The sequence below is a fragment of the Achromobacter spanius genome, from assembly GCF_039673305.1.
GTDB classification, from domain to species: domain Bacteria; phylum Pseudomonadota; class Gammaproteobacteria; order Burkholderiales; family Burkholderiaceae_B; genus Achromobacter; species Achromobacter spanius_F.
Map to the genome: position 1 here is coordinate 1 of NZ_JBDJLJ010000001.1, position 110,795 is coordinate 110,795.

The window sequence follows — 110,795 nt, forward strand, 5'->3', positions numbered from 1 at the left end:
CGGTACGGCCGGGCCGGCGCCGCCGGCGCGGCGCCCAGCGGTCCCACGTCCACCGCGCCGGCTCCGCGGCCCGGCAACGGCGCGCCCGCCAAGGGCGACGACACGCCGGCCAAGCTGGACGACCTGGGCGCGCTGATCGCCACGTTGCCCACCTCCAGGGCGCCTGCCGCGGCGCCGGCCGCCGCGGCGCCCGGCTCCGCGCCCACGCCCATCTCCAAGGCGGCCCCGGCGGCGCCTGCCCCCGCCAAGCCGGCGCCCGCCGCCACGGCCTCCGCCGCCAACGGTACGTATTACCTGCAGGCGGGCGCTTTCCGCGGCGAGAACGACGCGGAATCGCTGAAGGCCCGCATCATCCTGCTGGGCCTGCCGGTGGCGGTCCAGAAGGCCGAACTGAACGGCAAGCCCATCAACCGCGTGCGCGTGGGCCCGTTTGCCCGCCTGGACGACATGAACCGGGCGCGCGGCCGGCTGGGCGAGAACAAGATCGAAACCGCCGTGGTGCGCCAGTAGGGCACGCGGCGGATCGTTTTGCGTTGAACTAATCCGGCCCCGGGCCTGTCTGTAGCTTTTTATTCAGGAACCTCATCCATGCTGTCCCCCAAGCTCATCCGCATCCTGGCAGCCGCCGCGCTGACCGCCACGGCGTTCTTCAGCCCGGCCAGCCACGCGCAAGGCGCCCAGCAGTACGTGCCGATCAATCCGCCGCTGCCCTCGGACACCCCGGGCAAGGTCGAGGTCCTGGAATTCTTCGCCTACACCTGCCCGCACTGCGCCGCCATGGAACCCATGGTCGAAGACTGGGCCAAGACCGCGCCTTCGGACGTGGTGCTCAAGCAGGTGCCCATCGCCTTCAACGCCGGCATGAAGCCCCTGCAGCAGCTCTACTACGCGCTGCTGGCCCTGGACCGTCCCGACCTGCACCCCAAGGTCTTCACGGCCATCCACGGCGAGCACAAGCGCCTGTTCGACAAGAAGGCCATGGGCGACTGGATCGCGACCCAGGGCGTGGACCGCGCCAAGTTCGACTCGGTGTTCGACTCGTTCAGCGTGCAGGCCCAGGTCCAGCGCGCCACCCAACTGGCTGACGCCTACCGCATCGAAGGCACCCCGTCGTTTGCCGTTGGCGGCAAGTTCATGACGTCGCCCGTCATGGCGGGCAACAGCTACGAAGGCGCCCTGAAGGAAGTGGACAAGCTGATCCCGATGGCACGCGCCAAGTAATCCGCGCCGCGACAACGCAGCCAGACGCCCCGAGCCTCACGGCCGGGGCGTTTTGTTTTTGCGTGTGGTTTCAAGCGCGCTTTCAGGGGGGCCGCGCTACACTTTCGCCACAAGAATTCGCCGCATCGACGGCCTCAAACGGGTGGAAGACAAATGAAAAAGCAATTCCTGCGCAGCCGCGCGGCGTTGAGCCTGGGCCTGGGCCTTTGTTTCGCGTCGGGTGTCCAACTGGCCCACGCCAGCGCCGCCGAGGGCGTCAAGATCGGCGTCCTGACGGACATGGCCGGCGTCACCGCCGACGCCACCGGCAAGGGCTCGGTGGAAGCCGCCCGGCTGGCCATCGAGGAAATGGGCGGCTCCCTGCTGGGCAAGCCCATCGCGCTGGTGTCCGGCGATCACCAGCACCGGCCTGACATCGGCAGCAGCATGGTCCGCAAGTGGTACGACACCGATGGCGTGGACGTCGTGGTGGACGTGCCCAACTCGTCGGTCGCGCTGGCGGTGCAGGGCATCGCGCGGGAAAAGAAAAAGCTCGTGCTGTTCTCCAGTCCGGGCACGACTGCGCTGACACAGGCGCAATGCTCACCCTACGGCGTGCAATGGACCTACACCACCTACGCGCTGTCGCGTGGCACCGCCACCGCCGTCGTCAAAGAGGGCGGCAAGCGCTGGTTCATCCTGGCGTCCGACTACGCCTTCGGCAAGCAGCTCGCCGCGGACACGGAAACGGTGGTCAAGGCCAACGGCGGCGAGGTGGCCGGCACCGTCTTCCATCCGCTGAACGCCTCGGACTTCGCGTCGTTCCTGCTGCAGGCGCAGGGCTCCAAGGCGCAGATCATCGCCATCGCCAACGCGGGCGGCGACACCATATCGGCCATCAAGCAGGCGGCGGAATTCGGCATCGGCGGCACGCAGCAGCTGGCGGCGATGCTGCTGCTCCTGACCGACGTGCACAGCCTGGGTCTGGCCGCCGCGCAGAAAACCTACCTGACCGTGCCCTCGTATTGGGACATGAACGACGGCACGCGCGCGTTCACCAAGAAATTCGAGGCGCGCGTGGGCCGGCCGCCCACCTTCCTGCAGGCGGGCGTCTACAGCTCGGTGCGCCACTACCTGCAGGCGGTGAAGGCCGCGGGCACGGTGGACGCGGACGCGGTGATGGCCAAGATGAAGTCGCTGCCCATCGATGATCCGTTCAGCCTGAACGCGCACATCCGCGCCGACGGCCTGGTGGTGCGCGACATGATGCTGGCGCAGGTCAAGACGCCGGAGCAATCCAAGGCGCCCTGGGACTACTACAACATCGTGCGCACCATCCCCGGCGAATCGCTGGCCTGGCCGCTGTCCGACAGCCAGTGTCCGCTGGTCAAGCAATGACCAACGAACTGGCCCTGGCGGACTTCGGCAGCTTCTATGCGGGCGGCAGGCCCGTGCGCATAGAAGGCCAGCCCAAACGCGACATCGCCTTCACGCAGACGGCATCGCTCGCCTATGACCCCAACGGTCTTTACCACTTCGAGCAGGCCTACGTGCAGTACTTCATCCCCGCGCGGCTGGCGCATCCGCTGCCCATCGTGCTGCTGCACGGCGGCGGAATGACGGGCGCGATGTGGGAACAGACGCCGGACGGCAGGCCGGGCTGGGTGCAGCACTTCCTGCGGCAAGGGCATGCGGTCTATGTGGTGGACAACGTGGAGCGCGGGCGCGCCGGCTGGGCGCCGTTCGCGCAGGTCTGGCCGGAGCCGCCCATCATCCGCAACGCCGAGGAAAGCTGGTCGCTGTTCCGCTTCGGACGAGCCGAGGACTTCGAGGCGCGGCGCGCCTTCGCGGGCCAGCGCTTCCCGGTGGCCGCCTTCGACAGCTTCATCCGCCACGCGGTGCCGCGCTGGCTGGGCAACAACGATGCGGCGCTGGAGGGCTTTTGCGCCGTGCTGGACCGCGTGGGCCCCTGCCTGGTGCTGGCGCACAGCCATGGCGGGGAAGTGGCCTACCGCGCCCTGCATGCGCGACCAGAACTGGTGCGCGGCGTGATCGGCATCGAACCGTCCGGGTTTTCCAGCGAGGTGGTGGCGGCCAGCGTGGCCGGCAAGCCGTTCCTGTTTGTCTATGGCGACTATCTGGAAGCCACGCTGCTGTGGACCAAGCTGTGCGACAGCGGCGCGGCCTACGCCGGCGAACTGGCGCGCCATGGCGCCCGCGTGGATACCTGGCGCCTGGCCGACATGGGCATCGCCGGCAATTCGCACATGCCCATGATGGACGACAACAGCGACGACATCGCGGCGCGCATCGGCGCGTGGATACGCGCCGCGGCGTGAAGGCGCCGCGCCGCAACGGCCTCAGGGCTGGGCCTGGACCTGGGCTTGCGCCTGGAATGCCGCGGCCTTTTCCAGCGCCTGGGTCAGGTCGGCAATGATGTCTTCGGGCGATTCCAGCCCGATGTGCAGGCGGACCAGCGCGTTGTCGCCTTCGCCCCAGTACTTGTGCTTGGACAGGTCCTTGGGCGACACGAGCTGCACCAGGCTTTCATAGCCGCCCCACGAAAAGCCGATGCCGAACAGGGTCAGCGCGTCCACGAAGGTGCGCGCCGCATCCGCGGACAGGCGCAGTTCCACGGACAGCATGCCGTTGGACCCGGTGCAGTCGCGCTGCCACAGCGCATGGCCCGGATCCGCCGGCCAGGCGGGGTGGAACAGGCGCGCGGTTTCGGGCCGGCTCTTGAGGAATTCGCACACCTGCATGGCATGGCGCGCGTGCTGGGCCATGCGGATGGGCATGGTGCGCACGCCGCGCAGCGCCAGCCAGGCGTCGTCCGCGCTGATGGAGTAGCCCATCGCATATTGCGTGCGGTTCAGCTTGCGGGCGATGGCTTCGTCGTTGGTGACCACCGCGCCCAGCATCAGGTCGGAATGGCCGCCCACGTACTTGGTGCCTGCGATGACGGAAACCTGCGCGCCCAGGGTCAGCGGACGGTAGATGTAGCCCGATCCCCAGGTGTTGTCGGTGGCCAGCACCAGGCCGTGGTCCTTGGCGAAGGCGGCCATGGCGCCCATGTCCAGCATTTCGAAGAGCAGCGAACCGGGGGATTCCACATACAGCAGCGTGGTGTTTGGCTGCACCAGCGCTTCCAGGTCGTCGTCCGCCGAGAAATACGTGATGGCGATGTTCATGCGCTTGAGGACGGCGTCGTCCAGTTCGCGCATCGGGCCGTACACGCAGTCGGAGATCAGGGCGTGGTCGCCCGCCGAACACAGCGCCATCATGACCATGGTCATGGCCGACAGGCCCGACGACGCCAGGTAGCAGTGCGTGCCGCCTTCCAGCTGCGTGAACACTTCTTCGAGGGCGGCGTGGGTGTCCATGCCCATGCGGCCGTAGGTCGTGGCGCGGCCGCCGGCGGCCTTGCTGCGCTGCGCGTTTTCCAGGGCGGCGATGTTGGCAAAGCGCACCGTGCTGGCCCGCATGGGCGGCAGCGGCACCGGGGCCGTGCCGGTATCGGGATTGAACGGGGCGGTGCCCGCGTGCTGGAGGACCGTATCGATGTGTTTGGTAGGCATCTTCTAGGGGTGCGACAAAGCCAGGGAAATCAAACCATATCAGGAGGCGGGAAGAATTTCAGCGTATCCAGTTGACCGTTTCGTCCAGTTCCGCCCGCCGGGTGCGGTAGCTGTTGGCCGGATGCGCGCGGTCCGCGTAGCCGAAAGAGATGCCGCAGACCACGCGCCGGTCGGGTCCGATGCCCAGGACCTCGCGCAGGATTTCCGGGTACATCGCCAGCGACGCCTGCGCCACGGTGGCCACGCCATTAGCCTGGGCCGCCAGCAGGAAATTGGCGACATAGCCGCCGCAGTCCATCGCGCCGTATTCGCCCAGCGCCTCGTCGGTGGTGACGATGGCGACGTGCGGCGCGTCGAACAGCGCGAAGTTGCGCATTTCCTGGCGCCGGTAGGCGTCGCGGTCGCCGCGCGGGACGCCCACGGCGCCGTAGAGCTGGAAGCCCGATTCGCGGCGGCGGGCGAGGTAGTCGCCGCGGTATTCCCGCGGGAAGGGGAAGTCGGGTGTGAAGCCGTCGCGCTGCGCGCGTCGCTGCAGCGCGTCGCTGAGCCGGCGCGTGCCGTCGCCTTCGGTGATGGCCACCTGCCAGGGCTGGCAGTTGCACCAGGACGCGGTGCGCTGCGCCAGGCTCAGGATGCGCTCGATGGTGGCGCGCGGCACGGGTTCGGGTAGAAAGGCGCGGCAGCTGTGGCGCGCAAGCAGCCAGGCTTCAAGTGCGGCGTCCGTGGACGCGGTTCCGGATTCCGTGGCGGGATGGGCGGCGGTCATGGTCGGTCTGTCTCCTGGTCTGGTCTGCTTTGCCCTTATGATGCCACTGTCCGGCGCCGGCCGGCCCCGATTCCGACGAGATCCCATGCTGCCCCTCGACACCCTGATCGCCTTCTTCGGCATTGCCGTGCTGCTGGCCCTGACTCCCGGGCCCGACAACCTGTTCGTGCTGATGCAGTCGGCCATCTGGGGCCGCAAGGCCGGCATGTTCGTGGTGCTGGGCCTGTGCACGGGGCTGCTGGGACATACGGCCGCCGTGGCGGTGGGGCTGGCCGCCGTGTTCGCGGCGTCGCCCATGGCGTTCATGGTGCTCAAGCTGGCGGGCGCGGCCTACCTGGCCTGGCTGGCGTGGCAGATCCTGCGCGCCCCCGTGGAATCCGAGGCCGGCAAGCGTCCCGAACCGATGCGGCCCGGGGCCTTGTACCGCCGCGGCATCGTGATGAACCTGACCAACCCCAAGGTGCTGCTGTTCTTCTTCGCCTTCCTGCCGCAGTTCACCTCGCCCCGACTGGGTCCGGTGGGCCTGCAGACCATGCAGCTGGGCGCGGTGTTCATGGTGTCGACGCTGCTGGTGTTCGGCGCCATCGCCTTCTTTTCGGGCGCATTCGGCGAACTGCTGCAGCGCTCGGTGACCGCCAAGCGCTGGCTCAACCGCATTGCCGCGCTGGTGTTCGTGGGACTGGCGGTCAGGCTGGCGACCGCCACGCGGTAAGACCGGCAACCGCGCGGCAGGGCGCCGCGCGGCCCGCTTACGTCCGGTCAGGCAGCCTTGAAACGCACGATGCCGTCCGCATCCTGGGCGCGCGTCAGCTTGCCTTCGAAATACAGCGCATGCAGGTGCGCCAGCGCCTCGCCCATGGCGAAGGTCAGCTGGTGCAGGTCCAGCTTGCGCTTGAACAGCACGGGGACGATGTCGGACGTGGACTGCGGCTGGACCGAACAGGCTTCCAGCACTTCCGCCAGCCGGTCGCGGTGATGCTCGTGCTGCTGCGCGATGCGCTCGTGCAGCCCCTTGAAGGGGCGGCCGTGCGAGGGCAGCACCAGCGTGTCGTCCGGCAGGCCGTCGTAGCCGTCCAGCGAGCGCAGATACAGCGGCAGCGAATTGGCGTCGGGTTCGTAGTCGAACACGCTGACGTTGGTGGAAATGCGCGGCAGCACCATGTCCCCGGAAATCAGCACGCCCAGGTCTGGCGAGAACAGCGACGCATGCTCCGGCGCGTGGCCGTAGCCCACGATGACGCGCCAGTCGCGCCCGCCGATGCGGATCTGGTCGCCGTGCATGATGCGGGTATAGCGGGACGGCACCGCGGGAACCAGGTTGGGGTAGTAGCTGGCGCGCTGGCGGATCTGTTCCTGCGCGTCCGGATCGGTCAGGCCGTGGCGGGCGAAGTGCTCGACCGCCGATTGCCCGCCGGGCCCCGCGCCGGCATCGTTGCGGCGCGACGACCACAGCGACGCCACCATGAAGTCGGTCATGGTCATCCACAGCCGGGCGTTCCAGCGTTCGCACAGCCAGTAGGCCAGGCCGATGTGGTCGGGGTGCATGTGGGTGACGATCACGCGCAGGACGGGCAGGCCGTCCAGCTCGTTCTTGAAGACCTCTTCCCATAGCGTTTTCACTTCGTCGCGCGAAATGCCGCAGTCGACGATGGTCCAGCCGTCCTTGCCGTCGATGTTGTCGCGCAGCAGCCAGAGGTTGATATGATCCAGCGCGAACGGCAGCGGCATCCGGATCCATTTGACCCCTTCCGCCACCACATGCGCGCGGCCGGCTTCGGGCTGGAAATCGGCCCAGGGGTATTGAAGCTTCTGTTCGTTGGGGTTCATTGCCTCTCGCTCCACGCTTGACGATCTGGTCAAGTCATCATAATTTACGTTTACGTAAACTGCCACACGTCGCATGCCCTCGTCAACCTGGACCATCTCTGAACTCTCCCGCGAGTTCGACGTCACGCCCCGCACGATCCGCTTCTACGAAGACCAGGGGATCGTCAGCCCGGCGCGCGAGGGCCGCAACCGGATCTTCGGGCCGCGCGACCGCACGCGCCTGAAACTGGCGCTGCGCGGCAAGCGGCTGGGCCTGCAGCTGTCCGAGATCCTGACGCTCATCGACATGTACGACGGCCCGGGCGACACCGAGGTCCAGCTGCGCCAATACCTGAGCGTGCTGGAGCAGCACCGCGCCACGCTGGAACAGCAGCGCCGCGACATCGACGATACCCTGCACGAAATCGCCGAACAGGAACGCCAGTGCCGCGTCCTGCTGGCGCAGAAACCTTAGGCGCGCGCATGGCCGCCCTGCAAACCGTCGCGCTGTTCGTCCTGACCGCGCTGGCCGAGATCGTCGGCTGCTATCTGCCTTACCTGTGGCTGCGCAAGGGCCATTCCATCTGGCTGCTGGCGCCCGCCGCGCTCAGCCTGGCGCTGTTTGCGTGGCTGCTGACGCTGCATCCCACCGCGTCCGGGCGCGTGTATGCCGCCTATGGCGGCGTCTACATCGGCATGGCGCTGCTGTGGCTGTGGGCCGTGGACGGCGTGCGCCCCAGCGCAAGCGACTGGATCGGCGTGGGCCTGTGCCTGGCCGGGATGCTGGTGATCATGTTCGGGCCGCGCAGCACCTAGGCCCCCGCAGCATGAAAAAAAGCGCGCGAGCCCCGAAGGGCCGCGCGCTTTTTTCATGCGCCGCAGCTTATTCGGCCTTGATATTGCCTTCCTTGATGATGCGGGCGTTGTTGGTGAACTCGGCCTGCACCTGCTTGGCGAAGGCCTCGCCCGACGCCGTGCCCGGCTGCAGGAACGACTTGGCCAGCAACTCCTGGAACTCGGCGCTGGCAACGGCCTTGGCCAGGGCGGCCTGCAGCGGCTGCGACACCGTCGGCGGCAGGTTCGCGGGCGCGAAGATGCCGAAGTTCGAGTAGTACTGCGCCTGCGGCAGCTTCAGTTCGGCCATCGTCGGCACGTCCGGCCAGGCGGCCAGGCGTTGCGGCGCCATGACGGCCAGCGGCTTGAGCGCACCGTTGGCGACGTGCGGCAGCACGACGTCGCTGTTGACCACCAGCAGTTCCACCACGCCGCCCAGGCCGTCGGTCAGCGCCTGGCTGTTGCCGCGGTAGGGCACGTGCAGCATCTTCGTGCCGGTCTGCGTGGTCACGGCGGCCATCCCGATGTGGGCCACGGTGCCCTGGCCCGGCGTGCCGTAGCGCACGCCTTCCGGGTGCGACTTGGCGTATTCGATGAGGCCCGCGAAATCCTTCACCGGGAGCGCCTTGGTCGCCACGATCGCGACCGGCGCCACGGCCACGCTGGCCACCGGCGTCAGGTCCTTCATCGGGTCGTAGTTGGTCTTGGCCAGGTGCGGGAAGATGGTCAGCGGGCTGGTCGACGCCAGCAGCAGCGTGGTGCCATCCGGCTGGGCCCGGGCCACGTAATCGGTGCCCACCGACGCGCCGGCGCCGGGCTTGTTCTCGACGATGACCGTCACGTTGGCTTCCTTGCGCAGCGCGTCGCCCAGGCGGCGCCCGATCGCGTCGGCGCTGCCGCCGGCGGTGTAGGGCACGACCACGGTGACAGGCTTGGCCGGCCAGGTCTGGGCCATCGCGCCGCTTGCCATGATTGCCAGGGCCGCCCCCGCGGCCTTGATCAGCAATGTCTTCTTTTTCATATCGTCCTAGTGATGTTGCGTAGCACTGCGTTGGTAAAACGGATAGCGGTAAAGCACATCAGGCGAGATAGCGCTGCGCCAGGCGAACCCAGTACGACGCGCCCGCCGGAATCAAAGAATCATTGAAGTCATAGCTGGCGTTATGCAGCATGCAGGGGCCCAGGCCGTGGCCCGCCATGCGGTGCTCGCCATCGCCGTTGCCCAGGAACACGTAGCAACCGGGCTTTTCCTGCAGCAGGAAGGCGAAGTCTTCCGACGCCATGGCCGGTTCGATCGTCAGCGCCCGGTCTTCGCCCACGACCTCTTTCATGACGCCCATGCAGAATTCGGTCTCGGCCACGGTGTTGACCAGCGCCGGGTAGCGGCGCTCGAAGAAGACGTCGGCCTCGCAGCCGTGCGCGGCGGCGATGTTGCCCGCGATCTCCTTCATGCGCCGTTCGATCAGGTCGACCACGCCGGTGCTGTAGGCACGCACCGAGCCGCCCAGCCACGCCGTGTTCGGGATCACGTTGATGACGCTGCCGCCCGCCTGCACCTGGGTGATCGACAGCACGGCGGCGTCCAGCGGGCGCTTGCTGCGCGTCAGGATGGTCTGCAGGGACTGGCCGATGGCGAACAGCGCGGGCACCGGATCGTTGCAGTCCTGCGGCGCGGCGGCGTGGCCGCCCTTGCCCTTGACCGTGATCTTGAAGCCGTTGGCGGCCGCCATCATGGGGCCGGAACAGACGCCGATGGAACCGGCCGGCAGGCCCGGCCAGTTGTGCATGCCGAATACGGCTTCGCAGGGGAAGCGCGTGAACAGGCCGTCCTGGATCATGGCGCGGCCGCCCGCGCCGCCTTCCTCGGCCGGCTGGAAGCACAGGTACACCGTGCCATCGAACCCGCCCACGTTCTGCAGGTGCTGCGCGGCGGCCAGCAGCATGGCGGTATGCCCGTCATGGCCGCAGCCGTGCATCTTGCCGTCGTGGCGCGAACGGTGCTCGAACTGGTTTTCCTCCTGCATGGGCAGGGCGTCCATGTCCGCGCGCAGCATGATGGCCCGGTCCGACGTGCCGCGCTTGATCACGCCCACCACGCCGGTCTTGGCGATGCCGGTATGGGTTTCGATGCCCCAGCCGCGCAGCGCGTCCGCCACCACCTTGGCCGTGCGGTGCTCTTCGTAGCAGAGCTCGGGGTGCATGTGGATGTCGCGCCGCAGCGCCACAATTTCGTCCAGGTTGGATAGTTCGAGCACGGCTAACTCCCATCGGGTGATTCAGGATTCAAGGATCGGCAGGAATATTACTCACCGTTACTCCCCGGGGCGGTCACAGGAAGCTAGGGATAACCCGTATCCAATTTACGTTTACGTAAACGTAATATTTGCACTGCATCATTGCGCGGCGATAAGTGATCGGCGCATCATGGGCCTCACGCGACTGCCGCCGCAGCAACGGGCGCCTATAAGAATGTAAGTACCCACTATCACGGAGACATCGATGAATCTTCCCGGCCTGAACTTCGACCTGGGCGAAGACCTGGACATGCTGCGCGACGCCGTGCGCAATTTCGCGCAGGCCGAGATCGCGCCGCGCGCCGCGGAAGTCGATCGCAGCGACCAGTTCCCCATGGACCTCTGGCGCAAATTCGGTGAACTCGGCGTGCTGGGCATGACCGCCGACGAAGAATATGGCGGCGCCAACCTGGGCTACCTGGCCCACATGGTGGTGATGGAAGAGATCTCGCGCGCCAGCGCCTCGGTGGGCCTGTCCTATGGCGCGCACTCCAACCTGTGCGTCAACCAGATCAACCGCAACGGCACGCCGGCCCAGAAGGCGAAGTACCTGCCCAAGCTGATCTCCGGCGAACACGTGGGCGCCCTGGCGATGAGCGAACCCGGCGCGGGTTCCGACGTTGTCAGCATGAAGCTGCGCGCGGAAAAGAAGGGCGACCGCTACGTGCTGAACGGCACCAAGATGTGGATCACCAACGGCCCCGACGCCGACACGCTGGTCGTCTACGCCAAGACCGATCCCGAAGCCCACCAGCGCGGCATCACCGCGTTCCTGGTGGAAAAGGGCTTCAAGGGCTTCTCAGTGGCGCAGAAGCTGGACAAGCTGGGCATGCGCGGCAGCCACACCGGCGAACTGGTGTTTCAGGACTGCGAGATCCCCGAGGAAAACGTGCTGGGCCAGGTCAACGGCGGCGTGAAGGTGCTGATGAGCGGCCTGGACTACGAACGCGCCGTGTTGTCCGGCGGCCCCCTGGGCATCATGCAGGCCGTGATGGACGCGGTGGTGCCCTACATCCACGACCGCAAGCAGTTCGGCCAGGCGATCGGCGAATTCCAGCTCATCCAGGGCAAGGTCGCCGACCTGTACACGACGCTTCAGGCCAGCCGCGCCTTCTGCTATCAGGTGGGCAAGAACCTGGACAAGCTGGGCACCGAGCACGTGCGCCAGGTGCGCAAGGACTGCGCCGCGCTGATCCTGTACACCGCCGAAAAGGCCACCTGGATGGCCGGCGAGGGCGTGCAGATCCTGGGCGGCAACGGCTACATCAACGAATACCCGGTGGGCCGCCTGTGGCGCGACGCCAAGCTGTATGAAATCGGCGCCGGCACCAGCGAGATCCGTCGCATGCTGATCGGCCGCGAACTGTTCAACGAAACCGCCTGACCGCCTTATCCACAGGCCGCGCCATGATCCGCATGTCCGACGTCCAGCACATCGAGCAGGCTCCCGCGCCGGGCCCCTCGCCGCTGGACGTCGCGCGCCTGATCCTGGCGGGCTTCGACCGCCACTACGCGCTGTTCCGCTACAGCGCGCAGCGCGCCAAGGCGCTGTTCGAATCCGGCGACTGGCACGGCATCCAGCACCTGTCGCGCGAGCGCATCGAGTACTACGACATGCGCGTGCGCGAATGCGCCGCCCAGCTTGAAGGCGTGCTGCGCGGGCGGCCCGAAGGCGCCGTCGGCGGCGCCACGAACGGCACCGGCACCGGCAACGGCGCCGCCGCGCCATCGCTGACCGAGGCGCAGACAGCGTTCTGGCAGCAGATCAAACAGGAATTCGTCGGCCTGCTGGGCGACCACCGTCAGCCCGAATGCGCGGAGACGTTCTTCAACTCGGTGTCATGCCGCCTGCTGCACCGGGATTATTTCCACAACGATTTCCTGTTTGTCCGCCCCGCCGTCGCCACCGACTACCTGGACAGCAGCGTGCCCTCGTACCGCGTGTACTACCCGGCGGCGGACGGTCTGGAAAAAAGCCTGATCCGGATGGTGGCAGACTTTGGCCTGGCGCTGCCCTTCGAGGACCTGCCGCGCGACACGCGGCTGCTGGCGCGCGCCGCGGTCTCGAAACTGCGCGCGCTGCTGCCGCGCCACGTCGGCCGGCGCATCGCCACCGACTGCCAGATCCACGCGCTGGGCTCGCTGTTCTTTCGCAACAAGGGCGCCTACATCGTCGGGCGCCTGATCAACCAGACCACCGTCTATCCGTTTGCCGTGGCGCTGACGCGCAATCCGGCGGGGCAGGTGGTGCTGGACGCCCTGCTGCTGGGCGCGGACGACCTGAGCACGCTGTTCAGCTTCACGCGCGCCTATTTCCTGGTGGACATGGAAACGCCCGCCGCGGTGGTGAATTTCCTGTCCAGCCTTTTGCCGCGCAAGCCCAAGGCCGAGCTCTACACCATGATCGGCCTGCAGAAGCAGGGCAAGACACTGTTCTACCGCGATTTCCTGCACCACCTGGCGCATTCGCGCGACGCCTTCGACATCGCGCCCGGCATCAAGGGCATGGTGATGTGCGTGTTCACGCTGCCGTCCTACCCGTATGTGTTCAAGCTGATCAAGGACCGCATCGACAAGGACGGCATGGACCACGCCACCGTGCGGCGCAAATACCAGATGGTGAAGCTGCACGACCGCGTGGGGCGCATGGCCGACACCTGGGAATATTCGCAGGTGGCGCTGCCGCGCGCGCGCTTCGCCCCGGCCCTGCTCGACGAACTGCGCCGGCTGGTGCCCAGCCTGCTCGAAGAAACCGCCGATACGGTCGTCATCCGGCACGTCTACATCGAACGGCGGATGACGCCGCTGAACATATATCTGCGGCAGGCCCCGGACGCGCTCCTGGAGCCGGCCGTGCGCGAATACGGGGACGCCATCCGGCAGCTGGCCGCGGCCAACATCTTCCCCGGCGACATGCTTTACAAGAACTTCGGCGTCACGCGCCTGGGCCGGGTCGTCTTTTATGACTACGACGAAATCCAGCGCATGACTGAAATGAATTTCCGGCGCATTCCGCCGGCCCCGAACGAAGAAGCGGAATTGGCGTCCGAACCCTGGTACGCCATCGGACCGAACGACGTATTTCCCGAAGAATTCGGCCGCTTCCTGCTGGGCGACGCGCGGGTGCGCGGCGCCTTCATGCGTCACCATTCAGAACTGCTTGAACCGGAGTGGTGGCAGGCCTGCCGCGCCCATGTGGCGCAGGGCCGGATTGAAGAATTTTTCCCTTACGATACGGACAGACGCCTGCGCCAAGAACGCCCTTCAAGCGGCAACGCGGTGTTGTAACCGAAACGCTGTCCCGACCCTCACAGGAGCTAGTCATGTCAGATCCCATCGTTATCGTTTCCGTCGCCCGCACGCCCATGGGCGGCATGCTGGGCAACCTGTCCGGCCTGGCCGCGCACGAGCTGGGCTCGGTGGCCATCAAGGCCGCCGTTGAGCGCGCCGGCATCAAGGCCGAGCAGGTCGACGAAGTCATCATGGGCAACGTGCTGCAGGCCGGCCAGGGCCAGGCGCCCGCCCGCCAGGCCGCGCTGGGCGCGGGCCTGCCGCTTGGCGTCGCTTGCACCACGATCCACAAGGTCTGCGGCTCGGGCCTGAAGGCCGCGATGTTCGGCCACGACCTGCTGGCCTCGGGCAGCGCCGACATCGTCGTCGCCGGCGGCCAGGAAAGCATGAGCAACGCGCCGTACCTGCTGCTAAAGGGCCGCCAGGGCTATCGCTACGGCCACAACACCGTGTACGACCACATGGCGCTGGACGGCCTGGAAGACGCCTACGACAAGGGCAAGGCCATGGGCGTGTTCGCCGAAGACTGCGCCTCCAAGTATTCCTTCACGCGCGAACAGCAGGACGAGTTCTCGCTGGAATCGCTGCGCCGCGCCCGCGCCGCCTCGGAAGACGGCAGCTTCAAGTGGGAAATCGCCCCTGTGACCGTCGCCGGCCGCAAGGGCGACACCGTGATCGACACCGACGAAGCGCCCACGAAGGCCATGCCGGAAAAGATCCCCACCTTGAAGCCCGCGTTCAAGAAAGACGGCACGGTCACCGCCGCGAACTCGTCCTCGATCTCCGACGGCGCCGCCGCCATGGTGCTGATGCGCGCGTCCACCGCCGAAAAGCTCGGCGTCAAGCCGCTGGCCCGCATCGTCGCGCACACTCAGCACTCGCAGGAACCGAACTGGTTCACCACCGCCCCCGTCGGCGCGCTGAAGAACCTGTTCAACAAGACCGGCTGGAAGGCCGAGGACGTGGACCTGTACGAGATCAACGAAGCCTTCGCGGTGGTCACCATGGCCGCCATGACCGACTTCAAGCTCCCGCATGACAAGGTCAACATCCACGGCGGCGCCACGGCGCTGGGCCACCCGATCGGCGCATCGGGCGCCCGCCTGATGGCCACGCTGATCGGCGCGCTGCGCAAGACCGGCGGCAAGCGCGGCGTGGCCACGCTGTGCATCGGCGGCGGCGAAGCCGTCGCGATGGCCATCGAGATGGTCTAAGCCCCTGTTCGGGAAGCGGGCCATGCCTGCTTCCCGAGCTGGATTCCGCTGCGCCTTTTCGGCATTGCACACACCGCGACGGGTCGGTCGCGGGCCATGCAGGAAAGGCGCAACGAAATCCACGACAACAAATCGACAAGAACTCCCGGACCACCGGGCAGCGAGACAAACCGCTCTTCGAGCGCCCTCAAATTCCAATCAAGCAGGACGGGTGGTACCCCATGCCCATCATCGAATCCCGCATCAATCCGCGGTCGCAGGACTACACCGACAACGCGCGCGCCATGCAGGCGCAGCTGGATGACCTGAACCAGAAACTGGCGCAGACCGCGCTGGGCGGCAGCGAATCCGCGCGCGCCAAGCACGTGGCGCGCGGCAAGCTGCTGCCGCGCGAACGGGTGGAAAACCTGATCGATCCCGGCACGCCTTTCCTGGAACTGTCGCCCATGGCCGCGCACGGCATGTACGACGGCGACGCGCCCGGCGCGGGCGTCATCACCGGCATCGGCCGCGTGTCCGGCACTGAATGCGTCATCGTCTGCAACGACGCCACGGTCAAGGGCGGGACCTACTACCCGATGACGGTCAAGAAGCACCTGCGCGCGCAGGAGATCGCCGCGCAGAACCATCTGCCCTGCGTGTACCTGGTGGATTCCGGCGGCGCCAACCTGCCGCAGCAGGACGAGGTCTTTCCCGACCGCGAGCACTTCGGCCGCATCTTCTACAACCAGGCCCAGATGTCGTCGCAGGGCATCTCGCAGATCGCCGTGGTGATGGGGTCCTGCACCGCCGGCGGCGCGTACGTGCCCGCCATGAGCGACGAGTCCATCATCGTCAAGAACCAGGGCACCATCTTCCTGGGCGGACCGCCTTTGGTTAAGGCCGCCACCGGCGAGGAAGTCAGCGCCGAAGACCTGGGCGGCGGCGACGTGCACACGCGCCTGTCCGGCGTGGCGGACCATCTGGCCGCCAACGACATGCACGCACTGCAATTGGCGCGCAACGCCGTGGCCCGGCTGAACCGCAAGAAGCCGCAGCCGCTGGCCACGCTGCCCGTGCGCGAGCCGCGCTACGACCCGAGCGAACTCAACGGCATCATCCCCGCCGACACCCGCAAGCCCTATGACGTTCGCGAGGTCATCGCGCGCATCGTGGACGGTTCGGAATTCGACGAATTCAAGGCGCGCTTCGGCCCCACGCTAGTCACCGGCTTTGCGCACATCCATGGCATGCCCGTGGGCATCGTCGCGAACAACGGCATCCTGTTTTCCGAATCCGCGCAGAAGGGCGCGCACTTCATCGAACTGTGCGCGCAGCGCAAGATCCCGCTGGTGTTCCTGCAGAACATCACCGGCTTCATGGTCGGCCGCAAGTACGAAAACGAGGGCATCGCGCGCCATGGCGCGAAGATGGTCACGGCCGTGGCCACCGCCGCCGTGCCGAAGTTCACCGTGCTGATCGGCGGGTCGTTCGGCGCCGGCAACTACGGCATGTGCGGCCGCGCCTATTCGCCGCGCATGCTCTTCATGTGGCCCAACGCCCGTATCTCCGTGATGGGCGGCGAACAGGCGGCCAGCGTACTGGCCACCGTCAAGCGCGACGGCATCGAGGCGCGCGGCGGCCAGTGGTCCGCCGACGAAGAAAATGCCTTCAAGGCGCCGATCCGCGAACAGTACGAACGCGAAGGCCATCCGTATTACGCCACCGCGCGGCTGTGGGACGACGGCATCATCGCGCCGGCCGACACGCGCCGCGTATTGGGGCTGGCGTTGTCCGCGGCGCTGAACGCGCCGATCGAAGACACCAAGTTCGGCGTCTTCCGCATGTAGGGTAGAGCCCACCCCCTACGCGCTGATGGGGACGGTTGTTAAAGATGTCGGCAGTGTCCTTGCGCGGCACCGCTGTCTACGAACGATTTGAGCCTGGATAACGCTATGTTCGATACTGTGCTGATTGCCAACCGCGGCGAAATCGCCTGCCGCGTCGCCGCCACCGCCCGCCGCATGGGGCTGCGCACCGTCGCCGTCTATTCGGACGCGGACGCCAATGCGCGCCACGTGGCCGCCTGCGACCAGGCCGTCTACATCGGCGGCTCGGAGCCGCGCGCCAGCTACCTGCGCGCCGACGCCATCCTGCAGGCCGCGCGCGACACCGGCGCGGGCGCCATCCACCCCGGCTACGGTTTCCTGTCGGAAAACGAAGCCTTCGCGCAGGCCGCGCAAGAAGCGGGCATCGCTTTCGTCGGCCCGCCGGCGTCCGCCATCGCCGCCATGGGCAGCAAGTCGGCCGCCAAGTCCCTGATGGAAAAAGCCGGCGTGCCGCTGGTGCCCGGCTACCACGGCGACAACCAGGACCCGCAGTTTCTTAAGTCGCAGGCCGACGCCATCGGCTATCCCGTGCTGATCAAGGCCAGCGCGGGCGGCGGCGGCAAGGGCATGCGCGTCGTGGAAGCGTCCGGCGCGTTCCTGGACGCGCTGGCGTCCTGCCAGCGCGAAGCCGCGTCCAGCTTCGGCGACGACCGCGTGCTGATCGAACGCTATCTTCAGAAGCCGCGCCACATCGAAATCCAGGTGTTCGCGGACACGCACGGCAACTGCGTCTACCTGTTCGAGCGCGATTGCTCTGTGCAGCGCCGCCACCAGAAGGTCATCGAAGAAGCGCCCGCCCCCGGCATGACCGAAGAGCGCCGCCGCGCCATGGGCGAAGCCGCGGTTTCCGCCGCGCGCGCCGTGGGCTACGTGGGTGCGGGCACGGTCGAATTCATCGCCGAGCCCGACGGCCGCTTCTACTTCATGGAAATGAACACGCGCCTGCAGGTCGAGCATCCGGTGACCGAAATGATCACCGGCCACGACCTCGTCGAATGGCAACTGCGCGTAGCGGCTGGCCAGCCGCTGCCGGCGCGCCAGGAAGACCTGCGCATCAACGGCCACGCCATCGAGGCCCGCATCTACGCCGAGAACCCCGAGAAGGGCTTCCTGCCGTCCATCGGCACGCTGGCCTACCTGGGCCTGCCGCCGCACACCGCGTTCGCCAATGGCGACGTGCGCGTCGACGGCGGCGTGCGCATGGGCGACACCATCACCCCGTTCTACGATCCGATGATCGCCAAGCTCATCGTGCACGGCGCCGACCGCGACCAGGCCCGCGCCCGCATGCTGCAGGCCCTGGCGCAGACGCAGGCCGTGGGCGTGCAGACCAACGTGGCCTTCCTGTCCCGCCTCATGAAGGACAGCGCCTTCGCCGCGGCGGACCTGGACACCGGCCTCATCGAACGCCAGCGCGCGACGCTGCTGCCCGAACCCGCAGCCGCCAGCGCCGACATCCTGGCGCTGGCCTCGGCCGCCGTGCTGGTGCGCCAGGGCCTGGCCCAGCCGGGCGGACAGGGCGCCGGCAAGGGACCTGGCGCCCCCTGGGACGCGCGCGACGGCTGGCGCCTGGGCGGCCAGTACCATCGCCACCTGCAATGGATCGACAACGGCGAGACCCGCCGCGTCACCGTGGCCCGGCAGGGCGGCGCCTGGACGCTGGACACCGGCGATGGCCCGCGGCCCTTCCTGTGGCGCTCGCACGCCAGCGCCAACCCGAACCTGGCCTACGGCCTGCGCATCACCCTGCAAGGCCATGAGAGCGCCGGCACGGTCGTCCTGCACGCGGACCGCGCCTACGTATTCCGCGAAGACGGCGCGCACGTCCTGGACCTCTATGACGCGCTGACGCACTCCCAGGACACGCAGGGCGACCACGGCGCCGGCCTGGCCGCGCCCATGCCCGGCAAGATCATCTCGATTTCGGTCAAGGCGGGCGACGCCGTCGAGAAAGGCCAGCCCCTGCTGGTCATGGAAGCCATGAAGATGGAGCACACCATCTCCGCCACCGCGGACGGCACCGTGGCGGAAGTGTTCTACGCCGTGGGCGATCAGGTGACGGAAGGCGCCGAGCTGGTGTCGATCGAATAGGCTGCCTGCGGCGCGATACCGCGTTCCCCGCGGCTCCGGGCGCTCTCGTCCGGAGCCGCGGGTTTCTTGGCGGCGCCCTCCGCCCCGGGGTTTAGCTGCACGTCAGCCCCCGCCGCCTAGAATCGGGCTTCCCCCCGCGCGTTCCGCCTTTCCCCATGTCCGACTCCCCCAGTCCGCTTTCCCGTCCGCCCTTCCTGCATTTCCTCTTCGCGCGCGTCAGCGCGTCGCTGGCGTTCCAGATCGTCTCCGTGGCGGTGGGCTGGCAGATCTACGCGCTGTCGGGCAGCGCCATCGACCTGGGCCTGATCGGCCTGGCGCAGTTCCTGCCCATGGCGGCGCTGACGCTGGTCGTCGGCCACGTGGCGGACCGCTACGACCGCCGCAAGATCGTCGCCGTCTGCATGGCGCTGGAGGCGCTGGCCACGCTGGTGCTGGCGATCGCGGCGTTGCACGGCGTGGGCGGCAAGACGCTGATCTACGCCACCATCATCATCATGAGCTCGGCGCGCGCCTTCGAAGCGCCCACCCTGTCCACGCTGATCCCCGCCGTGGTCCCGCGCGAATGGCTGCCGCGCGCCACCGCGCTGTCGTCGTCGGGCGGGCAGATCGCGCAGATTGCCGGCCCCGCGCTGGGCGGCGTCGGCTACGGGCTGGGCGCAGGATGGATCTACTGCGTGGCGGCGGCGCTGTACCTGACCGCGTTTGCCTCCATCGCCACCCTGGTCATCGACCGCGCCCCGCCGCGCAAGGAGCCCACCACGTGGCGCACCCTGTTCGGCGGCATCACGTTCATCTTCCAGCGGCGCCTGCTGCTGGGCACGCTGTCGCTGGACCTGTTCGCCGTGCTGCTGGGCGGCGCGACGGCGTTGCTGCCCATCTTCGCCAAGGACATCCTGAACGCCGGCCCCTGGGCGCTGGGCGCGCTGCGCGCGGCGCCCGCCTGCGGCGCGGCGCTGATGTCGCTGACGCTGGCGCGCCTGAGCCTGGGCGAAAACGTCGGGCGGCTGCTGTTCGGCTCGCTCATCGTGTTCGGCCTGGCGACCACCGTCTTCGGCCTGTCGACCTCGATCCCGCTGTCGGTGGCCGCGCTGGTCGTGCTGGGTGCCGCGGACGCGGTCAGCGTGGTGGTGCGGTCATCGCTGGTGCAGCTGAATACGCCGGACCACATGCTGGGGCGGGTCAGCGCCGTGAACACCCTGTTCATCGGGGCATCCAACCAGCTGGGGGAATTCGAATCCGGCCTGACGGCGCACCTGTTCGGCGCCGTGCCGGCCGTGGTGATCGGCGGCATCGGGACGATCGCGGTGGCGGGACTGTGGATGCGTTGGTTTCCCGAGCTGAGGCGGCTGCGCACACTCCACGGGAACGAAGTCGCGCAGACGTAGCACGCAACGGGAACTCCCGGCGCCCTGGGTCACCGGGCCGCGTCATGGCTCGTCGACGAGCGCGGCTATTTTCCGCCGCGCTCCGCGTTCCAGATCGCCACGGCCATGATCGCGATGCCCGCCAGCTGCAGGCTGCCGAAGCGCCGGTCGAAGTAGAGCCAGTCGATCAGGATCGCCACCGCCGGATAGACGAACTGGAACACCGCAATACGGCCCGTGTTCAGGCGCGCCATTCCCGTGTAGATCAGCGTGTAAGCCGCGGCGGTGTGGATCAACCCCAGGCCCGCCAGCCACAGCCAGGAAGCACCCCATGCCGGCCAGCCCTGCTGCATCGGCCAGATCCACAGCACCGCCGTCCCCAATGCGCATTGCCACCATGCCAGGACACCCGCCGGCATGGCGCCCAGCCGGCGCACCATGACGGCCGCGCAGGCCGTGCAGATCGAGCCCACGAGGCAAAAGGCGACGCCCCACCAATAGCCGGCCTGCGCTGCCGCAGAAAGCGCGGACGTATCGTGCTCCAGCACGCCGGTCGCCAGCACCAGGCCCCCCATCGCCACGAACACAGATACCAGGCGATGCCGGCTGCTGCGCTCGTGCAGCCACACCGCGCCCAGCAACAGCACCCACATCGGCTGCATGTGAAACAGCACCACCGCCATGCCCGCCGACGTGCGTTCTATCGCCGCAAAGAACAGAACCCAGCTCAGCACCATCAACGCGGCTGCGCCCAGCACCAGCGGCGCCGTGGACCCGGCCAGCCGCAGGGCGCGCCCTCGCCCGCGGACCAGCATCCACACCGTCAGCCCCGCAAGGCCGAATGCGCACCGGAACCACGTGGCCGTCAGCGCGCCGGCGCCCGCCATGTGAACGAACACGCCAATGGTTCCCAGCACGCCCGAGCCCAGCAGGAAGGGCAGGGCGCCCGTGGATTTGGCCGCGCACGCGGCGGGAGCCTGGGTGACGGAGAAGGCGGGGCGCAAGTGTCGATCGGTATTCATGCAGGCAGTTTGCCGTTCCGCCCCGCCGGCGAAAAGCGCATAATTCTTCTATCTTCCATTCGAAAATCGAAACACCATGAGCCTGTCGCCGCGCGATCTCCAGATGGACTGGCTGCGGTCCTTTGTTGCCGTGATCGACGCGGGATCCCTGTCGCGCGCGGCTGGCGAGGTGCACCGATCCCAGTCGGCCGTCAGCATGCAGCTCAAGAAACTCGAAGCGGCGCTGGGCCACAGGCTGATCGAGCGCGACACCCGCACGCTCGAACTCACCGTGGAAGGGCAGAAGCTGCTGGGCTACGCCCGCCGCATCCTCGACCTGCAGGCCGAGGCGCACGTCGCGCTGGGCGGAGAAGAACTGCACGGCGTGGTGCGCCTGGGCGTTCCCGACGACTACGCGGCGAAGTACCTGACGCCCGTGCTCAAGCGCTTTGCGCCGCGCCATACCGGCGTGGAGATCGTCCTGAGCTGCGAACAGTCGACGTCGCTGATCCCGCGCGTGGCGTCGGGCGACCTGGACCTGGCGCTGGTGTCGCGCGACCACGCGCGCCGCGGCACCCTGCTGTTCCACGAGCCCATGGTCTGGATCGGCTCAGAAGAATTCGCGCTGTGGCGCCGCGACCCCTTGCCCATCGCCATGTACGAAGAATCCAGCCTTGCGCGGCGCAGCGCCCTGAACGCGCTGGCGCTGCAGGGGCGCAAGCACCGGCTCGTGTACAACAGTTCAAGCCTTGCCGGGCAGATCGCCGCGGTCGAAAGCGGCCTGGCGGTCGCGGTCCTGACGCAATGCAGCGTGCCGCCACACTTGCAGATCCTGGGCAGCCAACACGGCCTTGGGCCGCTGGAGCCCATGCAGGTGGCGGTCTATCGAAGCAAGGGCTCGCGGGGGTCGAAGGCGGTGGACAGCCTGCATGCGTTGCTGGTCAACACGTTGAGGCTGGTGGATGGCGGCTGAAGCGGGTGCGGGCGCGCACAGCCCCTTATCCGTTTCCGCGCCAAATCCCTACTTCATGTCGAACCGATTCGGCGCCCCGGCCGCCGGTTCGAAGTAGTACTTGGGTTCCCGATAGACCAGATCCTGCAGCGCGGCGTCCAGCTTCGGCAGCTGGAAACTGGCAGCGCTACGCGCCTTCCGAAAATCTTCAAGGCTGGCGGGCAGGCGCTCCAATGTCATCGATTCCACCACACACACCCATTCCCGGGCCAACACCCCGCACGAGTCCTTGGCCATCCTGGGCTGGTCGTCCGGCAACTTGAACCCGTCCATCAGGACCACGTCGCCCGCTTTCAGCGTGATCGTGGCCAACGGCGTAAAGAGCAGCTCAGTGTCAACGCCCGTAACCGGCAACATCTCTGCCTCGCGATTGTGGAAGGCGCGCCTGGCCCCCTCCACCCAGCGATACTCCCGCGCTGCCTCATTGCAACCGTCCCCAAAGCGCAACGTGACCTCGCAGCCCGAGCCCAGCCCATCCTCGCTGGGCGAAAGCGGTGTCCAGGGCCCTTCCTTCTTGAAGTCGATATCCGACGTCTCGGTCAGCGTCGCCATGCCGAGATCCTTCAGATAATCCATCGACTTCGCGCGCGCCGTCGAATCCGGCAACGCCGTCCGGGGTTGGTGATAGGTGATGCGATTGAGCCGGTATTCTCCGGGCCACACCGGAATGACCTGATACGCGAGCGCGCCGCGCGTCGTCTGGAACAGCGGGCCTGTATCTGAGAAATCAAACTTGTGCTTGCCTTGCCCCACGGTGATCGCGAATCCCTTCTCGGTCTTGTGTTGCCAATGCAGGAGCGTGCTGGTCTGGCGGGTAAATTGATCCCGCGTGGCCGCATCATCGAAGTTTCGCCCCGGCTGCGCATCGAAATTGACGGTCGGGATCACCACCAGCGCCATATCCTGGAGGGCTTCACCGAGCAACTTGTCGGTGGTCCCGCGATGCCGGTCCCGCATGGCTGCCGCCTCGGCCTCTAGCTTTCCTTCGTTTGTCGACTGCGCCCAGGCGGCAACCGGAGCGGACAGGGCAGACACGCATACAAGGGCAAGCACGCGGCGAGACAGCGTCATCGGTCTTCGTTCCTTTATGAGTTCAGATGTTGAATTCAGGTGTTGAGCAAATCGGCGCCCGCCGCCCATCCGGCTGAACGTGCGAGCGGGAAAGCGGCGAGGACGCCAGGGCATGATATCGCGACGCGCGTTCATGCCACGCGCCAAACCGCATCCGCTTCCCAATCGCGCCCCGCAAGCGCCGGTGCCGCCGCACAAGGTAGACTGGCAGCCTCTCTCAACCTTCCGAGTCCCCATCCATGCTCGTCAAAGCCCTGCGTGTCGGCCTGGGTCAAATCATTGTCCTGGGCGACGCACTGACCCGTCCGCGTCCGCAGAAGCGCTCGCCGCAAGGCCAGGCCGCCGTCAACGCCGATGCGGCCGCGCTCTCGCTGTATCAATTCCAGGCCTGCCCCTTCTGCGTGAAGACGCGTCGCGCCATGCACCGGCTCAACGTGCCGATCGCGTTGAAGGACGCCAAGGACGACCCCGAAGCGCGCGCCGCGTTGCAGTCGGGCGGCGGCAAGGTGAAGGTGCCGTGTCTGCGCATCGAGGAGGCGGGCGGCACGCGATGGATGTATGAGTCCAGCGACATCATCGCGTACCTGGAACAGCGCTTCGCCAACGTCGCCTGACGGAGCCGTGCGGACATGACGCATGCTGCCCTGCGCCTGACGCTGGCGCTATGCGCCGGCAGCCTGCTGGCGGGCTGCGATCCCGCGCTTCCCCCGCCACCGGCCGGATCGACGCTCACCGCAGAAACCATCGCCACGCGCGACACGCCGCCGGAACAGCAGTTCAAAGGCATGCTGGCGGGAAAGCCTATCCACCTGCTTGTCCACAACTGCAAGGTCTATCGGGTCGATGATGCCGAAGGCGAAAACGTGAGCTGGACGCTGGTGCTGGAAGGCGAGCCTTATCCGCTGCCGACCTCATGCCTGCGCCAGACGCTTACCGAGGGCAAAGGCTACGTGACGGCGTTCATCGGACGGCAGGCGTTCGGGGCCGGCGGATGCTGCACGGGTCGGCCCGAGTATCGGTCAAAGGACGGGCTGAACTGGACCCCACACTGACGTCCCCCAATCGTTGATCACTTTCCCATGAAGCAGCCTGAACCCTACCTTGCACGGCGCATCGCTCCCCTCGACACCTGGCGCGTAGCCGGTCACGCGATCAAGGTCTACGGCATCCATCGCGATCCGGACCTGGCGGGCCCCATGCTGTCAGACGCGGTCGTCGCGTCCGCGCGCGCCGCGGCGTGCGCGGTGCTTGAAGGCGAGGCCGCCAACGAACGCTGCCACGGGTTGGGCTTCTGCATCGTGCACGTCGGCGACGAGGCCATCTGGCTGTTGCTGGACTGGTGGATCACCGGCGGCATTGTGTGCCAGCGCATGCTGTCCGCACCGCTTGCGCGGCCGGATACCTTCACGCCTGTGACGCAGCCCGCGCTGGCGTGCGTGTGGGAACTGGTGGTGACGGCGCACGAGCGCGACGCGTGGGTGCGACACATGCTGACGGCCAGGCCCGATCCCAAGGCCTGGCTGGATGACGTCCTGCCGGCGGGGCGCTATTGAAGCGCAAGCCGCGCCCCGGCACGGTCGACGTGGGCGACCAGGACATCCGCGCCCGAAGTCACGTACAGCTGCTTTCCATCCGGGCCGCCATAGGCGCAATTGGTCGTCTTCAAGCCTGACGGGGCATCCAGGCGCAGTAACGGCTGCCCGATCTCGTCGAAGATCCACACAATCCCTGCTCCGACATGGCAGACGGCGAGTCCGCCCTTTTCGTCCAGCGCCATGCCATCCGGGCCGCTGCCTCCCGACAGCTGAATGTACGTGCCCACCTTGGTGACAAGCCCGTGCTGCTTGACCAGCGGCACACGCCAGACGGCGTTCGCGCGCGTGACGGCAAGATAGACGACGTCTTCCTTCAGACCCAACACAAGACCGTTCGGACTGGGCACATTCGACAGCAGGCAATCAAGCTGTCCCGCCGCCGTCAACCGATACAGGCGACCCGTCGGGTCGTGCAATCCCGTCTGCCCCTGGTCGGTGAAGTACAGATCCCCATTGGACGCCAGGACCAGATCGTTGGGGCCCTTGAACCGCTGGACCAGCGCGCGTTCAAGCAAGGGCGCGATCGCGCCCGTGGCCGGATCAAAGCGCATCAGGCCGTTCTTGTTGTCGGCGATGATGGCGTAGCCATCCGGATGAAACACCATCCCGTTGGGCTCGCCGTCGTACTCCAGCTCGCAACTGACTTGCCCACGCGCGTCGATCTTGAAAAGCCTGCCCCACGGGATATCCACAACCCACAGATTCCCGGCTGCATCGAACGACGGCCCTTCCAGGAAGACCGGATCCTGCCCCCCGTGCTGCACCTCGCTCCAGACCGAGCGCCGGTTCGTCACGTGAAAGCGCTGCGGGATCGAGGCGTAGATTTCCAACTTCCTGCGCGGCGGTGCTTCGTACATGCCTGTCTCCCTAGTTCGTGACCCGGATGCCGAGTTCTTTGATCAGCGGTTCCATCGCCTGCGTGTCGCGCTGGATCAACGCAACGAAATCATCCTTCGACATCCAAGCGGGCTCCAGTCCAAGCTCCTGCAAGCGCGCGCGCAAATCGGGCAACTCCAGCACAGCCTTCAGATCCGCGCTGATCTTCTCCTGCAGCGCGACGGGCAGCCCACGGGGCGCCATCACGCCGTGCCACACCGGGGAACCCGAATTCTTGAAACCCGCTTCGCTGAGCGTGGGCACATCCGGCAGCGCCGCCAGACGCACCGGGCTGGCAACGCCCAACGCACGCAGCTTGCCCGTCTTGAAAAACGAAGGATAGGCAGGGTAGCCATCCAGGCCCGTCTGGATCTCGCCCGACAACAGGCCGCGCATCACGTCCGGACCCGACTTGTAGGGCACATAACGAAGCTCTATGCCCGCGGACTTCACGAACTGTCCGGCGATGAGCTGCATGCTGATATCGCCCCCGCCCAGCGTCAGCGTGTTCGGCGACTGCTTCGCCAGCGCAACGTAGTCGACCAGCGTCTTGGCCGGCAAGGTGTCGTTCGCCACGATCAGCATCGGCGCCACCGCCATCAGGCCGATCGGCGTAAAGTCCTTGAGCGGATCGTAGGAAAGCTTCGCGAAGACAAAGGGATTGACGGTAAGCGTGGAGCTCAGCGGCTGAAAAAGCGTGTAGCCGTCAGGCGCCGCGCGCGCCACTTCCGACGCGGCAATGGTCGTGTTCGCGCCAGGTTTGTTTTCCACCACCACCTGCTGGCCCCAGCGCTCGGTCAGCTTCTGGCTGATATGTCGCGCCGCCGCGTCAGCGGTGCCTCCCGCACCGAACGGCACGATCCAGCGTACGGGCCGCGTGGGCCATTGCGGTTGCTCCGCATGGCCCACTCCCCACGTCAGGGCGATAACGCCCAATACTGCCAAGCGTGCTGCCAGTCGCATCTCGGTCTCCTCAGAATCATTGTTGTAATTCCGTACGGACCGGGACTTGGTCACGTCGCAGCTTCACCTTAAGCGGCCGCTATCCGGCCGCCAAGGCGTTGCGCAACGCAGATTCCACATATTGATAATCCGCTGCGGGGATCACGCTTGCGGAAGATTCCCGACAGGCTTCGGACGACCGCGCGTCATCGATTCCAGCACGCCGTCGCGGCGTATCCAGCCGTGGAACAAGGCCGCGGCCAGATGCAGCAGCACCGTCGCGAACAGCAGGAACGCCAGATAGCGATGCGCGCCACGCAGCCAACTGAACAGCGCCGCGTCGGCAGCCGCGATCGGCGGTAATTGCCAACCGGCCGCCACGACCGGATAGCCGCCCGCCGACAGCATCGCCCAGCCGATCAGCGGCATCGCGAACATCAGCGCATACAGCAGGACATGAGAGGCCAGCGCCGCGTGGCGTTGCCAGGCCGGCAGATCAGCCGGCAAAGCGGGCGCGCCCTTGAACAGGCGCCTGGCCAGCCGAATGCACACCAGCGCCAGCAGCGCCAGGCCCAACGGCTTATGAATCTGCACCAGCCACTGATGCCGCTCGGACACCGACGCCACCATGCCCACGCCGATGAACAACATCGCGAGTATGCCAGTCGCCATCGACCAATGCAGCACGCGTGCGAATAGGCTGAACGTGGCGGGCGGGCGGCGGGTTTGATTAGGTTGCATGTTCATTGCGCGCGCTCCGGTTGGGTCGAATGGGATGACACAGCGGCGGATTTAGGCGGCCCTTCGCCCGTGCGGCGTTCATAAGAGGCCGCGTAGGCCGCGGAACGCGCCGCCAGCAGCGGATCGTCGGACACGGCGATGCCTTGCGGCAACACGGTCGGGTCGTAGTTCACGTCGCGGCAAGAGCCGTCGCTTTGCGGTGCGCTGCTGGTTATCACCACGGTGCCGGCGTCGATGGTCGGCCGGTCCGCCGGCCACTGGCGGGTTGCGTCGCTGGTGGAGTCACCGGGCTGGCCCAGCGTGAGTAGCAGGCGCCAGCGCAACGGCCCTTGCGTCAGGCGCTGTTGCAGATCGGTTTGCAGATAGTCGGCATCGTGTCCCGGCTGCGCCACAGGGGCCGCCGCCGCGTCCAACGGCGCCAACTGCCAGCGCACCGGCTGCCGCTTTCCGTTCCCATCGATCAGGTAGAACGCGTTCAGGCCGTAATAGTCTTCGGTCGCGTAGCTGGCCGACGGCTTGGCGGTCTTGGCCCACGCGCGGAATGCGCCCGTTTCCGGATGTGCCGCGAAAAACGCCTGCATGCGCTGCGGATCGGGCTTGCCCGTCTTGGGGTCGGGGCGACCGGCCAGCTGCTGATCGTAGAACGCCTGCGGGGTCGACAGCGGAAACACCGGCATGCTGTTCATGCCGGTTCGCCACTGTTCGCCATTGGCCGACGTGAACATCAAGGCAAAGCTGCGGATCGGGACGCTGGAGTCCGACGCGTAAGGGTTGCCGCCGGGCAGCGCCAATCGGCCGATCACCGGCGTGCTGCCCGAGGCGAACACCGCAGCGGTGGATAACTCGTGTGCAGCGCCGCTGCTTTCAAAGCGGCCGATCACACAGACGCCTTTGGCGTGATTGCGGCGAAAGCCCTCGTGGACGCCGCTGTTGGCTTCCAGGGCGTTCACCACGCGGTCTGGGGTCAGGCGCTGAGGGTCGAGCCAGCCGCCGACGTAGGCGAACGCGGCGCCGGAGGCCAGCACGATGGCGCCGATTGCGGTTAGGCGAAGGAGGGTTTGGGGGGTAGTGAGCGGCCGGGGCTTCTGGGGCCGGTCTTCCGAGGGCTGGCCACCTGCTTGCCCTGCACCCATCGATTGGCGATTCGGCGGCAGGCGGCCCGGCGGCTGGCTTCCCGGTGGCTTTTGACCCGGCGGCGGGCCGTTGCGGTCAGATCCTTGTTGCATAAGGCTCCTTGCCCATGGGGCGATGAATACCCCTGTAGGACGCCGTGCAAAAAAAGTTATTCCGCGATGGAATAAACCCGCCAGAGCGGCGTCTTACTGCATTGACCTGTAAGCTGGTTGCGCAGGCCTGTCCCAGGAACCCGCCATGATTCAACCGGTCCGCGTGCCGCCCGACGCGCCGGCATCCCCCCACGACGAGATGCCATCCGAAGAACTCTCCGACGCCGTGCTGCGCCAACTACTGCCGCGCCTGCGGCGTTTTGCGCTGCGCCTTACGCGCGATGCGGTCGCGGCCGACGACCTGGTGCAATCCACCTTGGAAAGAGCGCTCACCCGCTGGCGCGGCCGCCGTCCGCAAGGCGACGTGCGCGCGTGGCTCTTCACTATCCTGTACCGCCAATTCCTGGACTCCCAACGCCGCTCGCGCCGCTATGCGCGGCTGCTGTCATGGTTTGCCGGGTCCGACGCCGCCGCGCCGTCGGCCGAGCGCGAGGTCATCGCGCGATCTTCCCTGGATGTCTTCGAACGCCTGCCCGAGGCCCAGCGCACGCTGCTGTGGCTCGTCAGCGTGGAAGGCATGAGCTACAAGGCCGTCGCCGATGTATTAGACGTGCCGCTGGGCACCGTCATGTCGCGCCTGTCCCGCGCGCGGAGTGCCTTGCGTGAATTGCATGAGGGGCAGGCTGGCGAGGCTCGTCTGAGGATATTGAAATGAAAGAACGCTCTATCGATGATCTGACGCGTAACGCGTATGTGGATGGCCAGTTGGATCCGTCGCAATTGCAGGAGCTGCAAGCGTATTTGCGGGCGCATCCTGATGAGGCGCAGGAGCTGGAGGCGTGGCGTCGGGATGCGCAGCGGCTTCGGGAAGGGGCTGGCGGGGATAGTTTGCCGGGTAACCCTGCGTTGGATCCTGCTGCGGTGCGCGCGGGGCTGCGAGTTCGCACGCGGCGGCGTATGGTGATGGCGGCTAGTCTGGTTGTGGCAGTGGCGATTGGCGGCGTCACGGGCTGGAGTGCTCGCGATACGGCGTTGGCCAACCGGGTGCTGCCGATGCAGGATGCGATGCAGGCTTATCGGCTGTTTGCGTCTGCGGATGCGCCGCAGCCGGATGTGCGGGCCGATGCTGGGGATTTGCAGGGGTGGTTGGATGCGTATTTTGCGCATGCCGAGCGGTTGCCTAATTTGAGCGATAGCGGGTTTAGGCCTGTTGCTGCGCGTTTGTTGGCTACCGATCAGGGGCCTGCGGCGCTTGTTATTTATGAGAACGCGGGGCAGCGCGCTACGTTTTATATCCGGCCGCCTGGGCCGGGTGGGCAGTTTCTGGCGCAAGGGAGCCGGAGGGATGGGGAGCTGCTCGCGCGGTATTGGTCGGGGCAGGGGTACAACTATGCGTTGGTGACGGCGGGGGATGCGGGCGGTCAGACAGCGCAAATGGGTGAGTCGTGACGCGCAGGTATTCAAGGCCCCGGGGCTCCGGTACGTGATCGCCGAAATCGAAAGGCTCGGGCCTGTCGCACATCGCGGCAGGCCCGAGCCTTTTTTGCGCTTATTGAATTGACGCGGGCGCGTCGTGCGTGGGATCGGCGAAATCGGCGTCTTGTGCGCACGCTCGTGCCGTTTCAAGCATGGCCTCTGTCATGACGCCCATGTGGTCACACAACCCTTCCACGCCGCCCATCAACGCGGCCACGGTCCATGCGTCCAGCGGCTGCGCGCCGGTTGCGTCGGGTTCGGACGCGCTATTGCCGACAAGGCGAGCTATTGACGCGATGGCGTAGCGGGCGCGATCGATGTCGTAGAGGTGCGATAGGGGAATCAACCCGTACTCGGGATTGGTCTCGACCGACCAAGGGTTATCGGTGAGGGGATTCGATTTCATGACAGGCTCCAAAGACTATTGAAGCCCGCGCCCCACTTCCAAATGGGGTGGGCGGGCACGAGGCAAGGTTGGAAGACCGGCGTCTTTGGAAACCGGCGTGCGCGAACGCACCCTCGCCAAGGCCCGCCCATAAGGACGTGCAGAGGCGTACGGACGTGAAAATGCCGCCAGAGCGGCGGCAGGTCCGCCAAAGACATTGCCGGCTTCCAAACCGGGCTACCGGTGCTTCGGTAGTGGTGGAAGTGTACGACAGAGGCGGTCGCCGGAATTGTCGAGGATGACGGTTTTAGCCAGATACAAAGCCCATCTCGAATGCAGGCTGCGGCTTAGAGCGGTCCTTCAACCCCTTCAACAACACCATCTGATGATCTAAGCAAGCATCAAACGACCCTCGCTTCAGTCTTCAAATACTGTTGGAAGAGGGGTCTACACTCGACGAACATCCTATTGCCTCGCGTGCCCGCAGAAATGCACATGGCGAGCTGACTATGGTGTGGCGGCCGCATGCGGAGCATGCTGCGGAGATACGCCGAAAAGCCTCCACGGCATCGTTCCGAAGTTAATTTTGCGCGGAAACGCCACATACTCCTTGCGGCTAAGCATGGTTTAAATTACGTTACATAACTTGCGCAATCGCCGTTTAATCGGGAGATCGACTTGAAATTCAAAGGTTCGAAGGAAGACTTAATCGCCGCATTTGAGGCAATCGGATATTCAGTTGACGTCTCGGAATCGGGCTCGGCCATGCAGTTCAGGACGCGGGATGGTGCAGTGGTTAGTTGGTATTCCAGCACTGGCACGCTTACATATCAAGGCGACAAGGTCGCAGCCGAAAGGTGCAAGCAACTATTGGAGACCACCCTTATTTCTCCGGGGGTTCCGACCGGGGTCGCATCAGCGGCTCCGGGATACGCGAAGCCCGCCGAAGTTAAACCCGCCACGGTTGAAGCCAAGGGCAAAGTGTTTGTTGTTCATGGACACGATCAAACATCGAGAGAACAGCTCGAGCTCATTCTTCACAAGCTCGGCCTTGATCCGTTTGTGCTTCAGAACACTGGAGGGTCGGGCCTCACAATCATCGAAGCGCTTGAACAGGAAATCGGACCGAACTCGGCCGAGGTGAAATTTGGAATCGTGCTGCTGACTCCCGACGACTTTGGCTATTCAAAGTCAGATGGAGCAGATAAATCTCAGCCAAGGGCGCGACAGAACGTAGTACTTGAAATGGGAATGCTGCTTTCCTCTATTGGAAGAAGAAATGTGGCAATTCTCAAGAAAGGGCACGTTGATGTCCCATCGGACGCTCAGGGAATTCTTTATCTTGCGTTCAATGATCATGTCAAAGAAACCGTACCGAGACTCGTTGATCGGCTAACAAGTGCAGGCTTCAAGCTAGATCCAAGCAACATCACGAAGGCATCCTCATAACGCCCAATAAACCTCTTTCAATCGGGTGGGGAGTGGCGTCATGTCTAAAACGTGTGAGTCCACCTTGTGTTAATCGACGACATCGTATCTCGTCCGGACGGCTCGAAATACACGTCCCACACTTGTCCCGCACATACCGCCCGGTCAGCTGTTGGTTCGATCCTCGCCGAACGACTCTGCCCTATGAAATGCCCCTCGCCAAGCATTGCCTAATTGACGCAGACCGATCCCTGGCCTCTCACTTCACTAGTAACACGAGACGAAGATGCTCAGATTTCCTCGCGACATCAACCTGGATTTCATCTCTCAAAAGATAGAAAAGCTAAATAGTTCGGAAGCCAGTTCTATCCAAATTCCTGCCAAAATCCCGCCGGGGTCAGGATTCGCCGTCGTCGGCTGCTTCATCCAACTGCTAGCTGCGTGGTCCCGATATAACGACTGTCGAGTGCTACAGGTGGCAGGCGAACCCGTCGAAGAAATGCTCACCAACCTAGCACAGGAACCGCATGGAAGCGCTGCGATATATTTTGCCCAGCAAGTGACGGGAGCCCACGGATTCGAAATAGGTTCAGACCGAGCGAGAAGATACTTAATTCCAGTGATTCGAGCGATGCAAACGCACGACTACCGCGCAACGAGCGGCGCTCGCGGAGTGCATTTGTGCTGCTACCATGGCTCCACCAACGAATATCTAACGCCATTTTATGGCAGAGGTGATGCTCGTTCTTTAAGAGACTCGAGCGAATTTGTCGATCTGGTGAATAACATCATCGGGGCATTCGAACCAGCAGCTCTAAACCGGCTGCCGCCAGCCAGTCTAAGATTTATCTCATCTATTGTGTTCGAACTATTCTCCAATACGCATGATCATGCCCGAACTGATGAAGCTGGAAACATCTATCCGGAAGGGAACGTGCGAGGAATTATTGCGCGAACCATCGAATTTAGGGAAGACCGAAGAGAATCCCATATCAATGCTCATGTGCATCGCTATATGACGAAAGCCACTCTGCAACAAGAGCAGCGACGCCCTTCCCCCGAGATGAATCGTGAAAGAGTCGAGAAAGCAAAAGCTGGCTACTCTAAACCACTTGCCGCCAACACAAAATCAAAGATCTCGACACGTTTTCTTGAATTCACTATTTATGACACTGGACCCGGCCTTGCGAGGAACTGGGCAAAAAGAAAAGAAAAACTTCAAGCGACGCTTGATTTTGATGAGGAGCTGAAACTTGTGAGCGAGTGCTTTGCCATTGGAAGCACTACCAAAACCATGGATGGTGTCGGGCAAGGCCTTGCAAACTCTATCCTAGCGCTCAAGAAACTTGGCGCATTCATGGTTCTGCGAACAGGCAGAACATTTTTGTATCAGGACTTCCTAAGTAAGTCGGAAGAAGTCTTCAGCCCCGAACACTGGCATCCTGATCAAAAAGAGCAGCCCTATCTGCCCGGTACAACGTATACGATCGTCGTACCTTTGAATAGGAGAGTTGCATGAACTCTCTATTCACATTTCCTTGGAACCACAAGGGGGGCGAATTCCTAGTCGTCTTTAAAGGTCCAGGGAATACACCAACCCCCTACTTCGAGGAAGTCATAAAATCTGCTGCACAAGCCGTGCTTTATCCTGATGGGATAATAATATTAAGCTTGTCCGACAACAGCACCGAGCTCAAGTCAGTAATTCTCGACGACAACTTTACTGCCTCGCTTCGCCGCTTGGCCGGAAAAACGGGCGTCTATTTGGCCCTGCTCCAACGTGATTACAAATCGCTGATCGTAACAACGGTCAGCGAAAACCCTCGTTCAGATTTCGTAATTTCAATACTTGGTGATGAAGGCATTCTTTCTGATATCGTAAAAGCAGGCCTAACTCAGGCTTTCAAATCAGAACGACTCGTACTACCGGCTCCGCCTGGATACCATTTCCAAAAACCATCGGGCGATGCCTCGACGCATTTTATAAGAGCGGAAGAAGCACTTTCTCAGAGTGAAATTGTTGATTTCGTCGCCTTGGCCCTCTTAGTCAAGATGGGCAGGAAAGATAATCTCAAGGTTATCTACATTGACACGATGGGAATTTCCAGCCTGGCGTATGCTTTGCGCGAAATGAGGCATTCCACAAGCCAGAAGTCAGTGACTCCAAGAATTGTGAGTTTTCACTCGCACACCGGTCTTCAGGAAATATCAGCACCGATCCCAGGTACTGCCTACTGCATCATCTCCGCCTCGTCTTCGATGTCGCTCGAAAAACGCTGGAAGGAAAAGACAAACTGCGCTGATAACGAAGTTGTCACGCTCCTCACGTTCACGGACACAAAGGATGGCGACAAGGCGCTCTTCCAACTCGAACGTCCGAAGAATTGGGCTGAGCACAGCAACCTTCTATCGCAAGGCACAAAAGGAATGCGGACCTTAGGGGAACGTTTTCAACAAGAGCAGATTCTTCCTAAAAAAGTGACGTTGACGAGAGATTTTCATCCATCAAAGGAAGCACAAGAAATAAGTTCCTCTTTTTGGGGTATGGATTTTTTGGACGTAGACGTTAATACTTCTAAAGGTAAACAACGAACATTGCATGCAGATGGTCGCCAACTGGTAAATCTAGAGAATTTTCAGATTTGGCTTAAAAAACAGGTCCGCGCGAACGTTCCCGCCTCGATTCAGGGAATTATCTATCAGGACGACCCCTCGAGCGAGCTGCTAGCAAAGCAATGCCACAACCTGCTGAAAGAATTCTCAGTTTCCTTGGACTGGGGTGTATATAGCAGCTCTGAATCTGAGTCCAAGCTAAAAGACTTAGACAAAGAACGTGCGCTTCTAATTGTTGCTGCCGTAGTAGGCCAGGGCCACACCATACTCGGGATTTCGAGAGACCTGCGTCCGTACCACATAGGGAGCAAGGTCTACATTGTCGGAATGCAAATATGTGAGACTGCGCGGGAGCAACACTTTCTGAAAACCAATTTAGAGAACACTAAAGATCGTACTAATCGATTCTTGGCGTGGCAAAGATTAGCCACCGGGTCCGGCCTCCGGCTATCCCTAGAACAAGAGCGGAACCTGTAAAGAGATGAGAGGCTTCGGCCGTTGCTCCTGCACCGCCATAGCCGTCATGTAAACGTTGGCTTGAGCATGGGTTCGTTTTTCCCGACTGCTCCTGAAGGCGAAGCATTACAGCTAAGAAAGGACTTCCTTTTTTGGCCCGAGGGCTACGAGCCCGGATCTCAACACGCCCCGCTCGTTCTCGCCACAATCGGCGCAATATTAGAGCGCGCGCGCACTGACGCGTCGCTGATTGAGCGACCAAGAAATTCTGTTCCACTCCCAGAGAATCACCGTCTAAGTTCTGATACGTTTCAGCAAGTCTTATTGGATCCTCAAAACTTCAATAGATTCAATGATGGAATTGTCCAAGCTGCGTTGCTCAGACAAGCACTGCCTTCCGAGCTGGACTACTCCTGCAATCATGAAGAAAGTGGTTTTATGCGTGATTTTCTAACCAAGATACTGCTTTCTCGCGACAAACCGCAGGGTGAAGCCGCGCTGGAGTTTGCGTTTGCCCTCGCGACGCGACGTTTGAGAATTCAGGATCGCGACCTTCTCCTTTTGAAGGACAAGGTATTCTCCGTTTTGAGTGATTCCACAATCGACGCGAGTATAAAAACATTTCTGGAGCACGCCACTCAGCGAGATCTTGGACAAGATTGTTTTTGAGAACAGCAAGTTTTCAACTATCCACGCCGGAATAACAACTTCGCTCGGTGCTAAAGAAACAATGCGGCCGCCTTCACGGACTAATACATTACTTATTCTCGGAAGGCGAGCCGGCGTCGGATCTTGAGGAAAGCTTACTCTGACGGATCGCTTCGACGGCTAAGGAATGTCTATTCCCACGGCCACTATCCAGGCGACATCCTCCGTATCAGGAAACGCGTTGTGCGGGCGGGACCAGCATGCCATTCGCAGGTTTGGATTCGCCAACCTGAAGCCCTGTTTTCCCCGACCCGGGAATTAAGACGTGCGTAGTGCGCAGAGTCAGGTTGCCGTCCCGAGCTTCCGAGATTGCAGCAAAACCTTCCACGATCTCGGCATACAAATCCCGAGTCTTCTTCATCGAGCCTCCTCTCGCGTTCGCCCCTGCTCGCAAAGACCTTCTTAGCTAGGAAATAAACTGTTCATATCCTAGGCGATGAGCCGCTCATTGTGGCGAGCCACTCTTCATTAATAAAACTGGTAGACCCAATATCAGACGACGTAACAGCGCTGCCCGCTCAATTCATCCGCTTATGATGCGCGCGTTATTTGATTTAGATCCAGACCTCGCAACGTTGCCAGCAGATCACGCTTATCCCCAACCCGCCTAGCCAACCACACCGTCGCCCCCCCGCACCCCGCATCCTCCACCACATGCCGCACAATCTGAAATCCGTTCACCCCCAACAACTCCCGATACTCCGCCCCCTCCAAACTCCCGTGATACAGCGGCCTCCCTTCAAACTCCCCAATCGCCTCACCCAACCCCGGCCCGCTCGTAAACATCAACACCGCCCCCGGCGCAGCCAACCGCCCGAAATCCCCAAACATCCCCCGCTGATCCTCTGGCGACAGATGAAAAAAGCTATGCCAAGCGATCAACCCATCGAACGGCCCCGCAACCGGCATCTTGCGCATATCCCCAGCAACCCACTGATGCTCAGGAAACGCCGCCTTCGCCCGATTCAATAGCGGCACCGACGTATCCACACCCGTAATCCGACACCCACGCTCAATCAGATACTGAGCAATCGGCACCCCAAACCCACACCCAATATCCAGCACCCGCGGACTCGCCCCCGGCAGTAGCGCCAGAAACGCATCCAGCCACGCGCGCTCGATCAGCCCTGTCCCACGCTTACTCACAAACGCGTCGGCGTGCTCCCGATAGATCGACACCACGTCATCAGCAGGCGACTTGGACATCTTCAAACTCCCGTCTCGGCGACCAAAAATCCCAGACCCTTGGCGAGCGAATCAACCGCAAACGCCCGAGTCCCCATGGAAGCACTCCCAAGCCTCCGACTCAATATCCTCAATCACCACCCCATCCTCACCCGCGATGGTGAACTGCTCCTGGCTATCGCCAATACTCGCCGCCCCATCCAACCCCAGCAGCAGCGAATACATCGTGTCCCGCAGTGCCACATCCAAAACGCCACGCACGCCCTCAAGCTGCGCCGCCGACAGCCCCAACGCACGCACCTTGGCCGCAACCGCACTCCCGCCATCCGCCGCCATGAACGTCTCCAACAGCTCACCCCGCAGCGCATTCCAGTTGCCGACAAATTCCTTCGCGTCCATTCGATTCCCTTAACGTGTCCCACCCGCGGCCGTATACCCAACCCAACCGCGATCCAATCAACCAAAAAACAAGGGCCGCATAATCGCGGCCCCTGCATTCACACCCTTCTAACCCTCATCAAGCCTTACGCACCTGCGCAATCAGCGCATCCAGCTGCTTCAGCATCGAATCCACTTCCTCAGCCGTCACATTCAGCGCCGGCATGAAGCGCAGCAGGTTGGGGCGCGGCGCGTTCAGCAGCAGACCTTCCGGCGCCTGATTCCGCGCAGCCTCGACAATCGCCGGACCGTCATCGCGATCCATGACCAGCGCACGCAGCAGACCCATGCCGCGTTCGCCCTTCATGCCGTACTTGGCCGACAACGCCAGCAGGCCTTCCGACAGCTGCTTGGCACGCGCATTGACCGCGTCCATGAAGCCCGGCGCAACCAGCGCGTCAAACACGGCGACGCCGACGGCGGTGGTCAGGGGGTTGCCGTTGTAGGTGCCGCCTTGGTCGCCGTGCTGGAACACGCTGACTTCCTGGCGTGCCAACAGCGCAGCCAGCGGCACGCCGCCGCCGATGCCCTTGGCCAGCGTCATGATGTCGGGGACGACATCAAAGTGCTGGTAGGCGAACATCTTGCCGGTGCGGCCCATGCCGGTCTGGACTTCGTCGACGATCAGGAGCAATTGGTTTTCATCGGCCAGCTTGCGCAGGCCTTGCATGAATTCCTTGGTGGCGGGCAGCACGCCGCCTTCGCCTTGGACGGGTTCCAGCATGATGGCGACGGTCTTGTCGTCGATCAGCTTGCGCACGGATTCCAGGTCGTTCAGTTCGGCCTTGGGGAAGCCTTCGACCTGCGGGGCGAACATCTTGTCCCAGCCCGGCTTGCCCGACGCGGACATGGTGGCCAGGGTGCGGCCGTGGAAGCCGTGGTTCATGGTGATGATCTTGTAGGCGCCGTTCTTCTTGACCTGGCCCCACTTGCGCGCGAGCTTGATGGCGCCTTCGTTGGCTTCGCCGCCGCTGTTGGCGAAGAACACGCGGTCAAAATCCGACGCGCCGGTCAGGCGCTTGGCCAGCTCGATGGACGGGATGTTGTAGAACGCCGGCGACGGGTTCATCAGCTTTTGCGACTGTTCGACCAGCGCGCGCTGCATTTCGGGCGCGGAGTGGCCCAGGGTGTTCACCGCCCAGCCCTGCACGAAGTCCAGGTATCGCTTGCCCGCGTGATCCTCCAGCCAGGATCCCTTGCCGCTGACGAACACGAGGTCCGGGCGGGAGGTGATCTCCATGAGGGTGTCGACGTTGAACTGGCTGAATTCCATGGCGGTTCCTGCGGGATGTAAGGACAGGGGATGAGGGAAATTTCGGGGAACTTCCCCGGGGGAAGCGCGAAAAGGCAAATGTAGCACCGACGGGGGGATGCTATCGTGACGCTACCCCATCGATCTGCCCCGGGCCGGCCTCACAAGGGCTGCCAGCGCGGGCGCTCTATTTTATGCAGGCTGCGCGCCCCCGGCGCGGCGTCGCCTGTCGCTTTTTACTGAACAATCATGAAACGTATTCTTTCCAGTCTTGCCGCCGGCCTGGCGCTGGCGGTGGCCGGCGCTCCGGCCCATGCCGAGTATCCCGACCGTCCCATCCGCCTGATCGTGCCGTTCCCGCCCGGGCAGGCGACCGATATCTTCGCCCGCGCCCTGGCGGAAAAGCTGGGCACGGCGGTCAAGCAGCCCATCGTGGTCGAAAACCGCGCCGGCGCCGGCAGCAATATCGGCATGGAGCAGGCCTCGCGCGCCGCGCCCGACGGCTACACGCTGGTGATCGCCGGCAGCGCCGCGGCGGTGAACCAGACGCTGTACAAGACCATCAACTACAGTTTGACCCGCGATTTTGCCCCGGTGTCGGGCGTGTTCTCGGTGCCGCTGATGTTCCTGGCGACGCCGGCCTCGGGCATCACGTCGCTGCAGCAGCTGGTGACGCAGGCCCGCGCCAATCCGGGCGAACTGGCCTACGCCAGCGCCGGCATCGGCGGCACGCAGCACCTGTCGGCCGAGATGTTCAAGGCGGCCGCGGGCATCGACATCCGCCACATCCCGTACAAGGGCAGCGGCCCCGCCCAGGCGGATTTCCTGGGCCACCAGGTGCCGCTGATGGTCGACTCGGTGACGGCAGGCCTGCCGCACGTGCAGAACAAGAAGGCGGTGGCGCTGGCGGTGACGACGGCCAAGCGCCTGCCGCAGCTGCCCAACGTGCCGACGGTGGCGGAATCCGGCTATCCGGGCTTTGAGGCCATCGGCTGGGCGGCGGTGCTGGCGCCCAAGGACACGCCGGCCGAGATCACCGGCGCGCTCAGCAAGCAGATCGCCCAGGTGCTGAACACGCCCGAGATGCAGAAGTTCTTCCGCGACCGCGGCGCGGAACCCATGCCGCTGACGCCCGAGGCCACCGGCACGTTCATTGCCGGCGAAGTCGACAAGTGGGGCAAGGCCGTCAAGCAATCCGGCGCGCAGGTGGATTGAACGCGTTACGCGACTGCCTTCGCTGCGAGCCGTCCCTGAAAGGGGACGGCTTTTTTGTTGCGGGTGACTTGGGCGGGGTGGTGTTTCTTGGCCGGTGTCTGACACCCGGGTGAGATGGATTTGGAGTTGTCGCACTGGTTTATTGGGTGTCAGACACCTACGTTGAACTAGAAATGGCTGCACTGCTTATCGGGTGTCAGACACCGACGGTGCAGCAGCTAGTGAGCGGGTGTCGGAAACCCGTATTGAACGGCCGGCGCGCCCACCGCGATTGGGTGGTTTTTCTGGATGATCCATCCAGCCGTAGCCGGTTTATCGCGCGGGTGTGCTTGCCTAAGCTCGTATCTCCATCGACATACCTGAAGGAGATTTCCCATGGCGGACCATTCGATCAAGGGCAAGGTCGCGATCATCGCGGGCGGGGCCAAGAACCTGGGCGGCCTGATCGCGCGCGATCTGGCGGAGCAGGGCGCCCGCGCGGTGGCGATCCACTACAACAGCGCCGCATCCAAGGCGGAGGCCGACGCGACCGTGGCGGCGATCCAGGCGGCAGGCGCGAAGGCCGTGGCGCTGCAGGGCGACCTGACGACGGCTGCTGCGGTCGAGAAGCTGTTTGCCGACGCGGTGGCGGCCGTGGGCCGGCCCGATATCGCGATCAACACGGTGGGCAAGGTGCTCAAGAAGCCCTTCACCGAGATCAGCGAAGCCGAGTACGACGACATGACGGCGGTAAATTCGAAGACGGCATTCTTCTTCCTGCGGGAAGCAGGCCGGCACGTCAACGACAACGGCAAGGTCTGCACGCTGGTGACCTCGCTGCTGGGCGCCTTCACGCCGTTCTACGCCGCCTATGCCGGCACCAAGGCGCCGGTGGAGCACTACACCCGTGCGGCGGCCAAGGAGTTCGGTGCGCGCGGGATTTCGGTGACGGCGGTGGGACCCGGCCCGATGGATACGCCTTTCTTTTATCCTGCCGAAGGGGCCGATGCGGTGGCGTATCACAAGACGGCGGCGGCGCTGTCGCCGTTCAGCAAGACCGGCCTGACCGATATCGAGGACGTCGTGCCCTTCATCCGCCATCTGGTCAGCGACGGCTGGTGGATCACGGGCCAGACCATCCTCATCAACGGCGGCTACACGACCAAATAGGCGCTGGGCCCGGCCGGGGCGGCGTCAGACAAGGAGAACGGCATGCATGTGGCGATGGTCATCGGAGGTGGCGTGGTGCTGCTGGGCGTGTTCCTGCTCTTCGGAAAGCTGTGGGGCGCCGACGCGGCGGCGCTGGCCGTGGCCGCCAAGGCATTCATCCCCGTATGGCTGGTGGTGTCGGCGGTGAACATGTGGGTGGGTGTGACCCACGCCGGGTATAGCGTGCGCGAGGAATTGCCGATCCTGCTGATCGTGTTCCTGGTCCCGGCGGTGCTGGCCGCCCTGGCGATCTGGCGCAACGCCTGACGCGGGGCGCGTCCGATCGGCGCCCCGTCAGGTCGATGCGAATGCGGCTATGCTTTTGGTGCCTTGCGCGCGCGCCCGGGCTGCGGGATGGCGCGCGCTTCCATCTTGCATTTCGTCAGGCCGCACATGGACCGATTCGACCAGTACCGCGTGTTCGCGCAGGTTGCCGACATGGGCAGTTTCATCAAGGCGGCCCATGCCCTGGATGCGCCGCGCGCGTCGGTATCCGCCGCCATCCAGCAGCTTGAAACCCAGCTTGGCGTGCGGCTGCTGCACCGGACCACGCGACAGGTGCGGCTGACCGCCGACGGGGAGCAGCTGCTGGAGCGCGTGCGCCCCCTGCTGGCCGAAGTGGAAGACATCGACCAGCTGTTCCAGGCCAATGCGCGCCAGGCGTCCGGCAGGCTGAGCATCGACGTGCCCAGCCGCGTGGCCCGCCGGCTGGTCGCACCGCAGCTGCCCGGCCTGCTGCGCCGCCATCCGCGCCTGCAGGTCGTCCTGAGCTCGACCGACCGCGCTATCGACCTGGTGCAAGAGGGCGTGGACTGCGCGGTGCGCATCGGCGCGCTGCACGACAGCAGCCTGGTCGTGCGGCCGCTGGGCAGCATCGCGTTGATCAACTGCGCCAGCCCGGCCTACCTGCGCGAGCACGGGGAGCCCGAGCACCCCGGGGACCTGGCTGCCGGTCACTGGGCCGTGGGGTACGCATCCCCCAAGACCGGCCGGGAAACGCCCTGGGAATTCCTGGCGGCCGAGGGCGGCGCGCATCAGATCCCGGTGCGCAGCCGGGTGGTCGTGAACAACGCCGAAAGCTATATCGCCTGCTGCCTCGCGGGGCTGGGACTCATCCAGATTCCCCGCTTCGACGTGCAACACCTGTTGAATGCCGGCGAACTGGTTGAAGTCATGCCTGCCGCGCGCGCGGCGTCCATGCCGGTGTCGCTGCTGTACCCGCACCGCCGCCAGCGCTCGCGGCGGGTGGCCGTTTTCCTGGAGTGGTTCGAAGGGGTGATGGCCTCCCACGTGGACCCCTGAGCCGCACGAGCCCGGCACGGTCCAAACCGGTGCCGGCGCGCCCGCCAGCGGCGCATCCGCCGCACCACGGCGGGGCATCCTGCAGAACGCCCGGCATCGCCACCCGGCGGCTGACCATGGCATGGAACTTGCATTGACTCTCTTTGTATACCGATATGGTGTGCAACGCATTGACCCGGCCGGGCAGTGCGGGCCCTGGAGAGTTCCTCATGAAACGCAGAACCCTGTTGCTGTCCCTTTGCGCCGCCGCCAGCATGCTCGCCGCGCCGCTTACGCACGCCGACGCGCTGGACGACATCGTCAAGGCGGGCACCATCAAGATCGCCGTGCCGCAGGACTTCCCGCCCTTCGGCTCGGTGGGCTCTGACATGAAGCCCCTGGGCTATGACATCGACACCGCCCAGCTCATCGCCAAGCAGCTGGGCGTGAAGCTGGAACTGGTGCCCGTCACCAGCGCCAACCGCGTCCCCTATTTGCAGACGAAGAAGGTGGACCTGGTGATCTCCAGCCTGGGCAAGAATGCCGAGCGCGAGAAGGCCATCGATTTCTCGGACGCCTACGCGCCGTTCTTCAACGGCGTGTTCGGGCCGGCCGACCTGAAGGTGGCGTCCGCCGCCGACCTGGCCGGCAAGACCATCGGCGTGACGCGCGGCGCGGTGGAGGACATCGAGCTGTCCAAGATCGCACCCGAATCCGCCACGCTCAAGCGCTACGAGGACAACAACGGCACCATCACCGCCTTCCTGTCGGGCCAGGTGCCGCTGATCGCCACCGGCAACGTGGTCGCCGCCGCCATCCTGGCGCGCAATCCCGCCAAGAAGCCGGAAACGAAATTCCTGATCAAGGATTCGCCCTGCTACATCGGCATGAACAAGGACGAACCCAAGTTGCGCGCACGCGTCAACGACATCCTGGCGGCCGCCAAGCGCGACGGCTCGCTGTCGGCGATATCGCAGAAATGGCTGGGCGCCGGACTGCCTAAGGATCTGTAAGTCCAGGGCGGCCGTCATGGCTTACCAGTACGACTTCGCCTCGGTGTTCGAGTACACGCCGGTGCTGCTCAAGGGCATCGGCGTCACCATCGAACTGATCGCGTTCGGCGCCGTGGCGGGCGTGGCGCTGGGCATCGCCTGCGCCTGGGCGCGCACGCAGGGTCCGGCCTGGCTGCGCGCGCCGGTCACGGCCTATGTGGAGCTGATCCGCAACACACCCTTCCTGATCCAGCTCTTCTTCGTGTTCTTCGGCCTGCCGTCGCTGGGCATCCAGCTGGGCGAAATGCAGGCCGCCTGCCTGGCGATGGCGTTGAACCTGGGCGCCTACAGCGCCGAGATCATCCGCGCGGGCATCGACGCCACGCCCCGCGGCCAATACGAGGCGGGCGCCAGCCTGGCGATGACGCGCCTGCAGGTGTTCCGGCACGTGGTGCTCAAGCCCGCGCTCATGCGCATCTGGCCCGCGCTGTCGTCGCAGATCGTGATCGTGATGCTGGGATCGGCGGTGTGCTCGCAGATCGCGGCGGAAGACCTGACCTTCGCCGCCAACTTCATCCAGTCGCGCAACTTCCGCGCCTTCGAAGTCTATTTCGTGACCACCGGCATCTATCTGGCGCTGGCCGTGCTGCTGCGCCAGCTGTTGCGCATGGCCGGCAGGCGCCTGTTCCGCAAGGCGGCAAGATGATTGAATTCTCGACCTGGGACATCGTGCGCAACCTGCTGCTGGCGGCGCGCTGGACCATCGTGCTGTCGCTCGCGGCCTTCGTGGGCGGCGCGCTGATGGGCATGCTGGCCCTGATGATGCGCACGTCGCGCGTGGCGCTGATGCGGCGCGCCAGCTGGGCCTATATCGAACTGTTCCAGGGCACGCCGCTGCTGATGCAGCTGTTCCTGGCGTTCTTCGGGTTGTCGCTGATCGGCGTGGAGGTGCCGCCGTGGCTGGCGGCGGGCGCGGCGCTGACGCTGTGGTCGGGCGCGTTCCTGGCGGAGATCTGGCGCGGCTGCGTGGAAGCCGTGCCGAAGGGACAGTGGGAAGCGTCGGCCAGCCTGGCGCTGGGCTACGTGCAGCAGATGCGCTACGTAGTGCTGCCGCAAGCGCTGCGGATCGCGGTCGCGCCCACCGTGGGCTTCGCGGTGCAGATCGTCAAGAGCACGGCGCTGACCTCGATCATCGGCTTCACGGAATTGTCGAAGGCGGCCACGGTGATCACCAACGCCACCTTCAGTCCCTTCACCGTCTATGCCTGCGCGGCGCTGATCTATTTCGCGCTGTGCTGGCCCCTGTCGCGCCTCAGCCTCAGGCTGGAAAGGAAGTTGCATGCCCCTCATCGCCCTTGAAGACGTACGCAAGAAATTCGGCGACAACGAAGTCCTCAAGGGGGTGACGCTGCGCGTCGATCCCGGCGAGGTGATCGCCATCATCGGCAAGAGCGGCTCGGGCAAGAGCACGCTCTTGCGATGCATCAACGGCCTGGAACAGATCGACGGCGGCGCGATCATGGTGGCCGATGCGCAGCTGGGCAACGACGAGCTGCGGCTGCGCGCGCTGCGGCTGAAGGTCGGCATGATCTTCCAGCAGTTCAACCTGTTCCCGCACCTGACCGTGGGACGCAACGTCATGCTCTCGCCGATGGTGGCCAAGCGCATGCCGGAGCGCGACGCCGCCGACATGGCGCGCGTCATGCTGACGCGGGTGGGGCTGGCCCACAAGTTCGACGCCTGGCCGGAAGAGCTGTCCGGCGGCCAGCAGCAGCGCGTGGCGATCGCGCGTGCGCTGGCGATGCAGCCGCTGGCGCTGCTGTGCGACGAGATCACGTCGGCGCTGGACCCTGAACTGGTCAATGAAGTCCTGGCCGTGGTGCGCGAGCTGGCGGCCGACGGCATGACCTTGCTGATGGTCACGCACGAGATGCGCTTTGCGCGCGAGGTCTGCGACCGCGTGGTGTTCATGCACCAGGGCAAGGTGCATGAGATCGGGCCGCCGGAAGAACTGTTCACGGCGCCGGCCACGCCCGAATTGCGGCAGTTCCTGGGAATGACGAACCTCGCCGCCTGACCCGTCCCCCAGCTCCCCGCCCGCGGCGCATCGGTAAAAATGCACCATGCGACCCGGTGCGTGCGCTTCTTTCCGCGGCAGGCCGCGGTTCCTATAGTGGATTTGTCCGTAGCCGGGCTCTGGGCCGATGGACTCTCCCGGCGCGGTTTATCCAACCTGAAGCGCAAGGAGTTGAGACATGGACAAGGACCGCATCAAGGGCGCCGCCAAGGAAGTGAAGGGCGCGATCAAGGAAACCGCCGGCAAGGTGACCGGCAGCACCAGGACGGAAGCCGAAGGAAAGGTGGAAAAGACCGAGGGCAAAGTGCAGCGCAGTGTGGGCGAAGCCAAGGATCAGGCACGGGACTTGCTGGACAAGTAAACGCGGCTGCCCCCCTGGCATGACCCGCTATGTCCAATAATCGCCCGAAGGAGAAAAAAATGACCCATCGAATTTGGCTTGCGCTGATGCTGGCAGTCGCCGCCCTGACCGCCGGCTGCAACACGATGGAAGGTGCCGGCAAAGATATCGAACGTGGCGGGGAGAAGATCCAGAATCAGGCCAAGTAGGCGCTGCATGCCTGTCTTCCAGGGCCGGCGGGGCGATGCCCCGCTGGCCCTTTTCGTCCTGAACCGGCGCCGCCGGCCTGATGGGCGACGCCCCGACGCCGTCGCGGATCAGCGCGAAAAGCCGCGCGCCGAGATTTCCCAGATGTCCTGCACCACGCCGTCGCGCACCACCACCAGCCCGTCGTGCAGGTTGAAGGTGGGATCCACGTGCGAGGGCACCAGCCGCAAGACCGAGCCCAACGCGGGCGCCGTCGCGCCCGGTTCCACGCGCACGACACCGTGCTCGTCGTTGATGGCCGTATAGGTCAATCCCGGCGCGTCGAAGATGGCGGGCGGGCCGCACTCCGCGGTGGTGGACTTCAGCCCGGCGTCCAGGATGACGCGATCGGGCGCGGGCGCGCTCATGACGGTGGCCAGCACGAACAGGCTGTTCTGGAACGACAGCGGGCCGTCCCAGTCATTCGCGCCGTAGTCCCCGTCCATGAAGGCGTACGAACCGGCCTGCAATTCGGTGTAGACGCCGCTGGCCGCGTCGAATTCGGCGCTGCCCGTGCCGCCGCCCGTGATCGTGTCGCACGCGATGCCGCTTTCGCGCAGGAGCTGCGCGTAGGAAGCAGCGATGCGCGCGGCCTGGCGGCAGACCTGGGCGCGCTCCTCGCGCGTGCGGTAATGCTGCACCGACCCGTGATAGGCCTGCAGGCCCGCGAAATTCACGCCCGGCAGGTCGCGCGCCTGCTGCGCCAGCGCCAGCACCAGGGCGTCGTCCGACACGCCGCAACGGCCCTGGCCCACGTCCACTTCGACCAGCACATCGATCTGCGCGCCGGCCTGCATCATGGCCTGCGACAACTGCGCCAGGTTCTGCGCGTTGTCCACGCACACGCTCATCTTGGCGATGCGGGCCAGCTGCCCCAGCAGCGCCAGCTTGGCGGCTCCGACGACTTCGTTGCTGATGTGGATGTCGCGGATGCCTGCCGCCACGAAGGGCAGGGCTTCGCTGACCTTCTGGCAGCAGATGCCGCGCGCGCCCAGCGCCAGCTGCCGCAGCGCGATTTCCGGGCACTTGTGGGCCTTGGCATGCGGGCGCAGGGCCACGTCGTGGCGGTCGGCCCAGGCCTGCATCGCGCGCAGGTTGGCTTCGAACGGCGCCAGGTCCAGCACGAGACTGGGCGTGTCGACGCTGGCCAAGGGATCGCCCGGCTGGGCGGGCGGGGGCAGCGCGATGCCGCGTATGACTTCCTGGGACATGCTGTGACTCCGTTGTCTGACCGCATGGGGATGTAACCGCACGCATAACCAAAGCGCGGCCACCCATAACCAAAGGGGCTGCTCACCCCCAGGTAAACGATAGCCCCGTAACCATTGGCTACGAGAGGCCTACATGACAGAATTTCATCATGAAACCGGCCCCCAAGGGGAGGCCCATTTCGGGCCCGGCAGCGCGCCGTGGCCTGGAATGACAAGACGACCCACGTCAATTGATATACCTGTCAACAAGCACCGGAGAAGCCCGCATGAAACTCAAGCACTGGATCACCGCCCTGACCGTCGCGGTCGCCGCCGTCGGCGCCGCGGGTTCCGCACAGGCCCAGCAATTCTTCCGCATCGGCACGGGCGGCACCGCCGGCACGTACTACCCGATCGGCGGCATCATCGCCAACGCCGTATCGCAGCCCGGCAAGCTGGTGGCGACAGCCGTTGCCTCCAATGGCTCGGTGGCCAACATCAACGGCATCCTGGGCGGTTCGTTCGAAGCCGGCTTCACGCAATCCGACGTGGCGTTCTGGGCCTACAGCGGCACCGGCACCTTCGAGGGCAAGCCCAAGGCCCAGGACCTGCGCCTGATCGCCACCCTGTATCCGGAAAGCATCCACCTGGTGACGCGCAAGGGCGCGGGCATCAAGAGCGTGGCCGACCTGAAGGGCAAACGCGTGTCCATGGACGAGCCGGGCTCCGGCACCCTGGTCGACGTGCGCCTGATCCTGGGCGCCTACGGCATGACCGACAAGGACATCAAGGCTGAATACCTCAAGCCCAACCAGGCCGGCGACAAGCTCAAGGACGGCGGCCTGGACGCGTTCTTCTTCGTGGGCGGCGCTCCGGCCGGCGCCATTGCCGAACTGGCGTCCAGCGGCGCGGGCATTGAAATCGTGCCGCTGGTCGGCCCGGAAATCGACGCCCTGCGCGCCAAGCAGGAGTTCTTCACGCCCGACACCATCGCCGCGAACACGTACCAGAACGTCGGCGAAGTGAAGACCATTTCGGTCAATGCGCAGATGGTGACGTCGGCCAAGCTGCCCGAACAGGTGGTTTATGACGTGACCAAGGCGCTCTACAGCGATGCCACGCGCAAGACGCTGGACAACGGCCACGCCAAGGGCAAGCTGATCACGCGCGACAACGCCGTCAAGGGCGCCGGCATCCCGTTCCACCCGGGCGCCGAAAAGTTCTACAAGGAAATCGGCCTGATGAAGTAGGCCCCCCCGAAGCGCCTGCGGCGCTTCCCCCCCAGGGGGCGCCGCAGCGGACCGGCGGAGCCGGATCCGCGCGGCCCCGCTTGGGCGGACCAGGTTCTTTTTGCGTTTTGCCTGCCTTGGAAGAGGTTGGCGGATCGTTGCAGGTCTTTATGTGGCGGCGTTGGCTTATGCGCCGCCTTTGAGCAGGGCCGCCGATGCGCGGCCCTGCTTGTTGAGTCATCTTGAGAATCACCGCGATGCAAATCGACCACGAGAAAACCCAGCAACTGGCGGAGAAGTACGATTCGGAAATCCGCTTCCGGCCGCTGGACAAGACCGCCACCTGGATCGTCTCGGGCCTGCTGGTCACGCTTTCGATCTTTCATTACTACACCGCCGGCTTTGGCCTGCTGCGCGAGGCCACCCACCGCGGCGTGCACCTGGCCTTCGTGCTCAGCCTGATCTTCCTGGTATTCGGCTTTTCCAAGTCGCATTACCAGCGCGAGCCCAAGTCGACGTGGTACGCCCCCGGCGGCATCCCCCTGTACGACTGGATCATCGCCATCGCGCTGGCCCTGTCGGTGCTGTACATCCCCTATATTTTCGAAGACCTGGCGTTTCGCGTGGGCAACCCGCTGCCCATCGACGTCTTCATGGGCTCGATCCTGCTGATCGGCCTGCTGGAGGCCACGCGCCGCGCCATGGGCTGGCCGCTGCCCATCATCGCGCTGGTGTTCATGGCCTACGCCATGTTCGGTCCGTACTTCCCGGGACTGCTGCAGCACGCCGGCAATAACTGGTCCCAGATCGTCAACCACATGTACCTGACCAGCCAGGGCGTGTACGGCGTGGCGGTGGGCGTGGTGGCGACCTACGTGTTCCACTTCGTGCTGTTCGGCGTGCTGGCCACCCGCATCGGGCTGGGCCAGCTGTTCCTGGACGTGGCGTCGACCATCGCCGGCCGCTACGCGGGCGGTCCCGCAAAGGTCTCGGTGTTCGGCTCGGCCATGTTCGGGATGCTGTCCGGCTCGTCCGTGGCCAACGCGGTGACGGTGGGATCGCTCACCATTCCCGCCATGATCCGCATCGGCTACCCGCGGCATTTCGCGGCGGGCGTCGAAGCCGCCAGCAGCACCGGCGGCCAGATCACGCCGCCCATCATGGGCGCGGCGGCCTTCCTGATGATCGAATTCCTGGGCATCCCGTACCAGCAGATCGCCATCGCCGGCATCTTCCCGGCTTTCCTGTACTTCTTCGGCATGTTCATGCAGGTGCACTTCGAGGCCAAGCGCGAAGGCCTGCGCGGCCTGACCGCCGAGGAAATGCCCAAGCTCAAGCAATCCTTCAAGATGCGCTGGCCCACGCTGATCCCGCTGGTCCTGCTGATTGGCGTGCTGGCCTCCGGCCGCACGCCGTACCTGGCCGCGTTTGCCGGCATCACGGGCTGCATCATCGTGGGCCTGCTGAACCCGTTCCAGCGGCTGCGCTGGCGCGACCTGTACGAAGCCTTCGAAACGGGCGCGAAATATGCGCTGGCCGTGGGCGCGGCCGCCGGGACGGTGGGCATCGTCATCGGGGTGGTGACCCTCACCGGCGTGGGCTTCAAGATCTCGTACATCGTGATTTCGGCGGCGCAGGCCATCGCCGGCGGCGCGGCCATGGTGATCCCCGACGCCGTCGCCAACATGCAATCGCTGACGCTGGTCGCCGCACTGGTCATGACGGGCCTGGTCTGCATCCTGATGGGCTGCGGGATTCCGACAACCGCCAACTATCTGATCATGGTGGCCGTGGCCGCCCCCACGCTGGTTCAACTGGGCGTACAGCCCATCGCGGCCCACTTCTTCGTGTTCTATTTCGGCATCCTGGCGGACATCACCCCGCCCGTGGCGCTGGCGGCCTACGCCGCGGCAGGCATGGCGGGCAGCGATCCCTTCAAGACCGGGAACACGGCCTTCAGGCTGGGCATCACCAAGCTCATCGTGCCGTTCGTCTTCGTGTTCTCGCCGTCGCTGCTGATCTCGGTGCAGGGCTTCACCTGGTACGACTTCTTCGTGACCCTGTTCGGCTGCATGGTGGGGCTGGTGCTGCTGTCGGCGGCGTTCTCGCGCTACATGCTGGTCGGCATGAAGAGCTGGGAGCGCTGGCTGTGCACCATCGGCGCGCTGCTGACGATCCTGCCGGGGTTAACCAGCGGCCTGGTGGGCCTGGCGATCTGCATCCCGGTATTCATCCGGCAAGTGGCCGAACTCAAGCTGGAAAACACGCCGAAGTCGGCCTGAAGACATTGGTCTGACAGCAGCGCCGGGCAAAAAAAGGGGCGGTACCCGCAAGGTCCGCCCCTTTTTCCTGAACCATGCATTTTGTCAGCATTTCGACCGAGGATGGACGCCTGTTGCCGCAAGGTGACGCCATACAACATTCCGCCTTTTCGCCGGTTGCCCGGCAAAATAAATCAGCGTAAAGTAAAATTCATGTTTGCTGGTCTGCCGATCTGCGGGCCGACTGTGCAAACAGGCACAAAACTGCGCCATATGTTCGATATCCTGGTTTATCTGTTCGAGAATTACTACACGCCGCAAGCCTGTCCTGCTGCCGATGTGCTCGCCAAGCGGCTCGCCGCCGCCGGTTTCGAGCACGAAGACATCGACGACGCGCTAGGCTGGCTGTACGGGCTGGCCGAAACCACCGAACGGTGCGTCGATCTGGCCCAGGCGCCCACGTCCGGAACCCGGATCTACACCGACAACGAATACCAGCAGCTCGGCACCGAATCCATCGGCTTCATCGCCTTCCTGGAATCGGCCGGCGTGCTGCCCGCCCCGTTGCGCGAAATCGTCATCGACCGCGGCCTGGCTTCGCCGGAAACGCCCGTGCCGCTCGCCAAGATCAAGATCATCGCCCTCATGGTCCTCTGGAGCCAGGAGGCCGAGATCGACAATCTGGTGCTGGAAGAACTGCTCGACGAAGAAGGCGGACGCCTGCTGCATTGAGCGTACGCCGCCCGTCCGGGCATACACCGTTCCTCTTGCCCGCGCCCCGCGCGGGCTTGGTTTTTCATCCGATCCCTTGAATTACGTCGGCCGCTTCGCCCCCAGTCCCAGCGGCCCGCTGCATGCGGGCTCGCTCGCGACCGCCCTGGCGAGCTGGCTGGATGCGCGCGCGCAGAACGGACGCTGGCTGCTGCGCATCGAAGACGTGGACACCCCGCGCACGGTGCCCGGCGCGGCGCAGGTCATCATGGCGCAGCTTGAAGCGCTGGGCCTTTCGTGGGACGGCGACATCATCTGGCAATCCCGCCGCAATGACGCCTATCAGGCCGCGTTCGACGCGCTTGCCGCGCTGGGCCTGATCTACGGCTGCGGCTGCACGCGGCGGGAAATCGCCGATTCCGCGCTGCGCGGCCAGACCGCGCCCGGCGCCGACGGCGAACGACCCTATCCCGGCACCTGCCGCCACGGCCTGCCCGAAGGGCGCCAGGCGCGCGCCTGGCGCCTGCGTGTGCCGGATGGCGTGGAACACTTCGTGGACCGCTGGCTGGGCCCCCAGGAGCAGGACGTGGCGCAGGCGGTGGGCGATTTTGCGCTGCGGCGGGCGGATGGGCTGTGGGCCTACCAGCTGGCCGTGGTGGTGGACGACGCCGCGCAGGGCGTGACGGACGTGGTCCGGGGCGCGGACCTGCTCAGCTCGACGGCCCGCCAGCGGGTGCTGGGCCGCCTGCTGGACCTGCCCGAGCTGCGCTACATGCACGTGCCGCTGATCCTGGACGCCTCCAGCGGCCTGAAACTGTCCAAGCAGAACGGTGCCCCGCCCATCGACACCAACGCGCCCCTGCGGGCTCTGGAGGCCGCCTGGAGCGCCCTGGGATTCCCGCCCTTCGCCGCCGACGGCATCGGGCCGTTCCTGCGCGAGGCGACTGCGCGATGGGCCGCGCGGTTTCCCCGCTGACCGCTTCAAAGACGCGGCCGCGCCTTACAGCGGCTGCAGATCCGCCCCCAGCATCCTGACCAGCAAGGCTTCGCCGTTCTCCGCCACGCGCAGTTCGCCGTACTTGGCGACCTGATAGCGCTCGGCCTGGCCTTCGGGGAAGAAATACGCATTGGTGACGATGCGCACGCCGTTGTCGCGCACGCGGTAGCGCAGCGGCACTTCGCCTTCGGCATGCGGATGGACCTCCGGCTGGATGCGCACGGGCTGCGCCACGCCGCGCGCGTCCGGCGCCAGCAGCACGTAGCCGTCGGGCTCATAGCCCATGACGGATTCCTGTTCTGCCGCATTGCCGCCGCCCAGGCGCAGGCGCGTCACTTCGCGGCCCGCCGCAAAGTTCAGGGCCATGTAGTCGCCCTGCATCAGGGACCGGGGATCCACCGGCGCCAGTTCCAGGATGACGACCTTGCCGGAGGCCAGCAGCTTTTCGCGCTGCCAGATGCCGCCGTTGGCCACCACCAGCACCAGCGCCAGTCCGCCCAGGATCGCCAGCGTGCGCCAGCGCAGGGCGCCGGACACGGGCGGCATGACACGGGCCTTGGCCGGCGCCTGCGTGCGCATCAGGCGGGGCACGAGCCACACCGCGGCCCGCAGCACGAAGAGCAGCAGCGCGGCCCCGCCCAGCCAGAGGGCCTTCTGCAGCAGCGGCAGTTCCAGCTGGTAGTAATAGACGCCCAGATACGCCAGCAGGCTGGCCACGCCGAAGACCATGACGCGCGACTGGTTAAGGCCGAAGCCCAGCAGCAGCCAGGCCAGCGCGAACGCCACGCCCGGGCTGGGCAGCCAGAACAGCGACAGCAGCAGCAGGCCGATCGGCACGCCCCAGGTGACACCGCCCGTCAGCACGCGGCGTCGCGGCCACAGCACGGCCAGGGCCGCCGCCGCCGGCAGCAGCGCGCCGGCCACGATCAGGATGGTGGTGTGCGGCGTGAGCTGCCAGATGGCGGGCAATTGCGTGGCGGAAATGCCGCTGGCCAGCCACACCATGCCCTGGACGGACAGCAGGAAGGCCCAGGCCAGCGGCTGCAAGGCGTGGCCGCGCCGGGCGCCCACGCGGTGGCTGACCGTGATGATGACCGCGGTGGCCCACGCGCCGATCACGCCGATGGGCAGCCACAGGAACGTGGCGCGCGTCGCGTCAAAGCGCATCCAGGCGTCCATCAGGTCGTCCTGCATGAGGTCGGGCGACAGCCCCCGCCAGATCAGCGCCGCGCCCGCCAGGGCGATCAGCAGGCCGCTGAGAAAGCGCAGGATCACGTCGGGGCCCAGCGCATAGACGACGGCCGCCATCAGCAGCACGAAGAAGCTCGCGCTGGCGAACGAGGTGGAACTGGACAGGCCGAAGATGATGAGGATCTGCCCGGCAAACGCCATGGCCGTGCCGCATTGCCGCCAGAAGGGGCCCGCGTCGCTGCGCAGCACCGCCACGCCGGCCGCGCACAGCACCAGCCCGGCCACCAGCGCGCCGCCCTCGGAGGTGATGAAGCCCGAAAACGCCACGAACACCAGCAGCAGCAGCGTCGCCAGCCAGGCGCTCAGTCCCAGCAGGCACTGCACGTACCAAGGGGGCTCGGCCCGCGGCACCCCGGCAGGCGCAAGCTGCGCCACCGGCGCTCCGGAGTCGGCGGGGTCCACCGCATTGCCGGCCGATGCGCCGGCCGGTTCGGCATCCGCGGGCAGCGCGACGGGCGAGGCGTCTTCGCCCAGGCTGCGCAGCCAGCGCGCCGCCAGGACGGCCTCGGCCATGAGCAGCGCGGCCAGGGGCAGGGTCGCCCAGACGCCGGGCTCCAGCCGCCACAGCCATTCGCCCACCACGCGCAGCGACACGCAGATGACGCCGGCGGCGAGCATGGCTAGGATGACCAGGTCGCGCCGGCCCCGCTGATAATAAAGACCCAGACCCAGCGTGGCGGCCACCCAGGCGATGCCGTTGTAGGTGCCCAGTCCGCGCAGGATGAAGTCGCCGAACATCAGGGCCAGCACCAGCACGCTGATCGCAATCGCGGCCAGGATGCGCGGGCCGAAGACCGTGCTGGCCCGCCAGCGCCGCGCGGCCAGCTCCCAGCCCAGCAGCAGGAGCAGGTTCAGGGCGGCCATGAACAGGCTGGGCACGCCCGGACCGCCGAAGATCATCATCCAGCTGAACACGCGTTCGCCCAGCCACAGCGCGGCCGCAAGATTCAGGACCAGCGCCCACAGCAACCAGACGGCCTGGCTGCCCGCGGCCAGCGCCCAGGGCAGCAGCAGCAGCGCCCACCAGGCGAACAATTCCCAGGTGTCGGCGCCGGTCTGGTAAGTTTGGCCCAGAAGCGCGAGCAGGGCGCCCAGCAGGATGCCGGCCAGCGCCAGCAGCGCGCCGGGTATGCTGCGCCGCACGCCGGGACGGTCCCGCAGACGCAGCCCGGCCCACGCGGCAGCCAGCGCACAGATGGCCAAAAGCCCCTGCGCCCCGGCGAAACGCTGCATTTTGGTCATGTCCTGCCAGTTGGCGGCAACCCAGCAGACCGCGGCGCTGCCCAGCAGCAAAACGCCTAGCCACAGGGTGCTTCGCGCCAGAAATTGACGCCAAGCGTGCAGTTCGGATCCCGCTTGTCTTTCAGTGCCGACTTGCATCTGGCGAATCTCCGATCTTATTATCCGCGCTACTAAGGCGGGACTACCGCCACTGGATACACATGAATAAAACGCTGATTATTGCCGAGAAGCCCTCGGTGGCCCTTGATATATCACGCGCCTTGGGAGGCTTCGCGCGCGAGGGCGACTATTTTGAAAGCGAACGTTACGTGCTCGCTTCCAGCATCGGCCATTTGCTCAGCTTGGTCGCGCCCAACGATCCGGTCAAGGGGAAGTGGAGCTTCACGCACCTGCCCGTGATTCCGCCGGAATTCGAACTGGGCCCGACCGACAAGAAGTCCGCCGAACGCCTCAAGCTGCTGGTCCGCCTGGCCAAGCGCAAGGACGTGGACTCCATCATCAACGCCTGTGACGCCGGGCGCGAAGGCGAACTGATCTTCCGCTACATCATTCAGTATGCGGGCGTGAAGAAGCCCATCCAGCGCCTGTGGCTGCAGTCGATGACGCAGGCCGCCATCCGCGAAGCCTTCGCCAACCTGCGCGACGACGCCCAGTTGAAGCCGCTGGAAGCGGCTGCCCGCTCGCGCGCCGAGGCCGACTGGCTGGTGGGCATCAACGGCACGCGCGCCATGACCGCCTTCAACAGCAAGGACGGCGGCTTCTTCAAGACCCCGGTCGGCCGGGTGCAAACGCCCACGCTCGCCATCGTGGCCGAGCGCGAAGAGCGCATCCGCCGCTTCGTGCCGCGCGACTACTGGGAAGTCCGCGCCACCTTCGTCGCGGCCGCCGGCCTGTACGAAGGCCGCTGGATCGACCCGCAGTTCAAGAAAGACGACCGCGATCCCGAAAAGCGCGAATCCCGCCTGTGGTCGGCCGCCGCCGCGCAAAGCGTCGTGGCCGCCTGCCGCGAGCAGCCCGGCAGCGTCACCGAGGAATCCAAGCCGTCGACCCAGATGTCGCCGGCCCTGTACGACCTGACGTCCCTGCAGCGCGAGGCCAACGGCCGCTTCGGCTTTTCCGCCAAGACCACGCTGGCGCTGGCGCAGACCCTGTACGAACGCCACAAGGCGCTGACCTATCCGCGTACCGATTCCCGCTACCTGCCCGAGGACTACATCGGCACGGTCCAGGAAACCATGCGCGCGCTGGCCAAGGGCGGCTCCAACGCCGTGGGCGGCCTGTCGCGCCACGCGGAAACCGTCGCCAGCCAGCAATGGGTCAAGCCGAACCGCCGCATCTTCGACAACAAGAAGGTGTCGGACCACTTTGCCATCATCCCCACGCTGCAGATCCCGCATGACCTGAGCGAGGCCGAGGCCAAGCTGTACGACCTGGTGCTCAAGCGTTTCCTGGCGGTGTTCTTCCCGCCCGCGGAATACCGCGTCACCACCCGCCTGACCGAAGTGCAGGGGCATCGCTTCCGCACCGACGGCAAGGTGCTGGTCACCCCGGGCTGGCTGGCCGTGTACGGCAAGGAAGCACAGGGCGAGGACGCCAACCTGGTGCCCGTGGCGGACGGCGAGACCGTGCGCACCGAGGACGTCGAAGCCATCGGCCTGTCGACCAAGCCGCCGGCGCGCTTCAACGAAGGCACGCTGCTGTCGGCCATGGAAGGCGCGGGCAAGCTGGTGGACGACGAAGAGCTGCGCGAGGCCATGTCCGAGCGCGGCCTGGGCACCCCGGCCACGCGCGCGGCGATCATCGAAGGCCTGCTCAACGAGGTCTACCTGCGCCGCGAAGGCCGCGACCTGGTGCCCACCGCCAAGGCGCGCCAGCTGATGACCCTGCTGTCGGGCCTGGACGTCACCGAACTGACTTCGCCCGAACTTACCGGCGAATGGGAGCACAAGCTCAAGCAGATCGAACAGGGCGGGCTGGGACGCGAAGCGTTCATGCGCGAGATCGCGCAGATGACGCAGGTCATCGTCAAGCGCGCCAAGGAATACGAGCGCGACACCGTGCCCGGCGACTACGCCACGCTGCAGACGCCGTGCCCCAAGTGCGGCAGCGTCGTGAAGGAAAACTACCGCCGCTACGCCTGCACCGCCTGCGACTTTTCCATCGGCAAGCACCCGGGCGGCCGCACGTTCGAACTGCCGGAAGTCGAAGAACTGCTGGCCAAGCGCGAGCTCGGTCCGCTGCAAGGCTTCATCAGCAAGATGGGCCGGCCTTTCGCGGCCATCCTGCGCATCAGCGATGAATACAAGCTGGAATTCGACTTCGGCCAGAACGACGAAGACGACAACGAAGCAGTGGACTTCTCCGGCCACACGCCGGTGGGATCCTGCCCGAAGTGCCAGTCGCGCGTGTTCGAGCACGGCATGAGCTACGTCTGCGAAAAGTCCGTCGGCCCCGAAAAATCCTGCGACTTCCGCTCGGGCAAGGTCATCCTGCAGCAGGAGATCTCGCGCGAGCAGATGGCCAAGCTGCTGACCGACGGCCGCACCGACCTGCTCGACGGCTTCGTCTCCAGCCGCACCAACCGCAAGTTCAAGGCCTTCCTGGTGCGCCAGCCCGACGGCAAGATCGGCTTCGAGTTCGAGCCGCGTCCTGAAAAGCCCGGCCGTGCCCGTGCACCGGCCAAGACGGCGGCAAAGACCGCGACCAAGACCGCCGCGAAGAAGGCGCCGGCCAAGAAGGCCGCGGTGAAGAAAACCGCCACGAAGACGGCCACCAAGACAGCCACCAAAACGGCCGCCAAGAAGGCCGTGAAGAAGGCCGCGCCCAAGAAGACCGCGGCATAGCCTGATACGCGCCGCCATTCTCAACGCCCGGGAAACCGGGCGTTTTCCATTGTTGGTCGGCAGTCGCTGGGGTATTGTTTACGCCAAACAGCTGCAACCCAATCACACCGAGGACGACATGACCCGTAGCTCCGATTTCACCACCCGCCGCCGCGTGCTGGCCGCTGCGTCCGCCTTCGCCGGCATCGGCCTGCTCAATGGCCGCGTCGCGTTCGCGCAGCCCCGGCTGGGCAAGGTCGTCTACGGCCAGGGCAGCATTGACCCTTTTTTCGCGGCCGGCTACGTGGCGCTGAAAAAGGGTTTCTTCGGTGAAGGCGGCCTGGAGGTCGAGTACCTGAATTCGCAGAGCGGCCCGCGCACCAACCAGCTGCTGGCCGCCGGCCAGATCGCGTTCGGCGCCACCGCGGCCACGGCCGCGCCGGCATTGACGATCGCGGGCAAGCCCGCCGCGCTGGTGTTCGGCTTTGACCGCAAGCTCACCTACGCCAACGTCATCGTGCGCCGCGAAGACTTCGAAAGCGGCAAGATCAAGTCGCTGAAAGACCTGGCCGGCAAGCGCGTGGGCGCCACCCAGCCGCAGTCCAGCACCTGGCTGATGGCGCTCTACCTGATGCAGAAGGCCGGCGTGGCCGACAAGGTCGACATCCGTCCCCTGGGCGACCTGGCAACCATGCTGGGCGCGCTCAAGACCGGCTCGGTGGCCGCCAGCATGGCCACCATGTCCATGATGGAGCAGGCCCGCCAGGAAGGCTGGGGCGTGCCCATTTTCGACGCCACCACCGAAAGCTCGTGGAACGAGTTCATGGGCGGCGACGTCCCGGGCATCGCCGCGCTGACGCTGCAAGACACCATCCAGAAGCGCCCCGAGGTCGTGCAGGCCTTCGTCACCGCCATGGTCAAGGCGCAGGACTTCATCACCGCCAACAGCGCGGCGGCCATTACCGACGCCATCTACGACGATTTCCTCAGCGCGTTCCCGCGCGCGGCCATCGAAAAGACCCTGGGCGTCTACAAAGAAACGGTGTTCCTCAAGGACAACATCATCACCGAGGACGCGTACAACCGCATGACGGCCATCATGGGCGACGGCCGCCAGTTCTCCAACGACGAGATCAAGACCGTACCCTATGCCAAGTGCGTGAACATGAGCTTCGTGCGCAAAGCCCGGGGCCTCTGATGATCACGCTGGACAAGGTGGGCAAGGCGTACCAGTCGCGCCAGGGCACCACGCACGCGGTGGGCGAGGTCAGCCTCGCGATCCAGGAAGGCGAGTTCGTCTCCATCGTCGGCCCCTCGGGCTGCGGCAAGAGCACGCTGCTGAACATGATCGCGGGCTTCCTGCGCCCCACCACGGGCTCGATCGTCGTGGGCGGCCGCGTCGTGGACGGGCAGGTGCCGCCGGCGCTGGGCTACATCTTCCAGAAGGACACGCTGTTGCCCTGGTTCAGCGTCAGGAAGAACGTGGCGCTGGGCCTGAAGTTCCAGGGCGTGCCCGCCGACAGGATCGAGCGCCGCGTGGCGCAGCTGCTGGAACTGGGCCATCTCAGCGCGTTCGCCGACGCCTTTCCGCACCAGTTGTCCGGCGGCATGCGGCGGCGCGTGGCGCTCTTGATGAGCCTGGCGGTGGAACCGCGCATCCTGCTGCTGGACGAGCCCTTCGGCGCGCTGGACACGCACACCAAGACGCACCTGCACCGCGAGCTCATGGAAATCTGGCGCAAGCTGGGCCAGACGGTCGTGATGGTCACGCACGACCTGGACGAAGCCATCCTGCTGTCAGACCGCGTGGTGGTGCTGTCCGGCCCGCCCAGCCGGGTGCTGCTGGACGAGCGCATCCGGATTCCGCATCCGCGCGATGTCTTCACGCTGCGCGAAACGCCGCAGTTCGTCTCCCACGTGCAAAGCCTCTGGAGCGTGCTGGGCCAGCAGTTCCGCGCCGCCGCCTGATTTCCCCCGCGCCATGATTCCGACTGAAACCTCCGATTCCCTGCAGGACCAGCTGCGGCTGGACCGCCGCGCCGGCGTCGCGCGCCGGCTGCGCATCACCCTGTGGCAGGTCCTGATCCTCGCCCTCATCCTGGGCTCCTGGGAAACGCTCACGCGCATTCCCTGGTTCACGCAGAACACGCTGTTCGATCCCTTCTTCATCAGCCAGCCGTCGCGCGTGGCCGCCCGGCTGTGGGAATGGCTGCAGCCCGGGCCGCGCTCCGTCTGGCCGCATTTGTGGCTGACGCTGCAGGCCACCATGGTCGGCCTGGTGGTGGGCGTGGGCAGCGGCTTCGTGGTCGGGATGACGCTCAGCCGCAGCCGCTTCCTGGCCGACGTCTTCAACCCCTTCATCGTGGCGTTCAACTCCATGCCGCGGATCGCCTTCGTGCCGCTCATCACCATGTTCTTCGGGCTGGGCCTGGCGTCCAAGGTGGTCACGTCGTGGTTCGTGGTGTTCTTCCTGGTGTTCTTCAACACCTACAAGGGCGGGCGCAGCGTGGAGCGCGAACTCGTCGACTTCTGCCGGACGCTGGGCGGGTCGCCGCGCCAGATCCTGTGGCGCGTGCGCATCCCCACCGCCGCGGCCTGGACCTTCGCGGCGCTGCCCAACGCCATCAGCTTCGCGCTGATCGGCGTGGTGCTGGCGGAGTTCGTGGGCTCCACCACGGGAATGGGCTACCTGATGATCACCGCGCTGGCGACCCTGAACGCCACCGACATGTTTGCGGCGGTGACGCTGCTGTCCATCGTCGGCATCGCGCTGGTTTATTGTGTGACATGGCTGGAACGGCGCCTTCTGCACTGGGCGCCGGAATTCAGGGAATGAACGGAACCGGATTGATGACGACACTACCGTATCTGCGCAACTTCGACCTCACCGGGCAGGTGGCGCTGGTGACCGGCTCGGCCCGCGGGCTGGGCTTCTGCATCGCGCGGGCACTGGCGGGCTGCGGCGCGCGCGTGCTGATCAACGGGCGCAACGCCGGCGCCGTCGCGGACGCCGTGGCGGAACTGGCCGGCGCGGGCCTGGACGCGCACCCGCTGCCGTTCGACGTCAGCGACGATGCGGCCATGGAAGCGGCCTTCCGCCGCATCGACGACGAGCATGGCCGCCTGGACGTCCTGGTCAACAACGTGGGCGCGCGCAACCGCAAGACGCTGCGCAACACCAGCCCCGCTGAAATCCGCGAGCTGATCGACACCGATCTGGTGGCCGGCATGCTGCTGGCCAAGTACGCCGCCGAACGCATGATGCGCCAGGGCGGCGGGCGCCTGATCGCGATCACGTCGGTGGTGGGTGAACTGGCGCGCGCGGGCGACGCGGTCTATCCCGCCGCCAAGCAGGGCCTGACCGGCATGGTGCGTGCGCTGGCGGCGGAATTCGGCGGGCACCACATCACCAGCAACGCCATCGCGCCGGGCACCTTCGCCACCGAAACCAACGCGGACATGGTTGCGGACCCGCAATTCGGACCGCGCATCGCCGCGCGCAACCCGACCGGCCGCTGGGGCGAACCCGAAGAGATCGCGGGCGCCGCCGTGTTCCTGGCGTCCCCCGCGGCGTCCTACGTGAACGGCCACGTGCTGGTGGTGGACGGCGGGCTGTCGATCCAATTCTGAAGACCCGCCGCGCCGCTCAGGTCGTCTCGTCCTGGTACCACACGCCTTCGGCCAGCATCATCTTCTGATGCCCATGCCCGGCGGGCATCATCGGAAAGCAGTTCTCCTGCGCGCTGACAGCCACATCCAGGAAATAGGGCCCGTCGTGCGCCAGGCATTCGGCCAGCGCGGCATCCAGCATGGCCGGGTCTTCCACCCGCGCCGCGCCCCAGCCGAAGGCGCGGGCCAGCGCCACGAAATCCGGCAGCGACGCGTTGTAGCTGTGGCTGTAGCGCCCGCCATGGATCAGTTCCTGCCACTGGCGCACCATGCCCATGTAGCCGTTGTTGCACAGCACGACCTTCACGGGGGTCTGGTGCTGCATGGCGGTGGACAGTTCCTGGATGTTCATCAGCACCGACGCATCGCCGCTGACGCAGACCACCGTCTTGTCGGGATGCGCCACCTGCGCGCCGATGGCGGCGGGCACGCCGTAGCCCATGGTGCCCGCGCCGCCCGAGGTCAGCCAGCGGTTCGGCCGGTCGAAGCGCAGATACTGCGCGGCCCACATCTGGTGCTGGCCCACGTCGGTGGAGACGATGGCGTCCCGGTCCGCCAGCGCGGCGTTCAGGCGCGACATCAGGTGCTGGGGCAGGATGGCGTCGGCCGCGGGCTCAAAGCCCAGGCAGTCCTGCGCGCGCCAGGCATCGATGCGCTTGAACCAGGGCGCCAGCCGCGCCGGCTCCAGCGGGGCGTCGCCCAGTTCGGCGCGCAGCGCGCGCACCAGCGGCAGGCAATCGCCCACCAGCGCCACGTCCACGCGCACCACCTTGTTGATCGACGCGGGATCGATGTCGATATGGATCTTGCGGGCGTAGGGGCAGAATTCGGACAGCTTGCCGGTGATGCGGTCGTCGAAGCGGGCGCCGATGCACACCACCAGGTCCGCGTTGTGCATCGCCAGGTTGGCCTCGACCGTGCCGTGCATGCCCAGCATGCCGACGAACAGGGGGTCGGAGGCCGGGAAGGCGCCCAGGCCCATCAGGGTCAGCGTGCAGGGTGCGCCCGCATGGCGCACCAGGTCCGTGAATGCCTCGCAGGCCTCGGGCCCGGCGTTCACCAGCCCGCCGCCGCCGTAGAAGATGGGCCGCCTGGCCTGGGCGATCAGCGCCGCCGCCCGGCGCACGGCCGACTGCGGCAACTTGGGCGCCAGCTTGCCCGACTGGCGCCGCGCGCGCAGCGCAGCCAGCTTCTGCTGCGACGGCAGGCCCAGCCCGTCGTCGCCGTCGTCGCGCGGCGAGGCCAGTTGCACGTCCTTGGGAAAGTCCACCAGCACCGGGCCGGGACGGCCCTGGCGGGTCAGTTCGAAAGCGCGCGACACCACGCCGGCAACGTCATCGACGGCGCGGATCTGGGTGTTCCACTTGGTCACGGAACGCGAGATGCCGATGGCGTCGCATTCCTGGAAGGCGTCGGTGCCGATGGCCGCCGTGGCGACCTGGCCGCTGATGCAGAGCACCGGGATCGAATCGCACATGGCGTCCAGCAGGCCCGACGTGGTGTTGGCCATGCCGGGGCCGGACGTGACGAACACCACGCCCGTGCGGCCGGTGGTCCGGGCATAGCCCTCGGCGGCATGCACGGCGGCCTGCTCGTGGCGGACCAGCACGTGACGCAGGCGGGGCTCGGCGTACAACGCGTCATACAGCGGCAGGACGGCGCCCCCCGGATACCCGAAAACCGTATCCACGCCGTGCGCAATCAGCGTGTCGAGCAGAATCTTGGCCCCGTTTGCAGGGGGACATTCGGTGGCGGCAAGCGCGGCGGCGGCGGTGGGGTGCAGGCGATCGTTCATGCTATCCATCTTATTCGTAGACCCGAAGAATTTTTATCTTCTTTTCCACGAATTACCGCTGGAAGCAGTAAATTTATCTTTGATCTCGAGGAATCAAAGAAAATGAACCTGGACAAGTTTGATCTGGCCATCCTGAAGGTGCTGCAGGACAACGCGCGCGCCAGCCTGAACGACATCGGCGCGGCGGTCGGCCTGTCGTCCACGCCATGCTGGAACCGCATCAAGCGCATGGAGAGCGCCGGGGTGATCCGCGGCTACACCGTGGATATCGATCCGGCCAGCCTGGGTTTCATGGACACCGTCATCGTCCATGTGACCCTGGAAAGCCACAGCGAGGAAACGCTGTACGAGTTCGGCCGCGCGCTGGCGCAGATCCCCGAGGTGCTGGAAGCGTTCCTGGTGTCGGGCGACTACGACTATTACATCCGCATCGCCGTGCGCGACACCCGCGATTACGAACGCCTGCTGCGCGAACAGCTCTATCGGATCCCGGGCATCCGGCACAGCAAATCCTGCTTCGTGCTGCGCCGGCTGAAGGAAACCAAGCTGCCCCTGACCGGCCCGCAAGGCTGAGCCGCCCCCGGGCGCTGCCGGCCGCGCTAGCGCAGCACGAAGTCGACCGGGACGGCGGGCTCCGGCAGGGGCCGCACGCCCAGGCCCTCGAGCAAGTCGATCTCGATCACCCGGGCCAGCGCCGACAGCGGCAGGTCATTCTCGTCCGCGCCGAACGGGTCTTCAAGTTCATCGCCCAGGGCGTCCAGGCCGAAGAAGGTGTAGGCCACGATGGTGACCGCCACCGGGGTCAGGACTTCCAGCGTGCCCACCAGGCCGAACGGCAGCAGCAGGCAGAACAGCCACGCCGTACGGTGCAACAAGAGGGAATACGCGAACGGACAGGGCGTGAACTTGATGCGTTCACAGGCGGCCTGGATCGCGGCGCATTGCGCCACGCGCTGGGTCAGGCCCTGGTACAGGATGTCGCTGATTTCGCCGCGGCGCAGGCAGGCCGCCAGGTCGCGGTTGATCGCCATGAGCAGGGCGTCGGGCACGTTGCGGCAGCCGGCCAGCGTGTCCAGCTCGTCCTGCTGCACCCAGGGGCGCACGGCGTCGACCATGTCCTGCCCGCGCAGGCGCGCCGCCAGGCCGTAGCCGAAACCGATGCAGCGGCGCACCAGCCGTTCCTGCACGGGATTGGCGGTGCTGGCGGCCAGCAGCACGGCACTTTCGCGCGCCAGGCTGCGCGCCTGCACGATCAGGTCGCCCCATTGCTTGCGGGCCTCCCACCAGCGGTCGTAGCAGACGTTGTTGCGAAAGCCCATGAAGACCGACAAGGCCAGCCCGAAGAGCGAGAAGGGCACCGCGGTCAGGTGCGCCGGCGAGAACCATTGGCGGTGGTACATCCACACCACCACGCAGGACAGCAGCGTGATGACAATGATCCTGCTGAGGATGCGCGGGATGATGGAACCACGCAGTACAAAGAACAGAGCCAGCGCGGAGGGACGCGGACGGACGATCATGATAAATATCAAGCGAGGGACAAGGCGGCGCTCACTATACGCCTGTCCTCGCGCAAAAAAGCCGCCGATATAATTCTGTTTCGTCTCACCGCCACACTCCACGCTCAATGACCAACGAAGACACCCCGATCAAGCCCTGGCATGTCGTTCGCCGCTCCAAGCTGCACGGCAACGGCGTCTTCGCCGCCCGCAAGATTCCCGCGGGCACGCGCATCATCGAATACGGCGGCGAACGCATCAGCGCCAAGGAAGCCGACCGCCGCCACCCCACCAATCCGGACGATCCCTTCCACACCTTCTTCTTCGCGCTCAGCACCGGCCGCGTGATCGACGGCGGCGACCAGGGCAACGACGCGCGCTGGATCAACCATTCCTGCCAGCCCAACTGCGAGGCCCAGGAAGGAAAGCACGGCAAGCGCGTCTACATCGTCGCGCTGCAGGACATCCCGCGCGGCACGGAACTGTCGTACGACTACGGCCTGGTCCTGGACGGACGCATCACCAAGGCGCTCAAGGAAGGCTACCGCTGCCTCTGCGGCACGCCGCCCTGCCGCGGCACGATGCTGGCGCTGCCGGCGAAAAAGGCCAAAAAGGCCCAACCCGCCAAGCCGGCCTGAAGGCCTTTGAGGGGCCGGTCTCCCATTTTCCGAAGACCACAACTGCAATAAGCATATTCAATCCGTCCGTCCGGACAGGCGTACAATCGACCGGTCGTTAACACGACATGCAGTACGTCTTCAGGGCGGGGTGCAATTCCCCACCGGCGGTATGCCATGCAATGTGGCGAGCCCGCGAGCGCCCGGCTTCCTTCCTGGAAACCGGGGTCAGCAGACCTGGTGAAATGCCAGGGCCGACGGTCATAGTCCGGATGAGAGAAGATGTGCCGGCACATATTCGGCTGATCGGGCGCGCCTGCGCCCGTCAGGCCGTATTGCGTTCGGCTGTCGATTAGCCCTGAAACGTTTTTCGCCCCTTTAACTTGCGAGAGCGTTTCAATGTCCAACGTTGCCCTTACCCAGCAGTCCCCCATCCCCAGCCTTGCGTCGCAGCCCTTCGCCGCCCGTTTGCAGCGCGCGCTGCATCATCTGCGCCTGGGCCGGCCCGTCATCCTCATGGACGACTTCGACCGCGAGAACGAAGCCGACCTGATCGTCGCCGCCGACAAGCTGACCGTGCCCGTCATGGCCCAGCTGATCCGCGACGGCAGCGGCATCGTCTGCCTCTGCCTGCCCGGCGAAACCCTGGATCATCTGCAACTGGCCCCCATGGTCCAGCGCAACCAGAGCCGGTTCGCCACGGCCTTCACCGTGTCGATCGAAGCCCGCGAAGGCGTCAGCACCGGCGTGTCGGCCGTGGATCGCGTCACCACCATCCGCGCAGCCATCTCGCCGACGGCGCAGGCCGACGACATCGTCAGCCCGGGCCACGTGTTCCCGCTGCGCGCCCAGGCCGGCGGCGTGCTGACGCGCCGCGGCCACACGGAAGGGTCGGTGGACCTGGCCGTCCTGGCCGGCCTGCGCCCCGCCGGCGTGCTGTGCGAACTCATGAATGCCGACGGCACGATGATGCGCGGCGCGGCGCTCGAGCGCTACGCCGCGCAGCACGGCCTGGTGGCCCTGACCATCGCGGAACTGGCCGACCACCTGCAGAAGCTGAAGGACGGCCAGGCCGAGGCCATCGATGACGAAGTCCTGGAAATGGCGGCCACCGTCTGATCTGGATCGGACGGGTGGGGGCCCCGCGCGGTGCGCGGGGCGCCCACACCATCAGCCGGCACCTTCAGCGCTTGCCTCGCAGCGCCAAGCCCACAGCCACGGCCGCCAGGGCGCAGGTTCCGCCCAGTGCGAAAACCGCGCCATACCCGCGAAAGCCCGCCAGCCAGCCTGCCGCCGGGCTGCCCAATCCCAACGCCACGTCCAGGAAGGCGACGTACGCGCCCATGGCCGTGCCGCGGCTTGCCGCAGGCACGCGGCGCACGGCCTCCACGCCGAAGGCCGGAAACGCCAGCGAGTAGCCGGCGCCGGTGAGCATGGCGCCCACGAACGCCCAGCCGGGCGACGCGCTGCCCCAGATCAGCCACTGGCCGGCGGCTTCGATCAGCACGCAGGCCAACGCGACCCGCGCGCCGCCCAGGCGGTCCGGCAGGCCCGCGAAGAACACCCGCGCCAGGATGAAGCCCGCCCCGAACGCCGTGAACATCCACGCCGCGCCGTCCCAGCCGCGCTCGCCAAAGAACAGGCTCACGAAGCCGGTGATCATCCCGAACCCCACGCTGGACAAGGCCAATCCCAGGCCGGGCAGCCAGACCATGCCCAGGACGCGGTAAAAGGGCGGACGAACGCCGCCCGCGCCTTGCGGCGCGCGCAGCGGCAGAACCAGCGCCAGCGCCGCCAGGGGGATCAGCACGGTGGCCGCCGCGATGCCCGCGAACCCGGCGGCGCCGTACAGCCGCATCCCGGCGGGCGCGCCGAGGGCAAAGGCGGCGTAGATCGCCACGCCCACCCACGCCATGACGCGGCCCGAATTCTGCGGCCCCGCCAGCCCCACGCCCCAGCTCAGCGCGCCGGTGACGATCAGGCTTTCCGCGCATCCCATCACGGCGCGGCCAGCCAGCAGGGCGGCGAACGCCGCGGCAGGCCGGTCCGCCAGCCCATCGGCCAGCAGGTAGAACAGGCCCGCGACGGCCCCAAGAAGAAGTCCGCAGGCCATCGCGCGCTTGGGGCCTTGGCGGTCGGCCATCGCCCCGGCGCCGGCGCGCGACAACAGGGCCGCGGCGAATTGCAATCCCGCGACAACTCCGACCGCGAGGGCGCCCATCGCCAGCGTTCCGTCCACATACAAGGGCAGTACGGGCATGGGCAGGCCGATCATGAAAAATCCGATGAATACCGCCAGCGTCAAAGGCAGTATTCGCAAAAACACGGAGCGCACGGCTCCCTGGGCCGCGGGCATAGCCCCGGCCGCCGAAGAGTTCGACATGGTGAGTCCTTGAAAGGGTGTGGGGCAGTCCCGCGCCGCCGCGCAATCCGGCGATGGCATAATCCGCCCAAAGCGGGGGGAAACAAGTCAGACTGCCTGCCGCAAATTTTATGAGCCGTTGCTCACGTTTGATACTCGCCTTTCGCCACACCCATGACCGCCATCCCACAGCCCCGGAAATCGCCGCGCCAGCTCAGATCCCAGCACACCGTCGACACCATTCTGCAGGCCACGGCTCGCGTTCTGGCCACGCACGGCTATGCCGGCACCAACACCAACCTGATCGCGGAAACGGCGGGCGTAAGCGTGGGGTCGCTTTATCAGTACTTTCCCAACAAGAACGCGCTGATCGCCGCGCTGCACGACCGGCACGACAACCAGATGCTGGACGTCATCGACGACGTGCTGAACGGCAATCCCGCCGCCACCCTGCGTGAACGCGTGGGCGCGATCGTGCAGGCGATGTTGCACGCCCATCTGCTGGAGCCGGCGCTGCACCGGGTGCTGGAACGGGAGTTTCCGCTCTTTGACCAGCCGCACGAGCACAGCCGCGCCGACCAGGACATTCACCGCCGCATGCGGCATCTGCTGGAGCTGCACCGCGCCGAGATCGCGCAGCAGGACCGCGACCTGGCGACCTATGTGGTGCTGCGCATCATGGAATCGCTGGTGCACGCGGCGGCGCTGGAGCCGCCGGCGGGTTTCACGCCGAAGCAGCTCGAAGGGGCCGTGGTGGATGCGGTGATGGGATACCTGGGCGCACCGGCCAACGCGGCGCCGCGCAAGGCCGCCCGCGCCGCTGGCGCCGCAAGGAAGGCATAGCCCGCGCGCGCCTGGCGCACGCCCTTACGCGGGCGCGCGGGCCATGCTGGCCAGGCAGTCGGCGGGGCCGCCCGTCACGATGCGCGCGCTGCATGCCAGCATCAGGTTCAAATTCAGGCCGAAGTCCTCGACGGTGTGGCCCTGGGCGTCCACCATGCGGGACACGCCGTCGTCCGCCGCCGCCCCCACGGCCACCTGGTCGATCAGCGACCCGGCCTGGCTGGTGTAGCCCCAGACCGGCTTGCCGCAGGCGATGGCGTAGCCGACCTCGAACGCCGTGCCCGAATCGGGTTCGGCGCCGCGGAAAGGATTGAGGTTCGCCATCACCATGTCGGCGCGGCGTATCAGCGCCACGTTCGCGCGATAGATCCACTGCGCGAGCGCCTGGCCCGTCAGGCCGTCCGGCGCCGCGTTGTCCAGCGGGAACAGGCCCTCGAACCCGTAGGTGGCGCACAGGGTCTTGAGCCGTTCGCCATGCGCCGCGGCATCGGGCAGAAAGACATCGGAACCCGCCAGATAGACGCTGCGCATGGACCTTACTCCGGCTCGGAAACGTTGAAGGCTTCGCCGGTGGCGAAGAAGGATCCGCCGGCCAGGTAGTGCACCGAACGGCGCTGGTCGTCGGGGAAGTGCCAGCGATTGCCGGAGAACACTTCCGGCGCCGCCCAGGCCGCCACGACCTCGCCGATGAACAGGTCATAGGCCTGCTGGTTGTGCGGCTCGGGGACGACCTTGCATTCCAGCCAGCCGAGGCAGTCGCTGATGAGCGGCGCGCCGATCTTGCTGGCCGCGAAGGTGGACAGGCCGCTGGCCTGGAACTTGTCTTCGTCGCGGCCGGAGTGCGAACCCACCAGCATCGTCGCGCGCGTCTGCGCCCGCGACGGGATGCACAGCGCGAACTCGCCCGAGGCCTCGATCAGTTCGCGCGTGTACGTGTTCTTGTCCACCACCACCAGCATCTTGGGCGGACTGAAATCCAGGGGCATGGCCCAGGCGGCCGCCATCACGTTGCGCGCATCGCCGTGCGCGCTGGTGACCAGCACGGTGGGGCCGTGGTTCAGAAGCAGATAGGCGCGCGGCAGGTCGACGGGTTCGATCATGGCGCGCTCAGAACATGCCGTTCTTGTTGGCGGGGTTCTCGGGAATCTCCTGGCTCACGTCCCAGTGTTCGACGATCTTGCCGTTTTCGACGCGGAAGATGTCGACCACGGCCTGGCCGCGGTCTTCCGGCGAATCGCGCCACAGGTTGTGGATCATCACCAGATCGCCCTCGGCGATCACACGCTTGATCTCGACGATGGCTTGCGGATGCTGCTCGAAGTAGCGTGGAAAGAAATCCAGCATGGGCCCGACGCCGTCGCGCATGTAGGGATTGTGCTGCGTGTAGTTCGGCCCGATATAGCGGCGCACGGCTTCTTCGGCGTCGCGCTCCTGGAACATCATCTGGAAGAACGCCACGGCGACTTCCTTGTTCGACTGGGGCGCGGCCGCAAGCGCCGGCGCGGCCGCCAGGCAACTGGAGGCGACCAGCACACAGGCGGCCAATGATTTCCACTTCATACGCATACGGGACAACTCAGGATAGCGCCGACTGGCGGCCTGCCAGTTTACAAACAAACCGGGGATTCCGGCCCGGTTGCACAGACGGAAAAAGCGCCCTTGACGGGCGCCCTCGACCTGGACTACGGGGCCGGATTGGCGGTGTCAGTAGCCCACCGTGTAGCGGCGGCGCGAATGCCGGGGCGTCTCGACCTCGTCGGCCAGCGCGATGGCGTAGTCTTCCATCGAGATCCAGCTCTTGCCTTCCTCGTCCGCCAGCAGGTGGTCGTCGCCCACGCGGAAGCTGGCCGTGCGCTCGCCCGGCTCGAACAGCGCCGACGGCGACAGGAAGGTCCAGTTCAGCACCTTTTCCTGGCGCAGCGTGTCCAGGAACACGACGCCAGCCCGCGCTTCGGGCTTGTAGGCATCCGGGAATTCGGGGGTGTCGATCAGCATCTTGCCGGGGGCCACCAGCAGGCTGCCCGCGCCGCCCACCACCAGCAGACGCGGCACGCCTGCGTTCTTCACGGCGGCCAGCAGCGGCTTGGCGTCGGTCGAGACAAAGCGCGTGGCGCTGATCACGGCATCGTGGCCGGCCAGCAGCGGGGTCAGCCCTTCGGGATCGGTGGCGTCGCCCTGCTTGACGGTCAGGCCCGGCTGGGCATTCACCTCGGCCGGGTTGCGGGCGATGCCGGTCACCTGGTGGCCGCGCTTGAGCAACTCGTCCGCCACCCGCGAACCCACGCGGCCGGTGATTCCGATCAATGCGATTTTCATGGTCTTGCTCCTTGAAGGATTGGGCCGTAACGGTCCGCCGCACAGTGCGGCGGCGCGGGTTGCGGCTCAGGCAAAGCCATACTATTCGGTCAAATCCGATCAAAAAACCCGGAAAACCGGAAGAGTTTTTTGCAATTCATGCACCAATAAGGCGGGATCGGACCGGCGAGGCGGACCGGCGCGACGCGCGGGCCGCCCTTTGCCAGTGTGCGCCCGGCGGCCCCGCTTGAACAGGGCCGCGGGCGGCCGCTCAACCGGCGGCGCGCTGCGCCTGATAGACCTGCAGGTGCGAATACGCGACGCGCAGGTAGGTGGCGTCGACGCCCAGCGTGCGGGCGCGTCGGACCATGTCGCCCACGATGTGGTCCGCTTCCACCGGCAGGCCCTGGCGCAGGTCCCGGAACATGGACGCGGTCATGGGCTGGCTGCGGTCGCTCAGCAGTTTTTGCACGGCGGCGTCCGCCTCGGGCCGCACCGCATGGCCCGATGCCGCCGCGACGGCCTGCGACTCCTGCAACAGGCTGAGCAGGATGTCCGTGCCGTCGTCGGTGGACGCGATCTGGCCGATGGCGCCGCGCATCAGGCAGGTGGCGGCGGCCAGCGTCGTCAGCATGACGTACTTTTCCCAGATGTCCTGGTGGATGCTCTCGCTGAGGCGGCTGACGTACTCGCCGCCGGCCAGCGCCTGCTCCAGCGCGACGCAGCGCGCGCTGCGGGCCGGGCCGGCGCGCTCGCCGAACACGATATTGGCGTGCTTGCCCAGATGGACCACTTCACCTTCGGGGCCGAGCGTCGCGTTGATCTGGCACAGGCCGCCCAGCACGCGGTGCGGCTCGAACTCCCGGTCCAGCACGTCGTACTGCAGCACGCCATTCATGATGGGCAGCACTGCGGTATCGGGCCCCACGGCCGGGCGGATGGCGTCGATGGCGCTGTCCAGGTCATACGCCTTGCAGCTGAGCACGACCACGTCGTAGCTGTCCTGCAGGGTCTGCTGCGTGACCAGCTTGGGATGCAGCGTGGCGTCGCCCAGCGGGCTCTGGATGCGCAACCCGTGTTCGCGGATCCGCGCGGCGCGCGGTTCGCGCACCAGGAACGTCACGTCCGCGCCCGCCTGCGCGGCGCGTCCGCCAAAGTATCCGCCGGTGCCGCCGGCGCCCAAGAACAACAACCGCATGCCTGTCTCCTGTTGGCTGCCCGCGTCGGGCGCGGGCCGATGGGAGAATTATGCGCCCTGGACCGAGGGCGGCGCACCGCCCGCGGCCGCCGCGCCCACGCGCCGGACGCCGGATCAGCCCTGCGGCTCGCGTTCGGCCCAGGCGTCATAGCCGCCCCGCAGCGCCCAGGTCTTGCGGTATCCGGCCGCGCGCAGCCGCGACGCCAGGAGCGCGGCCGACACTTCGTTCGGGCAGGCGCAATACACCACGATGTCGGAGTCCAGCGCGCCGGGGTCCAGCGAGGGCAGGGGCTGCTTCAGGTCGACGGGCACCGCGCCCGGGATGCGCGCCGCATCGCGCATGGCCTCCGGCCGCACGTCGAAGACCAGCGCGTCGCGTCCGTCCTGGCGCCACTGCATCAGCTCGTCGACCGACAGGCGCGGGATGACGCGCAGGCTGCGCAGCAGGATCCGGCGGCGCAGGAAGCGCGCCACGATGTAGAGGGCCAGCACCGCCGCCAGCACGCCCAGGCCCATTGCACCGTAGGTGCCCAGAATCTCGATCACGTCGTTGACCACGCTGTGGAACAGCCCGCCCAGCAGCAGGGCGGAACCCACCCAGATCAGGGCGCCCGCCAGGTCATAGAGGAAGAAGCGGCGGTAGGGGGTTCCGGTCAGGCCCGCCATGACCGTGGACAGCGCGCCGGCCCCGGGCAGGAATTTGCAGACCAGCAGCGCGCGCACGCCGATCCGCAGGTACAGGCGCTGCGTCTGCCGGATGCACGAGTCCTGCGACAGGGAAAGCTTGCAGACCACGCCCAGCAGCCGCGAGCCATAGCGCCGCCCCGCGCAATACCAGAGGCTGTCGGCCAGGATGCACGCGGCCGTGGCGGCCAGCAGGGGCACGAGCCAGCCGGCCGCGCCCCCCAAAGCGCCCGCCGCGATGATCATGGGGTAGGCGGGCACCGGCAGGCCGGCCTGCTCGATCAGGACGTTGGCGAACACCAGCCACCCGCCGTACTGTTCGAGCAGCAATTGAATATCTTGCATAGGTCTTTCCGCTTGCCGCGCCACGCGCGGCTCATGGGCGGAATTTTAGGCGCGCGGCTGCGCGCCGGGGCCATAGACCCTGCCCGCCGCGCGGCAACGGTCCGTTCCATCCGCGCACCGTCCGGACGCGCCGGCGGATCGCACCGTCCACCTATCGGGACGGCGCGCACCATGCTGGTGCCGCGGTTCCCCGCGAGGGTGCCTATAATCCTGCCCGTCCATCAGGTTTCCCCGACTTGTCGCAGGAATGCCCCGTGGCATACAAATTGCTTCGCCAGGACAGGCTGCGAACCCCACCATTCGGACGGGTGCGCCTCCTGGCGCTTCCATCCGATGACCGATCCCACGCCCCCGTTTCCGACTGCTCGCCCCGGCATGCCTGCCGGCGGCCGCAACCGTGAACCAGGCGTCGATGGCGTTCGCGTCTTCCCGGGACCTGCCCGCGCCGCTGCCGCGGCCGCCCCGTCTCCGACATCTCCTTTACCTTTCCTTCCCCGCGTAGGAGTCACCCGCATGAAATCCCTTTCCTCGTCGTCCGTTGGCGGCATCGCCCGCCGCGGCCTGCTCAAGCTGGCTGCCGCGGCCGCCGGCGCGCTGCTGTTCTCGGGCGCGGCGCAAGCCCAGGCCCCCGCCAAGATCAAGGTCGCCGCCATTTACACGGTGCCGGTCGAGCAGCAATGGGTGTCGCGCATCCACATTGCGCTCTCCGCCGCGCGCAACCGCGGCGAGATCGACTACACCTTCTCGGAAAATGTCACCAACGCCGACTACGAGCGCGTCATGCGCCAGTACGCGGAGCAGGGCAACAAGCTGATCGTGGGCGAGGCCTTCGCGGTTGAAGCCGCGGCCCGCAAGGTCGCCAAGGACTATCCGCAGACCGCCTTCCTGATGGGCTCCTCGGGCAAGCCGCAGCAGCCGAATTTCTCGGTGTTCGACAACTACATCCAGGAACCGGCCTACCTGACCGGCATGATCGCCGGCGGCATGAGCAAGACCGGCAAGATCGGCCTGGTCGGCGGCTATCCCATCCCCGAAGTGAACCGCCTGATGCAGGCCTTCATCGAAGGCGCCAAGGAAGTGAACCCGAAGGCCGAGTTCACCGTGACCTTCATCGCCTCGTGGTTCGATCCCCCCAAGGCCAAGGAAGCCGCCTTCGCCATGATCGACAAGGGCGCGGACGTGCTGTACGCCGAACGCTTCGGCGTGTCGGATGCCGCCAAGGAACGCGGCAAGCTCGCCATCGGCAACGTGATCGACACGCAGCCGCAGTACCCCGAGACCGTCGTGGCCTCGGCCCTGTGGAGCATGGAGCCGACCATCGAAGAGGCGCTCAAGCAGGTCAAGGCCGGCACGTTCAAGGCCGACGACTACGGCCAGTACTCGCTGATGAAGCACAAGGGCTCGTCGCTGGCGCCCCTGGGCACGTTCGAACAGAAGATCCCGGCCGAGCTGATCGCCAAGGTAGAGGCCAAGCAGAAGGCCATCCTGGACGGCAGCTTCACCGTGAAGGTCAACGATAAAGAACCCAAGTCCTCGGCACGATGAACCAAGCGCCTCTCGCCCTGCAACTGACGGGGATCACCAAACGCTTCGGCAGCCTGACGGCCAACGATGATGTCTCGCTTACGCTCCGGCAGGGCGAAGTGTTGGCCTTGCTGGGCGAGAACGGCGCCGGCAAATCGACCCTGGTGTCGATCCTGTTCGGCCACTACGTGGCCGACGCCGGCAGTATCGAAGTCTTCGGCAAGCCCCTGCCCGCCGGCCGGCCCGACGCCGCGCTGGCGGCGGGCGTCGGCATGGTGCACCAGCACTTCACGCTGGCCGACAACCTGACCGTGCTGGACAACATCATGGTCGGCACGGAATCGCTCTGGAAGCTGGCCTCGGGCCGCGGCCAGGCGCGCCGCCGCCTGGTCGAACTGGGCCAGCGCTTCGGCCTGGGCGTGGACCCGGACGCGCGCGTGGGCACGCTGTCCGTCGGCGAAAAACAGCGCGTCGAAATCCTGAAGGCGCTGTACCGCGGCGCCCGCATCCTGATCCTGGACGAACCCACCGCGGTGCTTACCCCGCAGGAAGTGCAGGACCTGTTCGCCACCCTGCGCGGCTTCGTCGACGAAGGCCTGGCCGTCATCTTCATCTCGCACAAGCTGGACGAAGTGATGGCCGTGTCTCGCCGCGTGGCGGTGCTGCGGCAAGGCAAGCTGGTGGCCGAACGCGACACCGCGGGCACCAGTCCCGCCGAACTGGCGGAACTGATGGTGGGCCGCAAGGTCGTCATGCCGCGCGTGGAGGCCGTGGCGGCCGCCGAACAGGCCTCCCCCGTCGTGACCCTGTCCCAGGTGACAGTGCGCGACGGACGCGAAGGCGCGCCGCGCCTGGACAGCCTGGACCTGGTGGTCCACAAGCACGAGATCGTGGCCATCGCCGGCGTGGCCGGCAACGGCCAGCAGGCGCTGGTGTCGGTCCTGACCGGCCTGCGCCAGCCCTCCGACGGCACGATCCGCCTGGGCCCGGAACACGCGGCGGCCCCGACCACGCCGGCCGGCTGGACGGCGGCGCGCGTGGGCCGCATCCCGGAGGACCGTCACGGCGAAGGCATGATCGGCGACAGCCCCTTGTGGGAAAACGCCATCGTCGAGGACCTGAAGGACAAGCGCTTCGCGCGCTACGGCCTGATCCGCGCCCGCGCGGGCAAGGCGTACGCGGCGTCCCTGGCCAAACAGTTCGACGTGCGCGCCGCCTCGCTCGACGTGCGCACGCGCAGCCTGTCCGGCGGCAACATGCAGAAACTGATCCTGGGCCGCACGCTGGCGCGCGAGCCCCGCTTCATCGTGGCCGACCAGCCCACCTGGGGCCTGGACATCGGCGCGGTGGCCTATGTGCGCGAGCAGCTGCTGGCGGCCCGCGCGCGCGGCGCTGGCGTGCTGCTGGTGTCCGAGGACCTGGAAGAAATCTTCGCGCTGGCCGACCGCATCGCGGTGCTGTGCGGCGGCAAGCTTGTCGCGGTCAAGCCGGTGGCTGAATGGACACCCGCCACCGTCGGCCTGGCCATGACGGGAACCCGCGCATGACGGCCCGTTCCGTTGCGCGCGGCTACCTTCACTATTGAGCATCACTCGCATGAAACTGATCCTGGAACGCCGCCCCGAGCCCAGCCGCCTGGCGCTGGCTCTGGCTCCCATCGCGGCCATCCTCTTCACCCTGGCGGTCTGCACCCTGCTGGTGGCCTGGGCCGGCGCCCCCGTGGGACGCACCTACGCGCTGCTGTTCGAAGGCGCCTTCGGGACGCGGTTCGCGCTTTCCGAGACCCTGACCCGCGCCACGCCGCTGATGCTGACGGGCCTGGCCTGCGCCGTGGCGTTCCGCGCCCGGTTCTACAACATCGGCGCCGAGGGCCAGCTCTACCTGGGCGCGCTGGCGGCCGTGGCCGTGGGCGGCCTGCACGGCGGCACCGGCTTTGACCTGCCGGTGCCCGTGCTGTTCGCCGGCATGATGCTGGCGGCCGCGCTGGCCGGCGCCTTGCTGCTGCTGATCCCCGCCATCCTGAAAACGCGCCTGGGCGTCGACGAAGTCGTGACCACGCTGCTGGGCAACTTCATCGTCCTGCTGTTCGTGTCCATGATGCTGGACGGCCCGATGAAGGACCCCATGGCGATGGGCTGGCCGCAGTCCGTGGCGCTCAACGGCGACCTGGAACTGGGCAAGCTGATCGAGCGCACCCGCGCCCACACCGGCCTGCTCTGGGCCGCGGGCCTGGCGCTGGGCCTGTGGCTGCTCAACCGCTACACGGTGTTCGGCTTCCAGATGCGCGCGGTGGGCGCCAATGCCCATGCCTCGCGCTTCCTGGGCCTGCCGGTGAACCGCGTGATGCTGGGCACCGCCATGCTGTCCGGCGCGCTGGCGGGCCTGGCCGGGGCCATCGAAGTGGCGGGCCGCAGCAGCTACGTCACGCTCGACATGTCGCCCGGCTACGGCTACACGGGCGTGGTGGTCGCCATGCTGGCCGGGCTGCATCCGCTGGGCGTGATCCTGGCCAGCATCTTCGTGGCCGGCATGCTCGTGGGCGCGGACAGCATGAGCCGCGCCATCGCCGTGCCGAACTATATCGCCGACGTCATCGTCGCCACCTCGTTGCTTGCCATGCTGGTCGCGACGCTATTTGCGCAGTACCGCCTGCGCCGCAACCGGGCTTGAGGAGCACGCCATGGAATGGATGGATCTGATGAGTTCCTCGGCCTTCTGGGTGGCCGTGCTGCGCCTGGCCACGCCGCTGATACTGGGCACGCTGGGCGTGCTGCTGTGCGAGCGCGCCGGCGTGCTGAACCTGGGCATCGAAGGCATCTTGGTGGCCGGGGCGTTCACCGGCTGGCTGGTGGTGTACCTGGGCGCGCCGCTGTATGTGGGCGTGCTGGCGGCGGCGCTGGCGGGCGCCGTGTTCGGCCTGCTGCACGCCGTGCTGACGGTGCCCCTGGGCCTGTCGCAGCACGTCTCGGGCCTGGGGGTGACCCTGCTGGCCACCAGCCTGAGCTATTTCGCCTATCGGGTGACGTTCCCCAGCGTGAACACGCCGCCCACCATCACGCCGTTCGCCGAGATGAAGTTCCTGGCCGGCATACCGCTCATCGGGCCCGTGCTGGCGGGCCAGACGCCCATGACCCTGATCGCGCTGGCGGCCGTGCCGATCCTGGCCTGGGTGCTGAACCGCACGCCGGTCGGGCTGGCGATCCGCATGGTGGGCGAGAATCCCGCCGCGGCGGAAGGACAGGGCCTGTCGGTGACGCGCCTGCGCATCGGCGCTATCGTGGCCGGATCGGCGCTGATGGGCGTGGCCGGCAGCTTCCTCACGCTGGCCGCGTTCAATGCGTTCTTCTTCAACATGGTCAACGGCCGCGGCTGGGTGTGCGTGGCGCTGGTGGTGTTCGCGTCGTGGCGGCCCGGCAAGGCGCTGCTGGGTGCACTGATCTTCGCCTTCTTCGACGCGCTGCAGCTGCGCCTGCAGCAGGGCGGCGCGGCGCTGCCTGGCCTGCCCGAACTGCCGTATCAGGTGTACCTGATGCTGCCGTATATCCTGTCCATCCTGGCCTTGGTGTTCATGGCGCGCCGCGCCGCCTACCCGCAGGCCCTGATGAAACCGTATCGCAAAGGCGAGAGGTGAATGGCCCCCCCGAAGCGCTGCGCGCTTCCCCCCAAGGGGCGTCGCGACGGACCGGCAAAGCCGGCTCCGTGCGACCCCGATGAGGCGGCGCCGACTCATGCATCGCGGCGGGGATGCAGCAACTAGAACTTTTCGCAAGGAAATCGCATGTTCGACCTGATTCTTAAGAACTGCACGCTGCCCGACGGCCGCAAGAACATCGACATCGGCGTGGCGCAAGGCCGCATCGCCGCCCTGGAACCCGCGCTGAAGGCCGAGGCCGCGCAGACGGTGGACGCCGCAGGCCAGCTGGTGACGTCGCCTTTCGTCGACGCGCACTTCCACATGGACTCCACGCTGTCCTTCGGGCTGCCGCGCGTGAACCAGTCGGGCACGCTGCTCGAAGGCATCGCGCTCTGGGGCGAATTGAAGCCGCTGCTGACGCAGGAAGCGCTGGTGGAACGCGCGCTGGCCTATTGCGACTGGGCCGTGGCGCGGGGCCTGCTGGCCATCCGCTCTCATGTGGATGTGTGCGATCCGCGCCTGCTAGCCACCGAAGCGCTGCTGCACGTGCGCGAGAAGGTCAAGCCGTACCTGGACCTGCAGCTCGTTGCCTTCCCGCAGGACGGCGTGCTGCGCGCCCCCGGCGCCCTGGACAACCTGAAGCGCGCCCTCGACATGGGCGTGGACGTGGTGGGCGGGATTCCGCATTTCGAGCGCACCATGCAGGATGGCGCCGAATCCGTCCGCATCCTGTGCGAACTGGCGGCCGAACGCGGCCTGCGCGTGGACATGCACTGCGACGAAAGCGATGATCCCCTGTCGCGCCACATCGAGACGCTGGCCTACCACACGCAGCGCCTGGGACTGCAGGGCCGCGTGACGGGTTCACACCTGACGTCGATGCATTCGATGGACAACTACTACGTGTCCAAGCTGATCCCCCTGATCCGCGAAGCCGGCGTGTCCGCGATCGCGAATCCGCTGATCAACATCACGCTGCAGGGCCGCCACGACACCTATCCCAAGCGCCGCGGCATGACGCGCGTGCCCGAGCTGATGGCGGCGGGCGTGCCCGTGGCCTTCGGCCACGACTGCGTGATGGATCCCTGGTACAGCCTGGGTTCGGGCGACATGCTGGAAGTGGCGCACATGGGCCTGCACGTGGGCCAGATGACGGGCCAGGACGCCATGCGCGCCTGTTTCGAGGCCGTCACCACCACGCCCGCAAAGATCCTGGGCCTGGATGAAACCGGGCTGGCGGTGGGCAAGCGCGCCGACCTGGTGCTGCTGCAGGCGCGCGATCCGGTCGAGGCGCTGCGCCTGCGCGCCACGCGCCTGATGGTGCTGCGCGCCGGCCAGGTGGTGGCGACCACGCCGCCCGCCACCGCAACGCTGAATCTGCCCGGCCGCCCCGGCCAGGTCAGCTTTCAGACACCGGCCCGCTGACGTACCCCGGCCGCTTCGCGGCCGTCACGATGATCTCCACCAGCAGCTCCGGCGCGGCCAGCTTGGCCTCGCACGTGGCGCGGGTGGGCATCGCGTCCGGCAGCGCCCATTCGGCCCACACGCCGTTCATGCCGGCGAAGTCGCGGTCGATGTCCTTGAGCCAGATCTGCACGGACAACAGCCGCGACTTGTCGGTGCCCGCCTGCGCCAGATAGCCGTCGATCTTGGCCAGCACGTCGCGCGTCTGCGCGGCGATGCCGCCCGCCGCCGTCGAGGTCACGCCCGCCACGTACACCGTGTCGCCATGGATCACGATGCGGGAAAGGCGCTGGTTGGAATCCTTGCGCACGATATCGTTCATTCGTCTTGCTCCTTTGCGGATGGGGTGGACGCCTGCGCGGCGTCCGAGAAACGTTCTATCCGGAACGGCGCGATCGGCAGGTCCGTCGCACCGCTCGTGATCAGGTCGGCCATGATGCGGCCCACGATCGGCCCCAGCTCGAACCCGTGGGCGGAAAAGCCGAAGGCATGGAAGGCTGTTTCGTGGCGGCTGCTGCGGCCGATCACGGGAATCTCGTCGGGCATGGCCGCCTCTATCCCCGCCCAGCCGCGGTTCACGACCGCGTCGCGCATGTGGGGGAACAGGTCGCAGACCGTGCGCGCCCCTTCGGCCAGCGAACGGAAATCCAGCTCGGTCCATTCGGCGTCCCGGTCCACCCAGGCCCGCCGTCCGCCGCCGATCAGCACGGTGCCGTTGGCGCGCTGCTTGAACGACAGCGCCCGTCCGGTGCCGAGCACCACGGGATCCAGGAAGTGGTCCATGCGCAAGGTCACCAGCATCATCGGACTGATGGCCAGCAAGGGCACCGGCTCGCCCCATTGGGCCGCGATGCGGTCGGCCCAGGCGCCCGCGCAGTTCAGCACCTGCGGCGCGGTGTAGACGCCCGAGTCCGTGTCCACGCGCCATTGGCCGTCCTGGCGCGTCACGCCGTGCACGCGCACGCCCTCCAGGAAGCGCGCGCCCAGGCTGGCGGCTTTCATGCGAAAGGCGAGGGTGGTGCGATAGGGGTCCGCGGCCGCGTCCTCGCGCGCGATCAGTCCGCCGTGGATCGTCGGCGCGATGGCCGGAATCAGATCCAGCAGGTCCTCGCGGCTTATCCACTGTTCGTGCGTGTAGCCGTGGTCGGTCATGGTCTTGAGCCGCGCGCGCAACGCGTCGGCGTCCGCCGCATTCTCGGCCACGCGCACCTGCCCGTGCTGCTCGAACCCGCAGTCGTCGTCCACCAGATCGCCGATGCGGTACCAGAGTTCGCGCGAAGCCAGCGCGAGCGGCACCTCGGCCAGGTGCCGCGACAAGGTGCGCACGCCGCCCGCGTTCACGCCGGACGCGTGGCGGCCCACGTAGTTCTTCTCGATCACCAGGGCGCGCACGCCCGCGCGCGCCAGATGCAGCGCCGCGGAACTGCCGTGCAGCCCGCCGCCGATGATGATGACCTCAGCCGCCCGCGATTGAACGGTCATGGTTGCCTTCCGTCACTTTTTCAGGCGGACGACGGCCTGCCGCGATTCGTCGGTCTGGGGCAGCGAAGCCAGTTCCCCGAGCGTCAGCGGCTTGGTCGGGAAGCGCAGCCGGTAGTAGCCGACCTCCTGCGTCGGCACGCCACGCTCTTCGGCGATGATCTCGGACACCGTCAGGCCGCAGAATCGGCCCTGGCACGGGCCCATCCCGCAGCGCAGGAACGCCTTCATCTGATTCGGACCACTGCAGCCCAGCTTGACGGTTTCGCGCACCTGCGCCGCCGTCACTTCCTCGCAGCGACAGACGATGGTGTCGCCGGTGGGGCGCCGGAAGGCCTCTGGCGCCTTGTAGAGCGCGTCGAAGAAGTCGCGGCCCCGCACGGCCCTGGCCAGTGCCTCGCGCGGCGCAGCGGCCTCGCTGTCGCGTTTGCGGGCATCGATGCGGCCCAGCAGGTGCGCGGCCTGCAATGCCGCCAGCCGGCCCCGGTGCTCGGCCGCCAGCGCGCCGGCAATCCCGGCGCCGTCCCCGGCCATGCCGATGCCATCCACCGACGTGACGCCCCATTCGTCGACCTGCGGTTCCCAGCAGTCCAGCGCCTCGTTCCAGCGGTGCTCCACCCCCACCGCGCGCGACAGGTTCACGTTGGGCACCACGCCCTGATGCAGCATGAGCTGGTCCGCGGGCAGGGTCTTGGTCACGCCGCCTGCGGTGTAGCGCACGCTCTGCAGCTTGCCCTCGCCCAGCGCTTCCAGCGCCGTCACGCCCTTCACGATGGGCACCGCCGCCTTGACGGCGCGCAGCAACTTCAGGCCCTTGCCCAGGTACGGTGACCGCAGGAAGCCCCAGACCTTGGACAGCGCCTGGCCCATGCGCCCGGGCGGCGTGGTTTCCAGCAGCGCATCGATCTTCACGCCGGCGTTCAGGTATTGCCACGCCACCAGGTACAGGAGCGGGCCGCTGCCGGCCAGCACCGTGCGGTCGGCGGGCACCACGCCGGAGGACTTCAGCAGGATCTGCCCGGCCCCCGCCGTGATGACGCCCGGCAGGGTCCAGCCCGGAATGGGAAACGGCCGTTCCTGCGCGCCGGTGGCCAGCAGCAGGCGGCGCGCGTGCAGGATGCGGGCTTCGCCCGCCACCGAATACGCGACCTCGAAGCCTTCCGAAGGCTGGGGCGCCGTGCGCTGGGCCACCGCCCACACCGTCGCGCCCGGCACGTAGCGCGCGCCCGATTGCTGGAACGGCGGCACGAGCGTCGCGCCATGCCAGTAGTCGTCGCCGAGAATGCCGCGGTCGGTGACGGGCGTGGTGGTGATGGCGCGGTAGATCTGTCCGCCCGGCGCGGGCTGCTCGTCCAGCAGCACGGTGTCCACGCCCAGGTTCGCGGCCAGGGTCGCGGCCGCCAGGCCGGCCGGTCCGGCGCCCACCACCAGCAAATCGCATTGCATCGTGTCGATCATGCCTGCACCTTGCGCGCGCCGACCTGGCGCTCGATCTTCATTCCTTCCCGCACGGCCGTCATGCAGCCCTGCTGGTTCGCTTGCCCGTCGATGGTGACCAGGCAGTCATAGCAGACGCCCATCATGCAATACGGCCCGCGCGGCACCTCGTTGACCGCCGTGTCGCGGCAGGCCTGCACGCCACCCGCGAGAAGGGCGGCGGCCACGCTGTCGCCCTGCCGGCACTGCAGTTCGGTGCCATTGACCGTCACCCGCACCGGCGCGCCCTGCGCCTGCCGCTGCGCCTCGTCAAGCCGCTTGAACATGGAACCTCCGGGTCGAGAAGGGCGCCATGTCGTCGGCAAGGCTGCCGGCGGCGATCATGGGCGCCAGGTTGAGCGCGTGCGCGGCGGCCAGCGTCACGCCGCTGTGACAGGTGGCGACGAACGCCCCCGGGCACGTTTCGGATTGCTGATAGATGGGGAAGCCGTCCCGCGACATGACGCGCAGCGCCGCCCAGCTGCGCACCACGCGGACTTCGCGCAGGGCGGGCAGCGTACGCACGGCGCGGTCGGCCAGGGTGCCCAGGATGGGCAGGCCCACCTGGTTGTCCACATAGCCCGCCTCTTCCTGGGAATCGCCGATCAGCCAGGTTCCCTCGTCCGTCTGGCGCAGGGTGGACAGCGGCGTCTCCAGCATGCGGCGCGTGCGCTCCAGCACCACGATCTGGCCGCGCTGCGGCCGCACCGGCACGTCCAGGCCGACCTGCTGGCCGAGTTCATTGTTGGACAGCCCCGACGCGAGCACGACCTTGCGCGCGCGCACGACGCCGCCTGGCGTGGCGATCTCGAACACGCCGTCGCGCTGCCGGATGCCCTGCGCCGGACGGCGCGGCAGGTAATCCACAACCCGCTGTGCAAAACTCGTGTGCAGCGCGCGCAGCAGCTTCAGGGGGTTGGCAATGCCGTCCACCGGCGTCCACGTCGCGCCGCGCACCTCGGGGCCGATGCCCGGCACCAGGTCCGCGACTTCGGCGCGGTCCAGCATCTTCCATTCGTATTGCGCCATGCCAGGCTGCGCCAGCAGCGTCGTCATGAACCGCGTCCGCGCTTCGACCTCTTCGTCGCTCAGCAGCGCATGCAGCCCCCCGCGCTGCTCCAGGTGCACATCCACCCCGGTCTCTTCCAGCAGTTGCGCCGCAAGCTTCGGCCAGCCGGTGGCCGAGGTCATGGTCCACACGCCGTAGCGCGGCAGGCCCATGCCCTTGCTCTGCACCCACACCAGCCCGAAGTTGCCGCGCGATGCGCGAAAGGCCACGTCGCCCTCGTCCAGCACGGCCACGTGGTCCAGTTCGCGCCGCAGCCCGTAGGCCACCGCCGAGCCGACCAGCCCGCCCCCGATCACCGCCGCATCGTAGATGCCGCGGTGCACGGGCGCGCGCGGCGCCAGTTCTCTCTCGTCCGTCATTAGCGTCCCTTTCCTACAAACAGCTTTTCCAGGCCGACCACGCGGTCCAGGATGAATATGGCGATGATCGTCACGTAGATCAGCACCGCCGACACGGCCGTCACCAGCGGGTCGATGGTGTCCTCGATGTGCAGGAAGATGCGCACCGGCAACGTGGTCGTGGACGGCGAGGCGATGAAGATCGACATCGTCAGCTCGTCGAAGCTGGTGATGAACGCGATCACCCAGCCGCTCACCACGCCCGGCAGCAGCAACGGCAGCACCACGCGGCGAAACGCCGTCCAGTTGGAAGCGCCCAGCGACTGCGCGGCGCGTTCCAGCGCGGGGTCGATGCCGGTGGCGGACGCCAGCACCAGGCGCAGGGCATAAGGCATGATCAGGATCACGTGCGCCACCACCAGGCCGAAGTACGTGCCCGCCAGGTCCACGGTCGTGAAGAACTTCAGGAAGGCCAGGCCCAGCACCACGTGCGGAATCATCAGCGGCGACAGAAAGAACGCCACCAGGGCCTCGCGGCCGCGGAACCGGTTGCGTGCGATCGCCAGCGCGCCGGGCACCGCCAGGCCGATCGCCAGCGTGGCCGACAGCGCGCCCAGGCCGAGGCTGAACCAGAACGCCTCGACGAAGCGCGGGTTGTCCAGGATGGCGCGGAACCAGCGCAGCGACAGCCCGCCCGAAGGCAGCGAGATGAAGCCTTCGGACGTGAAAGCCACCGCGCACACCATGACGATGGGCGCCAGGATGAAGAGGATGAACAGCGTGTGGAACAGCAGGCCGATGGGGCCGTTGCGGAATTGCATGTCAGCCTCCGGCCTGGTTGAACACGGCGCCGTAGCGGCGCTCGATGATGCGGTTGGCCGACAGCAGCACGACCACGGTCGCCACCAGCAGCACCACCGCCAGGGCCGCGCCCAGGGGCCAGTTCAGGGTATTCAGGAATTCGTCGTAGGCGGCCGTGGCCACGTTTTTCAGGCGGCGCCCGCCGATGATGGCCGGCGTGGCGAACGAACTGGCCGCCATCGCGAACACCATGATGGCGCCGGACAGGATGCCCGGCATCACCTGCGGCACGATGACGCGGCGGATCACGGTGAACTGGCTGGCGCCCAGCGACAGGGCGGCCGCCTCGGTGGACGGGTTGATCCGCTGCAGCGACGCCCACACCGAGATCACCATGAACGGCACCAGCACGTGCGTCAGCGCGATGGCCACGCCCAGGTTGCTGTACATCAGGTCGATGGGCGTGGAGATCAGCCCGATTCCCATCAGCGCCTTGTTGATGAGCCCGGTGGATCCGAACAGCAGCGCCCAGCCCAGCGTGCGCACCACCACGGATATCAGCAGCGGCCCCAGCACGACCATCAGGAACAGCCCCTTCCAGGGATTGGCCATGCGCGACAGCACGTAGGCTTCGGCGGTGCCCAGCACCAGGCAGGCCAGCGTGACGGCCGCCGCCACGCCGAAGGTGCGCGCGTAGATTTCGTAGTAATAGCCGTCGGAGAAGATCTCGACGTAGTTCTTCCAGGTGAAGGTGGCCTGCATGCCGCCGTAAAACTGGAAGTCGAAGAAGCTGATCAGGACCACCAGCGCCATCGGCACCACCAGGAAGGTGGCGTACACCGCCAGCGCCGGCGCGCTCAGCACCCAGGGATTGGTGCGCGCGCTCATGCGGGGCCGCCTTGCGATGCGCCGCCCGGGGCGACGGCGCACATGTCCTGCGCGCGCCAGCGCAGATGCACGGCTTCGCCCTCCGCGGGCACCGGCACGCCGTCGTTCTGGCGGATCACCATGACTTCCCCGACCGAGGTCTCCACCTGGCAGAGCCAGTGGTTGCCCTGGAACACGCGCGTCTTCATGCGGCCGGGCAGGGCACAGGCCGCGGGGCCTGAGAACAGGATCTTCTCGGGCCGCACGATGACCGCGCCCTGCGGCACGGGCGCGCCTTCCATGGCGACGTGCGCCTCGCCGATGCGCGCGCGCGTTTCGCCTTCGAATTGTTCGGCCTGCGGGGTGAACACGTTTGCCTTGCCGAGGAATCCGCCCACGAAGTGGCTGGCCGGCCCCTCGTACGCGGCGAAGGGTTCGGCCACCTGTTCCACGCGGCCCTGGTTCATCACGACGATCCGGTCCGACAGCGCCAGCGCCTCGGACTGGTCGTGCGTGACCAGGATGGTGGTGGTGCCCACCGTGCGCTGGATGCTGCGCAGTTCTAGCTGCATCTCTTCGCGCAGCTTCGCGTCAAGATTGGACAGCGGTTCGTCCAGCAGCAGCACGCTGGGCCGGATGACCAGCGCGCGCGCCAGCGCCACGCGCTGCTGCTGTCCGCCGGACATGCGCGCGGGATGGCGGTCGGCCAGATGCGACAGGCCCACGAGCTTGAGCGCTTCGGCCACGCGGGCCTCGCGTTCGTCCTTTTTCACGCGCTGCATTTCCAGGCCGAAGGACACGTTCTCGGCCGCGGTCATGTGGGGGAACAGCGCGTAGTTCTGGAACACCATGCCCAGCCCGCGCTTGTTGGCGGGCACTTTGCTGACGTCCTTGCCATTGAGCACGATGCTGCCGCCGGTGGGCTCGACGAACCCCGCGATCATCTGCAGGGTGGTCGTCTTGCCGCAGCCGGACGGCCCCAGCAGGGAAATGAACTCGCCCTGCCTGACCGACAGGCTCAGGTTTTCGACGGCGACGGTATCGCCGTAGCGCTTGCTCAGGCGGTCCAGCACAAGATAGGTCATGAATGCTCCCGGTGGCGGCGCATGCGCCGCCCGTTGTCCGCCGGCTGTCAGCGCTCGATTTCCCGCGTCCAGCGCTTGTTCCAGTCATCCCGGTTCTGGTTGACCGTGTCCCAGTCGATCACGATGAGATCGGCGGCGCGCTTGCCGATGGGCAGGGGCACGCGAGGATCATCGGCCACCTTGGCCTTCTTGTTGACCGGGCCATAGCCATAGGCGGACGCCAGCTTTTCCTGGACCTCCGGCGACACCAGGTACTCGACGAAGGCCTGGGCCTTGGGGTTTGCATTGGGCTTGGCGACCGGACATACGGACGACAGCAGGGCGTAGGCGCCTTCCTGCGGATACACGAAGCCCACCGGGAAGCCCGTGTCGGCAAACGCCTTGACGCGGCCGCTGCCCCAGACCGCGATCGTGGCCTGGCCGCTGGAGAAGAGCTCGGTCATCTTGCCGGGCGACGGTTCGTAGACCAGCACGTTGGGGCCGACCTCGTTCTTGAAGGTCGTGAAGCCGGGATCGATCTTCTTTTCGCCGCCGCCGCCTTCGCGGGCGTATTCGACCAGCGTGTGCAGGCCATAGGTGTTGTTCAGCGGCGGAATGACGAGCTGCTTCTTGTACTTGGGATCCTTCAGGTCTTTCCACGAGGTGGGCGGGGCCCACTTCTTTTCGTCGAAGACCTTCTTGTTGTACATGATGCCGGTGGCCACGATGCCGATGGCGACCGCCTTGTCGTCCTTGTAGCGGGCGGTGCTGTAGATGTCGTCGGCCGGCAGGTTCTTGATGGGTTCGCAGAAGCCCAGGGCGATGGCCTGGTACATGGGGCCGTCGTCGATGATGGCCACGTCGATCTGCTGGTTGCTCTTTTGCGCCTGCAGGCGCGCCACCGTGTTGGTGGAGTTGCCGGCCACGTAGTCGAGTTCGACGCCATGCTGCTTGGCGAAGGGCGGGAAGATGTCCTTGCGCATGATGTCTTCGAACGAGCCGCCGTAGCCGGCGACCACCAGTTTCTGCTGCGCTTGCGCATTGGCGCCCAGCCCGGCGGCCACTGCCGCCGCCGCGAGCACTGCAAGTACCTTGCTCATGAGAACCCCCGAATATTGGAAGAGAACTGCAAGAACTGCCCGAAATGTTGCCCGGCAACTTCATGTCCGCCGTACAATTTGTCCGTACATGAATGTCCGGACAAATAATGGATCCAGCAAGACTGCCTTGTCAATCGGTTATGGTCCGTACAAACCCTATAAAACGATCAAGGAGCCAACCCATGACCCGATCCTCCGAGCGCGCCGCCAGCCCTGGCGGGGAGCGGGAAGCGCGCGGCCGGCCCGGTGCGGCCGCCCCCGCCGGCGCGGCGGGCGGACCGCGCTACAAGAGCATTTATCAGACGCTCTCCCAGGACATCAGCTCCGGGCGCTATCCCGTCATGACCTTGCTTCCCACCGAGCACGAACTCTGCGAACAGTTCGGCGCCAGCCGCCACACCATCCGCGAAGCCATCCGCATGCTCACCGTGGCCGGGGTGGTGTCGCGCCGCCCCGGCGTGGGCACGCGCGTGGAGACCGCGCGCGCCAGCACGCGCTTCACGCAGCGCATCTCGCAGTTCCCGGACCTGCTCCAGTACGCGCGCAACGCGGCCCTGCTGGTGCAGGACGTTCGCACCATCAAGCTCCCCAAGCGCCTTGCGGAAATGCTGGGCTGCGAACCCGGCCAGCCGTGGCTGCACATCAACTCCATCAAGACCCTGGACGATCCGGACATCGCCGCCGCCTGCACGCTCATCTATGCGGACCCCGCGCACTCGGACGTCCGGGTGGACGTGAAGTCGCGGATTTCGCTGCTGCGGCTGATCGAAGACCACTTCGGCGACCGCATCACGGAGGTCAACCAGGAGTTCTCGGCGACGCCCATCGGCGCGGCGATCGCCAGGCAGCTCCAGGTCGAATCCGGCACGGCGGGCTTTGTCATCACGCGCCGCTATTACGGCGACGGCGGCGTGCTGCTGCTGGCCACCATCACCACGTTCCCGCACGACAAGATGAAGTACTCGATGACGCTCAACGTGAGCTGAACGGAACGCCATCCCGCTACACGGCCACGCCATAGTCCGCGCGCGCGGCCTGGGCGCTGATCTTGCCGTCCGCCAGATCCTGCTCGATTCTCGCCCGCTGCCGCAGCGCCGGCGCGCCGTAGCCTCCGCCTCCCGGCGTCTCGATGCGCACGCTCTCTCCCGCCTCCAGCGCGATGTTGGCGGTCTTGGAGAACAGCTCCTGCGCCTGCGGCGTGCCGAAATTGCGGATCAGCCGCGCGCGCCGCCCGTCGCGGCCGCCATCCACGCCGGCCGCCACGCCCACCGTGTGGCTGTCCGACCGCGCCGAGAACACGATGCCCGGCCCCACGGCCCGGATCTGCTTCGCAATCGCCATGCCGCCGCGCGTGCGCCCGGCGCCGCCCGAGTCCTGGATCATGGCGTACTCGTCCATCAGCAGCGGATACTCGTTCTCCAGCGCCTCGACCGGCAGGTTGGACGTGTTGGTCATGTGCACGTGCACCGCGTCCATGCCGTCGGCGTCAAAGCGCGCGCCGGCGCCTCCGCCCAGCGTTTCCAGGTAGACGAAGTGCCCCGCGCGCTCGCGCCACCGGCCCGAGAAGACGATGGCGGGGCAGCAGTCGTTGCTGGAGGCCATCGTCTTTTCCGGCGGCAAGAGGCCGCGGAACGCGCCGAAGATCGCGCCCGCCACTTTCTGCGCGGTAATGGAGCGCGCGCCCACCGCGGCCGGATGCTCGGGGTTGGTGATGGTGCCCACGGGCGCCGACAGGGTGATGGGGTCGAACAGGCCGGCGTTGGGCGCCAGGTCCGGGTCGAGCAGCGCCTTGACGGCGTAATACACGCAGGCGCGCAGCGCATTGAACGGCAGGTTCATGGCCCCGCGCGCCTGCTTGCCCGAGCCTTCGAAATCGAAATGCAGGTTGCCGGCGCTAACGGTGAGCGTCACCTGGATCGGCACCGGATCGCCGCCCATGCCGTCGTCGTCCAGGTCGCTGCGGAAGGTGTAGCTGCCGGCCCGAAGCTCCGCGATGCGGTTCAGCAGGCGACGGCGCGTGTAGGCGATCACGTCGTCCACCGAGCGCAGCACGGCGTCCAGGCCCATCTGGCGGATCAGGCCCTGCACCGCGGCCGCGCCGCGGCGGTTGGTGGCCATCTGCACGCGCAGGTCCAGGACACGCTCTTCGGGGTCCCGGGTGTTGGCGCAGATCAGGCGCAGCAGATCTTCGTCGGTCTGGCCGCCGCGCGCGATGCGGCAGGCGGGTATGCGGATGCCTTCCTCGAAGATCGACTTCAGGCCGCCTGCGATAGAACCCGGCACCGCGCCGCCCACGTCGGAATGGTGCGCGATGTTGGCCGCGAAGAAGCGCAGCGCGCCGTCCCAGAACACCGGCGTGATGATGTTGATGTCGGGCAGGTGGCTGCCGTCGGCCAGGTAGGGGTCATTGCAGATGAACACGTCGCCATCGCGGATGCCGTCCACCGGAAACGTCCGCAGGATGGCGCGCATGGCGCCGTCCAGCGAGCCCAGGTGCAGCGGGATCTGCGTGCCTTGCGCCACCAGCCGCCCGGCGGCGTCGAACAGGGCCACGGAGCAGTCCTTGCGCTCCTTGATGTTGGTCGAGAACGAGGCGCGCACCAGCGTGTTGTTCATGTCCTCGGTGATCGACAGGAGGCGGTTGCAGAACACCTCCATGCCGATCGGGTCCGCCAGGACCGGTGCGGCATCGGGCTCGCGGGATTCAATGTGGTCAGGCTTGTTCATGCGAGCCTCCTTGCAGGCGGATGATCAGGTTGCCGTACTCGTCGACGCTGGCGAGGTGCCCCACGCCCACCACGGTGGTCGAACTCATTTCCTCGAGCAGCGCGGGGCCGTCCAGGCGCGCGCCGGTCGGCACGCGGTCGCGGTCGTACACGGGCGTTTCCAGCCAGCCGTGCGCCGGTCCGAAGTACGCCTTGCGCTGGCCCAGCCTGGCGTCATCCAGCGCGCCGCCGATGTGGCGCGGCGCCAGCGGCGCCTTCACTACCTGGCCCACCGCCTGCATGCGGCAGTTGATGATCTGTACCTTGCGGTCATCCACCGTGTAGCCGTATTCGCGCTCATGGGCCTCGGCAAAGCGGCGGGCGAACTCCGCATGGCCGCCGGAGCCGGTCTCGTCCAGGCCGACCTGCACTTCGAAGTTCTGGCCTTCGTAGCGGGCGTCGATCGCGCTGCGGCATACGCGCAGCGCCGGGTCCACTCCTTCGGCGTCGAGCCAGCCTTCGGCCTGCGAGCGCAGGCCCTCGAAGATGGCGGAGATGGCGGGCCATGTGTCGTCGCCGGCCAGCGATATCTCGCTCTGCACGAAGTCGAAAGAGATGTCGCTGAGCAGGATGCCGCGCGCGCACATCGTGCCCGGCTCCTGCGGCACGATCACCACGGGGATGCCGCATTCCTCGGCCACTTCCACCGCGTGCAACGGACCCGCGCCGCCGTAGGCGTACAGCGCGAAGCGCGACAGGTCGTAGCCGCGCTCGGTGGACACGGCGCGGATGGCGCGGCTCATGTTGGCGGCGGCGATGCGCAGGATGCCTTCGGCAGCCGCTTCCATGTCCAACCCCAGCGGTTCGGCCACGCGGCGCCCGATGACCTCGCGCGCCGCATCGGCGTACACAGGCATGCGTCCATTCAGCAAAGCCACGGGATTGAGCCGCTGCAGCGCGATCTCGGCGTCGGTGATGGTGGGCTCCTGGCCGCCGCGGCCGTAGCCCACGGGGCCGGGCACGGCGCCCGCGCTGTGCGGGCCTACCTTCAGCGCGCCGGCGTCGTCCAGCCATGCGATGCTGCCGCCGCCCGCGCCGATGACGTGGATGTCGACCATCGGCGTCTTGACGGGATAGCCGGCGACGTGGCGGTGCGAGGTGAACAGCGGACGCCCGTCGCACACCAGCGATACGTCGGTGCTGGTGCCGCCGACGTCGAACGTCACCAGGTTCAGGCTGCCGATGGCGCGCCCCACCGCGGCGGCCCCGACCACGCCCGCGGCCGGACCCGACAGGCAGGTGCGCACGGGATACTGGCGCACCGTGGCGATGGACATCAGGCCGCCATTGGAATGGATGGTGTGCGGCTCGTGGCCGATGTCCAAGTCGCGCACGCGCTGCAGAAAACGTTCCAGGTAGCGCGCCATCTTCGGACCGACCGCGGCGTTGAGCACGGTGGTCGACAGCCGTTCATATTCGCGGAATTCGGGCAGCACCTCGGACGACTGGCTGATGTAGGCGCCAGGCATTTCCTCGGCCACGATCTGCGCCGCGCGCCGCTCATGCGCGGGGTTGCGGTACGCGTGCAGGAAGCAGATCGTCACGGCCTCGATGCCGGCCTGCGCGAACCGGCGCGCCGCCGCGCGCACCTGCGCCTCGTCCAGCGCGGTCAGCACGTCGCCGGCGGCGTTGACGCGTTCGTCCACTTCCGCGCGGAATTCCCGCGGCACGGCCACGGGCGGCTTGCCCACGCCGTAGTCGTACAGATGCGGTCGCGTCTGCCGGCCGATCTCCAGGACATCGCGGAATCCGCGCGTGGTGATCAAGCCGACGCGCGCGCCTTTGCGTTCGATGATGAGGTTGGTCGCCACCGTGGTGCCGTGCCCCACGTGCGAGACCTGCGACGGCGCGACGCCATGGTCCGCCAGCATCTGGCCGATGCCCGTGGCGATGGCCTCCGAGGGATCGTGGGGCGTGGAGGGCACCTTGTGAAAGTGCACCACGCCCGCATCCTCGTCGATCATCGTGAAATCGGTAAACGTGCCTCCGACGTCTATCCCTATGCGATACATATCGTTTGTTCCCAGAAAATGAGGGTCTTGCATTGCCGCGAGGGCCCCCTCGCGGCAACAGGATTCCCGCCCGCCGCGCAAGGCGGCGGGTCCGGCGCCGCGGCTCCCGTCCGCGACCGGCGCTTTCAGCGCGGGGGGGTCAATCCAGATGGATGCCGGCCTTCTTCACGACCTGGCACCACTTGTCGATTTCGTCTTTGATCATCGTGCCGAAGGCCGGTCCCGCCACGTCCGACACCTGCGCGCCTTGCTGCTCCAGGTAGGTCTTCATGGCGGGCGCGTGCAAGGTCTGCACCAGCCCGTCGGTCAGCTTTGCGCGGACCGGTTCGGGCATGCCGGCGGGGGCCAGCATGCCGAACCAGACCATGGCTTCGTAGCCGGGGTAGCCCGCCTCGGCCACGGTGGGAACGTCGGGCAGCAGCGCGGAACGCTGCGGCGAGGTCACGGCCAGCGCCTTGATCTTGCCGTCCTTGATGTAGGGGTAGGAAGTCATCACCACGTCCATCATCATGTTGATCTGGCCCCCGACCAGATCGATGAGCGCGGGACCCGAGCCCCGGTACGGCACATGCACCATCGATACGCCCGCCGTGGTCTTGAAGAGCTCCGCGGCAAGGTGGTTGGACGTGCCCTGTCCGTTGGACGCGAAGGAGTATTTCTCCGGCTCCTTTTTCAGGAGGGCGACGAATTCCTGCAGGTTGCCGGCGGGAACCGACTGGTTCACCGACATGACGTTGGGAATGGTGGCAACCACCGTCAGCGGCGTGAAGTCCTTGACCGCGTTGTAGGGCAGCTTGGAATAGACGCAGGGCGCGCTGCCGTGCGTGCTGACCGATCCCATCAGGATGGTGTAGCCGTCCGCCGGCTGGCGCGCCACGTATTCGGTGCCCACCGTGCCGCCCGCGCCGGGGCGGTTCTCGACGATGACGTTGGCGCCCAGGCGTTGGCCCAGCCCTTCGGCGATCTTGCGCGCCACCAGGTCGGTGGACCCGCCGGCCGCGAACGGCACGACGATGCGGATCACTTTATCCGGCCAGGCGGCGCTGGCGGATCCTGCGGCCGCGAATAGCGCGACGCCGGCGGCAATGCGACAGCAACTGCGTATAAGCCCTGTTTTCATGGCTTGGTTTCCCCTTGTTGATAGAACTTCCTTGTGGCTGGATCATGCGTGTCCAACCTTGGTTCGCTGCAACAACAAGGTCATCCTAGGCCCGCCGCCGAAATGACAGCAGTCCTACAGGTTTATATTTGTATAAATGCCATTTATGGGCGTGCGGCCATGAAGAATCCGGACCTGAACCTGCTTCTGCATTTCGATGCCTTGATGGCGTGCCGCAATGTGTCGCGCGCCGCCGAGGCGCTGAACATCAGCCAGCCGGCGATGAGCGCGGCGATGAACCGCCTGCGCCAGCTGTTCGGCGATCCGCTGCTGGTGCGCGACGGCGGGGCCTGGCAGCCTACGCTGCGCGCGCTGGAGCTGCATCAGCACTTCAAGCCGCTGCTCGAGGGCTGGCATCGCGCCACGCGCACGCGCGAGGCCTTCGATCCCGCGCATTCCTCGCGCACGCTGTCGCTCTATGCGACGGACTACGTGCAGTACACGCTGCTTCCCAAGCTGATCCCGCGCCTGGCGGTGGACGCGCCGCATTTCCAGCTGCAGATCGTGCCGGCGCGTCCGCAGCACGGCTTGAGCATGCTGGACACGAATCATGTGGAGCTGATCGCGGGCTACTTTCCCGACCCCGCGCCGGACCTGCGCACGCGCTTCCTTTACCAGGAGCCGGCGGTGTGCATTGTGCGCGAAGGGCACCCGTGCCTGCGCAAGCGCTGGAACCTGGACGCGTACCTCAGCTATGGACACCTGGACCTGGCGGCGCACACGCGTTACTTCAGCACGGCGATCGACCGCATCCTGATGGGGCAGAACCGCAGCCGCAAGATCGTGGCGACGCTGTCGAGCTACCTGGTGTGCCCGTTCATCGTGCAGGATTCGGACCTGATCGCGACGATGCCGGTGAGCATCGCGAAGGCGATGTCGGGCAGCGCGCGCATCGTCACGCAGAAGGTGCCGCTGACGCTGCCGCCGATCGCGGTGTCGCTGTACTGGCACGAACGCTACCAGGACGATCCCGCGCACGCCTGGCTGCGGCAGTACCTGGCCGGCGTGCTGGGGTAGGACGACGGTCTTCTACCTGAGGGGCAGGCAGATGCGGGTCTGCAGTTGGGCGGGCGGCGTGGTGCGCGGGTCGTTCAGGTACTGCTCGAACATGGGAAAGTCGGCGGGCGCCATGCCGCTGGCGGGCAGCCATTCCGAGAACATCCAGTCGTAGGGCTTTTTCATTTCGTTGTAGGGCCCGGTGTACGTCAGGATGGCGCAGCGGCCGGCGGGGATTTCGAAGCGCTCCAGTTCGTCGCCCAGGTCGGCGTCGGGCGCGACCGGCATGCCGGCGTAGGAACGCAGCTGGTTTTCGGGGACCTGTTCGGGGTCGTCGAAGTAGACGCCGAATCCGATGGTCTCGGGCGCGGCGATGCCCCGGCCGATGGCCAGCATGAAGGCGCGGGAGAAGACCGGGCCGATGTCCTGGTAGCTGCCGCGATGGGGCAGGACGGCCAGCGTGGCGCCGGGGAAGTTTTCGATGGCGATGGGGTACATGGCGAGCTCCTTGGGGATTGAGGATGGGGAGCGAGCGGCGCGATACCGGCCCGGGGAGATGCCGAAGACGGCGCCGAAGGCGCGGTTGAAGGCGGCGTCGGATTCGTAGCCGGCGCGTTGCGCAACGTCCTTCAGCGGCGCCTGCGTGCCCGCCAGCGCGACGGCCGCGCGATGCATGCGGATGCGCTGGACGGTGGCGTTGACCGTTTCTCCCATCATGGCGCGGTAGACGCGATGGAAGTGGTACGGCGACAGGCAGGCCAGGTCGGCGAGCTGGTGCAGGTCCGGGTCGGCGTCGGGGTGGGACGCCAGCCAGCGCAGGACGGGGTCCAGGCGTTGGGCGTAGAGGGATCGCGTTGCTGGCTTCATGCTTGCTCCTTGGAGGGCAATGTAGCTTTGGGGGGTTTGCAGATTTTGCGGTTTTTTGACGGTGTGCGGTGGCGGCGTGAGGGGTGCTTGCGGCGATTTGCGTTCTTGAGGCGCACGGCGCGGCGGCAGGCGGGGTGGGCGGGGCTACGATTGCGGTCCGGAGCCTTCGCTCCGGACTGCCCCTTCGTCATCTTCGTTGTCGCCTTCGGCGACTGCCTTCAGATTCCCTCGGGCGCATCTACACGCCCCGCCCACCCCGCCTGCCGCCGCGCCGTGCTCGGACCGTTGTACCTTCATCGGCACAGGGACGCGTAGTGTGCTTGGCGTTCTCGCAAGCGGTCGGGTAGTGAGGAATATCTTGCGGGGCCCGCCCCAGGCCGGCCGCGCAGGCGGCCTTGTGGGGCTTACGTAGTGCCTTGCGTCGAGGCGATGGCGCCGTCGCTATGGGCCATGCGCATGCGCTGCCTTCAGCCTTAGCTCAGTAGCCGCGCTGTGGGTCGTAGATGTTCGGCAGGGATTCGCCCCGTTCGTTCGCCGAGATCAGCAGAGCGGTGTGGCGGGCGCGTTCCTTGCGGTCGGGGATGGCGGCGCAGTGGGGGGTGATGATGATGCCGGGGTGGGACCAGAGGGGGGATTCGGGGGGCAGCGGTTCCTGTTCGAAGACGTCGAGGATGGCCTGGTCCAGTTGGCCGCTGTCGAGCGCGTCCAGGATGTCCCGGGTGACCATGTGCGAACCGCGGCCGGCGTTGATCAGGCTGGCGCCCTTGGGCAGGCGCGAGAGCGTGTCGCGGTTGAGGATGCCGCGGGTGGAGTCGGTGGCGGGCAGCAGGCAGACGAGGAGGTCGGTGTTGGCGAGGAATTCGCCGAACTGTTCCTGGCCGGCGTAGGAAGGCATGCCGGGCAGGGTGCTGGCGCCGCGGGACCAGCCGCTGACGGGAAAGCCGACGCGCGACAGGAGTTGGGCGGAGGCCACGCCCAGGTGGCCCAGGCCCATGATGCCCACGCGCACGTCGGCGGCGACGCGCAGGGAGTCGAAAATTTCCCAGTAGCGGCGCGACTGGTTGTCGACGATGCGCTTGACGCCGCGGGTGATCATGAGCGCGCTGGTGAGCACGAATTCCGCCATCTCGGTCTGCGTGCGGGCGGTGACCATGCGCGCGATGGGCAGGTGGCGGGGCAGTGCCGGGTCGGCCAGGATGTGGTCCACGCCGGCGCCGGCGCTGATGATGAGCTTCAGGTTGGGGAAGGTGGCCAGGCGGCCGGCGTCGGGCGCCCAGACCAGCGCGTAGTCGACGCTGGCGGGGTCCACGTCTTCCTGCCAGCCCACGACGTCCAGTTCCGGCGCAAAGACGCGGAACTGCGTGCGCCATTCGTCTATGGCCTGCGGGCCGCCGGAATTGATGATGAGGCGCATGCTGGTTCTTTCCTGTCTGCGGGCGCGCGCGCCCTGCGGTGCCGCGCGCGGCGCGTCTGCGATTTATCCACAGGTGCGCCGCGCGCTGTCGTCAACGTTCGACCGTGCGGTTCCAGCGGGCGTTGAAGGCCGGCCGGGCCGCGTTGATCTGGTCCCAGTCCAGGATCTTAGCGTTCGCCATGTAGCCTTGGAAGCGCTTGAGCGCTTCGGCGCTGTCGGCGGGCGCCTGGACGTTCTTGTTGGACGGGAAATGGCCGCCCATCTCCAGGGCCTTGGCCTGGGCCTGGGCGGACAGCAGATACAGCGCGAGCTTTTGCGCCAGTTCGGGTTCGCTGTTCTTGGCGATGACACATTCACCCACCATCAGGATGACGGAGCCTTCCTTGGGCTGGGCGTATTCCACCGGGATGTCGCGCTTCTTCAGGCGGGCGATGGCGGTGGGCGTCAGCGGGAAGATCGCGGCTTCGTTGGACTGGATCATTTCGGCCAGCTTGGCCGAGTTGGGGATGTACTCCAGCACGTTGGGGCCGATGGTGGACGGCCACTTCTTGAAGCCGGGCTCGTAGTTCTGGTCGTTGCCGCCTTCGATGCGGTTGAACATCAGGAAGCCGTGCAGGCCGAAGGTGCTGCCGGACGCGGACTGGAACACGACTTTGCCCTTGTACTTCGGGTCCGCCAGGTCCATCCACGAGGTCGGCGGGGCCCAGCCCTTGTCCGCGAACATCTTGGTGTTGTAGCCCAGGCCGGTCATGCCGATGTCGATGCCGGCCGCCATGCGGTCCTTCATCACGGCGGTCGGGTACAGCTCTTTGAGCACGGGGTCGTCGTTGAGCTGTTCGCACAGGCCCATCGAAATGGCGCGGGCCATGATGCCGTCGTCCAGGAACATGACGTGCATCTGGGGCTTGTCCTTGTAGGCCTGGGCCTTGGCCAGCACGTCGGTCGAGGTGCCGGGCACCACGACGATCTTGACGTTGTTGGCTTTTTCAAAGTCCGGGAACACGTGCTGCGTGAAGGCGCGTTCCATGTCGCCGCCGTTCATGCCGACGTACAGCGTCTTCTGCTGCGCCATCGCGCCGGCCGACAGCAGCGCCAGCAGCGCCGCGCCCAGCAGCCGCTTCCCCTTGTTCAGGCGCATCGCGCCCTGTTTCTTATCCATCATGGTGACTCCAGCGTTTGCTCACGAACACTCTCAGGCCGAGCCGCGGCGCCGTGAGCGGCGGCCGCGTACCGTTCAATGCGGAAGGCATCGACAGGAATGGAGGAACGGCCGCGCACGACCAGTTCGGAAAGCACTTCGCCGACGGCGGGGCCGATCTGGAATCCCGCGCCCGACAGCCCGAAGGCATGGAACAGCCCGGGCGTCGTGGCGCTGGGCCCCAGCACCGGGTTGTGGTCGGGCATGTTGCCTTCCACGCCCGTCCAGAAGCGAATGACCTGGGCGCCGCGCAGCGCGGGCAGCAGCTTGGCGGCGTTGGCCATCAGCGCGCCCACGTTGGCGCGGCCGGGGCGCGCATAGTCCGGATCCACCGACACGCCGCGCCCGCCGCCGATCACGCAGTTGCCGCGCGCGACCTGCCGTGCGTAGATACCGCCGCCCTGCACGCCCAGGCTTACGTCCATGAACACGGGCAGCGGTTCGGTGACCATCATCAGCGGATGGATGGAGGTTTCGGGAACGGCCTCGCCGAAGCCTTCGGCAAAGCGGCCCGCCCAGGCGCCCGCGCAGTTGAGCAGGAAGCGCGAGCGCACTTCCAGCGCGTCGCCGGCGCGTACGATGAAGCCCGAGCCGTCGTGCTCCGCGGCGGTCACGCGCACGCCCTCGCGCACATCGGCGCCCAGGGCGGCCGCGGCACGCGCAAAGGCCGGCGACACCAGCCGCGGGTTGGCGTGGCCGTCTTCAGGGCAGAAGGAGCCGCCGGCCACCTCCCGTCCCAGCCAGCCAAAGCGCCGCGCGAGTTCGCGGCGCCCCAGGATTTGCAGGTTCATGCCGAAGCCGCGGGTGCGGTCGCGGTAGGCTGCCAGCAAGGCCAGGTCGGCCTCGGAGCAGGCCAGCTTCAGGTGGCCCGAACGCACGTACTCGCCGTCAATGCCGATCAATTCCTGCAACTGCCCCCACAGTTCGTGGGCACGCCGCGTCAAGGGCATCTGCTCCGGTCCGCGCCCCTGCCGGCGCACGCCGCCGTAGTTCACGCCGCTGGCCTTGGCGCCGCACAGCGCGGCCTCCAGCAGCACCACGGGTACGCCCAGGCGGCGCAGGAACAGCGCGGCGCTGCCGCCGACGATGCCGCCGCCGATGATGGCCACTTCCGTATCTATGCGCTGCATCATGCCGCCTTCTGCTTTGGTCGTTCCAGGCACACGACGCTCACCGGGACCGGCTTGACCGGCGGCTGGTTGCGCAGCCGCCCCACCAGCGCGGGTGAACAGCCCACGGCATGCGCCAGCACCTCGGCCGCCGCGACGCCGCACATGCGGCCCTGGCAGCGCCCCATGCCCACGCGCGTCAGCGCCTTCAGCCGGTTCATTTCATGCGCCGCGGTGGTGTGGGCGGCCTGGCGGATCGTGCCTGCGGTCACTTCCTCGCAACGGCAGACGACGGTGTCGTCGGCGATGCCGGCGGCCCAGTCCCGCGGAAAGGGAAAGGCGCGCTCGAGCGCGTCGCGCACGCGGCCGTTCGCGGCCAGCCGGGCTTCCAGCGCCTGCGCGCGCCGCGCGTCATGCGGATGGCCCGCGTCTTCAAGCAGCGCCAGCGCCGCCCGCTCGCCCGCCAGTTCGGCCGCATCGGCGCCGCCGATCGCCGCGCCGTCGCCCGCCACGTACACGCCGGGCACGCTGCTGCGCCCGGCGGCATCGCGTCGCGGCGTCCAGTTGCGGTCGCGCTCGTTGAATTCGAATTCGCAGCCGACCAGGCTGGCGAGCTGGGTTTCCGAACGCAGGGCCAGGCCGAAGCCGACGGCGTCGCAGTCCACGGAATGGGTTCGGTCGCCAAGCCGGTAGGCCAGCCCCGTCACGCGCTCCTTGCCTTGAACGGCAACCGGACGCACGCCGCTGCGCAAAGGCACGCCATGGGCGCGCAGCCATGCCATGTAGTACAGGCCCTTGGCCAGCAGCCCGGGCGCGCGCAGCATGCCCGGCAAGGCCGCGGCGCGATCGCCGAAGCGCGAGGTGTCCAGCACGGCCGCCACCTTTGCGCCCGCCTTGGCGTACTGGTAGGCCACGAGATAAAGCAGCGGACCAGTCCCCATGAACGCCACGCGCTCGCCGATGGCGCATCCCTGGTGCTTGAGCGCGACCTGCGAGCCGCCCAGGGTGTACACGCCCGGCGTCAGCCAGCCGGGAAACGGCAGCACGCGGTCGGTGGCGCCGGTGGCAAGGATCAGGTGGGTGTACGGCACGCTGGTGCTTACGCCGTCGCGCAGCACGTCCAGCGTCTTGCCTTCCGCGTTCCAGACCAGGCAGCCGGGGCGGTATTCCACCTTGGAGAGCAGGCCTTCCATGGTCCGGTGCACGGCGTCGGCCTTGCGGTGCTCGAATCCGTACAGCGCGGATTTGGGACGCGAGAATCCGGGCGGCGGCTGCCGGTAGATCTGGCCGCCGGGACGCAGCCCTTCGTCCAGGATCACGGGCCGCAGGCCCTGCGCCGCCAGCGCCTGCGCGGCGCGTATGCCGGCGGGACCCGCCCCGACGATCACGGGCATCAGCATGCTCATGTTGCGTCGTCCTCGGGCCAGGCGGTGGCCGACAGCGTGCCGGGCGCCGATATAGGCGCCAGCGCCGTGCTCTGCAGGCGCATGCCGGGTTCGATGTAGGTGGAGCAGGCGCGCACGCGCCCGCCGTCCTCGAGCTGCACCCAGCAGTCCTGGCAGGCGCCCATCATGCAGAACCCGGCGCGCGGGCCGCCCCCGAATTCCGACACGCGCAGTCGGTCGGCCTGCGTCAGCACGGCGGTGAGCACCGTATCGCCCGCCAGCGCCGAGCAGGTCTGCCCGTCGAAGGTGAACGTCAAGGCGGGCCGGCCGGTTTCGGCCAGGCGTTTCAGTATTGCCATGGCGCCCGCGTCTCCTTTGCGGCTGTCGGCAGCGAATTCATTTCTGTCCCACCAGCACACGGTCCAGTCCGTACACGCGGTCCAGCAGCAGCATGGTCACGGCCGTCAGGCCGATCACCAGCGCGGACACCGCGGCCATCATGGGGTCGATGGATTCGGTGGCGTACATGTACATGCGCACCGGCAGCGTGATGGTCGACGGCGCGGTGATGAACACCGACATCGTCAGTTCGTCGAAGCTGTTGATGAAGGCCAGCAGCCAGCCTCCGGACACGCCGGGAATGATGAGCGGCAAGGTCACCTGGAAGAACACGGTTGCGCGGCTTGCGCCCAGCGACAGGGCCGCGTGCTCGATGGACCGGTCGAAGCCGACCAGCGCGCCGATGACCAGGCGCATCACGTAAGGCGTGATGACGACCACGTGGCTCGCGACCAGCCACGGAAAGCTGCCCGCCATGCCCATCAGCGCGAAGAAGCGCAGCAGGGCCACGCCCAGCACCAGGTGCGGAATCATCAGAGGCGACAGGAACAGCCCGTTCAGCGCGTCCCGGCCCGGAAAGCGGTAGCGGGTGATGGCGATGGCCGCGGGCACGGCCAGGCACACCGCGATGCTGGCCGACAGGAAGGCCAGCCACAGGCTGTTCCTGAACGCCTGCATGAAGTTGGGGTGCTCGAATACCGCATGGAACCAGCGCAGCGAAAAGCGGGTGGTGGGCACCGTGAGCGTGGAGTCCGGCGTGAACGCCACCAGGCACACGATGACCAGCGGCGCCAGCACGAAGGCCACCACCAGGAAGTTGAACGCCAGCGCGAAAGGACCGTTCTTCTGCATGTTCGATTCCTTGCGCGGGTCAGCCCAGGCTGCGGCGGTAAGAGCGTTCGACGACGCGGTTGTACGCCATCATGATGATCACGTTGACCACCAGCAGCACGATCGCGATGGCCGCGCCCAGCGGCCAGTTCAGTTCGGTGAGGAATTCGTCGTACACGACGGTGGCCACCATCTTCAGCCGGCGCCCGCCCAGCAGCGCGGGAATCGCGAACGAACTGGCCGACAGGCCGAACACGATCAGGCTGCCGGAGAGGATGCCCGGCATGGCCTGCGGCAGCACGATGCGCGTAAGCGTCTGGAAGCGCGAGGCATTGAGCGAGAGCGCGGCGTGCTCGACGGTGGGATCCAGCTTCTGCAGCGACGTCCACACCGGAATGACCATGAAGGGCAGCATGACGTGCACGAGGCCGATGATGACCGCGGTGGGCGTGTAGAGCAGCGGTCCCAGCCCCAGGGCGGCGGCGGCCTTGCCGATGGCGCCTCCGGGCCCCAGCAGCATGCTCCAGCCGAAGGCGCGCACCACCAGCGAGATCAGCAGCGGAGACAGCACCACCAGCAGGAAGATCGAACGCCAGGGCTTGCCCATGCGCGACAGGATGTAGGCCTCGGGCGCGCCGATCAGCACGCAGATCAGCGTGGTGACGCCGGCGATCCAGAACGTGCGCCAGAAGATTTCCAGGAAGTAGCTGTCGGTCACCACCGCCAGGTAGTGTTCGAAGGTGTGGCCGGGCTGGATGCCCGCGGCATAGTCGAAGGGCCGGAAGGACAGCGCGAAGGTCAGCGCCAGCGGGGTCAGCACCAGCGTGAGGAACACGATGGCCAGTGGGATCGAGCCCAGGATGGCGAGCAGGCCGTCGTTGCGCGGCTTGGGCAGGCTGGCGGCGGCGCCGCGTTGCGTCAGGGTCGCCATGTCAGGCCGCCGCCGCGGCCGCGGGCGCGCGCAGGACGCGCAGCACGCCGTCCGCCCAGTCCAGGCCGATCGCTTCGCCATCGTCATGCGGGCGGCGCCCGTCGTTGGGCGTCAGGATGGTCAGCGCGCCGACCGGGGAGTCCAGGTCGTACATCCACTGGCTGCCCAGGAAATAGCGCGTGTTGACGACACAGGCCAGCTTGCCCTGCCCGGCAGGCACGGGCACCAGCTTTTCCGGTCGCAGCGACAACTGCACGCTGTCGCCGTGGCGCAAGCCCTCGCCGTCGACCAGCAGACGGAGCGCGCCGGTCTCGATTTCGGCCTGGGCGCCGCAGCGCGCGACGCGTCCCGGCAAAAGATTGGTCTTGCCCACGAAGCGCGAAATGAATTCGCTCTGCGGATGCTCGTACATGCGATAGGGCGCGTCCACCTGCGTGGCGCGGCCATCCTGCATCACGACCACGCGGTCGCTGATGGACAGCGCCTCGGCCTGGTCGTGCGTGACCATGACGGTGGTGGTGCCGATCTTGCGCTGGATGCTGCGCAATTCGAACTGCATGTCTTCGCGCAGCTTGGCGTCCAGGTTGGACAGCGGCTCGTCCAGCAGCAGCACCGGCGGACGGATCACCAACGCGCGGGCCAGCGCCACGCGCTGCCGCTGGCCGCCCGACAGTTCCCGCGGAAAGCGGTCGGCGTGCTTGTCCAGCTTGACCAGCGCCAGCGCCTCGCGCACGCGGGACAGGCGCTCGGCGCGTTCGACCTTGCGCATCTTCAGACCGAAGGCGACGTTGTCCGCCACCGTCAGGTGGGGAAACAGCGCGTAGCTCTGGAACACGATGCCCAGGCCGCGCGTGTTCGGCTTGGCGTGCGTGATGTCCCGGCCGTCCAGCGTGATCGCGCCGCAGGTCACGTCGGCGAATCCGGCAATCATCTGCAGCGTGGTGGTCTTGCCGCAACCGGACGGCCCGAGCAGGGAAACGAATTCGCCCTTTTCGACCGACAGGTTCAGGTCGGAGACGACCCGCAGGTCGCCGTAGTTCTTGGAGACGTTGTCCAGCCGCAGAAAAGACATATTCCAAACCCCGTAGCCCGTGCGGGCCTTGCGCCCCCTGCGCGCCTTGTGCGGCGCCCTGGCGGCTTATCTGATGGCGCAGTCTAGGAGCCGCCAAAACCCAGGGTCAATTAGGGTTTTCCGAAGAATCGAATTTTCTTTAAAGAATTTCCATTCAATAGAATTTCCTGATAAAAATAAGCGTGACTATTTTGATTATCGGAACTCAAGAATGAAGAAATCAGAAGCGGCGGATGACTCCGCAGGCCAGGGCGTGCTGCAGCGCGCGTTCGCGGTGCTGCGGGTGCTGGCCGACGCCAAAGGAGAAAAACTGCGCCTGACCGACATCGCCGCGCGCACCGGGCTGGCCCAGGCCACCGCGCACCGGGTGCTGCAGGGACTGATGCAGGAAGGCGTGGTGGAGCAGCCGGCGCAAAGCAAGGGCTATCAGCTCAGCGTGGCCTTCTTCTCCCTGGCCGCCGCCGCCGGCACGCACCAGTCCAGCCTGCGCACCCTGTACCGGCCGGCCATGCTGCGCCTGTCGGGCATGCTCAACGACACCATCTTCCTGCTGGTGCGCAGCGGCTTTGACGCCGTCTGCGTCGACCGCGTGGACGGCGCCTTCCCGGTGCGGTCGCACACAGGCGACATCGGCGGGCGCGTGCCGCTGGGCATGGGGCAGGGCGGGCTCGTGCTGCTGGCGAGCCTGCCGGAAGCCGAGCGGGAAGAAGTCATGCGCTTCAACATCCCGCGGCTGCATCACCTGGGATTCGTGGACGAAATCTCGATGCGGGTGCGCATCAAGGAATGCCTCGAACTGCGCTACGCGCGCAGCCAGGGGCAGGGCGTGTTCCCCAACATCGCGGGGCTGGCCGTGCCGGTCTACGACCCCAACGGCGTCACGGTCGCGGCGCTGAGCGTGGCGGCGCCGCTCGAGCGCATCAGCGATGAGCGCCTGCCCCTGATCGTGGAAATGCTGCGCCGCGAGGCCGACGCCGTGGGCGCGCAGATCAACCCCTTCGATCCCGCGCTGCGGCGTCCCAGCCAGTACCTGGGCACCGGCAACGGCGGCTGACCGGGCGGCCAGAAAAAACGGCCCGGACAATCGCTGTCCGGGCCGTCGTCCGCCGCGTGGCGAGGTTCAGTTGGGATAGGTGCCCGGCAGCAGGATGCTGCGGTCGCCGGGTTCGATCGAACGTCGGCCGCACAGCGCCATGGTCGTGTCCATTTCCTTGTACAGGATCTCCAGCACGCGCGTCACGCCGGCCTGGCCGTAGGCGCCCAGGCCGTACAGGAAGGCGCGGCCGATCATGGCGCCGCGGGCGCCCAGCGCCACCGCCTTCAGGATGTCCTGGCCGGAGCGGATGCCGCCGTCCATCCACACTTCGATCTTCGAGCCCACGGCGTCCGCGATCGACGGCAGGGCAGCGATCGACGACATCGCGCCGTCCAGCTGGCGTCCGCCGTGATTGCTGACGATGAGCGCGTCGGCGCCGCTATTGGCGGCCAGCTGCGCGTCTTCGACGTCGAGGATGCCCTTGATGATGAGCTTGCCGCCCCAGCGCTGCTTGATCCTTTCCACGTCGTCCCAGCTCAGGCGCGGGTCGAATTGTTCGGCGGTCCACGACGACAGCGACGACAGGTCGCTTACGCCCTTGGCGTGGCCCACGATGTTGCCGAAGGTGCGGCGCTTGGTGCCCAGCATGCCCATGCACCAGCGCGGCTTGGTGGCCAGGTTGATCAGGTTGCGCAGCGTGGGCTTGGGCGGGGTGGACAGCCCGTTCTTGATGTCCTTGTGGCGCTGGCCGAGGATCTGCAGGTCCAGCGTCAGGACCAGCGCCGAGCAGCCGGCGGCCTTGGCGCGGTCGATCAGGTTGGCCACGAATTCGCGGTCGCGCATCACGTAGAGCTGGAACCAGAAAGGCTTCTTGGTGGCTTGCGCCACGTCTTCCAGCGAGCAGATGCTCATGGTGGACAGCGTGAAGGGCACGCCGAAGTCGGCCGCCGCCTTGGCCGCCAGGATCTCGCCGTCGGCGTGCTGCATGCCGGTCAGGCCCGTGGGCGAAATCGCCAGCGGCATGACCACGTCCTGGCCCACCATGGTGGTGCGCAGCGACCGGCCTTCCATGTTCACCGCCACGCGCTGGCGCAGCTTGATCTTCTGGAAGTCGCTTTCATTCGCGCGATAGGTGCCTTCAGTCCAGGCGCCGGAATCGGCGTAGTCATAGAACATGCGCGGCACGCGCTTCTGCGCGACGACGCGCAAATCTTCGATGCAGGTGATCGTAGAAAGGTTAGCGGTCATGGAGTGGTCTGTGGAGTGATAGGGGTGCGCCAGCTGCGACTCGTTTTCTTTTGCTTTCAGGCCGCCAGCCGTGGGCAGCCTTGCCGCCGCGCCGGGCGTGTGCGCCGCGCGACGCCGCCCAGTATACGCGCCGAGGCCGGCAAGCGTCGCTTGCCGGCCCCGTTCGCCCCCCTGCGCAAGGACTCTACGGCCCCTGCACGCCCAGCCCTATCGCGGCCACACCTTGCTCACCGCCCGGATCGTTGCCCACGCCACCCAGCGCGGGCTGGTCAGCCTCGCCCCCGGCAGGCGCCGCATCACGTCCACCGCCAGCCCGCCGCGCTTGTGCCATTGCTTCTTGCGCGTCTGGCTGTCGGTCCAGCGGCCTTCCAGCCACGGAAACTCCCTGCGCCCCGGCTTGTAGACCGGCGGCGTGTTGTAGATGAGGATGTAAGCCAGCCGCGGCGACTGCGACGTATTGGGCCCCGTGAAATGCAGCGTGCGCGCGTCATGGACGGTGATGCCGCCCGGATCCAGCGGCTCGGCCACCGCCTGGTCGCGCGGAAAGTCGCCGCAGCACTCCAGCGGATGCAGGGTCTTGTCGCCGCCCGGCGAACGGTGCTCCAGCACGTCCCACTTGTTCGACCCCGGCAGGAACTGCATGCAGCCGTTCTCCAGGGTGGCCGGCTGCAGCGCCAGCCAGATGCTCAGTTCGTTGTAGACGAAGTCCGGCGAGCGGAAGGCCTCGTCCTGGTGCCACGGCGTCTCCGGTCCATGCGGGCCGGGCTTGAGCAGGGCGTGCTCGCCATACAGCGCGGCCTCCGGCCCCAGCAACTGGCGGGCAAGCTCCAGCGTGCGCTCGTGGTAAACCGTCTTCAGCAGGCCCGGGGCATAATGGCGCGGATCATGCAGGCTCGGAAACTTGGCGGGCTTGGTCGGATCATCCCGGCTGACGAAGTCATACTGCGCGCCCTCGTTGTATCCGGTCTTGTTCGTGAACAGCTCCATCAGCGTTCTTCTGATGTAGCCCACTTCATCCTGCGGGCACATCTCTTTCAAGGCCAGATAGCCCTGATCCCTGTAGCGCGCTGTCTCGGCTTCCGACAACAAACTGGTCTCTTCCATAATGGCTTCTCCAAGCTCTGATAATGGGTATTTCCGCTGCCACGTTTTGACATGTGCTCTAACGTATCGCTTCGATGCCCACCGGGCCTATAGACCATCCGCTGTAGCCGATTCCGCCTACGCTTCCTGAGCCGGACGGCGCATCATCCGAAGGAAATTTCATGCAAGACCCTAAGGCCGATTCCCATATCGAAACCGTCCACGTCACCGTCAGCGGCACGGTGCAAGGCGTGGGCTACCGGCACGCCACGGTGCGGCGCGCCCACATGCTTGGCGTCAAGGGGTGGGTGCAGAACATGCTGGACGGCACGGTGGAAGCCCTGGTGCAGGGCACGCCCGACCAGGTGGATCACATGCTGGAATGGCTGCGGCGCGGCCCGCCGGGCGCGGTGGTGCAGGAGATCATCACGCGCCGGGAGTACGCCGATAAGCGTTACATCCGCTTCGAGCAACTCTAAGGATCCGGCGCCCTAGGCGGCACGGCGTAATCCGGTCAGCCGAGCAGGCTGAGATTGAATGCCGGAAGGTGGACGGCTCAGCGCGAGCGCAGCCAGCGTCCGCCGACCTGGTTGATGACCAGGCCGCACAGCACGCAAGCGGCGCCCAGCCATTGCAGCGGCTGCAGCCGCTCGTCGAAGGCCATGGACGCCGCCCACAGTCCCACCACCGGCACCAGCAGCGAGAACGGCGCGACCTTGGCGGCCGCGTGGCGCGTGAGCAACTGCGTCCACAACGTGTAGGCCAGCAGCGTCGCCAGCACCGCCAGGTAGATCACCGACAGCGCCTCGCCCCAGCCCATGCCGGTGACCATGCCCACCACCGGCTCCCAGCCGTCGATCAGCACCGCCAGCAGCAGGAAGGGCAGCACCGGGGCGGCGCTGCTCCAGGCAATGAACGCGAAGGGGTCGTAGCCGGGCGCCTTGCGGCTGGCCAGCCGCACGATCATGTTCGACACGGCCCACATGAACGCGCCGCCCAGCGTGAGCACGAAGCCCAGCATCGTCATCTGGCCCGGCCCGTCGCCGCGCCCCCCGGCGATGACCGCCAGTCCCAGCGCGGCCACGCACAGCCCGATCCAGTGATGCCGGCGCGCGTGCTCATGCAGCACGGGGGCCGCCAGCAGCAGCGTGAAGAATGCCTGGGTCTGGATGACGAGAGACGCCATGCCGGCGGGCATGCCGAACTTCAGCGCGGTGAAGAGCAGGCCGAACTGGCCCAGGCCCTGGACCAGCCCGTAGGCCGCGATCCACTGCCACGGCAGCCGCGGCATGCGCACGAAGAGGATGAGGGGGAAGGCCGCCAGCGCGAACCGCAGCGCGCCCAGCATCATGGGGGACAAGCCCCGCATGCCGACCTTCATGACGACGAAATTCAGGCCCCAGATGACCACCACCGCCAAGGCGCAGAAATAGTCTTTTCGGGAAAGATGGGTGGTGGACATGCGGCATTATCGCATCGCTGACCCCAAAATTGCCTGAATCAGTGGCCGTCCAAGACGGCGGCGAATGCCTTCACGGCGGTGTCGATATCGTCGTCGCCGATATGCCGGTGCGTCACGCAGCGCAGCCGCGTGCGGCCCCACGGCCGGGTCAGGACGCCCTGCGCCTGCAGGGCCGCTACCCACTGCGCATTGCTCATGCCGGTGTCCGCGGTCTCGACCTGCACGATATTGGTTTGCGGCACCGTCGCGGACAGCGCGGGCGCCAGCCCGTTGATGCCGTCGCTCAGGCGCCGGGCGCGGACGTGGTCCTCGGCCAGGCGCTGGCCCATGTGCTGCACGCCTTCCAGGCCTGCCGCGGCCATGATTCCCGATTGGCGCTGCGTGCCTCCCAGCATGCGGCGCAGCGTGCGCGCGTTGGCCACCACGGGCTGGCTTCCCGCCAGCACCGCGCCCACGGGCGCGCTCAGGCCCTTGGACAGGCACAGCGACACCGTGTCCGCATGCGCCGTGATGCTTGCGGCAGGCACGTCCAGCGCCACCGCCGCGTTGAACAGGCGCGCACCATCCAGGTGCACTGGCACGCCGGCCGCGCGCGCCATGCCGTGCACCGCCTGCATGTGGTCCAGCGGCAGCACCGCGCCGCCGGCATTGTTGTGCGACGTTTCCATCGCCACCAGCGATGTCTTGAGCTTGTGGCCGCCGGTCTGCAGCGCCTCTTCCAGCCGGTTGAGGTCCATCGCGCCCTCGGCGCCGGACACGCCCTGGTAGAACAAACCCGTGAACGTGGCCGCGCCCCGTTCCGACGTGTACATGTGGGCGGTCGATTCCAGCACCACCTGCTCGCTGCGCTGGGTCTGCGCCAGCACGGCCAGCAGGTTGGCCATGGTGCAGCTGGGCACGAACAGTCCGGCTTCCTTGCCCAGGCAGGCGGCCACGTAGGCCTCCAGCTCACGCACGGAGGGATCGCCATCCAGCCCGTCATCGCCGATCGGCGCGGAGCGCATGCGCTCGTACATGGCCGCGGTGGGGTGGGTAACCGTATCGCTGCGCAGGTCGACGGGCGTGCTGGGGAGGTCGGCGGGAGTCCGCTGGGTCATGGCTTTCAATGCTGCAGAATTTTGGAAAGAAACTGGCGCGTGCGCGGGGCACGCTCCTCCACGTTGCCGAAGAACTGCTCCTTGGCGCAGTCCTCGACGATCTTGCCGCCGTCCATGAAGATCACACGGTCGGCGACGCGGCGGGCGAACCCCATTTCGTGGGTCACCACCATCATCGTCATGCCTTCGCCGGCCAGGTCGGTCATCACGTCCAGCACCTCATTGACCATCTCGGGGTCCAGCGCGGAGGTGGGCTCGTCGAACAGCATCACCACCGGGTCCATCGACAGCGCGCGCGCGATCGCCACGCGCTGCTGCTGGCCGCCGGAGAGCTCGCCGGGATGCTTGTCCTTGTGCGCCGACAGGCCGACGCGCTCCAGCAGCGCCAGCGCACGCTGGCGCGCCTCGTCCTTGCCGCGCTTGAGCACCTTGACCTGGCCCAGGCACAGGTTTTCGGTCACCGACAGGTGCGGAAACAGTTCGAAGTGCTGGAACACCATGCCGGCCACGGCGCGCAGCTTGGGCAGGTTGGTGCGCGGATCGCCCACCGACACGCCGTTGACCACGATCTCGCCCTTCTGGAAGGGTTCCAGCGCATTCACGGTCTTGATCAGCGTCGACTTGCCGGAGCCGGACGGGCCGCACACGACCACGACTTCGCCGCGGCGTACGGTGGTGGAGCATTCGTCCAGGACCTGGAAGTCGCCGTACCACTTGCTGACCTGCCGGATTTCGATCATGGGAGGATTGGAAGTAAGTTGCATCGTTGAACCTGTGGATAACTAGGAGGCCGCGCCGCAGGGCTCAGCGCAGCACCCGCGTGCGCTTTTCCAGCCGCTTGACCAGACGCGATGCCGTGAAGCAGATCACGAAATACACCACCGCCACGAAGAGATAGAGTTCCACCAGCCGCCC

General features: G+C 66.6%; 109 protein-coding genes and 1 riboswitch (1 of these 110 running past the window's edge). Of the genes, 55 read left to right on the forward strand and 54 right to left on the reverse strand.

Translation table 11 applies throughout. The annotated features are described in order from the left end of the window. The 4 genes from ABE485_RS00005 to ABE485_RS00020 all read left to right on the forward strand — a co-directional run. The coding region (locus tag ABE485_RS00005; protein WP_346512575.1) for an SPOR domain-containing protein at positions 1–510 on the forward strand (510 nt) is incomplete at its 5' end. A 78-nt stretch (positions 511–588) separates the two neighbouring features. Continuing rightward, on the forward strand, positions 589–1,221 hold the full coding sequence (locus ABE485_RS00010) for a thiol:disulfide interchange protein DsbA/DsbL (RefSeq protein WP_346512576.1): 633 nt from the start codon (positions 589–591) through the stop codon (positions 1,219–1,221). 153 nt (positions 1,222–1,374) lie between these two features. Next, a complete protein-coding gene (locus ABE485_RS00015; RefSeq protein WP_346512578.1) occupies positions 1,375–2,598 on the forward strand; it encodes an ABC transporter substrate-binding protein in 1,224 nt (407 codons plus the stop codon). Continuing rightward, on the forward strand, positions 2,595–3,539 hold the full coding sequence (locus ABE485_RS00020; RefSeq protein ID WP_346512579.1) for a hypothetical protein: 945 nt from the start codon (positions 2,595–2,597) through the stop codon (positions 3,537–3,539). Before ABE485_RS00015 ends, ABE485_RS00020 begins: the two co-directional genes overlap by 4 nt. A 21-nt stretch (positions 3,540–3,560) precedes the next feature. Here the strand turns inward: ABE485_RS00020 and metC are convergent, their stop codons facing one another. Both metC and ABE485_RS00030 read right to left on the reverse strand, forming a co-directional pair. Next, positions 3,561–4,778 carry a cystathionine beta-lyase gene (metC, locus tag ABE485_RS00025; RefSeq protein ID WP_346512580.1) on the reverse strand — a complete coding sequence of 406 codons (1,218 nt, stop codon included), beginning with the start codon at positions 4,776–4,778 and terminating at the stop codon, positions 3,561–3,563. Positions 4,779–4,836: 58 nt separating this feature from the next. Then, entirely contained in the window at positions 4,837–5,544 is a 708-nt protein-coding gene (locus ABE485_RS00030) for a nitroreductase (RefSeq protein ID WP_346512581.1), read from the reverse strand. A gap of 85 nt (positions 5,545–5,629) precedes the next feature. On the opposite strand from ABE485_RS00030, the gene ABE485_RS00035 reads away from it, so the two are divergent. Next, complete coding sequence (locus ABE485_RS00035) at positions 5,630–6,256, forward strand: LysE family translocator (protein ID WP_346512582.1); 627 nt, start codon at positions 5,630–5,632, stop codon at positions 6,254–6,256. A 47-nt stretch (positions 6,257–6,303) separates the two neighbouring features. Here ABE485_RS00035 and ABE485_RS00040 read toward each other — a convergent pair whose 3' ends face one another. Continuing rightward, positions 6,304–7,371: an MBL fold metallo-hydrolase gene (locus ABE485_RS00040; protein WP_346512583.1), complete on the reverse strand. Its 1,068-nt coding sequence runs from the start codon at positions 7,369–7,371 to the stop codon at positions 6,304–6,306. Positions 7,372–7,444: 73 nt separating this feature from the next. Here ABE485_RS00040 and ABE485_RS00045 point away from each other — a divergent pair, with 73 nt between their 5' ends. Further along, entirely contained in the window at positions 7,445–7,825 is a 381-nt protein-coding gene (locus tag ABE485_RS00045) for a MerR family transcriptional regulator (protein WP_346512584.1), read from the forward strand. 8 nt (positions 7,826–7,833) lie between these two features. Then, positions 7,834–8,166 (forward strand): YnfA family protein, encoded by a 333-nt coding sequence (locus ABE485_RS00050; protein WP_346512585.1) that lies wholly within the window; start codon positions 7,834–7,836, stop codon positions 8,164–8,166. Positions 8,167–8,233: 67 nt separating this feature from the next. Here the strand turns inward: ABE485_RS00050 and ABE485_RS00055 are convergent, their stop codons facing one another. Continuing rightward, positions 8,234–9,205: a Bug family tripartite tricarboxylate transporter substrate binding protein gene (locus tag ABE485_RS00055; RefSeq protein ID WP_346512586.1), complete on the reverse strand. Its 972-nt coding sequence runs from the start codon at positions 9,203–9,205 to the stop codon at positions 8,234–8,236. A gap of 58 nt (positions 9,206–9,263) precedes the next feature. Beyond that, positions 9,264–10,439: a M20 aminoacylase family protein gene (locus tag ABE485_RS00060; protein WP_346512587.1), complete on the reverse strand. Its 1,176-nt coding sequence runs from the start codon at positions 10,437–10,439 to the stop codon at positions 9,264–9,266. Between the two features lie 244 nt (positions 10,440–10,683). On the opposite strand from ABE485_RS00060, the gene ABE485_RS00065 reads away from it, so the two are divergent. The 6 genes from ABE485_RS00065 (at position 10,684) to ABE485_RS00090 (ending at position 20,327) form a co-directional block, all read left to right on the forward strand. Continuing rightward, the gene (locus tag ABE485_RS00065) at positions 10,684–11,862 is read left to right on the forward strand and encodes an isovaleryl-CoA dehydrogenase (protein WP_346512588.1); all 1,179 of its coding nucleotides are present in this window, start codon (positions 10,684–10,686) and stop codon (positions 11,860–11,862) included. A gap of 23 nt (positions 11,863–11,885) precedes the next feature. Continuing rightward, positions 11,886–13,766 (forward strand): bifunctional isocitrate dehydrogenase kinase/phosphatase, encoded by a 1,881-nt coding sequence (aceK, locus tag ABE485_RS00070; protein WP_346512589.1) that lies wholly within the window; start codon positions 11,886–11,888, stop codon positions 13,764–13,766. A gap of 35 nt (positions 13,767–13,801) precedes the next feature. After that, positions 13,802–14,983, forward strand: coding sequence for an acetyl-CoA C-acetyltransferase (locus tag ABE485_RS00075; RefSeq protein WP_346512590.1), 1,182 nt, complete (start codon positions 13,802–13,804; stop codon positions 14,981–14,983). 221 nt (positions 14,984–15,204) lie between these two features. Beyond that, on the forward strand, positions 15,205–16,812 hold the full coding sequence (locus tag ABE485_RS00080) for a carboxyl transferase domain-containing protein (RefSeq protein ID WP_346512591.1): 1,608 nt from the start codon (positions 15,205–15,207) through the stop codon (positions 16,810–16,812). Positions 16,813–16,917: 105 nt separating this feature from the next. After that, positions 16,918–18,942 carry an acetyl/propionyl/methylcrotonyl-CoA carboxylase subunit alpha gene (locus ABE485_RS00085; RefSeq protein ID WP_346512592.1) on the forward strand — a complete coding sequence of 675 codons (2,025 nt, stop codon included), beginning with the start codon at positions 16,918–16,920 and terminating at the stop codon, positions 18,940–18,942. Between the two features lie 155 nt (positions 18,943–19,097). Then, positions 19,098–20,327: an MFS transporter gene (locus tag ABE485_RS00090; RefSeq protein ID WP_346512594.1), complete on the forward strand. Its 1,230-nt coding sequence runs from the start codon at positions 19,098–19,100 to the stop codon at positions 20,325–20,327. 65 nt (positions 20,328–20,392) lie between these two features. On the opposite strand, the gene ABE485_RS00095 is transcribed toward ABE485_RS00090, so the two are convergent. Continuing rightward, positions 20,393–21,328: a DMT family transporter gene (locus tag ABE485_RS00095; RefSeq protein WP_346512595.1), complete on the reverse strand. Its 936-nt coding sequence runs from the start codon at positions 21,326–21,328 to the stop codon at positions 20,393–20,395. Positions 21,329–21,410: 82 nt separating this feature from the next. Here ABE485_RS00095 and ABE485_RS00100 point away from each other — a divergent pair, with 82 nt between their 5' ends. Beyond that, positions 21,411–22,280, forward strand: a complete 870-nt coding sequence (locus ABE485_RS00100) for a LysR family transcriptional regulator (protein ID WP_346513082.1) — start codon at positions 21,411–21,413, stop codon at positions 22,278–22,280. Between the two features lie 48 nt (positions 22,281–22,328). On the opposite strand, the gene ABE485_RS00105 is transcribed toward ABE485_RS00100, so the two are convergent. Further along, positions 22,329–23,525, reverse strand: coding sequence for a hypothetical protein (locus tag ABE485_RS00105; protein WP_346512596.1), 1,197 nt, complete (start codon positions 23,523–23,525; stop codon positions 22,329–22,331). 104 nt (positions 23,526–23,629) lie between these two features. Between ABE485_RS00105 and ABE485_RS00110 the strand changes: the two genes are divergently transcribed. The 3 genes from ABE485_RS00110 to ABE485_RS00120 are packed head-to-tail and all read left to right on the forward strand — an operon-like array spanning position 23,630 to position 24,943. Then, a complete protein-coding gene (locus ABE485_RS00110; protein ID WP_346512598.1) occupies positions 23,630–24,004 on the forward strand; it encodes a glutaredoxin family protein in 375 nt (124 codons plus the stop codon). A gap of 15 nt (positions 24,005–24,019) precedes the next feature. After that, the gene (locus tag ABE485_RS00115; protein ID WP_346512599.1) at positions 24,020–24,442 is read left to right on the forward strand and encodes a hypothetical protein; all 423 of its coding nucleotides are present in this window, start codon (positions 24,020–24,022) and stop codon (positions 24,440–24,442) included. Positions 24,443–24,469: 27 nt separating this feature from the next. Continuing rightward, a complete protein-coding gene (locus ABE485_RS00120) occupies positions 24,470–24,943 on the forward strand; it encodes a hypothetical protein (RefSeq protein ID WP_346512600.1) in 474 nt (157 codons plus the stop codon). On the opposite strand, the gene ABE485_RS00125 is transcribed toward ABE485_RS00120, so the two are convergent. The 4 genes from ABE485_RS00125 to ABE485_RS00140 all read right to left on the reverse strand — a co-directional run bounded on the left by ABE485_RS00125 (position 24,937) and on the right by ABE485_RS00140 (position 28,677). Next, complete coding sequence (locus ABE485_RS00125) at positions 24,937–25,842, reverse strand: SMP-30/gluconolactonase/LRE family protein (RefSeq protein WP_346512602.1); 906 nt, start codon at positions 25,840–25,842, stop codon at positions 24,937–24,939. The two genes, ABE485_RS00120 and ABE485_RS00125, sit on opposite strands and share 7 nt — an antisense overlap. Before the next feature lie 10 nt (positions 25,843–25,852). Next, the gene (locus ABE485_RS00130) at positions 25,853–26,824 is read right to left on the reverse strand and encodes a Bug family tripartite tricarboxylate transporter substrate binding protein (RefSeq protein ID WP_346512603.1); all 972 of its coding nucleotides are present in this window, start codon (positions 26,822–26,824) and stop codon (positions 25,853–25,855) included. Between the two features lie 141 nt (positions 26,825–26,965). Continuing rightward, positions 26,966–27,544: a cytochrome b gene (locus tag ABE485_RS00135; RefSeq protein ID WP_430795381.1), complete on the reverse strand. Its 579-nt coding sequence runs from the start codon at positions 27,542–27,544 to the stop codon at positions 26,966–26,968. A 2-nt stretch (positions 27,545–27,546) separates the two neighbouring features. Beyond that, complete coding sequence (locus tag ABE485_RS00140; protein ID WP_346512606.1) at positions 27,547–28,677, reverse strand: catalase family peroxidase; 1,131 nt, start codon at positions 28,675–28,677, stop codon at positions 27,547–27,549. 292 nt (positions 28,678–28,969) lie between these two features. On the opposite strand from ABE485_RS00140, the gene ABE485_RS00145 reads away from it, so the two are divergent. Beyond that, the gene (locus tag ABE485_RS00145; protein WP_346513083.1) at positions 28,970–29,485 is read left to right on the forward strand and encodes a sigma-70 family RNA polymerase sigma factor; all 516 of its coding nucleotides are present in this window, start codon (positions 28,970–28,972) and stop codon (positions 29,483–29,485) included. Continuing rightward, positions 29,482–30,219, forward strand: coding sequence for an anti-sigma factor family protein (locus tag ABE485_RS00150; RefSeq protein WP_346512607.1), 738 nt, complete (start codon positions 29,482–29,484; stop codon positions 30,217–30,219). Before ABE485_RS00145 ends, ABE485_RS00150 begins: the two co-directional genes overlap by 4 nt. Positions 30,220–30,319: 100 nt before the next feature. Here the strand turns inward: ABE485_RS00150 and ABE485_RS00155 are convergent, their stop codons facing one another. Continuing rightward, positions 30,320–30,652, reverse strand: a complete 333-nt coding sequence (locus ABE485_RS00155) for a hypothetical protein (protein WP_346512608.1) — start codon at positions 30,650–30,652, stop codon at positions 30,320–30,322. 657 nt (positions 30,653–31,309) lie between these two features. On the opposite strand from ABE485_RS00155, the gene ABE485_RS00160 reads away from it, so the two are divergent. The 4 genes from ABE485_RS00160 (at position 31,310) to ABE485_RS00175 (ending at position 35,797) form a co-directional block, all read left to right on the forward strand. Further along, positions 31,310–32,080 carry a TIR domain-containing protein gene (locus tag ABE485_RS00160; RefSeq protein WP_346512609.1) on the forward strand — a complete coding sequence of 257 codons (771 nt, stop codon included), beginning with the start codon at positions 31,310–31,312 and terminating at the stop codon, positions 32,078–32,080. A gap of 265 nt (positions 32,081–32,345) precedes the next feature. Further along, entirely contained in the window at positions 32,346–33,578 is a 1,233-nt protein-coding gene (locus ABE485_RS00165; RefSeq protein ID WP_346512610.1) for a hypothetical protein, read from the forward strand. Further along, complete coding sequence (locus tag ABE485_RS00170; protein ID WP_346512612.1) at positions 33,575–35,149, forward strand: hypothetical protein; 1,575 nt, start codon at positions 33,575–33,577, stop codon at positions 35,147–35,149. Before ABE485_RS00165 ends, ABE485_RS00170 begins: the two co-directional genes overlap by 4 nt. Positions 35,150–35,215: 66 nt before the next feature. After that, on the forward strand, positions 35,216–35,797 hold the full coding sequence (locus ABE485_RS00175; protein WP_346512614.1) for a hypothetical protein: 582 nt from the start codon (positions 35,216–35,218) through the stop codon (positions 35,795–35,797). 208 nt (positions 35,798–36,005) lie between these two features. On the opposite strand, the gene ABE485_RS00180 is transcribed toward ABE485_RS00175, so the two are convergent. From ABE485_RS00180 to ABE485_RS00195, 4 genes are all read right to left on the reverse strand, one after another. Further along, positions 36,006–36,197, reverse strand: a complete 192-nt coding sequence (locus tag ABE485_RS00180) for a hypothetical protein (RefSeq protein ID WP_346512615.1) — start codon at positions 36,195–36,197, stop codon at positions 36,006–36,008. Between the two features lie 170 nt (positions 36,198–36,367). After that, the gene (locus ABE485_RS00185; RefSeq protein WP_346512616.1) at positions 36,368–37,042 is read right to left on the reverse strand and encodes a class I SAM-dependent DNA methyltransferase; all 675 of its coding nucleotides are present in this window, start codon (positions 37,040–37,042) and stop codon (positions 36,368–36,370) included. A 51-nt stretch (positions 37,043–37,093) separates the two neighbouring features. Further along, positions 37,094–37,420, reverse strand: coding sequence for a hypothetical protein (locus ABE485_RS00190; RefSeq protein WP_346512617.1), 327 nt, complete (start codon positions 37,418–37,420; stop codon positions 37,094–37,096). A gap of 118 nt (positions 37,421–37,538) precedes the next feature. Further along, on the reverse strand, positions 37,539–38,732 hold the full coding sequence (locus ABE485_RS00195; protein WP_346512618.1) for an acetylornithine transaminase: 1,194 nt from the start codon (positions 38,730–38,732) through the stop codon (positions 37,539–37,541). Positions 38,733–38,960: 228 nt separating this feature from the next. Here ABE485_RS00195 and ABE485_RS00200 point away from each other — a divergent pair, with 228 nt between their 5' ends. The 10 genes from ABE485_RS00200 to ABE485_RS00245 all read left to right on the forward strand — a co-directional run bounded on the left by ABE485_RS00200 (position 38,961) and on the right by ABE485_RS00245 (position 46,013). Beyond that, complete coding sequence (locus tag ABE485_RS00200; RefSeq protein ID WP_346512619.1) at positions 38,961–39,926, forward strand: Bug family tripartite tricarboxylate transporter substrate binding protein; 966 nt, start codon at positions 38,961–38,963, stop codon at positions 39,924–39,926. A 375-nt stretch (positions 39,927–40,301) separates the two neighbouring features. Then, a complete protein-coding gene (locus ABE485_RS00205) occupies positions 40,302–41,075 on the forward strand; it encodes an SDR family oxidoreductase (RefSeq protein ID WP_346512620.1) in 774 nt (257 codons plus the stop codon). Positions 41,076–41,117: 42 nt separating this feature from the next. Next, positions 41,118–41,381, forward strand: coding sequence for a hypothetical protein (locus tag ABE485_RS00210; protein ID WP_346512622.1), 264 nt, complete (start codon positions 41,118–41,120; stop codon positions 41,379–41,381). 126 nt (positions 41,382–41,507) lie between these two features. Further along, positions 41,508–42,416: a LysR family transcriptional regulator gene (locus ABE485_RS00215; protein WP_346512623.1), complete on the forward strand. Its 909-nt coding sequence runs from the start codon at positions 41,508–41,510 to the stop codon at positions 42,414–42,416. Positions 42,417–42,625: 209 nt separating this feature from the next. Then, a complete protein-coding gene (locus ABE485_RS00220; RefSeq protein WP_346512624.1) occupies positions 42,626–43,408 on the forward strand; it encodes a transporter substrate-binding domain-containing protein in 783 nt (260 codons plus the stop codon). A gap of 16 nt (positions 43,409–43,424) precedes the next feature. Further along, complete coding sequence (locus tag ABE485_RS00225) at positions 43,425–44,093, forward strand: amino acid ABC transporter permease (RefSeq protein WP_346512626.1); 669 nt, start codon at positions 43,425–43,427, stop codon at positions 44,091–44,093. Next, the gene (locus ABE485_RS00230; RefSeq protein WP_346512627.1) at positions 44,090–44,746 is read left to right on the forward strand and encodes an amino acid ABC transporter permease; all 657 of its coding nucleotides are present in this window, start codon (positions 44,090–44,092) and stop codon (positions 44,744–44,746) included. The genes ABE485_RS00225 and ABE485_RS00230 overlap by 4 nt, the downstream gene beginning before the upstream one ends. Then, on the forward strand, positions 44,727–45,464 hold the full coding sequence (locus tag ABE485_RS00235) for an amino acid ABC transporter ATP-binding protein (RefSeq protein WP_346512629.1): 738 nt from the start codon (positions 44,727–44,729) through the stop codon (positions 45,462–45,464). Before ABE485_RS00230 ends, ABE485_RS00235 begins: the two co-directional genes overlap by 20 nt. A 178-nt stretch (positions 45,465–45,642) precedes the next feature. After that, positions 45,643–45,825 carry a CsbD family protein gene (locus ABE485_RS00240; RefSeq protein ID WP_346512630.1) on the forward strand — a complete coding sequence of 61 codons (183 nt, stop codon included), beginning with the start codon at positions 45,643–45,645 and terminating at the stop codon, positions 45,823–45,825. A gap of 59 nt (positions 45,826–45,884) precedes the next feature. Next, a complete protein-coding gene (locus ABE485_RS00245) occupies positions 45,885–46,013 on the forward strand; it encodes an entericidin A/B family lipoprotein (RefSeq protein ID WP_346512631.1) in 129 nt (42 codons plus the stop codon). Positions 46,014–46,121: 108 nt separating this feature from the next. Here ABE485_RS00245 and ABE485_RS00250 read toward each other — a convergent pair whose 3' ends face one another. Then, complete coding sequence (locus ABE485_RS00250; protein ID WP_346512632.1) at positions 46,122–47,261, reverse strand: DSD1 family PLP-dependent enzyme; 1,140 nt, start codon at positions 47,259–47,261, stop codon at positions 46,122–46,124. A gap of 266 nt (positions 47,262–47,527) precedes the next feature. Here ABE485_RS00250 and ABE485_RS00255 point away from each other — a divergent pair, with 266 nt between their 5' ends. The 4 genes from ABE485_RS00255 (at position 47,528) to gluQRS (ending at position 52,417) form a co-directional block, all read left to right on the forward strand. After that, positions 47,528–48,490 carry a TAXI family TRAP transporter solute-binding subunit gene (locus ABE485_RS00255; RefSeq protein WP_346512633.1) on the forward strand — a complete coding sequence of 321 codons (963 nt, stop codon included), beginning with the start codon at positions 47,528–47,530 and terminating at the stop codon, positions 48,488–48,490. Between the two features lie 236 nt (positions 48,491–48,726). Continuing rightward, positions 48,727–50,751: a TRAP transporter permease gene (locus ABE485_RS00260; protein ID WP_346512634.1), complete on the forward strand. Its 2,025-nt coding sequence runs from the start codon at positions 48,727–48,729 to the stop codon at positions 50,749–50,751. 252 nt (positions 50,752–51,003) lie between these two features. Continuing rightward, positions 51,004–51,462 carry a DUF494 family protein gene (locus ABE485_RS00265; RefSeq protein ID WP_346512636.1) on the forward strand — a complete coding sequence of 153 codons (459 nt, stop codon included), beginning with the start codon at positions 51,004–51,006 and terminating at the stop codon, positions 51,460–51,462. 76 nt (positions 51,463–51,538) lie between these two features. After that, positions 51,539–52,417 carry a tRNA glutamyl-Q(34) synthetase GluQRS gene (gluQRS, locus tag ABE485_RS00270; protein ID WP_346512637.1) on the forward strand — a complete coding sequence of 293 codons (879 nt, stop codon included), beginning with the start codon at positions 51,539–51,541 and terminating at the stop codon, positions 52,415–52,417. Between the two features lie 24 nt (positions 52,418–52,441). Here the strand turns inward: gluQRS and ABE485_RS00275 are convergent, their stop codons facing one another. Beyond that, positions 52,442–55,069 carry a GDYXXLXY domain-containing protein gene (locus tag ABE485_RS00275; protein ID WP_346512639.1) on the reverse strand — a complete coding sequence of 876 codons (2,628 nt, stop codon included), beginning with the start codon at positions 55,067–55,069 and terminating at the stop codon, positions 52,442–52,444. A 62-nt stretch (positions 55,070–55,131) separates the two neighbouring features. On the opposite strand from ABE485_RS00275, the gene ABE485_RS00280 reads away from it, so the two are divergent. The 5 genes from ABE485_RS00280 to ABE485_RS00300 all read left to right on the forward strand — a co-directional run bounded on the left by ABE485_RS00280 (position 55,132) and on the right by ABE485_RS00300 (position 61,383). Next, positions 55,132–57,774: a DNA topoisomerase III gene (locus ABE485_RS00280; protein WP_346512641.1), complete on the forward strand. Its 2,643-nt coding sequence runs from the start codon at positions 55,132–55,134 to the stop codon at positions 57,772–57,774. 118 nt (positions 57,775–57,892) lie between these two features. Further along, entirely contained in the window at positions 57,893–58,951 is a 1,059-nt protein-coding gene (locus ABE485_RS00285) for an ABC transporter substrate-binding protein (protein ID WP_346512642.1), read from the forward strand. Beyond that, positions 58,951–59,721, forward strand: a complete 771-nt coding sequence (locus tag ABE485_RS00290; RefSeq protein ID WP_346512643.1) for an ABC transporter ATP-binding protein — start codon at positions 58,951–58,953, stop codon at positions 59,719–59,721. The genes ABE485_RS00285 and ABE485_RS00290 overlap by 1 nt, the downstream gene beginning before the upstream one ends. A 13-nt stretch (positions 59,722–59,734) precedes the next feature. Further along, positions 59,735–60,589 (forward strand): ABC transporter permease, encoded by an 855-nt coding sequence (locus ABE485_RS00295; RefSeq protein WP_346512644.1) that lies wholly within the window; start codon positions 59,735–59,737, stop codon positions 60,587–60,589. 14 nt (positions 60,590–60,603) lie between these two features. Then, positions 60,604–61,383: an SDR family oxidoreductase gene (locus ABE485_RS00300; RefSeq protein WP_346512645.1), complete on the forward strand. Its 780-nt coding sequence runs from the start codon at positions 60,604–60,606 to the stop codon at positions 61,381–61,383. Between the two features lie 16 nt (positions 61,384–61,399). Here the strand turns inward: ABE485_RS00300 and ilvB are convergent, their stop codons facing one another. Further along, positions 61,400–63,226, reverse strand: a complete 1,827-nt coding sequence (gene ilvB, locus ABE485_RS00305) for a biosynthetic-type acetolactate synthase large subunit (protein ID WP_346512646.1) — start codon at positions 63,224–63,226, stop codon at positions 61,400–61,402. 93 nt (positions 63,227–63,319) lie between these two features. Here ilvB and ABE485_RS00310 point away from each other — a divergent pair, with 93 nt between their 5' ends. Further along, entirely contained in the window at positions 63,320–63,790 is a 471-nt protein-coding gene (locus tag ABE485_RS00310) for an Lrp/AsnC family transcriptional regulator (protein WP_346512648.1), read from the forward strand. Between the two features lie 26 nt (positions 63,791–63,816). Here ABE485_RS00310 and ABE485_RS00315 read toward each other — a convergent pair whose 3' ends face one another. Further along, positions 63,817–64,737: a bestrophin family protein gene (locus tag ABE485_RS00315; RefSeq protein ID WP_346512649.1), complete on the reverse strand. Its 921-nt coding sequence runs from the start codon at positions 64,735–64,737 to the stop codon at positions 63,817–63,819. 107 nt (positions 64,738–64,844) lie between these two features. On the opposite strand from ABE485_RS00315, the gene ABE485_RS00320 reads away from it, so the two are divergent. After that, positions 64,845–65,354, forward strand: a complete 510-nt coding sequence (locus ABE485_RS00320; protein ID WP_346512650.1) for an SET domain-containing protein — start codon at positions 64,845–64,847, stop codon at positions 65,352–65,354. Between the two features lie 112 nt (positions 65,355–65,466). Further along, positions 65,467–65,621, forward strand: a riboswitch (FMN riboswitch). A 111-nt stretch (positions 65,622–65,732) separates the two neighbouring features. Beyond that, entirely contained in the window at positions 65,733–66,452 is a 720-nt protein-coding gene (gene ribB, locus ABE485_RS00325) for a 3,4-dihydroxy-2-butanone-4-phosphate synthase (protein ID WP_346512652.1), read from the forward strand. A gap of 64 nt (positions 66,453–66,516) precedes the next feature. Here the strand turns inward: ribB and ABE485_RS00330 are convergent, their stop codons facing one another. Continuing rightward, positions 66,517–67,716 (reverse strand): arabinose transporter, encoded by a 1,200-nt coding sequence (locus ABE485_RS00330; protein WP_346512653.1) that lies wholly within the window; start codon positions 67,714–67,716, stop codon positions 66,517–66,519. A 153-nt stretch (positions 67,717–67,869) separates the two neighbouring features. On the opposite strand from ABE485_RS00330, the gene ABE485_RS00335 reads away from it, so the two are divergent. Continuing rightward, on the forward strand, positions 67,870–68,538 hold the full coding sequence (locus ABE485_RS00335) for a TetR/AcrR family transcriptional regulator (protein WP_346512655.1): 669 nt from the start codon (positions 67,870–67,872) through the stop codon (positions 68,536–68,538). Between the two features lie 24 nt (positions 68,539–68,562). Here ABE485_RS00335 and ABE485_RS00340 read toward each other — a convergent pair whose 3' ends face one another. The 6 genes from ABE485_RS00340 to ABE485_RS00365 form a co-directional block, all read right to left on the reverse strand. Continuing rightward, positions 68,563–69,069, reverse strand: a complete 507-nt coding sequence (locus ABE485_RS00340) for a nucleoside 2-deoxyribosyltransferase (protein WP_346512656.1) — start codon at positions 69,067–69,069, stop codon at positions 68,563–68,565. A gap of 5 nt (positions 69,070–69,074) precedes the next feature. Beyond that, complete coding sequence (locus tag ABE485_RS00345; RefSeq protein WP_346512657.1) at positions 69,075–69,638, reverse strand: flavin reductase family protein; 564 nt, start codon at positions 69,636–69,638, stop codon at positions 69,075–69,077. Between the two features lie 7 nt (positions 69,639–69,645). Continuing rightward, complete coding sequence (locus ABE485_RS00350; protein ID WP_346512659.1) at positions 69,646–70,104, reverse strand: nuclear transport factor 2 family protein; 459 nt, start codon at positions 70,102–70,104, stop codon at positions 69,646–69,648. 138 nt (positions 70,105–70,242) lie between these two features. Next, the gene (locus ABE485_RS00355) at positions 70,243–70,854 is read right to left on the reverse strand and encodes an NAD(P)-dependent oxidoreductase (protein WP_346512660.1); all 612 of its coding nucleotides are present in this window, start codon (positions 70,852–70,854) and stop codon (positions 70,243–70,245) included. 250 nt (positions 70,855–71,104) lie between these two features. Continuing rightward, positions 71,105–72,031 carry a 2-dehydropantoate 2-reductase gene (panE, locus tag ABE485_RS00360; protein WP_346512661.1) on the reverse strand — a complete coding sequence of 309 codons (927 nt, stop codon included), beginning with the start codon at positions 72,029–72,031 and terminating at the stop codon, positions 71,105–71,107. A gap of 114 nt (positions 72,032–72,145) precedes the next feature. After that, a complete protein-coding gene (locus tag ABE485_RS00365) occupies positions 72,146–73,060 on the reverse strand; it encodes a DedA family protein/thiosulfate sulfurtransferase GlpE (RefSeq protein WP_346512662.1) in 915 nt (304 codons plus the stop codon). Between the two features lie 513 nt (positions 73,061–73,573). Here ABE485_RS00365 and ABE485_RS00370 point away from each other — a divergent pair. The 5 genes from ABE485_RS00370 to ABE485_RS00390 all read left to right on the forward strand — a co-directional run bounded on the left by ABE485_RS00370 (position 73,574) and on the right by ABE485_RS00390 (position 79,643). Then, entirely contained in the window at positions 73,574–74,605 is a 1,032-nt protein-coding gene (locus ABE485_RS00370) for a BMP family protein (protein ID WP_346512664.1), read from the forward strand. Then, positions 74,602–76,131, forward strand: a complete 1,530-nt coding sequence (locus ABE485_RS00375; RefSeq protein ID WP_346512665.1) for an ABC transporter ATP-binding protein — start codon at positions 74,602–74,604, stop codon at positions 76,129–76,131. The genes ABE485_RS00370 and ABE485_RS00375 overlap by 4 nt, the downstream gene beginning before the upstream one ends. Positions 76,132–76,180: 49 nt before the next feature. Continuing rightward, positions 76,181–77,254, forward strand: a complete 1,074-nt coding sequence (locus ABE485_RS00380) for an ABC transporter permease (protein ID WP_346512666.1) — start codon at positions 76,181–76,183, stop codon at positions 77,252–77,254. Between the two features lie 10 nt (positions 77,255–77,264). Continuing rightward, positions 77,265–78,215 carry an ABC transporter permease gene (locus tag ABE485_RS00385; RefSeq protein WP_346512667.1) on the forward strand — a complete coding sequence of 317 codons (951 nt, stop codon included), beginning with the start codon at positions 77,265–77,267 and terminating at the stop codon, positions 78,213–78,215. Between the two features lie 147 nt (positions 78,216–78,362). Further along, the gene (locus ABE485_RS00390) at positions 78,363–79,643 is read left to right on the forward strand and encodes an amidohydrolase family protein (RefSeq protein ID WP_346512669.1); all 1,281 of its coding nucleotides are present in this window, start codon (positions 78,363–78,365) and stop codon (positions 79,641–79,643) included. On the opposite strand, the gene ABE485_RS00395 is transcribed toward ABE485_RS00390, so the two are convergent. From ABE485_RS00395 to ABE485_RS00435, 9 genes are read right to left on the reverse strand one after another with little or no spacing between them, the layout of a single operon-like run. Further along, on the reverse strand, positions 79,618–80,004 hold the full coding sequence (locus tag ABE485_RS00395) for a RidA family protein (protein ID WP_346512671.1): 387 nt from the start codon (positions 80,002–80,004) through the stop codon (positions 79,618–79,620). The two genes, ABE485_RS00390 and ABE485_RS00395, sit on opposite strands and share 26 nt — an antisense overlap. Continuing rightward, the gene (locus tag ABE485_RS00400; protein WP_346512672.1) at positions 80,001–81,164 is read right to left on the reverse strand and encodes an NAD(P)/FAD-dependent oxidoreductase; all 1,164 of its coding nucleotides are present in this window, start codon (positions 81,162–81,164) and stop codon (positions 80,001–80,003) included. Before ABE485_RS00400 ends, ABE485_RS00395 begins: the two co-directional genes overlap by 4 nt. A gap of 12 nt (positions 81,165–81,176) precedes the next feature. Beyond that, positions 81,177–82,619 (reverse strand): NAD(P)/FAD-dependent oxidoreductase, encoded by a 1,443-nt coding sequence (locus ABE485_RS00405; RefSeq protein WP_346512673.1) that lies wholly within the window; start codon positions 82,617–82,619, stop codon positions 81,177–81,179. After that, entirely contained in the window at positions 82,616–82,924 is a 309-nt protein-coding gene (locus ABE485_RS00410; protein WP_346512675.1) for a (2Fe-2S)-binding protein, read from the reverse strand. Before ABE485_RS00410 ends, ABE485_RS00405 begins: the two co-directional genes overlap by 4 nt. Then, the gene (locus ABE485_RS00415) at positions 82,908–84,065 is read right to left on the reverse strand and encodes an NAD(P)/FAD-dependent oxidoreductase (protein ID WP_346512676.1); all 1,158 of its coding nucleotides are present in this window, start codon (positions 84,063–84,065) and stop codon (positions 82,908–82,910) included. The genes ABE485_RS00410 and ABE485_RS00415 overlap by 17 nt, the downstream gene beginning before the upstream one ends. Then, positions 84,065–84,865 carry an ABC transporter permease gene (locus tag ABE485_RS00420; RefSeq protein ID WP_346512677.1) on the reverse strand — a complete coding sequence of 267 codons (801 nt, stop codon included), beginning with the start codon at positions 84,863–84,865 and terminating at the stop codon, positions 84,065–84,067. The genes ABE485_RS00415 and ABE485_RS00420 overlap by 1 nt, the downstream gene beginning before the upstream one ends. 1 nt (position 84,866) lies before the next feature. Beyond that, entirely contained in the window at positions 84,867–85,733 is an 867-nt protein-coding gene (locus ABE485_RS00425; protein ID WP_346512678.1) for an ABC transporter permease, read from the reverse strand. Further along, the gene (locus tag ABE485_RS00430) at positions 85,730–86,797 is read right to left on the reverse strand and encodes an ABC transporter ATP-binding protein (protein ID WP_346512679.1); all 1,068 of its coding nucleotides are present in this window, start codon (positions 86,795–86,797) and stop codon (positions 85,730–85,732) included. The genes ABE485_RS00425 and ABE485_RS00430 overlap by 4 nt, the downstream gene beginning before the upstream one ends. A gap of 47 nt (positions 86,798–86,844) precedes the next feature. Next, positions 86,845–87,876: an ABC transporter substrate-binding protein gene (locus ABE485_RS00435; RefSeq protein WP_346512680.1), complete on the reverse strand. Its 1,032-nt coding sequence runs from the start codon at positions 87,874–87,876 to the stop codon at positions 86,845–86,847. 182 nt (positions 87,877–88,058) lie between these two features. Here ABE485_RS00435 and ABE485_RS00440 point away from each other — a divergent pair, with 182 nt between their 5' ends. Beyond that, positions 88,059–88,862: a GntR family transcriptional regulator gene (locus ABE485_RS00440; protein ID WP_346512681.1), complete on the forward strand. Its 804-nt coding sequence runs from the start codon at positions 88,059–88,061 to the stop codon at positions 88,860–88,862. Positions 88,863–88,878: 16 nt separating this feature from the next. Here ABE485_RS00440 and ABE485_RS00445 read toward each other — a convergent pair whose 3' ends face one another. The 3 genes from ABE485_RS00445 to ABE485_RS00455 form a co-directional block, all read right to left on the reverse strand. After that, positions 88,879–90,603, reverse strand: a complete 1,725-nt coding sequence (locus ABE485_RS00445) for a hydantoinase B/oxoprolinase family protein (protein WP_346512682.1) — start codon at positions 90,601–90,603, stop codon at positions 88,879–88,881. Then, positions 90,590–92,653 (reverse strand): hydantoinase/oxoprolinase family protein, encoded by a 2,064-nt coding sequence (locus ABE485_RS00450; RefSeq protein ID WP_346512683.1) that lies wholly within the window; start codon positions 92,651–92,653, stop codon positions 90,590–90,592. Before ABE485_RS00450 ends, ABE485_RS00445 begins: the two co-directional genes overlap by 14 nt. 139 nt (positions 92,654–92,792) lie before the next feature. Then, positions 92,793–93,773 (reverse strand): Bug family tripartite tricarboxylate transporter substrate binding protein, encoded by a 981-nt coding sequence (locus tag ABE485_RS00455; RefSeq protein WP_346512684.1) that lies wholly within the window; start codon positions 93,771–93,773, stop codon positions 92,793–92,795. Positions 93,774–93,932: 159 nt separating this feature from the next. On the opposite strand from ABE485_RS00455, the gene ABE485_RS00460 reads away from it, so the two are divergent. Then, positions 93,933–94,829 carry a LysR family transcriptional regulator gene (locus tag ABE485_RS00460; protein ID WP_346512685.1) on the forward strand — a complete coding sequence of 299 codons (897 nt, stop codon included), beginning with the start codon at positions 93,933–93,935 and terminating at the stop codon, positions 94,827–94,829. 12 nt (positions 94,830–94,841) lie between these two features. Here ABE485_RS00460 and ABE485_RS00465 read toward each other — a convergent pair whose 3' ends face one another. The 9 genes from ABE485_RS00465 to ABE485_RS00505 all read right to left on the reverse strand — a co-directional run bounded on the left by ABE485_RS00465 (position 94,842) and on the right by ABE485_RS00505 (position 103,954). Then, entirely contained in the window at positions 94,842–95,675 is an 834-nt protein-coding gene (locus tag ABE485_RS00465) for an AraC family transcriptional regulator (protein ID WP_346512687.1), read from the reverse strand. Between the two features lie 478 nt (positions 95,676–96,153). Continuing rightward, a complete protein-coding gene (locus ABE485_RS00470; RefSeq protein ID WP_346512689.1) occupies positions 96,154–97,089 on the reverse strand; it encodes a 2-hydroxyacid dehydrogenase in 936 nt (311 codons plus the stop codon). A 91-nt stretch (positions 97,090–97,180) separates the two neighbouring features. Next, entirely contained in the window at positions 97,181–98,251 is a 1,071-nt protein-coding gene (locus tag ABE485_RS00475; RefSeq protein WP_346512691.1) for an ABC transporter substrate-binding protein, read from the reverse strand. Next, positions 98,248–99,420 (reverse strand): NAD(P)/FAD-dependent oxidoreductase, encoded by a 1,173-nt coding sequence (locus tag ABE485_RS00480; protein ID WP_346512693.1) that lies wholly within the window; start codon positions 99,418–99,420, stop codon positions 98,248–98,250. Before ABE485_RS00480 ends, ABE485_RS00475 begins: the two co-directional genes overlap by 4 nt. Beyond that, the gene (locus tag ABE485_RS00485; protein WP_346512695.1) at positions 99,417–100,802 is read right to left on the reverse strand and encodes an NAD(P)/FAD-dependent oxidoreductase; all 1,386 of its coding nucleotides are present in this window, start codon (positions 100,800–100,802) and stop codon (positions 99,417–99,419) included. The genes ABE485_RS00480 and ABE485_RS00485 overlap by 4 nt, the downstream gene beginning before the upstream one ends. After that, positions 100,799–101,140, reverse strand: a complete 342-nt coding sequence (locus ABE485_RS00490; protein WP_346512697.1) for a (2Fe-2S)-binding protein — start codon at positions 101,138–101,140, stop codon at positions 100,799–100,801. Before ABE485_RS00490 ends, ABE485_RS00485 begins: the two co-directional genes overlap by 4 nt. Before the next feature lie 37 nt (positions 101,141–101,177). Then, positions 101,178–101,972, reverse strand: a complete 795-nt coding sequence (locus ABE485_RS00495) for an ABC transporter permease (protein ID WP_346512699.1) — start codon at positions 101,970–101,972, stop codon at positions 101,178–101,180. Positions 101,973–101,991: 19 nt separating this feature from the next. Next, positions 101,992–102,882 (reverse strand): ABC transporter permease, encoded by an 891-nt coding sequence (locus ABE485_RS00500; protein ID WP_346512701.1) that lies wholly within the window; start codon positions 102,880–102,882, stop codon positions 101,992–101,994. 1 nt (position 102,883) lies between these two features. Further along, entirely contained in the window at positions 102,884–103,954 is a 1,071-nt protein-coding gene (locus ABE485_RS00505) for an ABC transporter ATP-binding protein (RefSeq protein ID WP_346512704.1), read from the reverse strand. Between the two features lie 211 nt (positions 103,955–104,165). On the opposite strand from ABE485_RS00505, the gene ABE485_RS00510 reads away from it, so the two are divergent. After that, a complete protein-coding gene (locus tag ABE485_RS00510; RefSeq protein WP_346512706.1) occupies positions 104,166–105,008 on the forward strand; it encodes an IclR family transcriptional regulator in 843 nt (280 codons plus the stop codon). Between the two features lie 66 nt (positions 105,009–105,074). Here ABE485_RS00510 and ABE485_RS00515 read toward each other — a convergent pair whose 3' ends face one another. Both ABE485_RS00515 and ABE485_RS00520 read right to left on the reverse strand, forming a co-directional pair. Further along, positions 105,075–106,238, reverse strand: coding sequence for an alpha-hydroxy acid oxidase (locus ABE485_RS00515; protein ID WP_346512708.1), 1,164 nt, complete (start codon positions 106,236–106,238; stop codon positions 105,075–105,077). 207 nt (positions 106,239–106,445) lie between these two features. Then, on the reverse strand, positions 106,446–107,342 hold the full coding sequence (locus tag ABE485_RS00520) for a phytanoyl-CoA dioxygenase family protein (RefSeq protein ID WP_346512710.1): 897 nt from the start codon (positions 107,340–107,342) through the stop codon (positions 106,446–106,448). Positions 107,343–107,503: 161 nt separating this feature from the next. Here ABE485_RS00520 and ABE485_RS00525 point away from each other — a divergent pair, with 161 nt between their 5' ends. Then, entirely contained in the window at positions 107,504–107,800 is a 297-nt protein-coding gene (locus ABE485_RS00525) for an acylphosphatase (protein ID WP_346512711.1), read from the forward strand. Positions 107,801–107,877: 77 nt separating this feature from the next. Here the strand turns inward: ABE485_RS00525 and ABE485_RS00530 are convergent, their stop codons facing one another. From ABE485_RS00530 to ABE485_RS00545, 4 genes are all read right to left on the reverse strand, one after another. Then, complete coding sequence (locus tag ABE485_RS00530) at positions 107,878–108,783, reverse strand: EamA family transporter (RefSeq protein WP_346512713.1); 906 nt, start codon at positions 108,781–108,783, stop codon at positions 107,878–107,880. 38 nt (positions 108,784–108,821) lie between these two features. Continuing rightward, positions 108,822–109,880, reverse strand: coding sequence for a threonine aldolase family protein (locus ABE485_RS00535; RefSeq protein WP_346512715.1), 1,059 nt, complete (start codon positions 109,878–109,880; stop codon positions 108,822–108,824). Positions 109,881–109,885: 5 nt separating this feature from the next. Further along, positions 109,886–110,620 (reverse strand): amino acid ABC transporter ATP-binding protein, encoded by a 735-nt coding sequence (locus tag ABE485_RS00540; protein ID WP_346513085.1) that lies wholly within the window; start codon positions 110,618–110,620, stop codon positions 109,886–109,888. A 64-nt stretch (positions 110,621–110,684) separates the two neighbouring features. Further along, positions 110,685–110,795, reverse strand: the final stretch of a protein-coding gene (locus tag ABE485_RS00545; protein ID WP_346512717.1) for an amino acid ABC transporter permease. 579 nt of this gene lie beyond the right edge of the window; 111 of the gene's 690 nt are visible here — the last part of the coding sequence; the start codon falls outside the window, past its right edge; its stop codon occupies positions 110,685–110,687.

Coding starts and splice junctions, on each gene's coding strand:
- ABE485_RS00010 (WP_346512576.1), top strand. CDS start 589: ATGCTGTCCCCCAAGCTCATCCGCATCCTGGCAGCCGCCGCGCTGACC.
- ABE485_RS00015 (WP_346512578.1), top strand. CDS start 1,375: ATGAAAAAGCAATTCCTGCGCAGCCGCGCGGCGTTGAGCCTGGGCCTG.
- ABE485_RS00020 (WP_346512579.1), top strand. CDS start 2,595: ATGACCAACGAACTGGCCCTGGCGGACTTCGGCAGCTTCTATGCGGGC.
- metC (WP_346512580.1), bottom strand. CDS start 4,778: ATGCCTACCAAACACATCGATACGGTCCTCCAGCACGCGGGCACCGCC.
- ABE485_RS00030 (WP_346512581.1), bottom strand. CDS start 5,544: ATGACCGCCGCCCATCCCGCCACGGAATCCGGAACCGCGTCCACGGAC.
- ABE485_RS00035 (WP_346512582.1), top strand. CDS start 5,630: ATGCTGCCCCTCGACACCCTGATCGCCTTCTTCGGCATTGCCGTGCTG.
- ABE485_RS00040 (WP_346512583.1), bottom strand. CDS start 7,371: ATGAACCCCAACGAACAGAAGCTTCAATACCCCTGGGCCGATTTCCAG.
- ABE485_RS00045 (WP_346512584.1), top strand. CDS start 7,445: ATGCCCTCGTCAACCTGGACCATCTCTGAACTCTCCCGCGAGTTCGAC.
- ABE485_RS00050 (WP_346512585.1), top strand. CDS start 7,834: ATGGCCGCCCTGCAAACCGTCGCGCTGTTCGTCCTGACCGCGCTGGCC.
- ABE485_RS00055 (WP_346512586.1), bottom strand. CDS start 9,205: ATGAAAAAGAAGACATTGCTGATCAAGGCCGCGGGGGCGGCCCTGGCA.
- ABE485_RS00065 (WP_346512588.1), top strand. CDS start 10,684: ATGAATCTTCCCGGCCTGAACTTCGACCTGGGCGAAGACCTGGACATG.
- aceK (WP_346512589.1), top strand. CDS start 11,886: ATGATCCGCATGTCCGACGTCCAGCACATCGAGCAGGCTCCCGCGCCG.
- ABE485_RS00075 (WP_346512590.1), top strand. CDS start 13,802: ATGTCAGATCCCATCGTTATCGTTTCCGTCGCCCGCACGCCCATGGGC.
- ABE485_RS00080 (WP_346512591.1), top strand. CDS start 15,205: ATGCCCATCATCGAATCCCGCATCAATCCGCGGTCGCAGGACTACACC.
- ABE485_RS00085 (WP_346512592.1), top strand. CDS start 16,918: ATGTTCGATACTGTGCTGATTGCCAACCGCGGCGAAATCGCCTGCCGC.
- ABE485_RS00090 (WP_346512594.1), top strand. CDS start 19,098: ATGTCCGACTCCCCCAGTCCGCTTTCCCGTCCGCCCTTCCTGCATTTC.
- ABE485_RS00095 (WP_346512595.1), bottom strand. CDS start 21,328: ATGAATACCGATCGACACTTGCGCCCCGCCTTCTCCGTCACCCAGGCT.
- ABE485_RS00105 (WP_346512596.1), bottom strand. CDS start 23,525: ATGAACGCGCGTCGCGATATCATGCCCTGGCGTCCTCGCCGCTTTCCC.
- ABE485_RS00110 (WP_346512598.1), top strand. CDS start 23,630: ATGCTCGTCAAAGCCCTGCGTGTCGGCCTGGGTCAAATCATTGTCCTG.
- ABE485_RS00115 (WP_346512599.1), top strand. CDS start 24,020: ATGACGCATGCTGCCCTGCGCCTGACGCTGGCGCTATGCGCCGGCAGC.
- ABE485_RS00120 (WP_346512600.1), top strand. CDS start 24,470: ATGAAGCAGCCTGAACCCTACCTTGCACGGCGCATCGCTCCCCTCGAC.
- ABE485_RS00125 (WP_346512602.1), bottom strand. CDS start 25,842: ATGTACGAAGCACCGCCGCGCAGGAAGTTGGAAATCTACGCCTCGATC.
- ABE485_RS00130 (WP_346512603.1), bottom strand. CDS start 26,824: ATGCGACTGGCAGCACGCTTGGCAGTATTGGGCGTTATCGCCCTGACG.
- ABE485_RS00135 (WP_430795381.1), bottom strand. CDS start 27,544: ATGCAACCTAATCAAACCCGCCGCCCGCCCGCCACGTTCAGCCTATTC.
- ABE485_RS00140 (WP_346512606.1), bottom strand. CDS start 28,677: ATGGGTGCAGGGCAAGCAGGTGGCCAGCCCTCGGAAGACCGGCCCCAG.
- ABE485_RS00145 (WP_346513083.1), top strand. CDS start 28,970: ATGCCATCCGAAGAACTCTCCGACGCCGTGCTGCGCCAACTACTGCCG.
- ABE485_RS00150 (WP_346512607.1), top strand. CDS start 29,482: ATGAAAGAACGCTCTATCGATGATCTGACGCGTAACGCGTATGTGGAT.
- ABE485_RS00155 (WP_346512608.1), bottom strand. CDS start 30,652: ATGAAATCGAATCCCCTCACCGATAACCCTTGGTCGGTCGAGACCAAT.
- ABE485_RS00165 (WP_346512610.1), top strand. CDS start 32,346: ATGCTCAGATTTCCTCGCGACATCAACCTGGATTTCATCTCTCAAAAG.
- ABE485_RS00170 (WP_346512612.1), top strand. CDS start 33,575: ATGAACTCTCTATTCACATTTCCTTGGAACCACAAGGGGGGCGAATTC.
- ABE485_RS00175 (WP_346512614.1), top strand. CDS start 35,216: ATGGGTTCGTTTTTCCCGACTGCTCCTGAAGGCGAAGCATTACAGCTA.
- ABE485_RS00180 (WP_346512615.1), bottom strand. CDS start 36,197: ATGAAGAAGACTCGGGATTTGTATGCCGAGATCGTGGAAGGTTTTGCT.
- ABE485_RS00185 (WP_346512616.1), bottom strand. CDS start 37,042: ATGTCCAAGTCGCCTGCTGATGACGTGGTGTCGATCTATCGGGAGCAC.
- ABE485_RS00190 (WP_346512617.1), bottom strand. CDS start 37,420: ATGGACGCGAAGGAATTTGTCGGCAACTGGAATGCGCTGCGGGGTGAG.
- ABE485_RS00195 (WP_346512618.1), bottom strand. CDS start 38,732: ATGGAATTCAGCCAGTTCAACGTCGACACCCTCATGGAGATCACCTCC.
- ABE485_RS00200 (WP_346512619.1), top strand. CDS start 38,961: ATGAAACGTATTCTTTCCAGTCTTGCCGCCGGCCTGGCGCTGGCGGTG.
- ABE485_RS00205 (WP_346512620.1), top strand. CDS start 40,302: ATGGCGGACCATTCGATCAAGGGCAAGGTCGCGATCATCGCGGGCGGG.
- ABE485_RS00210 (WP_346512622.1), top strand. CDS start 41,118: ATGCATGTGGCGATGGTCATCGGAGGTGGCGTGGTGCTGCTGGGCGTG.
- ABE485_RS00215 (WP_346512623.1), top strand. CDS start 41,508: ATGGACCGATTCGACCAGTACCGCGTGTTCGCGCAGGTTGCCGACATG.
- ABE485_RS00220 (WP_346512624.1), top strand. CDS start 42,626: ATGAAACGCAGAACCCTGTTGCTGTCCCTTTGCGCCGCCGCCAGCATG.
- ABE485_RS00225 (WP_346512626.1), top strand. CDS start 43,425: ATGGCTTACCAGTACGACTTCGCCTCGGTGTTCGAGTACACGCCGGTG.
- ABE485_RS00230 (WP_346512627.1), top strand. CDS start 44,090: ATGATTGAATTCTCGACCTGGGACATCGTGCGCAACCTGCTGCTGGCG.
- ABE485_RS00235 (WP_346512629.1), top strand. CDS start 44,727: ATGCCCCTCATCGCCCTTGAAGACGTACGCAAGAAATTCGGCGACAAC.
- ABE485_RS00240 (WP_346512630.1), top strand. CDS start 45,643: ATGGACAAGGACCGCATCAAGGGCGCCGCCAAGGAAGTGAAGGGCGCG.
- ABE485_RS00245 (WP_346512631.1), top strand. CDS start 45,885: ATGACCCATCGAATTTGGCTTGCGCTGATGCTGGCAGTCGCCGCCCTG.
- ABE485_RS00250 (WP_346512632.1), bottom strand. CDS start 47,261: ATGTCCCAGGAAGTCATACGCGGCATCGCGCTGCCCCCGCCCGCCCAG.
- ABE485_RS00255 (WP_346512633.1), top strand. CDS start 47,528: ATGAAACTCAAGCACTGGATCACCGCCCTGACCGTCGCGGTCGCCGCC.
- ABE485_RS00260 (WP_346512634.1), top strand. CDS start 48,727: ATGCAAATCGACCACGAGAAAACCCAGCAACTGGCGGAGAAGTACGAT.
- ABE485_RS00265 (WP_346512636.1), top strand. CDS start 51,004: ATGTTCGATATCCTGGTTTATCTGTTCGAGAATTACTACACGCCGCAA.
- ABE485_RS00275 (WP_346512639.1), bottom strand. CDS start 55,069: ATGCAAGTCGGCACTGAAAGACAAGCGGGATCCGAACTGCACGCTTGG.
- ABE485_RS00280 (WP_346512641.1), top strand. CDS start 55,132: ATGAATAAAACGCTGATTATTGCCGAGAAGCCCTCGGTGGCCCTTGAT.
- ABE485_RS00285 (WP_346512642.1), top strand. CDS start 57,893: ATGACCCGTAGCTCCGATTTCACCACCCGCCGCCGCGTGCTGGCCGCT.
- ABE485_RS00290 (WP_346512643.1), top strand. CDS start 58,951: ATGATCACGCTGGACAAGGTGGGCAAGGCGTACCAGTCGCGCCAGGGC.
- ABE485_RS00295 (WP_346512644.1), top strand. CDS start 59,735: ATGATTCCGACTGAAACCTCCGATTCCCTGCAGGACCAGCTGCGGCTG.
- ABE485_RS00300 (WP_346512645.1), top strand. CDS start 60,604: ATGACGACACTACCGTATCTGCGCAACTTCGACCTCACCGGGCAGGTG.
- ilvB (WP_346512646.1), bottom strand. CDS start 63,226: ATGGATAGCATGAACGATCGCCTGCACCCCACCGCCGCCGCCGCGCTT.
- ABE485_RS00310 (WP_346512648.1), top strand. CDS start 63,320: ATGAACCTGGACAAGTTTGATCTGGCCATCCTGAAGGTGCTGCAGGAC.
- ABE485_RS00315 (WP_346512649.1), bottom strand. CDS start 64,737: ATGATCGTCCGTCCGCGTCCCTCCGCGCTGGCTCTGTTCTTTGTACTG.
- ABE485_RS00320 (WP_346512650.1), top strand. CDS start 64,845: ATGACCAACGAAGACACCCCGATCAAGCCCTGGCATGTCGTTCGCCGC.
- ribB (WP_346512652.1), top strand. CDS start 65,733: ATGTCCAACGTTGCCCTTACCCAGCAGTCCCCCATCCCCAGCCTTGCG.
- ABE485_RS00330 (WP_346512653.1), bottom strand. CDS start 67,716: ATGTCGAACTCTTCGGCGGCCGGGGCTATGCCCGCGGCCCAGGGAGCC.
- ABE485_RS00335 (WP_346512655.1), top strand. CDS start 67,870: ATGACCGCCATCCCACAGCCCCGGAAATCGCCGCGCCAGCTCAGATCC.
- ABE485_RS00340 (WP_346512656.1), bottom strand. CDS start 69,069: ATGCGCAGCGTCTATCTGGCGGGTTCCGATGTCTTTCTGCCCGATGCC.
- ABE485_RS00345 (WP_346512657.1), bottom strand. CDS start 69,638: ATGATCGAACCCGTCGACCTGCCGCGCGCCTATCTGCTTCTGAACCAC.
- ABE485_RS00350 (WP_346512659.1), bottom strand. CDS start 70,104: ATGCGTATGAAGTGGAAATCATTGGCCGCCTGTGTGCTGGTCGCCTCC.
- ABE485_RS00355 (WP_346512660.1), bottom strand. CDS start 70,854: ATGAAAATCGCATTGATCGGAATCACCGGCCGCGTGGGTTCGCGGGTG.
- panE (WP_346512661.1), bottom strand. CDS start 72,031: ATGCGGTTGTTGTTCTTGGGCGCCGGCGGCACCGGCGGATACTTTGGC.
- ABE485_RS00365 (WP_346512662.1), bottom strand. CDS start 73,060: ATGCAAGATATTCAATTGCTGCTCGAACAGTACGGCGGGTGGCTGGTG.
- ABE485_RS00370 (WP_346512664.1), top strand. CDS start 73,574: ATGAAATCCCTTTCCTCGTCGTCCGTTGGCGGCATCGCCCGCCGCGGC.
- ABE485_RS00375 (WP_346512665.1), top strand. CDS start 74,602: ATGAACCAAGCGCCTCTCGCCCTGCAACTGACGGGGATCACCAAACGC.
- ABE485_RS00380 (WP_346512666.1), top strand. CDS start 76,181: ATGAAACTGATCCTGGAACGCCGCCCCGAGCCCAGCCGCCTGGCGCTG.
- ABE485_RS00385 (WP_346512667.1), top strand. CDS start 77,265: ATGGAATGGATGGATCTGATGAGTTCCTCGGCCTTCTGGGTGGCCGTG.
- ABE485_RS00390 (WP_346512669.1), top strand. CDS start 78,363: ATGTTCGACCTGATTCTTAAGAACTGCACGCTGCCCGACGGCCGCAAG.
- ABE485_RS00395 (WP_346512671.1), bottom strand. CDS start 80,004: ATGAACGATATCGTGCGCAAGGATTCCAACCAGCGCCTTTCCCGCATC.
- ABE485_RS00400 (WP_346512672.1), bottom strand. CDS start 81,164: ATGACCGTTCAATCGCGGGCGGCTGAGGTCATCATCATCGGCGGCGGG.
- ABE485_RS00405 (WP_346512673.1), bottom strand. CDS start 82,619: ATGATCGACACGATGCAATGCGATTTGCTGGTGGTGGGCGCCGGACCG.
- ABE485_RS00410 (WP_346512675.1), bottom strand. CDS start 82,924: ATGTTCAAGCGGCTTGACGAGGCGCAGCGGCAGGCGCAGGGCGCGCCG.
- ABE485_RS00415 (WP_346512676.1), bottom strand. CDS start 84,065: ATGACGGACGAGAGAGAACTGGCGCCGCGCGCGCCCGTGCACCGCGGC.
- ABE485_RS00420 (WP_346512677.1), bottom strand. CDS start 84,865: ATGCAATTCCGCAACGGCCCCATCGGCCTGCTGTTCCACACGCTGTTC.
- ABE485_RS00425 (WP_346512678.1), bottom strand. CDS start 85,733: ATGAGCGCGCGCACCAATCCCTGGGTGCTGAGCGCGCCGGCGCTGGCG.
- ABE485_RS00430 (WP_346512679.1), bottom strand. CDS start 86,797: ATGACCTATCTTGTGCTGGACCGCCTGAGCAAGCGCTACGGCGATACC.
- ABE485_RS00435 (WP_346512680.1), bottom strand. CDS start 87,876: ATGAGCAAGGTACTTGCAGTGCTCGCGGCGGCGGCAGTGGCCGCCGGG.
- ABE485_RS00440 (WP_346512681.1), top strand. CDS start 88,059: ATGACCCGATCCTCCGAGCGCGCCGCCAGCCCTGGCGGGGAGCGGGAA.
- ABE485_RS00445 (WP_346512682.1), bottom strand. CDS start 90,603: ATGAACAAGCCTGACCACATTGAATCCCGCGAGCCCGATGCCGCACCG.
- ABE485_RS00450 (WP_346512683.1), bottom strand. CDS start 92,653: ATGTATCGCATAGGGATAGACGTCGGAGGCACGTTTACCGATTTCACG.
- ABE485_RS00455 (WP_346512684.1), bottom strand. CDS start 93,773: ATGAAAACAGGGCTTATACGCAGTTGCTGTCGCATTGCCGCCGGCGTC.
- ABE485_RS00460 (WP_346512685.1), top strand. CDS start 93,933: ATGAAGAATCCGGACCTGAACCTGCTTCTGCATTTCGATGCCTTGATG.
- ABE485_RS00465 (WP_346512687.1), bottom strand. CDS start 95,675: ATGAAGCCAGCAACGCGATCCCTCTACGCCCAACGCCTGGACCCCGTC.
- ABE485_RS00470 (WP_346512689.1), bottom strand. CDS start 97,089: ATGCGCCTCATCATCAATTCCGGCGGCCCGCAGGCCATAGACGAATGG.
- ABE485_RS00475 (WP_346512691.1), bottom strand. CDS start 98,251: ATGATGGATAAGAAACAGGGCGCGATGCGCCTGAACAAGGGGAAGCGG.
- ABE485_RS00480 (WP_346512693.1), bottom strand. CDS start 99,420: ATGATGCAGCGCATAGATACGGAAGTGGCCATCATCGGCGGCGGCATC.
- ABE485_RS00485 (WP_346512695.1), bottom strand. CDS start 100,802: ATGAGCATGCTGATGCCCGTGATCGTCGGGGCGGGTCCCGCCGGCATA.
- ABE485_RS00490 (WP_346512697.1), bottom strand. CDS start 101,140: ATGGCAATACTGAAACGCCTGGCCGAAACCGGCCGGCCCGCCTTGACG.
- ABE485_RS00495 (WP_346512699.1), bottom strand. CDS start 101,972: ATGCAGAAGAACGGTCCTTTCGCGCTGGCGTTCAACTTCCTGGTGGTG.
- ABE485_RS00500 (WP_346512701.1), bottom strand. CDS start 102,882: ATGGCGACCCTGACGCAACGCGGCGCCGCCGCCAGCCTGCCCAAGCCG.
- ABE485_RS00505 (WP_346512704.1), bottom strand. CDS start 103,954: ATGTCTTTTCTGCGGCTGGACAACGTCTCCAAGAACTACGGCGACCTG.
- ABE485_RS00510 (WP_346512706.1), top strand. CDS start 104,166: ATGAAGAAATCAGAAGCGGCGGATGACTCCGCAGGCCAGGGCGTGCTG.
- ABE485_RS00515 (WP_346512708.1), bottom strand. CDS start 106,238: ATGACCGCTAACCTTTCTACGATCACCTGCATCGAAGATTTGCGCGTC.
- ABE485_RS00520 (WP_346512710.1), bottom strand. CDS start 107,342: ATGGAAGAGACCAGTTTGTTGTCGGAAGCCGAGACAGCGCGCTACAGG.
- ABE485_RS00525 (WP_346512711.1), top strand. CDS start 107,504: ATGCAAGACCCTAAGGCCGATTCCCATATCGAAACCGTCCACGTCACC.
- ABE485_RS00530 (WP_346512713.1), bottom strand. CDS start 108,783: ATGTCCACCACCCATCTTTCCCGAAAAGACTATTTCTGCGCCTTGGCG.
- ABE485_RS00535 (WP_346512715.1), bottom strand. CDS start 109,880: ATGACCCAGCGGACTCCCGCCGACCTCCCCAGCACGCCCGTCGACCTG.
- ABE485_RS00540 (WP_346513085.1), bottom strand. CDS start 110,620: ATGATCGAAATCCGGCAGGTCAGCAAGTGGTACGGCGACTTCCAGGTC.